Source organism: Methylobacterium gregans (assembly GCF_022179245.1).
Lineage (GTDB): Bacteria > Pseudomonadota > Alphaproteobacteria > Rhizobiales > Beijerinckiaceae > Methylobacterium > Methylobacterium gregans.
Map to the genome: position 1 here is coordinate 1 of NZ_BPQM01000092.1, position 82,499 is coordinate 82,499.

67 protein-coding genes are annotated in these 82,499 nt (G+C 70.9%); 38 read left to right on the forward strand and 29 right to left on the reverse strand.

Annotation, left to right across the window (positions count from 1 at the left end):
• Positions 1-662, forward strand: a 662-nt coding sequence (locus MFF54_RS17855; protein ID WP_238304163.1) for an OmpP1/FadL family transporter, incomplete at its 5' end; no start/stop codon positions are given.
• Between the two features lie 177 nt (positions 663-839).
• Here MFF54_RS17855 and MFF54_RS17860 read toward each other — a convergent pair.
• A complete protein-coding gene (locus MFF54_RS17860; protein ID WP_238304164.1) occupies positions 840-2,627 on the reverse strand; it encodes a PHA/PHB synthase family protein in 1,788 nt (595 codons plus the stop codon).
• Between the two features lie 149 nt (positions 2,628-2,776).
• Here MFF54_RS17860 and MFF54_RS17865 point away from each other — a divergent pair, with 149 nt between their 5' ends.
• From MFF54_RS17865 to moaB, 4 genes are all read left to right on the forward strand, one after another.
• On the forward strand, positions 2,777-3,139 hold the full coding sequence (locus MFF54_RS17865) for a hypothetical protein (protein WP_238304165.1): 363 nt from the start codon (positions 2,777-2,779) through the stop codon (positions 3,137-3,139).
• Positions 3,140-3,281: 142 nt separating this feature from the next.
• Complete coding sequence (locus tag MFF54_RS17870) at positions 3,282-4,499, forward strand: LL-diaminopimelate aminotransferase (RefSeq protein ID WP_238304166.1); 1,218 nt, start codon at positions 3,282-3,284, stop codon at positions 4,497-4,499.
• A 170-nt stretch (positions 4,500-4,669) separates the two neighbouring features.
• Positions 4,670-4,885: a hypothetical protein gene (locus tag MFF54_RS17875; RefSeq protein WP_238304167.1), complete on the forward strand. Its 216-nt coding sequence runs from the start codon at positions 4,670-4,672 to the stop codon at positions 4,883-4,885.
• A gap of 81 nt (positions 4,886-4,966) precedes the next feature.
• Entirely contained in the window at positions 4,967-5,518 is a 552-nt protein-coding gene (moaB, locus tag MFF54_RS17880) for a molybdenum cofactor biosynthesis protein B (protein WP_238304168.1), read from the forward strand.
• A 4-nt stretch (positions 5,519-5,522) separates the two neighbouring features.
• Here the strand turns inward: moaB and MFF54_RS17885 are convergent, their stop codons facing one another.
• Complete coding sequence (locus tag MFF54_RS17885) at positions 5,523-6,044, reverse strand: hypothetical protein (RefSeq protein WP_238304169.1); 522 nt, start codon at positions 6,042-6,044, stop codon at positions 5,523-5,525.
• A 174-nt stretch (positions 6,045-6,218) separates the two neighbouring features.
• Between MFF54_RS17885 and MFF54_RS17890 the strand changes: the two genes are divergently transcribed.
• On the forward strand, positions 6,219-7,322 hold the full coding sequence (locus MFF54_RS17890) for a PA0069 family radical SAM protein (protein WP_238304170.1): 1,104 nt from the start codon (positions 6,219-6,221) through the stop codon (positions 7,320-7,322).
• A 4-nt stretch (positions 7,323-7,326) separates the two neighbouring features.
• On the opposite strand, the gene rnhB is transcribed toward MFF54_RS17890, so the two are convergent.
• Positions 7,327-7,923, reverse strand: a complete 597-nt coding sequence (gene rnhB / locus MFF54_RS17895; protein WP_238304171.1) for a ribonuclease HII — start codon at positions 7,921-7,923, stop codon at positions 7,327-7,329.
• Positions 7,924-8,549: 626 nt separating this feature from the next.
• On the opposite strand from rnhB, the gene MFF54_RS17900 reads away from it, so the two are divergent.
• A complete protein-coding gene (locus MFF54_RS17900; protein WP_238304172.1) occupies positions 8,550-9,404 on the forward strand; it encodes a helix-turn-helix domain-containing protein in 855 nt (284 codons plus the stop codon).
• Between the two features lie 62 nt (positions 9,405-9,466).
• Here MFF54_RS17900 and MFF54_RS17905 read toward each other — a convergent pair whose 3' ends face one another.
• Both MFF54_RS17905 and MFF54_RS17910 read right to left on the reverse strand, forming a co-directional pair.
• The gene (locus MFF54_RS17905) at positions 9,467-10,537 is read right to left on the reverse strand and encodes a glycosyltransferase family 4 protein (RefSeq protein ID WP_238304173.1); all 1,071 of its coding nucleotides are present in this window, start codon (positions 10,535-10,537) and stop codon (positions 9,467-9,469) included.
• Positions 10,534-11,361, reverse strand: coding sequence for a UDP-2,3-diacylglucosamine diphosphatase (locus MFF54_RS17910; RefSeq protein ID WP_238304223.1), 828 nt, complete (start codon positions 11,359-11,361; stop codon positions 10,534-10,536). The genes MFF54_RS17905 and MFF54_RS17910 overlap by 4 nt, the downstream gene beginning before the upstream one ends.
• 683 nt (positions 11,362-12,044) lie before the next feature.
• Here MFF54_RS17910 and MFF54_RS17915 point away from each other — a divergent pair.
• The 10 genes from MFF54_RS17915 (at position 12,045) to MFF54_RS17960 (ending at position 23,399) form a co-directional block, all read left to right on the forward strand.
• Positions 12,045-13,253 (forward strand): aminotransferase class V-fold PLP-dependent enzyme, encoded by a 1,209-nt coding sequence (locus MFF54_RS17915; RefSeq protein WP_238304174.1) that lies wholly within the window; start codon positions 12,045-12,047, stop codon positions 13,251-13,253.
• 193 nt (positions 13,254-13,446) lie between these two features.
• The gene (locus MFF54_RS17920) at positions 13,447-14,391 is read left to right on the forward strand and encodes a D-2-hydroxyacid dehydrogenase (protein WP_238304175.1); all 945 of its coding nucleotides are present in this window, start codon (positions 13,447-13,449) and stop codon (positions 14,389-14,391) included.
• Positions 14,392-14,722: 331 nt separating this feature from the next.
• Complete coding sequence (locus MFF54_RS17925; protein ID WP_238304176.1) at positions 14,723-15,583, forward strand: NADP-dependent methylenetetrahydromethanopterin/methylenetetrahydrofolate dehydrogenase; 861 nt, start codon at positions 14,723-14,725, stop codon at positions 15,581-15,583.
• An 11-nt stretch (positions 15,584-15,594) separates the two neighbouring features.
• A complete protein-coding gene (gene fchA / locus MFF54_RS17930) occupies positions 15,595-16,221 on the forward strand; it encodes a methenyltetrahydrofolate cyclohydrolase (RefSeq protein WP_238304177.1) in 627 nt (208 codons plus the stop codon).
• A gap of 334 nt (positions 16,222-16,555) precedes the next feature.
• On the forward strand, positions 16,556-17,731 hold the full coding sequence (locus MFF54_RS17935) for a malate--CoA ligase subunit beta (protein WP_238304178.1): 1,176 nt from the start codon (positions 16,556-16,558) through the stop codon (positions 17,729-17,731).
• A 14-nt stretch (positions 17,732-17,745) separates the two neighbouring features.
• A complete protein-coding gene (gene sucD, locus MFF54_RS17940; RefSeq protein WP_238304179.1) occupies positions 17,746-18,633 on the forward strand; it encodes a succinate--CoA ligase subunit alpha in 888 nt (295 codons plus the stop codon).
• Between the two features lie 99 nt (positions 18,634-18,732).
• Positions 18,733-21,504 (forward strand): phosphoenolpyruvate carboxylase, encoded by a 2,772-nt coding sequence (locus tag MFF54_RS17945; protein ID WP_238304180.1) that lies wholly within the window; start codon positions 18,733-18,735, stop codon positions 21,502-21,504.
• Positions 21,505-21,623: 119 nt separating this feature from the next.
• Positions 21,624-22,598, forward strand: a complete 975-nt coding sequence (locus MFF54_RS17950) for an HpcH/HpaI aldolase/citrate lyase family protein (RefSeq protein ID WP_238304181.1) — start codon at positions 21,624-21,626, stop codon at positions 22,596-22,598.
• Positions 22,599-22,697: 99 nt separating this feature from the next.
• Entirely contained in the window at positions 22,698-23,132 is a 435-nt protein-coding gene (locus MFF54_RS17955; RefSeq protein WP_066921165.1) for a GlcG/HbpS family heme-binding protein, read from the forward strand.
• A gap of 90 nt (positions 23,133-23,222) precedes the next feature.
• Positions 23,223-23,399 (forward strand): hypothetical protein, encoded by a 177-nt coding sequence (locus MFF54_RS17960; RefSeq protein WP_197430535.1) that lies wholly within the window; start codon positions 23,223-23,225, stop codon positions 23,397-23,399.
• Positions 23,400-23,470: 71 nt separating this feature from the next.
• Here the strand turns inward: MFF54_RS17960 and MFF54_RS17965 are convergent, their stop codons facing one another.
• On the reverse strand, positions 23,471-23,869 hold the full coding sequence (locus tag MFF54_RS17965; RefSeq protein ID WP_238304182.1) for a hypothetical protein: 399 nt from the start codon (positions 23,867-23,869) through the stop codon (positions 23,471-23,473).
• Between the two features lie 131 nt (positions 23,870-24,000).
• Complete coding sequence (locus tag MFF54_RS17970) at positions 24,001-27,423, reverse strand: YhdP family protein (protein WP_370880129.1); 3,423 nt, start codon at positions 27,421-27,423, stop codon at positions 24,001-24,003.
• Positions 27,424-27,581: 158 nt separating this feature from the next.
• Here MFF54_RS17970 and MFF54_RS17975 point away from each other — a divergent pair, with 158 nt between their 5' ends.
• Together MFF54_RS17975 and MFF54_RS17980 are read left to right on the forward strand one after the other, a co-directional pair.
• Positions 27,582-28,049: a peroxiredoxin gene (locus MFF54_RS17975; RefSeq protein ID WP_238304183.1), complete on the forward strand. Its 468-nt coding sequence runs from the start codon at positions 27,582-27,584 to the stop codon at positions 28,047-28,049.
• An 81-nt stretch (positions 28,050-28,130) separates the two neighbouring features.
• Entirely contained in the window at positions 28,131-29,285 is a 1,155-nt protein-coding gene (locus tag MFF54_RS17980; protein ID WP_238304184.1) for a M23 family metallopeptidase, read from the forward strand.
• A gap of 7 nt (positions 29,286-29,292) precedes the next feature.
• Here MFF54_RS17980 and MFF54_RS17985 read toward each other — a convergent pair whose 3' ends face one another.
• The 4 genes from MFF54_RS17985 to MFF54_RS18000 all read right to left on the reverse strand — a co-directional run bounded on the left by MFF54_RS17985 (position 29,293) and on the right by MFF54_RS18000 (position 32,619).
• Positions 29,293-30,138, reverse strand: a complete 846-nt coding sequence (locus MFF54_RS17985; RefSeq protein WP_238304185.1) for a DUF1206 domain-containing protein — start codon at positions 30,136-30,138, stop codon at positions 29,293-29,295.
• Positions 30,135-30,476: a hypothetical protein gene (locus MFF54_RS17990; protein ID WP_238304186.1), complete on the reverse strand. Its 342-nt coding sequence runs from the start codon at positions 30,474-30,476 to the stop codon at positions 30,135-30,137. The genes MFF54_RS17985 and MFF54_RS17990 overlap by 4 nt, the downstream gene beginning before the upstream one ends.
• A gap of 36 nt (positions 30,477-30,512) precedes the next feature.
• A complete protein-coding gene (locus MFF54_RS17995; protein WP_238304187.1) occupies positions 30,513-31,073 on the reverse strand; it encodes a Uma2 family endonuclease in 561 nt (186 codons plus the stop codon).
• Between the two features lie 100 nt (positions 31,074-31,173).
• Complete coding sequence (locus MFF54_RS18000) at positions 31,174-32,619, reverse strand: homospermidine synthase (protein ID WP_238304188.1); 1,446 nt, start codon at positions 32,617-32,619, stop codon at positions 31,174-31,176.
• Positions 32,620-33,396: 777 nt separating this feature from the next.
• Here MFF54_RS18000 and MFF54_RS18005 point away from each other — a divergent pair.
• The 3 genes from MFF54_RS18005 to MFF54_RS18015 all read left to right on the forward strand — a co-directional run bounded on the left by MFF54_RS18005 (position 33,397) and on the right by MFF54_RS18015 (position 38,073).
• The gene (locus MFF54_RS18005) at positions 33,397-34,089 is read left to right on the forward strand and encodes an invasion associated locus B family protein (protein ID WP_238304189.1); all 693 of its coding nucleotides are present in this window, start codon (positions 33,397-33,399) and stop codon (positions 34,087-34,089) included.
• 103 nt (positions 34,090-34,192) lie between these two features.
• A complete protein-coding gene (locus MFF54_RS18010; RefSeq protein ID WP_238304190.1) occupies positions 34,193-34,594 on the forward strand; it encodes a hypothetical protein in 402 nt (133 codons plus the stop codon).
• Positions 34,595-34,692: 98 nt separating this feature from the next.
• A complete protein-coding gene (locus MFF54_RS18015; protein WP_306423971.1) occupies positions 34,693-38,073 on the forward strand; it encodes a hypothetical protein in 3,381 nt (1,126 codons plus the stop codon).
• A gap of 5 nt (positions 38,074-38,078) precedes the next feature.
• On the opposite strand, the gene MFF54_RS18020 is transcribed toward MFF54_RS18015, so the two are convergent.
• From MFF54_RS18020 to MFF54_RS18030, 3 genes are all read right to left on the reverse strand, one after another.
• On the reverse strand, positions 38,079-38,276 hold the full coding sequence (locus tag MFF54_RS18020) for a hypothetical protein (protein WP_238304192.1): 198 nt from the start codon (positions 38,274-38,276) through the stop codon (positions 38,079-38,081).
• A gap of 187 nt (positions 38,277-38,463) precedes the next feature.
• The gene (locus MFF54_RS18025; RefSeq protein ID WP_238304193.1) at positions 38,464-40,155 is read right to left on the reverse strand and encodes a lysine--tRNA ligase; all 1,692 of its coding nucleotides are present in this window, start codon (positions 40,153-40,155) and stop codon (positions 38,464-38,466) included.
• 92 nt (positions 40,156-40,247) lie between these two features.
• On the reverse strand, positions 40,248-41,105 hold the full coding sequence (locus tag MFF54_RS18030) for a transporter substrate-binding domain-containing protein (RefSeq protein WP_238304194.1): 858 nt from the start codon (positions 41,103-41,105) through the stop codon (positions 40,248-40,250).
• A 110-nt stretch (positions 41,106-41,215) separates the two neighbouring features.
• Here MFF54_RS18030 and MFF54_RS18035 point away from each other — a divergent pair, with 110 nt between their 5' ends.
• On the forward strand, positions 41,216-43,129 hold the full coding sequence (locus MFF54_RS18035) for a glycosyltransferase family 2 protein (protein WP_238304195.1): 1,914 nt from the start codon (positions 41,216-41,218) through the stop codon (positions 43,127-43,129).
• Here MFF54_RS18035 and MFF54_RS18040 read toward each other — a convergent pair.
• The 3 genes from MFF54_RS18040 to MFF54_RS18050 all read right to left on the reverse strand — a co-directional run bounded on the left by MFF54_RS18040 (position 43,090) and on the right by MFF54_RS18050 (position 46,553).
• Complete coding sequence (locus tag MFF54_RS18040) at positions 43,090-43,953, reverse strand: SDR family oxidoreductase (protein ID WP_238304196.1); 864 nt, start codon at positions 43,951-43,953, stop codon at positions 43,090-43,092. The genes MFF54_RS18035 and MFF54_RS18040 overlap by 40 nt on opposite strands.
• A gap of 6 nt (positions 43,954-43,959) precedes the next feature.
• Positions 43,960-45,132, reverse strand: coding sequence for a tRNA epoxyqueuosine(34) reductase QueG (queG, locus tag MFF54_RS18045; RefSeq protein WP_238304197.1), 1,173 nt, complete (start codon positions 45,130-45,132; stop codon positions 43,960-43,962).
• 65 nt (positions 45,133-45,197) lie between these two features.
• Complete coding sequence (locus tag MFF54_RS18050; RefSeq protein WP_283206293.1) at positions 45,198-46,553, reverse strand: Nramp family divalent metal transporter; 1,356 nt, start codon at positions 46,551-46,553, stop codon at positions 45,198-45,200.
• A 204-nt stretch (positions 46,554-46,757) separates the two neighbouring features.
• Here MFF54_RS18050 and mntR point away from each other — a divergent pair, with 204 nt between their 5' ends.
• Entirely contained in the window at positions 46,758-47,213 is a 456-nt protein-coding gene (gene mntR / locus MFF54_RS18055; protein WP_238304198.1) for a manganese-binding transcriptional regulator MntR, read from the forward strand.
• A gap of 6 nt (positions 47,214-47,219) precedes the next feature.
• On the opposite strand, the gene MFF54_RS18060 is transcribed toward mntR, so the two are convergent.
• From MFF54_RS18060 to MFF54_RS18070, 3 genes are read right to left on the reverse strand one after another with little or no spacing between them, the layout of a single operon-like run.
• Positions 47,220-48,122, reverse strand: coding sequence for a transglutaminase family protein (locus tag MFF54_RS18060; protein WP_238304199.1), 903 nt, complete (start codon positions 48,120-48,122; stop codon positions 47,220-47,222).
• Complete coding sequence (locus MFF54_RS18065) at positions 48,119-50,653, reverse strand: circularly permuted type 2 ATP-grasp protein (RefSeq protein ID WP_238304200.1); 2,535 nt, start codon at positions 50,651-50,653, stop codon at positions 48,119-48,121. Before MFF54_RS18065 ends, MFF54_RS18060 begins: the two co-directional genes overlap by 4 nt.
• Positions 50,650-53,922, reverse strand: a complete 3,273-nt coding sequence (locus MFF54_RS18070) for a transglutaminase family protein (RefSeq protein WP_238304201.1) — start codon at positions 53,920-53,922, stop codon at positions 50,650-50,652. The genes MFF54_RS18065 and MFF54_RS18070 overlap by 4 nt, the downstream gene beginning before the upstream one ends.
• Positions 53,923-54,188: 266 nt before the next feature.
• Here MFF54_RS18070 and MFF54_RS18075 point away from each other — a divergent pair, with 266 nt between their 5' ends.
• Both MFF54_RS18075 and MFF54_RS18080 read left to right on the forward strand, forming a co-directional pair.
• Complete coding sequence (locus MFF54_RS18075) at positions 54,189-55,376, forward strand: zinc-binding metallopeptidase family protein (protein ID WP_238304202.1); 1,188 nt, start codon at positions 54,189-54,191, stop codon at positions 55,374-55,376.
• A gap of 354 nt (positions 55,377-55,730) precedes the next feature.
• Positions 55,731-57,107 (forward strand): FAD/NAD(P)-binding protein, encoded by a 1,377-nt coding sequence (locus MFF54_RS18080; protein WP_238304203.1) that lies wholly within the window; start codon positions 55,731-55,733, stop codon positions 57,105-57,107.
• A gap of 37 nt (positions 57,108-57,144) precedes the next feature.
• Here MFF54_RS18080 and MFF54_RS18085 read toward each other — a convergent pair whose 3' ends face one another.
• The 3 genes from MFF54_RS18085 to MFF54_RS18095 all read right to left on the reverse strand — a co-directional run bounded on the left by MFF54_RS18085 (position 57,145) and on the right by MFF54_RS18095 (position 61,508).
• Entirely contained in the window at positions 57,145-58,965 is a 1,821-nt protein-coding gene (locus MFF54_RS18085) for an NADPH-dependent assimilatory sulfite reductase hemoprotein subunit (protein ID WP_238304204.1), read from the reverse strand.
• A 153-nt stretch (positions 58,966-59,118) separates the two neighbouring features.
• Entirely contained in the window at positions 59,119-60,882 is a 1,764-nt protein-coding gene (locus MFF54_RS18090; RefSeq protein WP_238304205.1) for a diflavin oxidoreductase, read from the reverse strand.
• 110 nt (positions 60,883-60,992) lie between these two features.
• Complete coding sequence (locus tag MFF54_RS18095; RefSeq protein ID WP_238304206.1) at positions 60,993-61,508, reverse strand: Lrp/AsnC family transcriptional regulator; 516 nt, start codon at positions 61,506-61,508, stop codon at positions 60,993-60,995.
• Positions 61,509-61,736: 228 nt separating this feature from the next.
• Here MFF54_RS18095 and MFF54_RS18100 point away from each other — a divergent pair, with 228 nt between their 5' ends.
• Genes MFF54_RS18100 through cysN form a run of 3 tightly spaced genes read left to right on the forward strand, consistent with a single transcriptional unit; the run spans position 61,737 to position 64,902 of the window.
• The gene (locus tag MFF54_RS18100; RefSeq protein WP_238304207.1) at positions 61,737-62,546 is read left to right on the forward strand and encodes a phosphoadenylyl-sulfate reductase; all 810 of its coding nucleotides are present in this window, start codon (positions 61,737-61,739) and stop codon (positions 62,544-62,546) included.
• A complete protein-coding gene (gene cysD / locus MFF54_RS18105) occupies positions 62,543-63,493 on the forward strand; it encodes a sulfate adenylyltransferase subunit CysD (protein ID WP_238304208.1) in 951 nt (316 codons plus the stop codon). The genes MFF54_RS18100 and cysD overlap by 4 nt, the downstream gene beginning before the upstream one ends.
• On the forward strand, positions 63,493-64,902 hold the full coding sequence (gene cysN, locus MFF54_RS18110; protein WP_238304209.1) for a sulfate adenylyltransferase subunit CysN: 1,410 nt from the start codon (positions 63,493-63,495) through the stop codon (positions 64,900-64,902). The genes cysD and cysN overlap by 1 nt, the downstream gene beginning before the upstream one ends.
• Positions 64,903-64,962: 60 nt before the next feature.
• On the opposite strand, the gene ftsY is transcribed toward cysN, so the two are convergent.
• Positions 64,963-66,354: a signal recognition particle-docking protein FtsY gene (ftsY, locus tag MFF54_RS18115; RefSeq protein WP_238304210.1), complete on the reverse strand. Its 1,392-nt coding sequence runs from the start codon at positions 66,352-66,354 to the stop codon at positions 64,963-64,965.
• 59 nt (positions 66,355-66,413) lie between these two features.
• Between ftsY and MFF54_RS18120 the strand changes: the two genes are divergently transcribed.
• Positions 66,414-67,106, forward strand: coding sequence for an RluA family pseudouridine synthase (locus tag MFF54_RS18120; RefSeq protein WP_238304211.1), 693 nt, complete (start codon positions 66,414-66,416; stop codon positions 67,104-67,106).
• Between the two features lie 94 nt (positions 67,107-67,200).
• Here the strand turns inward: MFF54_RS18120 and mtaB are convergent, their stop codons facing one another.
• Both mtaB and dapF read right to left on the reverse strand, forming a co-directional pair.
• On the reverse strand, positions 67,201-68,433 hold the full coding sequence (mtaB, locus tag MFF54_RS18125) for a tRNA (N(6)-L-threonylcarbamoyladenosine(37)-C(2))-methylthiotransferase MtaB (protein WP_238304212.1): 1,233 nt from the start codon (positions 68,431-68,433) through the stop codon (positions 67,201-67,203).
• Positions 68,433-69,320 (reverse strand): diaminopimelate epimerase, encoded by an 888-nt coding sequence (dapF, locus tag MFF54_RS18130; protein WP_238304213.1) that lies wholly within the window; start codon positions 69,318-69,320, stop codon positions 68,433-68,435. Before dapF ends, mtaB begins: the two co-directional genes overlap by 1 nt.
• A 263-nt stretch (positions 69,321-69,583) precedes the next feature.
• On the opposite strand from dapF, the gene MFF54_RS18135 reads away from it, so the two are divergent.
• From MFF54_RS18135 to MFF54_RS18145, 3 genes are all read left to right on the forward strand, one after another.
• Positions 69,584-70,318, forward strand: a complete 735-nt coding sequence (locus tag MFF54_RS18135; protein WP_238304214.1) for a GyrI-like domain-containing protein — start codon at positions 69,584-69,586, stop codon at positions 70,316-70,318.
• A 584-nt stretch (positions 70,319-70,902) separates the two neighbouring features.
• On the forward strand, positions 70,903-72,591 hold the full coding sequence (locus tag MFF54_RS18140; protein WP_238304215.1) for a phosphoethanolamine transferase family protein: 1,689 nt from the start codon (positions 70,903-70,905) through the stop codon (positions 72,589-72,591).
• A gap of 123 nt (positions 72,592-72,714) precedes the next feature.
• Entirely contained in the window at positions 72,715-73,086 is a 372-nt protein-coding gene (locus tag MFF54_RS18145; RefSeq protein WP_238304216.1) for a diacylglycerol kinase, read from the forward strand.
• A 155-nt stretch (positions 73,087-73,241) separates the two neighbouring features.
• Here the strand turns inward: MFF54_RS18145 and MFF54_RS18150 are convergent, their stop codons facing one another.
• Positions 73,242-75,974 (reverse strand): 5'-nucleotidase C-terminal domain-containing protein, encoded by a 2,733-nt coding sequence (locus MFF54_RS18150; RefSeq protein ID WP_238304217.1) that lies wholly within the window; start codon positions 75,972-75,974, stop codon positions 73,242-73,244.
• Positions 75,975-76,496: 522 nt separating this feature from the next.
• Here MFF54_RS18150 and MFF54_RS18155 point away from each other — a divergent pair.
• The 4 genes from MFF54_RS18155 to MFF54_RS18170 all read left to right on the forward strand — a co-directional run bounded on the left by MFF54_RS18155 (position 76,497) and on the right by MFF54_RS18170 (position 79,203).
• Positions 76,497-76,799, forward strand: coding sequence for a hypothetical protein (locus tag MFF54_RS18155; RefSeq protein ID WP_238304218.1), 303 nt, complete (start codon positions 76,497-76,499; stop codon positions 76,797-76,799).
• A gap of 248 nt (positions 76,800-77,047) precedes the next feature.
• Positions 77,048-77,896, forward strand: a complete 849-nt coding sequence (locus tag MFF54_RS18160) for a DMT family transporter (RefSeq protein ID WP_370880137.1) — start codon at positions 77,048-77,050, stop codon at positions 77,894-77,896.
• A 96-nt stretch (positions 77,897-77,992) separates the two neighbouring features.
• Positions 77,993-78,601 carry a septation protein A gene (locus tag MFF54_RS18165; protein WP_238304219.1) on the forward strand — a complete coding sequence of 203 codons (609 nt, stop codon included), beginning with the start codon at positions 77,993-77,995 and terminating at the stop codon, positions 78,599-78,601.
• 23 nt (positions 78,602-78,624) lie between these two features.
• Complete coding sequence (locus MFF54_RS18170) at positions 78,625-79,203, forward strand: SCO family protein (protein WP_238304227.1); 579 nt, start codon at positions 78,625-78,627, stop codon at positions 79,201-79,203.
• A gap of 15 nt (positions 79,204-79,218) precedes the next feature.
• Here the strand turns inward: MFF54_RS18170 and olsB are convergent, their stop codons facing one another.
• Together olsB and MFF54_RS18180 are read right to left on the reverse strand one after the other, a co-directional pair.
• On the reverse strand, positions 79,219-80,238 hold the full coding sequence (gene olsB, locus MFF54_RS18175; RefSeq protein WP_238304220.1) for a l-ornithine N(alpha)-acyltransferase: 1,020 nt from the start codon (positions 80,236-80,238) through the stop codon (positions 79,219-79,221).
• A 145-nt stretch (positions 80,239-80,383) separates the two neighbouring features.
• A complete protein-coding gene (locus MFF54_RS18180) occupies positions 80,384-80,770 on the reverse strand; it encodes a DUF2267 domain-containing protein (protein ID WP_238304221.1) in 387 nt (128 codons plus the stop codon).
• 145 nt (positions 80,771-80,915) lie between these two features.
• Between MFF54_RS18180 and MFF54_RS18185 the strand changes: the two genes are divergently transcribed.
• Complete coding sequence (locus tag MFF54_RS18185; protein ID WP_238304222.1) at positions 80,916-82,460, forward strand: helicase HerA-like domain-containing protein; 1,545 nt, start codon at positions 80,916-80,918, stop codon at positions 82,458-82,460.
• The last annotated feature ends 39 nt before the right edge of the window (positions 82,461-82,499 follow it).

Genomic DNA, 82,499 nt, shown 5'->3' on the forward strand with positions numbered 1-82,499 from the left:
CCTGGGCCGGCACGGTGCTGGGCATCGGCTACCGCTCCTCGGTGCACCACGACATCGAGGGCTCGATCGGCGTGCCCCTGGTGGCGCTCGCCCGCACGGCGGGCCAGGTCACGGCCAACCTCAACACGCCTGAGAAGGTCAGCGTGGGCCTGACCCAGGCGATCAACCCGGTCACCCGTGTCAATCTCGGCTTCGAGTGGGACAACTGGAGCCGGCTCGGCAATGTCGGCATCGTCTCGCGCACGCTCGGCGTGCCGGTGAGCAACCTGCCGCTCGACTACAAGGACGGCTACACCTACTCGATCGGTGCCGAGTACGACTGGTCGCCGAACTTCACGCTGCGCGGCGGCTTCGCCTACGAACTCTCGCCGATCGTCTTCGCCAACCGCTCGGCCCGCTTGCCGGACGGCGACCGCTACATCGCCTCGATCGGCGCGAGCTACCGCTGGAACGAGAAGCTGACGCTCAACCTCGCGTACTCGCACTTCTTCCTCGACCGCAACCGGATCCTCTCCGGCCCGGGCCGCGACTACAACGTCGGCAACATCGCCTTCGCGGGCTACACCGATGCCAGCGCCGACGTCGTCTCGGTGGGCTTCCGCTACGTCTTCGGCGAGCCGGCGCGGCCTGCCGTGCCCGCGCCGCTGGTGCGCAAGTACTGAGGCGGGAGGTCCAGGGATCCCCAAGGGCCAAGGCCCTTGGGCGGGGTCCCGGGGCGCGCAGCCCCGAATTCGGCTTCCGGACCTGGCCATGCCGGGTCCGGAAGCCGACAGCAGGGCTCTGCCCTGCACCCGCCAAAGGTCTCGACCTTTGGAATCCGGAACTCTCCGAGCCCGACCTCAGGACTTGATGCGCACGTAGGTGCCGGGCGCGGGTCCGAGGGAGGGCAGGGCGCCTTCGCCCGGCACGCGGGCCGGCACCCGCTCCGGCGCCTGGGCCTCCAGCCAGGAGAACCAGTAGGGCCACCACGAGCCCTTGTTCTCAGTTGCCGCCGCGATCCAGTCCTCGAGCCGCCCCCGCGCCGGCCCGCCGGTCCAGAAGCCGTATTTCGGCTTGGCGGGCGGGTTCACCACGCCCGCGATGTGGCCGGAGCCCGCCAGCACGTAGTCGACCGGGCCGCCGAACTTGGACGAGCCCTCGAAGACCGAGAGCGCGGGGGCGATGTGGTCCTCGCGCGTGGCGAGGTTGAAGACCGGCACCTTCACCCGGCTCAAGTCGAGCCGCACGTTGCCGAGCACCATCTTCCCCTTGGCGAGTGCGTTCTCCAGGTAGCAGTTGCGCAGGTAGAAGGCGTGGTTAGCCGCCGGCATCCGGGTGGCGTCGGAGTTCCAGTACAGAAGGTCGAAGGCGGCCGGCGGCTTGCCCTTGACGTAGTTGTTGACGACGTAGGACCAGATCAGGTCGTTGGGCCTCAGCATATTGAAGGCGTTGGCCATGCGGGCGCCGTCGAGATAGCCGCGCTCGGCCATGCGGGCCTCGATCTGCCGGATCTGCGCCTCGTCGGCGAAGACCTTGAGATCGCCCGCGTGGGTGAAGTCGACCTGGGTGGTCAGGAGCGTCGCGCTCTTGATCCGCGTGTTGCCGGTGGCGGCCTGATAGGCCAGCGTCACGCCGAGCAGGGTGCCGCCGACGCAGTAGCCGGCCGCCGCAACCTCGCGCTCGCCGGTCGCCGCGCCGATCGCGTCGATCGCCGCCTCGATCCCCTCGCGCATGTAACTCTCGAAGTCCTTGTCCGCGTGCCGCGCATCCGGGTTGACCCAGGAGATGCAGAACACCGTCAGGCCCTGATCGACCATCCACTTGATGAAGCTCTTCTGCGGATTGAGGTCGAGAATATAGAACTTGTTGATCCAGGGCGGCACGATCAGGAACGGGCGCTTCAGCACTGTCTCGGTCGAGGGCGCGTACTGGATCAGCTCGATCAGGTCGTTGCGGAACACCACCGCGCCCGGGCTGACCGCGACGTTGCGGCCGACCTCGAAGCTCGTGGAATCCGACTGGCGCACCCTGAGCTCGCCCTGGCCCGCCTCGATGTCCTCCTGGAGCATCTGGAGGCCGCGCACGAGGTTGGCGCCGTTCTCGGCGAAGGTCTGCCGGATCAGCTCGGGGTTGGTCAGCACGAAGTTCGAGGGCGAGAGCGCGCTCGTGATCTGGCGCAGGTAGAACTGCGCCTTGTGACGGGTCGCCTCGTCGAGGCCCTCGGCCTGATCCACCAGATCCTCGGACCAGCGCACGAGGATGAGATAGGCCTGCTTGATGAAGTCGAAATAGGGGTTCTGCGTCCAATCGGCGTGGGCGAAGCGCGGGTCCTTCGGCTCCGGGGCGGCGACCGGCGGCGCGGGGCTGCCCTGGAGACGCACGAGCGTGGAGCCCCAGAGGCTGACGAAGGCGTCGCCCAGCTTCGTCTGCGCCTCGATGCTCTTCTGCGGATCGGAGAGCCAGTGCTCGGCGACGGTGCCGAGCGCCCGGCTCATCTCCTTCAGCTCGTCCGAGCCGCCCGCGCCCGCCTCCGCGGGTTTGAGAAACTGCGAGACGTTGCGGCCCATCGTCTCGACGAACTGGCCGGCATTGCGCGCCAGCGCCTCGAAATCGGGCACCTGCGGCGGCGGCGTGTGGGGGCTCGTCACGCGTGCGTCACTCCCTGTTGTCGCCGTCTCCCGCGAGACGGGTCGGCCCATTGTCCCGACGCATCGGGCGGAGCCTCGTTTCCGACAAATTAAGGCGCGACCCGGAGATTCCGCCAGACCGATCGAGCCGCGACCGCTACATCTCCAGCATGTTCTCGCTCAGCACGCCCTCGCCGCCTCGCCTCGCCGTCCTCGTGCTCGTCCTCGCGCCCCTCATGGCGGCAGGCGGCTGCTCGGGCGATGTCGGTGGGCTGCGCAGCCTCGGCATCACTGGCACGGCGCCGAAGGCGCCCGACGCACCCGCCTTCGTGACCGAAACGCGCCGGGAGGGCGCCGATTTCCTGCCGGTCGGCGTCTCGGCAGCACCGCGGCCGGTGCGGGCGAAATCGGCGGAGGGCCAGAAGACGCTGGAAGCCGAGCTGGAGGGCGCCCGCAGCCGCAACGTCGCCCGCGGCCGGGCGGCCGAGAGCGCCGGCAAGGCCGTCAACCCGGCGGCCCCTCCCGCACAGTAACGGGGCCACAGCCCAGTCACAGCCGCGTCACAGCCGCCTTTTCGGGGTCGGCGAACCGGAGCCTTCCGTGTTAAGGAGGCCGTTCGCGTCCCCGGCAACCCTCGAAACGCCAGTCCCGGGACCGTGCGCGATGGACACCGCCATGACCGACTTTCACCGCATCAAGCGCCTGCCCCCCTACGTCTTCGAGCAGGTGAACCGGATCAAGGCCGCCGCCCGCGCCAACGGCGCCGACATCATCGATCTCGGCATGGGCAACCCCGACCTCGACGCGCCGAAGCACGTCATCGCCAAGCTGATCGAGACCGCCGGGCGCCCGCGCACCGACCGCTACTCGGCCTCCAAGGGCATCGCGGGCCTGCGCCGGGCTCAGGCCAATTACTACCAGCGCCGCTTCGGCGTCTCGCTGAACCCGGACACGCAGGTGGTGGCCACGCTCGGCTCCAAGGAGGGCTTCGCCAACATGGCGCAGGCCATCACGGCGCCGGGCGACGTGGTGCTGGTGCCGAACCCGAGCTACCCGATCCACGCCTTCGGCTTCCTGATGGCGGGCGGCGTGATCCGCTCGGTCCCGGCCGAGCCGACGCCCGCGATGTTCCCGGCCCTCGAGAAGGCGGTGCAGCACTCGATCCCGAAGCCCGTCGCGCTCGTGGTCTGCTATCCGTCGAACCCGACCGCCTACGTGGCGGGGCTGGATTTCTACAGGGACCTCGTCGCCTTCGCGAAGAAGCACGAGCTGATCCTGCTCTCGGATCTCGCCTACGCCGAGGTCTATTTCGACGGCGAGCCGCCGCCCTCCGTGCTGCAGGTGCCGGGCGCGATCGACTGCACGGTCGAGTTCACCTCGCTCTCGAAGACCTACTCGATGGCGGGCTGGCGCATGGGCTTCGCGGTGGGCAACGAGCGCCTGCTGGCCGCGCTCACCCGGGTGAAATCCTACCTCGATTACGGCGCCTTCACGCCGATCCAGGTGGCGGCGAGCGCCGCGCTCAACGGGCCGGACGACTGCATCAACGAGATGCGGGCGATCTACCGGAAGCGCCGCGACGCGCTGGTGGACTCCTTCGGCAAGGCCGGCTGGAAGATCCCGGCCCCGGCGGCCTCCATGTTCGCCTGGGTGCCGATCCCCGAGAAGTATCGCGAACTCGGCAGCCTGGAATTCTCCAAGCTCCTGCTCGAGAAGTCCGACGTCGCGGTCGCTCCGGGCATCGGTTTCGGCGAGTACGGCGACGACTACGTCCGCATCGCGCTGGTCGAGAACGAGCAGCGCATCCGGCAGGCGGCGCGCAACATCCGGCGCTTCTTCGACAACGCCGACAAGACCCTGCACAACGTCGTGCCGATGGCCAAGGCCGGCTGAGGCCTCGCCCGCAGTCCGGCCGTTGTCGCGGCCGGGCACCCGGCCGTGTGGCGGCCGGGCGACAGGGACCGCCAAAGCCGCGCGCGGGGCGGCGCCCGAGCTTGTCCGGGGCGCCGCGCTGGGCAAGGGTCTCCCCGAGGGGTCCTCAGTTTTTCGCGTCCGAGGGGTGCATGCGCCGCCTGAACCTGCCCGCCGCCCTGCTCGCCGCCCTCGCGCTCGCGGCGGCCGGCGCCTGCGCGCCGAACCCGATCGTCGCCCGCGACCCGATTCCCGCGCCGGGCCCGCAGGACGCCTTCGCCTGCAAGTCGCGCCCGCTGCCGCTCAACGCCTTCATGACCAACTGCGACCCGGTCGCGCCCGAGCCGGTGCTGCGCTCGAAGGGCTGAGCCGGTTCTCGGCCGGAGGCATCCTGACGCGCGCGCCCGGAGGCCCATATGGAGGCCCGGCGCGCAGACAGGATCCGAGCCATGGCCAGCGAGACGCACGACCGCAGCTTCATTCCCCTCGGCATCGCGGTGCTGACCGTGTCGGACACCCGCAGCCTCGCGGACGACCGCTCCGGCGACACCCTGAGCCAGCGCCTCACCGAGGCCGGCCACCGACTCGCCGACCGCGCCATCGTCACCGATGACGTCCCGGCGATCCGCGCCAAGGTCGAGGCCTGGACCCGCGATCCCGGCATCGACGTGGTGATCACCACGGGCGGCACGGGCTTCACCGGCCGCGACGTCACCCCGGAAGCCGTAGAACCGCTGTTCGAGAAGCGCATGGACGGCTTCTCGGCGGTGTTCCACCGCATCTCCTACGACAAGATCGGCACCTCGACCCTGCAGTCGCGGGCGACCGCGGGGGTGGCACGCTCCACCTTCATCTTCGCCCTGCCGGGCTCTCCCGGCGCCTGCCGCGACGCCTGGGACGGGATCCTGGCCCAGCAGCTCGACTACCGGCACAAGCCCTGCAACTTCGTGGAGATCCTGCCGCGGCTCGACGAGCACCTGCGGCGGGGCGCGTCCGCGTAGAGGGTCAGCCCCGCTCGATCCGGGCGCTCAGCCGCCGCGGCATGAGCCGCGGCGCGAAGACCGGGCCGGCCAGCAGCTTGTCCCGGCGGACGAGATCGCCGGCCCTGGCCCGGGCCACGCCCATCACGCCCTCGCCGCGGGCGACCAGCCGCATCGGCAGGCCCGCATGCGGCCGGCGCAGGCGCGCCAGAGCCGTCCCGGGACGGGCCGTGCCGATGAAGCGGTCGAGGGTCCGGATCCAGCCCTCGGCCGGCACGTCCCCCGCCTCCAGGCACAGCACCCAGTCGCGCCGGGCCACGCGCGCGCCCGCCGTCCAGGGCCCCTCCCTGCCCGGAAGCACCACGAGCGTCGCGCCCGTGGCCTCGGCCACCGTCGCGACCCCCTCGTGCGCCGTGTCGGCGACGATCACCGCGTCGCCGACCAGGCCGGCCGCCACCCCGGCGACGAGTGCGCTCAGGGTGTCGGCAAGCTGGTCGATCGCGTCGGGCCCGTCGGGCCGGGCGATGTAGGTCACCGCGGAAAGCATGCGCGCCGATAACCGATTTTGGCAACAAAGAAACCCTCTAGCCCGGCCGTTGGCGCGACCGATCCCTGTTGCGGAAGCTGACGGCGGGTCATTGCCTAACAAACAGGCGCTGCCCGCGCTCGTGTTCGCTCTATGTTCCTGATGGACACCGCGGAGTGGAGGGACGAGGCAGCGATGACGACAGGTCAGGACGGGGCGGAGGCGCGGCGGCTCGCGACCTCCGCGGTGCCGGCCGAGGGGCGCCGCGGCCGGGGCGCGACCGCCAACCCGAGCGGGCGCTTCGAGGCCGCCGCGCGGGTCCGCTTCGACGACGGCTGGGGGGAGTTGGAGACGTCACGCCCGCGGACGGAGGTGACGCGGGAGCGGACGGCCCGGATCCTGACCCGCAACGACTCGCCCGACATCCCCTTCGACCGCTCGATCAATCCGTATCGCGGCTGCGAGCACGGCTGCATCTACTGCTTCGCCCGGCCGAACCACGCCTATGTCGGGCTCTCGCCGGGCCTTGATTTCGAGACGCGGCTCTTCGCCAAGCCCGACGCCGCGCGCCTCTTGGCCCGCGAGCTCTCCGCCCCCGGCTACCGGCCGGCCACGATCGCGCTCGGCACCGCGACCGACCCGTACCAGCCGATCGAGCGGGAGCACCGCATCACACGGGACGTGCTGGAGGTGCTGGCGCGCTTCCGCCACCCGGTCGGGATCGTCACGAAATCGAACCTCGTCACCCGCGACGGCGACATCCTGGCCGACATGGCGCGGGAGCGCCTCGTCAAGGTCGGGATCTCGATCACCACGCTCGACCCGGTGCTCGCCCGCCGCATGGAGCCGCGCGCCCCCCATCCAGAGAAGCGCCTGGAGGCGATCCGGCGCCTGAGCGCGGCCGGCGTGCCCGTGATGGTGTTGGTGGCGCCCGTGATCCCGACGCTGAACGACCACGAGATCGAGGGGATCCTCGCCGCCGCCCGGGAGGCCGGGGCGGTGGAGGCGAGCCACGTCCTGCTGCGCCTGCCGCACGAGCTGAAGGACCTCGTGGCCGACTGGTTCGCCGAGCACTATCCGGGCCGGCAGGCGCACGCGTTCTCGCTGGTGGCGCAGTCCCGCGGCGGCCGGGCCTACGACGCGACCTTCGGGCGGCGGATGACCGGGCAGGGCGCCTACGCGGCCCTGATCGCGCAGCGCATGCACCTCGCCAAGACCCGGCTCGGCTATCGGACGGAGAGCCTGAAGCTGAACGCGGCGGCCTTCACGGTCCCGGGCACGCAGCTCGCACTGTTCTGAGGAATCAGGCGAAGCCTCGGGTGAAGGTGAGGCGGTGGTGCGGGCTCCGGCCCCGCGCCGCGAGCCCCGCCCGATGCAGGGCGGTCCCGTAGCCGACATTGCGCTCCCAGCCGTAATCCGGGTGGCGGCGGGCAAGGCGGCGCATGAGGGCGTCCCGCACCGTCTTGGCGACGATCGAGGCGGCGGCGATCTGCGGCACGAGCCGGTCGCCGCCGATCACGGCGCGGCAGGGCAGGGGCAGTCCCGGCACCGGGTCGCGCCCGTCGACCAGCACGGGCGCGTCGAGGCCGAGGCGCAGCACCGCGCGGCGCATGGCGTCGAGGGTCGCGACGCGCACGTTCAGACGATCGATCAGCGCCCGCGAGCCCGCCGCCACCGCGACCCGCCCGTGCTCCCGGATCAGGGGCGTGAGATGCTGCCGCAGGGCCTCCGGGACACGCTTGCTGTCGTCGAGCCGCGCCAGCAGGTCGCCGGGCAGGGCGGCGGGGTCGAACCAGACCGCCGCGACCACCACGGGGCCGCAGAGAGCGCCGCGTCCGACCTCGTCGCAGCCGATCGCGGCCGGATATCGGGCGGCCTTGGCCGGGTCGAAGGGGGGCATGGCGGCATCCTGCGTCGCGGGCGTGATACGCGATCGCGGCGCACGACGGAACGCCGGATCCCGTCCCGTGCGATCAGACGGTGCGAGAGCGTTCACGGGCGCGGGGCGGGCTCGACGCCCGCGGATTCACACCCTGCCCAGGCCGCGAGCCTTCCGCGATCGGAGGCCCATGACTTCGTTGAACGCGCCGCGTGGCAAAACGCGGGTGCGCAGGGTACTGGACCTTGGCTAAAAAGATGAAGCTACGAATGCTTGACCAAGACCGGATAATGCAGCCGTTTATTCTGTGCCGTATGCTTTCTGACAATCCCACCCACAACTCATAAGCGAACGAAATTTCACGTATTGACGGCGAAAACACGATCACTTAACGCCGCCATACACAACCATCGCTTCGTAGTAAACCCGAATAATATCGACCTTTAGTTGAAAGACATGGAATTTTCACCTCAAAGTAGAAAAGATCGTCTCAATTCAACAGGCACGACACGCCCTGCCTGGGGGCCCGGCACCGTTGCCATCCACGACGGGCCTGCGGGCACCGTGGGCCCCCGCTTCCCACAGCACCGAGCGACGGCATGATGCCCGAGGCTCCTCCTGGGTCCCTGCATGATCCGGCCGCTCCGTTGACGGCCGAGGCGATCCTGGCCCACCCGGGCTTCCCGGAAGCGCGCCGCGTCTTCATCACGGAACACAAGAAGGTCTATGAGCCCGAGGTCTTCCCGGGCCGTTTCGGCGCCGATGTCGGGCGGGTGACGACCCTGGCCATCATCGTCTGTCTCTACGCGAACTATGTGCGCGGGGACCGGGAAACCTGGCCAACGTTGAAGAAGCTGAAGACGACGGTTGCCCGCTTCGGCTTCGCCAGCCCGAGGCTGATCGATACCTTCGTCGCCCGCCTCGTCCAGACGGGCGACCTCGAGTTGCGGAAGCAGCCCGACGACAGCCGCATGAGGCTCCTGTGCCCCACCGAGAAGCTGCTGTCCTGGGACCGCGAGTGGATGGCCGCCCACTACGCGCCCCTGGATATCCTGTATCCGGAGCCCGGATTTCCCTACGCCCGGGAACGGGACACCGCTTTCCAGATCGCCCACGCCAAATGCGCGATCGAGGCATTCGACGGCATCATCGCGATGATCTGGAGCAACATGGATCTCGTGTTCTTCATGAGCAGCACGAGCGCTCTCATCATCCTCCTGTCGCTCCTCGATAGGAGCGCGGCGGAAGCCGAGCACCAGTTCCGAGAGGCCGATCTGGGCGACCTCGCGACGCGCTTCGGCGTGTCCCGAAGCCATATCCGCAACATCCTCGCGGCCGCGGAGGAGACGGGCTTCCTGACCCGTCCCGTGCCGCGCAAGCCGCACTACCGGTTGACACCCCGTCTGGTCGCGGCGTTCGACCGCTTCATCGCCGACAGCCTCGTCCACAGCGACGTCACCTACCGGCTGGGCCTGCGCGGCCTGGCGGCGGCCGGGCGATAGGCGACGCACACCGGATCCAGGCGTTCTCCCGCGCCGCGCCGGCATCTCGCGGCGCAAGCCCCTCAGCGAAGACCGGCCAGGGCCGGGGCAGCGTGGGCGGGCACCTCCTCTTGCGCGTGGGCGCTCGCGATGTTGCCGAAGAACTGGCGCGCGCTCTCGGCCCAGGTATGGCGCAGGGCTTCCGCGCGGGCGGCCTCCCGCGGGACGGAGAGCGCCGCGAGCGCGGCCGCCCGCAGGTCCGGGTCGAGGATCCCGGCCCGCGTGCCGCCGATCACGTCGAGCGGGCCGGTGACCGGGAAGGCCGCGACCGGTGTGCCGCAGGCGAGCGCCTCCAAGAGCACGATGCCGAAGGTGTCGGTGACACTCGGGAAGACGAAAACGTCGGCGCCCGCGTAGATCCGCGCCAGGCTCGCCCCGGTGCGCGTGCCGAGGAAGCGCGCGCCCGTGCCGAGCCCTTCCAGCCGTGCCCGGTCCGGGCCGTCGCCGACGACGACGCGGCTGCCCGGCAGGTCGAGCCGAAGGAAGGCCTCGACGTTCTTCTCCACCGCGAGCCGGCCGACGAACAGGAAGATCGGCCGGGGCAGGCAGGACAGCTCAGCGTCCGACCCCTCGCCGGGCTCGAACGGGCGGAACAGGTCCGTGTCGACGCCGCGCGTCCAGCGCATCAGGTTGGCGAAACCCCGTCCGCCGAGTTCCCGCTCCAGCGAGGGCGTGCTCACCATCGTGCCGCAGGCCGCGCCGTGGAAGCGGCGCAGCCACGCGTAGCTCCACGCCTGCGGCACCGGCAGGCGCGCCGCGAGGTATTCGGGAAAGCGCGTGTGGTAGCTCGTGGTGAAGGGCCTGCCGCGCGACAGACAGTGGCGCCGCGTGGCGTAGCCCACCGTACCCTCCGTGGCGATGTGGACATGGGTGGGGCTGAGCCCGTCCCAGCGGGCCGCGACCTTGCGCCGGGTGGCGTGCGCCAGCCGGATCTCGGGATAGCCCGGCAGCGGCACGGAGCGGAAATCCTGGTGCGTCAGCAGCACCGTGTCGAAGCCGAAGTCCCGCCCCGCCTCGACCATGTGCTGGAGCGAGCGCACCACACCGTTGACCTGCGGATGCCACGCATCCGTGGCGATGAGGAGCCGCCTCACGCGACGGCCCGCCGCCCGGGAAGCAGACCCTCCTCGGCAGGGAGCTCGGCCTCCGCCGCCGCGCGGGCCCGCAGGATACTCGGGTAGTGCAGCACCTCCATGCGGCCGTCGTAGTGCTCGACGATCGCCGTGCAGGATTCCACCCAGTCCCCGGTGTTGAGGTAGCGCAGACCATCGATCTCGCGGTTGGCCGCGTGGTGGATGTGGCCGCAGATCACCCCGTCGGCGCCCTGGCGCCGGGCTTCGTCGGCGAGAAACTGCTCGAACTGGCCGATGAAGTTGACGGCGTTCTTCACCTTCAGCTTGGCCCAGGCCGAGAGCGACCAGTAGGCGAGGCCGAGCCGGCGGCGGACCCGATTCAAGCCCGTGTTGACCCAGAGCGCGAAGGTGTAGGCCCCGTCGCCCAGATGCGCGAGCCAGCGGGCGTGGCGCACCACCATGTCGAACTGGTCGCCGTGGATGACGAGGTAGCGCCTGCCGTCCGCGGCCTCATGGATGCGGCTCTCGGCGATCTCGATACCGCCGAAGGTGGTGCCGATGTAGTCGCGCAGGAACTCGTCGTGGTTGCCCGGCACGTAGACGATGTGGGCGCCCTTGCGGACCTTGCGCAGCAGCTTCTGCACCACGTCGTTGTGGCCTTGCGGCCAGTACCAGCCCGAGCGCAGCTGCCAGCCGTCGACGATGTCGCCGACGAGGTAGATCACGTCGGCGTCGTAGTCCTTGAGGAAGTCGAGCAGCAGCCCGGCCTGGCAGCCCTTCGTGCCGAGATGCGTGTCGGACAGGAACAGCGTCCGGACGCGCACCGTCTCAGGCTCCTCGCTCACGCGCGCATCCCGCATCTCGCGCCTCCTGCTGTGGCGAGCGGGAGCCAAACCGGAATCCGATCTCAGTTTGATGACGCAAGCCCCTGCCGGCCGGTCGAGGGCGCGTCGGGGCCCGGTCCACGGGCGGGCTCGTCAGGAGACCCGCGGGAGGGAGCAACGGGTTCGGCCGGACAGCAGAAGCAAGGTTGATTGCTGCGCTGCGCATGCTGCGATGCAGCACAAAGCAGTCAATCGCGCATTCCGCAGGCGCCGAGCGGAGCAAATTTTTTTTCCAGCGCGACGAAGTTTTTCCGGTTTTCTTTCCGTGACTTGGCCGTCCATAATCATCGGCGGCCCAGTGGCGGCGCGGACCGGCCTCGAATGGCGGGGCGACCGGGAGGAAGGTGTCGATGACGCGGCGAGGCGCTTGAAAGCGCGACCCGGCCGGCGCAGGATGGACCGGGCACATCGGAGGCGACCGGCATGCGAGCATGCCGCGACGCGAGCGGCGCGAGGCCGCCACGCCGCTCCGCGTGACCGACGATCCGAACAAGCGGCGGACTCGCCTGGGGGACCGGACGGCGCCGCCGTCCGCTCAGCCTTGCGGCAGGCCCACCCCGCGCATCGCCCGGTCCGTGCACGACCCGACAAACGCCGGCGGCGAAGCCGGCAGCTCATGACTTAAGGGAATTGGAGGAAACATCATGGCGGCAACCAGACGCCCCGGTCGCAATCACCTCTTCGTGCCGGGCCCGACCAACATCCCGGACCGGGTCCAGCGCGCGATGCTGGTGCCCTCCGAGGACCATCGCTCGGTCGATTTTCCGGCGCTGACCAAGCCCCTCTTCGAGGACACCAAGAAGGTCTACGGCTCGACCGACGGCACGATCTTCCTGTTCCCGGCCTCGGGCACCGGCATCTGGGAATCGGCGCTCACCAACACGCTCTGCCGCGGCGACAAGGTGCTGACCTCGCGCTACGGCCAGTTCAGCCACCTCTGGATCGACATGGCCCAGCGCATCGGGCTCGACGTCGTCGTGCAGGAGGAGACCTGGGGCACCGGCGCCGATCCGCAGAAGATCGAGGAGGCCCTGCGGGCCGACACGAACCACGAGATCAAGGCCGTGATGGTGGTCCACAACGAGACCGCCACGGGCGTGACCAGCGACATCGGCGCGGTGCGCAAGGCGATGGACGCGGCCGGCCACCCGGCGCTGCTCTTCGTGGACGGCGTGTCCTCGATCGGCTCGCTCCCCTTCCGTATGGACGAGTGGAAGGTCGATTGCGCCATCGCGGGCTCGCAGAAGGGCCTGATGCTGCCCGCCGGCCTCGGCGTGATCTGCGTCAGCCCTAAGGCGCTCCAGGCCTCCGAGGGCAAGGCCGGCCGCAACGACCGGCTCGCGCATGTCTACTTCGCCTGGGAGGACCACCGGAAGCAGAACCCGGCCGGCTACTTCCCCTACACCCCGTCGCTGCCGTTGCTCTACGGTCTGCGCGAGGCGCTGGCCTGCCTGTTCGAGGAGGGGCTGGAGAACGTCTACCACCGCCACCACGTGCTCGGCGAGGCTACCCGCCAGGCGGTCGCGGCCTGGGGCCTGAAGACCTGCGCCAAGGACCCGAAGTGGAACTCCGACACCGTCACGGCGATCGTCGTGCCGGAGGGCGTGGACGCGGCCCAGATCATCAAGCACGCCTTCGTGCGCTACAACCTCGCGCTCGGCGCCGGCCTCTCCCAGGTCGCCGGCAAGGTCTTCCGCATCGGCCACGTCGGTGACCTGAACGAGCTGTCGCTGCTCGGCGCCATCGCGGGCGCCGAGATGGCGATGAACGATTGCGGGCTCAAGGTGACGCCAGGCTCGGGCGTGGCCGCCGCCGCGAACTACCTGCGCGAGAACCCGCTCAGCAAGAACTGATCCGGCAAGGATCCGGATCCGGTCTCGGATCCCGGTGAGGCCGCGGGGAAAACCCCCGCGGCCTCGGCCCGCGGGCTTGATGAGCCGGGCGGGTCCAAGGAAGAAGACCGGCGCGCGTTCCCGCGCATGACCGGCCGAGGCACCCGGATCAACCGGGGCCCGGAGGACGCGTTCGTTGCCGAGAGAGGGTTCCATGACGAAGAAGATCGTGTTCCTCGACCGCGAATCCCTCGACGCCAAGGTTCGGGAATTCAACTTCCCGCACGAGTACGTGGAGTACGAGTCGACCTGGTCGCCCGAGGACACCGTTGCGCGCCTCAACGGCGCCGAGATCGCGCTGATCAACAAGGTGCCGATGCGCGCCGAGACCCTGAAGCAGCTGCCCGACCTCAAGCTGATCGCGGTGGCGGCCACCGGGACGGACGTGGTGGACAAGGCTGCCGCGAAAGCCCAGGGCATCACGGTCGTCAACATCCGCAACTACGCCTTCAACACCGTGCCGGAGCACGTGGTCGGGCTGATGTTCGCCCTGCGGCGCGCCATCGTGCCCTACGCGAACTCCGTGCGGCGCGGCGACTGGGCCAAGTCCACGCAGTTCTGCTACTTCGACTACCCGATCTACGACATCGCCGGCTCGACGCTCGGCATCGTCGGCTACGGGGCGCTCGGCAAGTCGATCGCCAAGCGGGCCGAGGCGCTGGGCATGAAGGTCATCGCCTACGACGTCTTCCCGCAGGAGGGGCTGGTCGATTTCGAGACCATCCTCACGCAGTCCGACGTAATCACGCTGCACGTGCCACTGACCCCCGAGACCCGCAACCTGATCGGGGCCGAGCAACTCGCCAAGATGAAGAAGAGCGCCATCCTCATCAACACGGCCCGTGGTGGGCTGGTCGACGAGGCGGCCCTGCTAGAGGCCCTGAAGAACGGCACCATCGCGGGCGCGGGCTTCGACGTGGTGGCGCAGGAGCCGCCGAAGGACGGCAACATCCTGTGCGAGGCGGACCTGCCGAACCTCATCGTCACGCCGCACGTGGCCTGGGCCAGCAAGGAGGCGATGCAGATCCTCGCCGACCAGCTCGTCGACAACGTCGAGGCGTTCGTGGCCGGGAAGCCGCAGAACGTGGTCGAGGGCTAGGACCACCACGCGCTCCCTCCCCCCTCTGCGGGGGAGGGTGGCGCCCGAAGGGCGACGGGAGAGGGGAACCCAGCTTCCGGAAGAGGCCCAACGTCGATGCCGAGCACAGTACGGCACCGTCGCTCCCCTCTCCCGTCCCCTGCTGGCGCAGGGGCCACCCTCCCCCGCAGAGGGGGGAGGGAGAGCGCGGAGAGTGTCCACACGCGGTATGTGCATCCGATAGTGGATGAGACGAGGGGCCCGGCTCCCGCCCCGAATGCTGCGCACCGCCCAGCGGCCGCCAAATAAAGAAACCCACCCCATACGCCCCGACGGGCGAAAGGACGAACCGATGAAGAAGCTGCTGTTCCTCTTCGATACCGACGCGGTGCCGAGCGTGTTCGACACGGTCGTCGGCTACGACGGCGGGGCCGACCACATCACCGGCTACGGCAACGTCACGCCGGACAGCGTCGGCGCGCTCGTTGACGGCACGATCTACACCCGCGGCGGCTCGGAGAAGAAGTCGACGGCGATCTTCGTCGGCGGCGGTAGCATGGCGGCTGGCGAGGCGGTTCTGGACGCGGTCAAGAAGCGCTTCTTCGGGCCCTTCCGCGTCTCCTGCATGCTCGACTCGAACGGTTCGAACACCACCGCGGCGGCCGGCGTGGCGCTCGTCGCCAAGGCGGCGGGCTCGCTCCAGGGCAAGCGGGCCGTGGTGCTGGCCGGCACCGGCCCGGTCGGCATGCGCTCGGCGGCGCTTCTCGCCCGCGAGGGCGCCGAGGTGACGCTCTGCGGCCGCTCGCTCGACAAGGCGCAGGCCTCCGCCGATGCCGTCAACAAGCGCTTCGGCGTCAGCGTGAAGGCCGCCGAGACCCCGGATGCCGGCTCGCGCGCCCGGATCGTCAAGGGGCAGAACCTCATCTTCTCGGCGGGCGCCATCGGCCTGGAGCTCGTTCCCGAGGAAGCCTGGAAGGACGAGGCCTCGATCGAGTTCGTCGCCGACTACAACGCCCAGCCCCCGCTCGGCATCGGCGGCATCGAGGCGATGGACAAGGGCAAGGACCGGCACGGCAAGAAGGCCTTCGGCGCGCTCGGCATCGGCGGCCTCAAGCTGAAGCTCCACCGCGCCTGCGTCGGCCAGCTCTTCGACAACACCGAGCAGGTGCTCGATGCCGAGGAGATCTACGCGCTCGCCAAGAAGATGGCCTGAGGAGGGAGCCGATGGCCGAGAACGAGACGATCGCCGCGTTCCTCGACGGGCTGGCGAGTTCCAGCCCCACTCCCGGCGGCGGCGGGGCCGCCGCCATCTCGGGCGCCATGGGGGCGGCGCTCGTCTCGATGGTGTGCAACCTCACCATCGGCAAGAAGAAGTACGTCGAGGTCGAGGCCGAGCTGAAGGGCGTTCTGGAGAAGTCCGAGGCGCTGCGGGCCGAGCTCACGGGCATGATCGCGGACGATGTGCGGGCCTTCGACGCGGTGATGGGCGCCTACGGCCTCCCCAAAGCCACGGACGAGGAGAAGGCCGCCCGTGCGGCCAGGATCCAGGAGGCTCTGCGCGAGGCGACCGACGTGCCGCTCGCCTGCTGCCGCGCCTGCCGTAAGGTGATCGACCTCGCGCTGGTCACGGCGGAGAAGGGCAACGTCAACGTGGTGAGCGATGCGGGCGTCGCCGTGCTCTCGGCCTTCGCAGGGCTGCGTAGCGCGGCCCTCAACGTCTGGGTCAACGCCAAGGGCCTGGAGGACCGCGCCTTCGCGGACGCGCGGCTCGCCGAACTCGAGAGCTTGCTCGGCGAGGCGGGCGCGCTCAACGAGCGCGTCTTCGAGATCGTGAAGGGCAAGGTGAGCTGAGGCGGCATCGCTGCAGCACCGACGTCATCCTGGGACTGCCAAGGATCTTCGGCGGATCCCGGGATGACAGTTTCGCATAGGTCGAACGTCCGAGGACGACGCCAAGTCGGACGTGATTTTCGCGAGCGCAAAAACTCTCCCGCGCCGCACCATTGAATACAGACAGCATTCGCCGAAGCTTCAAGACAGCTTCAAAGCGAAAGTCAAAAAATTTGATATCCTCCAGCGCTCCCGCGAAACAAAACTTGCCGCTATAAGATGTGCAAGACCGCCGGAGCCGAAAAGGCCGGCCCCAAGACCAGCGGTCGCCCATAATAAAATCGGAGGCGATGCCATGGACGTCCACGAGTACCAGGCCAAGGAGCTTCTCGCGAGCTTCGGTGTCGCGGTCCCGAAGGGTGCCGTCGCCTTCAGCCCCGATCAGGCGGTCTACGCGGCGACCGAGCTCGGCGGCTCGTTCTGGGCCGTGAAGGCGCAGATCCACGCGGGCGCCCGGGGCAAGGCCGGCGGGATCAAGCTCTGCCGCACCTACAACGAGGTGCGGGACGCCTCCCGCGAACTCCTCGGCAAGCGCCTCGTGACGATCCAGACCGGGCCCGAGGGCAAGCCGGTGCAGCGGGTCTATGTCGAGACCGCCGACCCGTTCGAGCGAGAGCTCTATCTCGGCTACGTGCTGGACCGGAAGGCCGAGCGCGTGCGCGTCATCGCCTCGCAGCGCGGCGGCATGGACATCGAGGAGATCGCCGCGACCGATCCGGACGCGCTGATCCAGATCGTGGTCGAGCCCGCGGTCGGCCTGCAGCAGTTCCAGGCCCGCGAGATCGCCTTCCAGCTCGGCCTCAACATCAAGCAGGTCTCGGCCGCGGTGAAGACGATCATGAACGCCTACCGGGCGTTCCGCGACTGCGACGGCACCATGCTGGAGATCAACCCGCTCGTCGTGACGAAGGATGACCGGGTGCTCGCGCTCGACGCCAAGATGAGCTTCGACGACAACGCGATGTTTCGCCGCCGCCACATCGCGGACATGCACGATCCCTCGCAGAGCGACCCGCGCGAGGCCCAGGCCGCCGAGCACAACCTCAACTACATCGGGCTCGAAGGCGAGATCGGCTGCATCGTCAACGGCGCCGGGCTCGCCATGGCCACCATGGACATGATCAAGCACGCGGGCGGCGAGCCCGCGAACTTCCTGGACGTGGGCGGCGGCGCCTCGCCGGAGCGGGTCGCCACGGCCTTCCGGCTCGTTCTCTCGGACAGGAACGTCAAGGCGATCCTCGTCAACATCTTCGCGGGGATCAACCGCTGCGACTGGATCGCCGAGGGCGTGGTGAAGGCCGCCCGCGAGGTGAAGATCGAGGTGCCGCTGGTGGTGCGCCTCGCCGGCACGAACGTGGAGGCCGGCAAGCAGATCCTCGCCGAGAGCGGGCTCGACCTCATCACCGCCGACACGCTGTCGGAGGCGGCCGTCAAGGCGGTGGACGCCTGCAACAACACCAAGAACCACTGAGGGGAGATCGCGCCATGAGCATTCTCATCGACGAGAAGACCCCGATCCTCGTCCAGGGCATCACCGGCGACAAGGGCACGTTCCACGCGAAGGAGATGCTGGATTACGGCACCAACGTCGTGGCCGGTGTCACCCCCGGCAAGGGCGGGCGCACGCATCTGGGTATCCCGGTGTTCAACACCGTCAAGGAGGCGGTGGCGGCCACGGGCGCCACCACCTCGATCACCTTCGTGGCCCCGCCGTTCGCGGCCGACGCCATCATGGAGGGGGCGGATGCGGGCTTGCGCCTCGTCTGCTCGATCACCGACGGCATCCCGGCCCAGGACATGATGCGGGTGAAGCGCTACCTGATGCGCTACCCCAAGGACCGACGCACCATGGTGGTCGGCCCGAACTGCGCCGGCATCATCTCGCCCGGAAAGGCGATGCTCGGCATCATGCCGGGCCACATCTACCTCAAGGGCAATGTCGGGGTGATCTCGCGCTCCGGCACGCTCGGCTACGAGGCCGCCTCGCAGATGAAGGCGCTCGGGATCGGCATCTCGACCTCGGTCGGCATCGGCGGCGACCCGATCAACGGCTCCTCCTTCCTCGACCATCTGACCCTGTTCGAGCGCGACCCGGACACCCACGCGGTGCTGATGATCGGCGAGATCGGGGGTCCGCAGGAGGCCGAGGCCTCCGCCTGGATCCGGGAGAACATGTCGAAGCCGGTGATCGGCTTCGTGGCGGGCCTCACCGCCCCGAAGGGCCGCCGCATGGGGCACGCGGGCGCCATCATCTCGGCGACCGGCGACAGCGCCGCCGAGAAGGCCGAGATCATGCGCTCCTACGGCCTCACCGTGGCGCCGGACCCGGGCTCCTTCGGCGAGACCGTGGCCAAGGTGCTGAAGGCGGCCTGACACGGGCCTCTCATCCGGCGTGCCGCTTGGCCCTCTCCCGCACCGGGAGGGCGAGCGGCACGCCCGCTTCCGACACGACGTGCGCCACGAGGTGGCCCCATGACCCGAACCCTCCACGCCTCCCCCGGCCACGCCGACGAGAGCGCCTTCGCGCCCCCGGTCATCACCGGCACCTCGGCGAAGGAGCCGCTCGACATCCTGTTCCACGCGCTCCTCGACGTGGCCCGCCGCCACGAGCCGGAACTGGAATCGGTGCTGCACGGCACCGCCGACATCTCCACCTTCACCCCCGAGATGCTGGCCCGCGCGCTCCAGGTGCAGGGCATCTGGTTCCAGCTCATCTCGATCGCCGAGCAGAACGCGGCCATGCGCCGCCGCCGCCAGATCGAGCGCGTGGATGGGCGCGAGGCCCTCGGCGGCTCCTTCGCCAAGGTCCTGGCCGAGGCCGCGGGCCGCGGCATCCGGGCGCCGCAGATCCACGCGCTCCTGAAGGACCTGCGCATCCGCCCCACGATCACCGCGCACCCGACCGAGGGCAAGCGCGTGACCGTGCTGGAGAAGTTCCGGCGCATCTACCTCGTGCTGCGCGAGCTGGAAATGCCGCGCTGGACCGAGCGCGAGCGCAACGGCCTGATGAACGAGCTGCGCGCCCAGATCGAGCTGGTCTGGATGACGGGCGAACTGCACCTGGAGAAGCCCACCGTCGAGCGCGAGGTCGCCTGGGGCCTGCACTTCTTCGACGAGTCGCTCTTCGAAATGCTGCCCGAGATGATGGTCTCGCTGGAGGAGGCGCTCATGCGCCACTACCCGGACGAGACCTTCGAGGTGCCGCCCTTCTTCCAGTTCGGCAGCTGGATCGGCGGCGACCGCGACGGCAACCCCTACGTCACCGCGAGCGTCACCCGCGAGACCCTGAAGCGCAACGCGCTGGCCTCCCTGCGGCGCTACCGCGACGGCATCAACCATCTGGCCCGCATGCTCTCGCTGACGGAGCGCTCGCTGCCGGTGCCCGACGCCTTCCGCGCCGAGCTCGCCCACGCGCTCAGCGAGAGCGGCGACGCCAAGGCCATCACGGGCCGCAACCCGGGCGAGGCCTATCGCCAGTTCCTAACCTGCGTGCAGCGCAAGCTCGAGGCGACGATCGCCCGCAACGAGGGCGCGCACCCCGCCGGTCCCGACTATCCGAGCGCCGACGGCCTGATCAATGACCTGCGCACCCTGGAGAAGGGGCTGGCGGATGCCCGCTGCACGGGGCTCGCCACCGATCTCGTGCGCCCGGTGCGCCGCATGGTCGAGATCTTCCGCTTCTCGACCGTGCGCCTCGACATCCGCGAGAACTCGACCCGCACCACGCAGACGCTGCAGGCGCTCTGGGCCCGGAGACAAGGCGACCGGCCGCCGCCGGAGCCCGACTCGCCCGCCTGGCGCGACTGGCTGCTCGCCGAGCTCGCCCGGCCCCGCGACCCGGAGCGCGGCTTCGACGACCTGCCGGAGGCGGCACAGGAAACCCTCGACACCTTCGCGCTCGTCGCCGAGATGCGCGAGCAGCTGGACCGCGAGGCCTTCGGCAGCTTCATCCTGTCGATGACCCGCTCGGTCGAGGACGTGCTCGGCGCCTACCTGCTCGCCAAGGAGGCGGGCCTGTTCCTCGACGCCGCCGGCACCGAGATCTGCCCGCTGCCGATCGTGCCGCTGTTCGAGACCATCGACGATCTGCGCGCCGCGCCCGCCATCATGAAGGAGCTGCTCGCGACACCGGTCGTGCGCCGCTCCACGCGCTGGCAGGGCGGCGTGCAGGAGGTGATGATCGGCTACTCGGATTCGAACAAGGACGGCGGCTTCGTCGCCTCGAACTGGGAGCTCTACAAGGCGCAGGCCCGGCTGACCGTGCTCGGCAAGCACGCGGGCGTGCCGATCGCCTTCTTCCACGGCCGCGGCGGCTCGGTGAGCCGCGGCGGCGTGCCGACCCACCGGGGCATCGCCGCGCAGCCGCCCGGCTCGATCAACGGGCGCTTCCGCATCACCGAGCAGGGCGAGGTCGTCTCGTTCAAATACGCCAACCGCGGCACGGCGGCCTACCAGATGGAGCTGCTCGCGGCCTCCGTGTTCGAGCACGCGCTGGCGCCCGAGCCCAACGGCAACGGTCAGGGGGGCACAATCTCGCGGCTCGGTGCCGACGACGCCATGGAGGCGCTCTCGGGCGCCTCGCGGGCGGCCTACGTCAACCTGCTGCAGACGGAAGGGCTCGTCGACTACTTCCAGGCGGCGAGCCCGCTCGACGAGATCGCGCTCCTCAACATCGGCTCGCGCCCGGCGCGGCGCTTCGGCGCCCGCTCGCTCTCGGATCTCAGGGCGATCCCCTGGGTGTTCGCGTGGTCGCAGAACCGGCACGTCGTCACGGGCTGGTACGGCGTGGGCTCGGGGATCCAGAGCTTCCTCGACGTCCGCGGGGCCGAGGGCGAGGCGCAGCTCAAGCGCCTGTTCGAGGAATCGCGGGTCTTCCGCCTCGTCCTCGACGAGGTCGAGAAGACGCTGATGATGGTCGATCTCGACATCGCCCGCGACTATGCCGGGCTCGTCGCGGACGAGCTCGTCCGCGCCCGGATCTTCCGCATGGTCGAGGCCGAGTACGCGCTGACCAAGGAGATGGTGCTGCGGGTGAGCGGCGGGCGCCAGCTCGCCCAGCGCTTCCCGCTGTTCCGCGACCGGCTCCAGGGCCGGCTGCCGACGATCAACCAGGTCAGCCGCGAGCAGGTCGAGCTGCTCGCACGCTTCCGCCAGGAGACCGACGAGGATCGCCGCGAGGCGGTGAAGTCGGCGCTGCTCCTGTCGATCAACTGCATCGCCGTCGGCTTCGGCGCGACGGGGTGAGAGGCGTGTAACCCTGTCGCAAGCGTGTCCGCGGCCCATGTTGCACCCGGAGGACCGGGGGGCGTAGCGCGTCCGCGGCCCCAGAGCGGCACCAGAACCGTTACCAGGAGAGAAACAAGATGAGCTTCACCCTGATCCAGCAGGCCAAGCCCCGCCTGCACCGCTCCGAGCTCGCCGTACCGGGCTCGAACCCGACCTTCATGGAGAAGTCGGCGGCCTCCGCGGCGGACGTGATCTTCCTCGACCTCGAGGACGCGGTCGCCCCCGACGACAAGGAGCAGGCCCGCAAGAACATCATCCAGGCCCTGAACGAGATCGATTGGGGCAACAAGACCATGATGATCCGCATCAACGGTCTCGACACCCACTACATGTACCGCGACGTCGTGGACATCGTCGAAGCCTGCCCGCGCCTCGACATGATCCTCATCCCGAAGGTCGGCGTCCCGCAGGACGTCTACGCCATCGACGTGCTCGTCACGCAGATCGAGCAAGCCAAGAAGCGCGAGAAGAAGCTCGGCTTCGAGGTGCTGATCGAGACCGCGCTCGGCATGGCCAACGTCGAGGCGATCGCGACCTCCTCCAAGCGCCTGGAGGCGATGTCCTTCGGCGTGGCCGACTACGCCGCCTCCTGCCGCACCCGCTCGACCGTGATCGGCGGCGTCAACCCCGATTACTCCGTGCTCACCGACAAGGACGAGGCGGGCAATCGCGAGACGCACTGGCAGGATCCGTGGCTGTTCGCCCAGCAGCGCATGCTGGTGGCCTGCCGCGCCTACGGCCTTCGCCCGATCGACGGCCCGTTCGGCGACTTCTCGGACAAGGACGGCTACCTCTCGGCCGCCCGCCGCTGCGCCGCAGCCGGCTACGAGGGCAAGTGGGCGATCCACCCGAGTCAGATCGAGCTCGCCAACGAGGTGTTCACGCCCTCCGAGAAGGAGGTCGAGAAGGCCCGCCGCATCCTTGTGGCCATGGAAGAGGCCGCCAAGGCCGGCCGCGGCGCGGTGGCCCTCGACGGCCGCCTCATCGATATCGCCTCGATCCGCATGGCCGAGGCGCTGATCGAGAAGGCCGACGCGATGTCGGGCAAGTAAACCACCGCAGCCCCGAGCGGCGGCCGCCGGAGCGATCCGGCGGCCGTCTCCGTTTCAACCGAGGCGCCTGTCCGGCGCCCGACCCGGGAGAGTTCAGCCATGCACGTGACCATCGAACAGGCCGAGACCGCGATCCGCGCCGCCCGCGACAAGGCGGTCGAGCTCGGCACCCAGATGTGCATCGCGGTGGTGGATTCGGGCGGTAACCTGAAGGCGTTCTACCGCATGGACGACGCCTGGGTCGGCTCGATCGACATCGCGCAGAAGAAGGCCAAGACCTCGGTGTTCTTCGGCATGAAGACCGGCCAGATCGGCCAGCTCTCGCAACCCGGCGGCTCGCTCTACGGCATCGAGCACTCGAACGACGGGCTGATCACCTTCCCGGGCGGCATCCCGATCGTGGACGCGGATGGGGTGATGTCGGGCGCGATCGGCGTCAGCGGCTCGACGGTGGAGAACGACGACGCGGTCGCGCAGGCCGGCGCCCAGGCCATCGGCAAGACGGAGCTGCCCGCCCATCCCTGGCGGACCTGAGGCGTCCGGCGCGGCCGTCCCGCAACCGCCGGTTAAGGCTACCGCTCTATGACGGGCCCATCAGCCAGAAGCCGGTCGGGGAGCGCGACGATGAACCGTGAACAATTCGCCGAAGCCCTGCGTCGCCTCGTGGCAACCCAGGTCGAGGATATCGAGCGGGCCGTGAAGGACGGCCACAAGACCATCGCGCTGAACGAGCTGGCGGACCTCAACCGGCAGCTCAAGGCCTTCGCGGCCGCGCTGAAGAAGGCGCCGGCCCGGGCCTGACGCCGGCCCGGAGCCCCTTCACGAAGCCCCCGTCCGGCGCTCCGGGCGGGGGCTTCGTCGTTCTGCGGGCTCTACCAGCGGGGCCCGCCCCAGCGGCCCCGGGGCTCATCGGGGAAGTTCCGGGGGAAGTCCGGCGGCGGCGGATCGAAGCTCGGACGGCGCGGGGGACCGAGATCGTCCGGCTCGTCGCAGACCCGAACCCGGCGGATCACCGGCTCGCCGTCGGCGTCGAAGCGGCGCTTCACGAAGACCCGGCAGGGCGAGGGCGCGAGCTCTGGGGCGGCCGAGAAGCGCGGGTAGCGGGGCGGCGGGGGCGGCTGGCGCCCGTGATCCGCCTCGAAGCCCGGCCCGAAATCCGGGCGCGGGCGGTAGGCCCCGTCGAAATCGGCTGCCTGGGCGGCGGTGCCGGCCAGCATTAGGGCGAGCAGCCCGAAGCCGCGCAGGCGGCGGGGCGAGGGGAGGCGCGACATGGACATCCTCTGATGCCGCGTGGCCGGCGAGGCGCCGGGCCATCGGTGAGGATGGTGTCGCACGCCGCGCCTGAACGGCGCGGGAGCGGTCCCGTTCGGCGCCGTTCAGGCGCCGGGATCCGCGACTCGGACTACCGGTCGCTCGGCGCCACCGCGGGATCGCCGTCCGCGAAGGAGCCGCCCGCGCTGAACAGCTTGCGCAGGAAGCCCGGAGCCACGGCCGAGAGCGGGTTCACGCTGACCTCCGGCGAGGCCAGCCGTCCCTGAACCCGGAAGTTGACCGCGAACAGGCCCTCGTTGTGCCCGCCCGCGAGCAGAGGCCCGAACAACGGTACCTGCGCCACCACGTTGTTCAGCCCGTAGAGGGGCACGAAGGTGCCGTTGATGTCCGTGCGCTCACGCCCCGTGTCGAGGTAGCCCGAGAGAGTGAAGCCGAGCGCCGCGTTCGAGATCGCCGCATCCGAGAAATCGACCCGGCTGCCGGTGCGCACGAAGTTCGCCCGCATCCGATCGAAGGTCACCTCGGCCGCCTGCTGCACCGCGGGCCGGCGCCGGCCGCGGGCGTCGACGGTCTCGGGAATGTCCGGCCCTCGCGCCATGATGCTCGAGAGCGCCGGCTCGTTGCGGAGCGTGAAGCTGCGGATCTGGACCACGCCCGCCTGCGGTCCGTCGTTCAGGTTGATCCCGGCGCTGAGCTTGCCGCCGAACATCCGGCGGTAGATGTCCACGAAGCGCAGGGTGGCGCCGGCATCCGCCGTCTCGACCGAGAGAGTGGGCACGCCGCGCTCCCCCTTGGTCACGCTTGCCGCGAAGGGCGCGGAGCGGAACCGGCCCGCGATCGTCGCCGCGCGCAGGTCCTTGCCCCGGAGCGAGAGCTTGAGGCTGGCGTTGGTCAGCGCCTCCTCGTTGTGGCCGGTGAGGATGCCGAGGGTGATGTCGGCGTCGATGTCTTTCGGGGCGGCGTCGCGCCCGCCCTTCTGGTCCGGCCCGGTCAGCGACTTCAGGAAGGGCCGGGCATCGGCCACCGCACCCCGCACGGTGACGCGGTAGCCGGCCCCGTTCCGGTCCACGACGACCCGCATGTCGTCGCCGGGCGAGAGCTTCACCCCCGAGAGCTCCGCCCGCTCCAGGCCCGCCTCGCCGAAGCTCGCGGCTCCGCGGGCGGAGGCCGTGCCGGCATCGAGCACGATGTCGCGCAGATCCGCTCCGCCCTGCGTCTCGGAGAGGCTGAAGCTGAGGCGCCCGGCCTTGCCCGGGGCCTTGGTGAGGCCCGGCAGCAGCCCGTCGATGCCCGCCCGGGTCAGGTCGGCCTCGACCCGGACCGGCGCCTTGCCCGCCCGCCCGAGCGGCACCACCGCCCGCACCGGGATCGTGCCGCTGAGCTGCGGCGCGGTGGGCAGGCCCTTCTTCGCCCGCACCGCCTCGTCGAGGGCAAGGCCCACCTGCACCTCGCCGCCCCCGCCGGTGCGGGGCTGGCGCAGATCGACCGTGATCGGCGCGCCGAGCACTCGGGCATCGCCCTTCAGGCTGAAGCCGTCGCGGCCGTAGGCGACGGCGAAGCGGCCGGCTTCGAGCCTGTCCTTGCCCACCACCTTGTCGACCGAGAGGTCGGCGAGGGTGCCGGAGATCGTCACCGGCAGGTCGGGCAAATCGGGAATGTGCTTGAGGTTCAGCGGGAAGGCGATCTGCAGGTCCGCCGAGCCCTTGACGGCGGCCGGGTCGAGATCGGCGCCGGACAGGCTCTTGAACATCTTGGTCTGAAGGAGGGCGGCGAGCGCGTCAGCCCCGCCGCCGAGCCGCAGGCCGATCTGTGCCACGACCGTGTCGGGGGTGATCTCCGGGATTACGAAGCTGCCGTCCGAGATCGTGAGCGCCCGGCCATCCGCCATGCGAAGATCCGCGGTGACGTCGCGGATCCGCGTCGTGCGGCCGGTGATCGTGCCGGCCACGCGCCCGCGCGTCAGGGGCGGCGCGTCGGGGGAGACCTCAAGGGCAGCCTCCGAGACTCGGAAGTCGATATGCACCGCGTTGTCGGGCATCGGCTCGCCGCGGGTCGCCGCGGCGAGCTCCGCCCCCGACATGTCGACGCGGATGTCCACCATGTCGATGCGCCCGCCGCGGAGCGCATCCACGAGGTAGTTGCGCGCGCCCGGCGCGATGTTCTCGGGCCAGAGCCGCAGGGCCGTGCGCGCCTCGCTGTCGCTGGCCGCGATGTGCAGCGTCAGCCCGTCGTCGTCGGCGCTTGTGCCGAGCGTGCCGCCGAGCTGGCCCTTCACGCCGGGTCCCGCGAGGGTCAGCGCGTCGATGCTCAGGCCGCCGGCCCGGCCGGAGAGGCGGGCGTCCAGCGCCCCGATGGCCACGGGCGCGTCCTTCGGGGCGGCGCCCCGCAGCACGCCGTCGCGGCCGGTCAGCGTCGCGGTCCAGGCGGTGTCGGCGCCGGCCGGGCTCGCCTGCCAGAGACCGGAGAGCCGGACCTTGTTGCCCGCGCCCCGGTAGTCGAGGCTGGCGAGCGTCATGGCGCGTGCCATCTCGTCCCAGCTCGCCTCGGCGGTCAGGCTCTCGACGGTGACGGGGTTGAAGTCCTTCTCCTCGATGAGCAGCGAGCCGTCGCCGGTGCGCAGGCCGAGCTGCATCGTCTCGATCCGCCCGTTGAGGAGGGCGGCGTCGGCCCGGGCCGAGAGCTTGAGGTCGGTCGTCACCGGCAGCTTCGACTGGCCGGAGAGCAGCAGCAGGTCGGTGACCGGCAGGTCGTCGAGGGTGATGACGCCGGTGCGGCGCCCGTCCGCAGCTTCGCGCAGCGTGCCGCCGAAGCGCCACTGCCCGTGCGGCCCGTCGATGCGCAACTCGAACAGGCGCGCGTCCTGCGTGGCGTCGCGGCCGAACAACCCGTTGACGCGCTCGAACACGGCCTTGGCCTGCCCATCCTCGCCGACGAGGGTCAGGCGCGCGTTGGTGACGCGGGCCCGGTCCAGGGCGCCGACGATTCCGGCCGGATCGAGCACCACGCCGAAGATCGAGGCGATGCCCGCCGAGAGCGGCGAGACCGTGCCGCGCGCCGTGTCGACGCTCGGCAGGGTCTGGGGTGTGCTGGCCTGGCCTGCGTCGGGCGACGCGAAAGCGATCGAGCCATCGTGGTGGACGAGCGCCGTCATCTGCACGTCGCGGAACTCGATAGAGCGCGGCTGCACCGCCAGCCGCAGCAGGCCCCAGCTGTCGAGGCTGACGACGGCGAGCGGGGCCCGCACCACCAGCGCCCCCTGCGGGTTGCGGATGTCGAGCCCGGCGATGCGCAGCGCGAGCGAATGCTCGGCGTCCAGTTCGAGAGAGGAATCCCTGAGATCGATGCGCCAGCCCGGCCCGATCCGCTCGGCCACCGCCGCCGCGACACGCCCCGAAAAGGCATCCAGGCTGATCGGGCCGGCGGCGAGCCGCAGCCAGACGAGGCCGCCCGCCAGCCCGACGAGCAGGACCAGGCCGAGCATGGTCAGCCCGCAGGCCAAGCCCCAGCGGCGTCCCGCCCGGGGCGGCGTCAGTCCCTCGGGTGCTTCAGCCATCGAGACCTTGTGTCGAGACCAAACTTCGAAGCGTGACCGCTGGATCGGGACACGGGCTCATTTTAAGAGCGCGGCTGATCCCGACCAGATCGGCTGTCGAACCCGCTGTTTCGGGGTCGTTCCCAGGCACACCATCAATCGGCCGAAAGGAAGGCACGATGTCCCTCACCGTCGGAGATCCGGCACCGGATTTCACCCTGCCGGGCTCGTCCGGGCAGAGCATCGCGCTCTCCGCGATGCGTGGTCACAAGATCGTGCTCTACTTCTACCCGAAGGACGACACGAGCGGCTGCACCCTCGAGGCGCAGGGCTTCAACGCGCTGCTCGCCGAGTTCGAGGCCGCGGACGCGCGGGTGATCGGCCTCTCGCCGGACCCGGTGAAGAGCCACGACAAGTTCTGCGGCAAGTACGGCCTCCAGTTCCCGCTCGCCTCCGACGAGACCAAGGAGACCCTCCAGGCCTACGGGGTCTGGGTCGAGAAGAGCATGTACGGGCGCAAGTACATGGGCGTGGAGCGCACGACCCTGCTCGTCGACCGGGAGGGGCGGATCGCTCGGATCTGGCCGAAGGTGAAGGTGCCGGGCCATGCCGAGGAAGTGCTGGGCGCGGCCCGCGATCTCGCCTGAGCGCGTGCCGTCCGGGATCGCCTCCGGACGGCAAGCCTTCGGGGTAGCTCCTTCGGGCTTCCTTAACCCTAACCGGGCCTGATGGGCGTCGCGATCCGCGAAGCCCCGCTGCCCATGCGCCACACCGAGACATCGCCGCGACGCCCCCGGCCGGCACGCCCCGGCGGCCGCGCCCTGCTCGCCGGCGGTCTCGGGCTCGCGACCCTGTGGGCGGGCGCTGCGACCTACGGCCTCGTCTTCCGCGACGACGCGCTCGCACGCCTCCTGAGCCGCCAGAGCGGGATGCAGGCGGCCTACGAGGCGCGCATCGCCGACCTCGATGCCGAGATCCGGCGGGGCCGACGGATGCTGGACGAGCGCTCCGACCTGGAGCGCCGCCTGTCGGCGGCCCTGGAGCGTCAGGCCGAGTTGGAGCGGCGCCAATCGGTGCTCGGACGCCTGCCCGGCCTCGTGCCCGCCGAGGCGGCCCGGCCCGCACCCGACGCGTTCGAGCTGCGCGGCGAGGACGGCTCCCGGTCGGGACGGCGGGCCGAGCAGGCGACCGTCCGGCTCGCCGGACTCGAGAGCGGGCTCGATGCCGTGCAGGCGGCCCAGGCCCGTGCGCTCGCCCGGGTGGTGGACGGGGCGTCCCGGACGGTGCGGCAGCTGCGCGGGGTGATCCGTGGCGCCGGCCTCGATCCCGCCCGCTTCACGGGAGCGGCCTCCGCGGTCGGCGGCCCGCTTGTGCCGCTGCCCGCCGGCGACTTCCCCGGGATGCTGGAGGCGGCGCAAGCCGCGGTCGGCGAGGCCGAGCGCCTGCGCCGTCACACGGAGGCGCTGCCCCTCCGGCCGCCGGTGCAGGGCGCGCACGGCGTGTCGAGCGGCTTCGGCGCCCGGCTCGATCCCTTCACCCGCGGCCTCGCCCTCCACACTGGCCTCGACCTGAAGGCGGAGACCGGCGAGCCGGCCCGCGCCACGGCGCCCGGCCGGGTGACGGCGGCGGAGTTCGCGGGCGGCTACGGCAACATGGTCGAGATCGACCACGGGCACGGCCTCACCACGCGCTACGCGCATCTGGCGCGCATCGCGGTGGTGCCTGGCCAGTGGATGACGGCGGGGGCCGTCGTCGGCCGGATCGGCTCCACCGGACGCTCCACGGGCGCGCACCTGCACTACGAGACCCGGATCGACGGCGAGCCGGTCGATCCGGAGCGCTTCCTCGAAGCCGGGCGGCGGCTCGAGACGGCGACGCCGTAGACTGCCTCTACCGCAGGGCCCGAAAGGCCTTGGCGGCCGCGTCGTCCGTGTCGTCGATGTCAGGCGCGTCGATGCGCCGGTAGCGGGCCTGGATCAGACCGAAGGCTCCGAAGGCGACGTGGCCTGCCGCCACCACGGCAAGCAGGATCCAGCCGTATTGCTGCTGTCGCAGCAGCCGGAACGCCTCGCCGAGGCCCTTTACCTCGGAGGAGCGCTGGTACCACGCCGCCACGACGAGGAAGCCGCCGATGATCAGGAAGGCGATCCCGCGCGCCGCGTAGCCGAACCGCCCGACCGGCCGTGCCCAGCGGCACTGGCCCTGGCTCAGCGCCAGACGCTCGGTCACATCGCCGCCGACCGCCTTGCCCAGGAAGCCGAAGCCCCCCGCCACGATCCCGAGACCGATCAGCGCCAGCAGCCAGCGGCCGAGCGGTTTGGCCATGAGCCACGCGCTCCAGTCCTGCATCCCGTCGCCGCCCTTCAGGCCGAGTCCCAGGCTGAGGCTCGCCGCGGTCAGCGCGAGGCCGCCGTAGATCCCGGCGCTGATCAGATGCGCGCCCCGCACCGCGAGTCCCTTCGGACCTGTGCCGCGCCGATCCGCGTCGGTGATCCCCTCCACGAGGCGCCAGATCGCGAAGGCGAGGAGCCCCACCGCGATCGCGCCGACGACGACGGGACCGAACGGGCCGCCGAGCACCGCCCGCAGGGCGCCCTTGCTGTCGCCGGTCTGCCCGCCCGCGCCGAGCGCCGCCAGCACGGCCAGCGCGCCGACCACGCAGTAGACGAGGCCGCGCGCGCCGTAGCCGTAGCGGGCGAGGCGTTCCAGGGTGTTGCGTCCTCCGAAGCTTTTCACGCGGGCGAACGCTGCGGCTTGCCGGAGAGCGAGACGTAGAAGCCCAGCCCGTCCTGGGCCGGCAGGGTCTGCAGCCGCTCGATCAGGCCGCGGCGCTTGGCGTCGAGCAGGAGCCGGCCGATCGGCTGGAACAGGGTCTCGCCGCCGCCTTCCGGGGGCGGATCGAGGCGGATCGCCACCACCTTGCTCTTCCCGAAGCGGGAGCGCTCCAGCATGTCCTTCAGCGAGGCCTCCGCCGTGGCGCGGTTGGCGCCGCGCAGGTCCAGCACCGCCTCCGCGTCGGTGACGCCCAGCGAGCCGCGCAGCTTGTCGGCGTAGAACTCTTCGAAGTGAGGCAAGAGCAGGGGACCTTGGGCGGGAGACCTGATGGGGGTCTAGAAGACGACGCGGGCGTAGATATCCGAAACGGCCAAGTCGCCGCCGAGTTCAGGCAGCGCGATCCGGTCGGCGGGACCGAAGACCTGCATCTCCCAGTCGCGGTCGCGCTGCCAGACCTCGATCCGCGTCTCGTTCTGGTCGACGATCAGGAAGGTTCGCAGGCTCGGCACCGTGAGGTAGAAATCCACCTTGCGGCCGCGGTCGTTCGCCATGGTGGAGGGCGAGAGGACTTCGGCGATCAGCACGGGGTCGCGGGCGTAACCGCTCGGGAGCGGAGGCCCGCAGCGCACGACGATGGCCGGGATCGGCGCGAAATCGTCCATGGCCTCGCTCAGGATGGCCAGGCCCGGTAACGCCTCGCACCCGCGCGCGTCGGCGAGGTCGCCGACGCGGCGCAGCAGGTTGTAGACGAGCCGCGGGTGCCGGTGCTGCGGCAGCGACATCAGCACCGGCTCGCCGTCGAGGAGTTCCCAGCGCTCCTCGTCGGGGCGGCTCTCCACCCAGACCTGATACTCGGCGACGCTCATGCGGGCGTCGCGTCTCGCGGCCAAAGCCATCGGGGCCCCATCCTGCCTGCACCCGGATGGTAGCATCGCGGCGGCCGCCCGCAACAGCGCCCGCCGGGGCCGAGGCCCCGGCGGACGGATCAAGACAGGCTCAGCCGTGCACCAGCACGTTGCGGAACTGCCAGGGATCCTTTGTGTCGATGTCCTCCGGGAACAGGCCGGGGCGGTCGGTGAGCGGGGTCCAGTCGGTGTAGACGCCGACCACGGGGCCGAGATACGGCGTCTGGACCTCCAGGCAGCGGCGGAAGTCCATCTCGTCGGCCTCGACGATGCCGGCGTTCGGGTTCTCCAGCGCCCAGACCATGCCGGCCAGCACCGCGCTCGTCACCTGAAGGCCGGTGGCGTTCTGGTAGGGAGCGATGCGGCGCGTCTCCTCGATGGAGAGCTGCGAGCCGTACCAGTAGGCGTTCTTCTTGTGGCCGTAGACGAGCACGCCGAGCTCGTCGATGCCGTCCACGATCTCGTTCTCGTCGAGGATGTGGTGGCGCTCCTGCACCTTGCCGGCGTTGCCGAACATCTCGTGCAGCGAGAGCACGGCGTCGTCGGCCGGGTGGTAGGCGTAGTGGCAGGTCGGACGGAAGACCGGCTTATCGCCATCGCGCACCGTGTAGTAGTCGGCGATCGAGATCGCCTCGTTGTGGGTGACGAGGAAGCCGAACTGCGCGCCGACCGTCGGCACCCAGGTGCGCACGCGGGTGTCGGCGCCGGGCTGGAGCAGGTAGATCGCGCAGCGCGAGCCCTTCTCCTGCTCGCGGGCGTTCGCGGGCTTCCAGGTCTCGTTGGTGCCCCAGCCGAGCTCGGCCGGCTGGTTGCCCTCCGAGACGAAGCCCTCGACCGACCAGGTGTTGACGAAGACGCCGCGCGGCTTCGGGTTCTTCGCGCGCTGGGTGTCGCGCTCGGCGATGTGCACGCCCTTGACGCCCAGATCCTTCATCAGAGCGGCCCACTCGGCCTTCGAGGTCGGCTCCGCCCGCTCCAGGCCCGTGTCCTTCGCGATGTTGAGGAGCGCCTGCTTGACGAACCACGAGACCATGCCCGGGTTGGCGCCGCAGCAGGAGACGGCCGTGGTGCCGCCGGGGTTCTGGGCGCGGGCGTCGAGGATGTTCTCGCGCAGCGCGTAGTTGGTGCGGTCGCCCTGGCTCTTCGTCTTGTCGAAGTAGAAGCCCGGCCAGGGCTCGGCCACGGTGTCGATGTAGAGCGCGCCGAGCTCGCGGCAGAGCTCCATGATCGCCCGCGACGAGGTGTCGACCGAGAGGTTGACGCAGAAGCCCTGGCCGCCGCCCTCGGTCAGCAGGGGGGTCAGCACGTCGCGATAGTTCTCAGGGGTCAGCGCCACCGTCTCGAAGCGCAGGCCGTGCTTCTCGGCGAGCGGCTTGTGCGTGTCGACCGGGTCGATCACCGTGAAACGGGCGCGGTCATATTCGAAGTGACGCTCGATGAGCGGCAGGGTGCCCCGGCCGATCGAGCCGAAGCCGATCATCACGATGGGGCCGCTGATGCGGCCGTAGACCGGGTGATGGGTCGGCTGATCGGTCATTCCGGGGGGATCCTCATCATCTCTCGCGCCCCGGCGGGGGCGGTGGTCAAAGGTCGGTGGTTAAGCATCGTCTATGACGAAGCGGCGACAAACGGGGCGCGGACGGCCCGGCATATTCCGGGTGGGCACCGGGGGCGGGCAGCGGGACCCCGCGCTGGGGCTTCTGACCGCGCGCGCCCGCGTGGTCAACCATTCGCAGCCGGGCGGGTTTGGGCTGCATCAAGTTTTCATCCGATCCGTGGGTGTGGAGAAAGACAGATCTTTCCCACGGCGAGTGGGCGCGATCGCGCCTGTTCGAGCGACCATGCAGAAGAGCGCAAGTGTTCCACGCCGATGGCACTTTGCTACATATGACATTCCCGCATGCGCCCTCTGCGGCGCGGCGCGTTGCGCCGATCGGGTACCCCGCGCACATTGCAGTGCGACAGGAGGCCGAACGGTCCGTGGAAGCGCCCTTCGACGCCCATGGAGTGAGCCATGCTCTCGGTTCTCGTCTCCCAGTGCCCCGCCCCCGAGCAGGAGGCGGTCGACCGGGATCCCGGCCTGCTGACCCTCGCCTTCGCGCTGGCCCGAAGCCTGCGCCGCCGCTGGGCCTGAGACCATTCCACCACGCGTTTGCTGGCACATCTTGGGAGATCGCCCGCTCGCGATTGCCTCGCCCCCGCACCGGCGCTAGAGCGCTCCGGGCCGTCGAGATCCGATCTGGAACGGCTCTAAAGCTCTGGCCGCGCATCGACTTCCGCTGCCGTCCGGTGCGTCGCCGAGGGGACGAGATCGATGCCGACACGCGCGCTTGCCGCTTCCGCGGACCGGACGACCCGGCGGTGGGTCGGCCCGGGGATCGCGCTGCTCGCCGCCTTGCTGCTGTCGGGATCCGCCGCGGCCCAGGAGGCGGCGCCCGAGGCGGCCGAGGCTCCCACGGCGGCCCAGAAGCCGAAGCCCAAGCCCGTCGCCAAGCCGAAGCCCAAAGCTGCCGAGAAGCCGCCGGAGGCAAAGCCCGAGGCCGCCTCCGCGGCCGTCTGGCCGGCTGGCGCCGACTCGGTGAGCGAGACCTACGGCGAGTGGACGACGAACTGCGCCCGCGCCGAGACGCGGACGAGCTGCCTGGTCACCCAGTCCCAGGGCGATCGCCAGAGCGGCCGGCGCCAGTTCGTGTTCGAGCTGCGCACCCCGCAGGAGGGCCGGGCCGAGGGGCTGCTCCTGATGCCGTTCGGGCTCAACATCGAGAGCGGCGTCACCTTCAAGCTCGACGAATCCGTGCTCGGCAAGGGCGCGCCCTACACCACCTGCACGAGCGAGGGCTGCCTCGTGCCGATCAGCTTCCCGACCTTGGCCACCGACGGGATGAAGACCGCCAAGGCCCTCGTGGTGAACGCTCAGAAGGCCAACAGCAGCGAGGCGGTGACCATCACCCTGCCGCTCGGCGGCTTCAACGCCGCCTTCGCCCGCGCCGCCGCGCTCGGGGGCTGAGCCGGCGCTTGGCAGGCGGTTCCGTGACTCCACACGCCCGGCCGGGTTAGGAGAGGGCGCAGGCCGGGCATAACGACCGCGCGGGACCGGACAGGGAGGAACCATGAGACGGATCATGCTGGCGGCGCTGCTCGCCGGGGCGGCGATCCTGCCCGCGCGGGCGCAGGAGCCGGCCGCGCCGACGCCCCCGGCCGCGCCCTCACCCGCCACGGAGGCGAAGCCGCCGGAGCTCTCCAAGAACGAGACCATGGCGGCCCGGCTCGCCGGGCTGGTGGGTTTCGTCAACGTCGCCTGCCCGAACCTGCGCGGCGAGCCGGAACAGCTCCAGGCCGCCGTGCGCCGCCTCGGCATCGAGCCGGGCGCGCTGAATTCCGGGACGCTGCACTTCGCCGCCGCCTCCTACCTGGAGAGCTACCGCAAGGACCCGGACGCCAACTGCCGGCGCGCCTTCGACAGCTTCGGCCCCACGGGCAGCCTGGTGCCGAACCTCGTCGTCCGCCGCTGAGCCGGATCCCGCACGAGCCCCATTAAGCCGCCGTTAGCCCTGCGCCCCGCAGAGTCGCGGGGCGTACGGCGTCGGGGCGTTCCATGGGGGCGGGGCAGGTGAGGGGAGGCCGGGCGGGCGGCCTGAGGGCAGTGCGCGCCGCCCTGCTCCTGGGAGTCCTGGCGGCCCTCCCCGTCGCGACGCCGGTCGCGGCCGCACGGCTCATCGCCCTCAAGGGCAGCGAGGCCCGGGCCGGCGAGGGCGCGGCGCCCGCCGGCTACGGCCGCATCCGCCTCACCTTCGACAAGCCCGTCTCCGTCAAGGCGCGGGCGAGTGCCGGCGTGCTGGTGCTCAGCTTCTCCGAGCGGGCGCCCGGCGGGGCCGAGCGGCTCGCCCAGGAGATGCCCGCCTACATCGCGGTGGCCCGGCGCGATCCGGACGGGACCGGCCTGCGCCTCGCCCTGCAGCGGCCCGTCCGGATCAGCGTGCAGGAGGCGGCCGAACAGGTCTTCGTCGATCTCCTGCCCGAGGGCTGGACCGGCCTCGTGCCGCCGCTGCCCGCGGAGGTGATCGCGGAGCTGGCGCGGCGGGCCGAGGCCGCCGAGGCGGCGCTGCGGCTCCGCAACCCGCCCCCGGCCCGCCGGACGCTCGCCCTCGAGGTTGCCCACCTGCCGACCCTGACGCGCCTCTCCCTGCGCCTGCCGCCCGGCGTGCACAGCGAGAGCCTGCGCGAGGGCGCCGCCACCCGCCTGCGCATCGACGGGGCCTGGACCATCGACACGGGCGAGGCGCGCGGCCGGACGGCCCCCGTCCTCGCTGACCTCGCGGCGGAGACCGGATCGGACTCCGCGAGCCTTCTGCTCACCCCGGCGGACGGCTACACGATGCGCATCGAGCGCGAGGACGACGCGGTCTCGATCGACCTGATGAAGGCCGGCGAGAAGCCGGGCGAGCCGGCCATCGCTCAACCGTCCGGGCCGACCGCGGAGGCACCGCGCCCCGCCCCGGCGCCCCAGCCCGCCCCGACGTCCCGGGATCCAGCCCCCCGCGAGGCGCCCCGCCCCGCCCCGGCGGAAGCCGAGCCCCCGCTGGGCAAGCCCGGCACGGGCCTCGTCTTCGGCTTCCGCACCCTGCCGCCGGTCGCGCTGTTCGAGCGCACCGGCGTGGCGACGCTCGCCTTCGAGACGGACGAGCCGGTGCGCCTGCCCGAGTCCGGGGCCACGACCGGGCTCAGCCCCCTCGGCGAGGCGCGCCGCGTCGGCAATCTCACGGTGCTGCGCTTCGCCGTGCCGCCGGGCCGGCTCGTGGACCTCTTGCCGGTGGCGGTCGGCGAGGGCGCCGGCTGGGAACTCGCCGCGGGCGATGCCCTGACGCCCAGCACAGCGCTCAATCCGAGGCGGCGGCCCGACGCGGCCGGCCGCTTCGGCCTCACGGTGGATCTGCCGAAGCCCGGCGCGGCGACGTGGCTCGATCTCGACGGCGAGCGGATCGCCCTCGTCACGACACGGGGGCGTCGCGCAGCCGGCATGTCGAAGCGCCAGCGCTTCGTCGATTTCGAGCTTCTCCCCAGCCGGTTCGGCCTCGCCGTGCTGGCACTGGCCGACGACCTCGCGGTGCGTCCGGACCTCGACGGGGTGGCGGTCGGGCGCGAGGGCGGGCTCGCGGTTTCGAGCGTGATGCAGCGTGCCGAGACGGCTCTCGCCGAGGCCGGCGCCCCGGCTATCGATCCGGAGGCCTGGGCGCGGGGCAGATCCGGCAATCTGCGGGCGGTTCTGCGGTCGCAGTTCGCCGCCGCCGCCGCCGCGCCCCCGGGCGAGCGCGGCCCCTTGCGCGTCGCACATGCCCGGACGCTCATCGCCGCCGGCCTCGATCTGGAGGGCCTGACCGCGCTGGAGACCGCGGCGGCCGACGACCCGCTGGTGGCGATGCAGCGCGAGACCAGCCTCTGGCGCGGTCTCGCCCTCCTGCGCGCGGGCCGCCTTGCCGAGGCGCGCGCGGCGCTCGGCGGCGACGTGCTGCAGCGCGATTCGGAAGCGGTGCTGTGGCGATCTGTGGCGGAGGCGGGGCTGGGCCTGTGGCGCGAGGCCGAGACCGGGTTCGGCCGCACCCTGAACCTCGCCGGGCGCCTGCCCGAGGATCTGCGCGACTTCGTGCTCGCGGCGGCTGCCGAATCCGCGATCGAGAGCGGCGACATCGACGCCGCGGTGTCCCGGATGGACGCCGCCGCCAAGCGCGACCCGCTGGTGCGCGATCGCCTCGCCCTGGTGAAGGGCCGGGTGGAGGAGTTGACCGGCCAGACGGTGGCCGCCCTCGACCGCTACGAGCGGCTGGAGGTCGCGGCCGCAGCCCCGGTCGCCGCCGCCGCGGGCCTGCGCCGGACCCTGCTGGCGCTCGGCACGGCCAAGATGTCCTCCGGCGAGGCGCTGGCCCGGCTGGAGCGCCTCGCCCTCACCTGGCGCGGAGGCCCGACCGAGGAGGCGATCATCGCCGGGCTCGCCCGGAGCTACGCGACCGCCGGCCGCTTCCGCGAGGCCTTCGCGACGACCCGGCGCGCCGCGATGGCCTTCCCGGCCTCCGAGATGGCGCGGGTGCTGAACGGCGAGGCTCAGAGCCTGTTCGACGCCCTCTATCTCGGCGGGCGCGGCGACGCGTTGCCGGGCGTCGAGGCGGTGGCGCTCTACTTCGATTTCAAGGAGTTCGCTCCGATCGGCCGGCGCGGCGACGAGGTGGTGCGCCGGCTGGCCGACCGGCTGGTCGGGCTCGACCTGCTCGACTCGGCGGCCGACCTGCTCCAGCACCAGATCGACCATCGGCTCACCGGCCAAGCCCGCGCCGCTGTGGCGGCGCGCCTCGCCACGGTGCGGCTGATGGACGGCAAGCCGCTCCAGGCGCTGGAGGCGATCGACGCGACCCACCTACCGGAATTGCCGGCCGACCTGCGCCGCGCCCGCGCGCTGGTGCGGGCGCGCGCGCTCTCGGACCTGAGCCGCACGGACCTCGCCCTGGAGACGATCGAGGACGAGAGCGGTCCGGACGTCGCGCGCCTCAGAGCCGACATCCTCTGGGCGGCCCGCCGCTGGCGGGGGGCCGGCGAGGCGCACGAGGCGCTGTTGGGCGAGGTCTGGCGCGGCACCCAACCCCTCGACGAGGCCGCCCGCGCCGATGTGATCCGCGCGGGCATAGCCTACGATCTGGCGGACGAGCGCCTGGGACTGGAGCGGCTGAAGGCCAAGTTCGCGGGGCTGATGGCCGAGAGCGCGGACGCGCGCAGCTTCGCCTTGATCACCGGCACCGATCCGACACGCCAGCCAGGCTTCCGCGAGATCGCGCAGCGCGCCTCGAAGGCCGAGACGCTGGGGGCGTTCCTCGCCGAGTACCGCAAGCGCTATCCCGACACCGCCGCACCCGAGCGCGGCAAGCCGGAAGGCAGTTCCCCACGCGGATCAGGGGAGGGAGCGCAGAGCCGGGCGGAGACACAGCCTCCGCCACCGCCCGGATAGATTCCTCAAGAGCCGAACTGCGAGCCGAGCTGTTCCAGGTACTCGGCGAGGTCGAGCCCACCGACGCGCTTGCCATAGTCGAAGCGCTGGCCCTCGCGGATGTCGATGCTGGCACTGCGGGTCGTCAGCGTGAACGGACGCACGCAGACCCAGGCGCCGTCGCGGCGATGCTCGAAGTATCCGAGAATGTCATGCTTGGCCATTGCACCCACCGAGAGCGGAAATCGACAGGTTAACGGCTAGCAACGCCCGCGGTTCGACTGCCTATCCGAAATCGTCCGCCACGGCGTTACGGTCAAGCTTGGGGCAGGGCAGGGCCGACGATCCCAGCGACCTCCGCTGATCCTGCCTGCCCCCTCCGGGAAGGGCCCGAAGGAGGCCGCTTCGCCCTCAGGCCGCTGTCCGGCCTGCCGTGAAGGCGGCGTGATCGGCGATCAGGGCACCCGAGAGCGCCGCGGCAATGAGGGCGCGCGTCTCCTCGACGCCGTAGAGGGCGACGAAAGAGCCGAACCGGGGACCACGCGCCTCGCCGAACAGCACATTGTAGATCGTGCCGAACCACGCCTGCGACACGCCGGGTCGGCCGTCCGGGCTCTTGGCCTTGCCGGAGAGATCGGGGAAGTGGCGCCGCCCGACCTCGTAGACCGCGGCCTGCAGGGCCTCCGGATCGGTCGAGCCGGCATGCTCGGCCAGCGCCGCCGCCAGATCCTCCAGCGCCGCCCGCTCTTCCTGGGTCGGCTCGCGGTAGGTCTTCGCGGGGCGCACGAAGTCCCGGAAATAGGCGAGTGCGTGCCCGACCAGCCGGTCGAGATAGGGATGCGTCTGCGGCCCGATCCCGGGGGCGTAGCGCCGGATGAAGCCCCAGAGCACGCCCTTGTCCTCGGTGTTGGCCACCGCCGCGAGGTTCAGCAGCATTGCAAAGTTGACGCCGCCGCCCTCGACCCGCTCCGCCTCGGGCGGCGCGCCCGCGTGCAGGTGCCAGACCGGGTTGCCGAGGCGCAGCTTGGCGTCCTGCTTCGGATAGCGGTCGAGGAAGTTCAGGTACTCGTCGACGTGGCGCGGAATCACATCGAAGAACAGGCGCTTGGCCTCGCGCGGCTTGTTGTACATGAACAGCGCGAGCGAGTCCGGCGTGCCGTAGGCGAGCCATTCGTCGATGGTCAGGCCGTTGCCCTTCGACTTCGAGATCTTCTGGCCCCGCTCGTCGAGGAAGAGCTCGTAGTTGAAGCCCTCCGGTGGCTCGGCGCCGAGCGCGCGGGCGATCTGGCCCGAGAGCTTGACCGAGTCGATCAGATCCTTGCCGGCCATCTCGTAGTCGATGCCGAGCGCCACCCAGCGCATCGCCCAGTCGGGCTTCCACTGCAGCTTGGCGTGGCCGCCGGTGAACGGGGTCTCGTAGGCCTCGCCCGTCGCAGGATCGCGCCAGGCGAGCGTGCCCTTGGCGGCGTCCACACGATCGATCGGCACCTGAAGGACGTGGCCGGTGACCGGGTGGATCGGCAGGAAGGGCGAGTAACTCGCCGAGCGCTCGGCGCGCAGCGAGGGCAGCATGATGTCCATCACCGCCTGGTAGCGCTCGGCCACCAGCATGAGCGTCGCGTCGAAGACGCCCGAGCGGTAGCACTCCGTCGCCGAGCGGAACTCGTAGTCGAAGCCGAACGCGTCGAGGAAGCGGCGCAGCTCCGCGTTGTTGTGCGCGCCGAAGCTGTCGTGCGTCCCGAAGGGATCGGGCACCTTCGTCAGCGGCAGGTTGAGGGCGGCCTGCAGCATCTCGCGGTTCGGCACGTTGTCCGGCACCTTGCGCAGGCCGTCCATATCGTCCGAGAAGGCGATGAGACGCGTCGGCACCGCGTCCTTCGTCAGCACCCGGAAGGCGTGGCGCACCATCGAGGTGCGGGCCACCTCGCCGAAGGTGCCGATATGCGGCAGGCCCGACGGCCCGTAGCCGGTCTCGAACAGAACCTCGGCCTTGGGCTTGCGCTCCAGGCGCGCGACGAGCTTGCGCGCCTCCTCGAAGGGCCAGGCGGCGGCGTGCGCGGCGGCCTCGATCAGGTCGGGGTCGAGGGTGAGCGGGGCGGGCATGAAGCGGTACGTTCCAGCATGTGCCGAGAACCCGCCTCACTACGGTAGGGGCGCCGGACGGGTCAACGCGGGGCACCCATGCCGGCTCGGTCTCAGAACGGGCTCACGGGGAAGAAGCGCAGGTACAGCTCGGCGTACTTGCCGTCGTCCCAGAGCCGCTGGAGCGCGTCGTCGAGCGCGCGGGCGAGGCCTGCGTCCTCCTGGCGGGTCACGAGGCCGATGCCCTCCCCGAAATACCGGTTCTCCAGATAGTCGCCCCCCGTGAAGGCGCAGCACCCGGCCGCCTCCTGGCCGCCGAACCAGAGCGCGAGGTTGACGCCGTCCGCGAACAGGTACTCGGTCTCGCCGCGCTTCAGCGCGCCCTCTGCCGCCGCGAGATCGGTGAACTCCTTCGTCTGTGCCTTCGGGAAGAAGGCCCGGAGATAGGCCGCGTGGGCGCTGCCCGCGATCACCCCGACGCTGCGGCCCGCAAGCCCCTCGGGGGATGGGGGCGGCAGGGGCGGGCTCGTGCGGGCGGCGAAGCGGGCGGGCCAGCGGAAATAGGGCCTCGTCGCCAGGAACTTCTCTCGGAGCGTCGGGGTCAGCGGGATCGCCGCCGCGACCACGTCGCCCTGGCGCTCGTTCAGCGCGTCGAGCAGCGTGTCGAAGCGGCGCGCCTGCACCGTACAGGTGATCGCCAGGCGCTCGCACACGGCGCGGGCTAGCTCCACCGCGAAGCCGGTCGGCGCTCCGTCGGGACCGGCGAAGTGCAGCGGCGGGAACTCGTCGTCGGTGAGAAAGCGGACCGGGCGGCCGGTCTGGGGCGCCTCGATCCGCTCGCCACGCGCACGCGGGTTCCAGAAGTTCGGGATCCTTACGCTCTCGGAGGGAGCAGGATCGGCCCGGACCTGCTGCCCGGCAGGCGACAAGAACAGAACTGCCGCGATGATCACCCGGAATTTTTCAATCATGCCGAACGCGTCTTGACGGTTGAACAGTCCTGGTGTCCGCTGGCCCCGGTCAGGCGGCTCGGCTCGCACGCCTGTCTAGCACGTTCCGCGGGTCGCGGGAGCGGGTGTCCATGTCGTTCCTGCGCCTCCTGCTCAGGCCCACCTCCGACGCGTCGGTCCTGCCGCCCGAGATCGCCTTCCTGCTGTGGGAGGGCGTGGCCGCATCGGATCTGGCCCGCGCCGCCGATCTCGCCCGGGCGAGCGGCACCGATGCGGCGACCGCCATGCTCAACGCCGGCTGGATCCACGAGGACGCCTACTACCGCGCGCTCGCCCGGGCGCTCGGCGCGACCTTCCTCGACGACGAGATCCCGTTCGGTCCGGGCCTGCGCTATCCCGACAGCCTCGTCGCGGGGCTCGCGCCGCTTGCCACGGGCGCGCTCGCGCCCTGCGTTCTGGCGCCCCGCGGGCCGCAGGTGGCCGAACTCCTCGAGACCGGATACCGGCGCGGCATGCCGGCGATCACCACGCCGACGCGGCTGCGCGAGGCGGTGTTCGCGGCGCGGGGTCCCGAGATCGCGGCCTACGCGGCGGACAACCTCCAGCGCCGGGCGCCGCACTGGGCCTTCGGGCGCGAGCCGGCCAACCGCTGGCTGCTGTTCCTCTTCCTGCTCGCCTGCACCGGGTTCTGCCTGTTCGCCGCACTGCCGCCGCCACTCGCGTTGGCGGTCACGGTCGCTGTTCAGCTCGTGTTCCTGGCGATGACGGGCCTGCGGATCGGCGCCGCCTTCCTGGGGGCGGGGGTGATCGCGGCGCGCGCGCGACCGCTCGCGGAGGCGGAGCTGCCCACCTACACGGTGATGGTCGCGATGTATCGCGAGGGAGCCGTGGTCGACCGCCTCGTCCGGGCGATCGCCCGGCTCGACTACCCGCTCTCGAAGCTCGACGTGAAGTTCCTGATCGAGGCCGACGACGCCGAGACAGCGCGGGCGCTTGCCCGCATCCCCTTCCCGGCCCGGTTCGAGACGATCGTGATGCCGCCGGGCCTGCCGCGGACGAAGCCGCGCGCCCTCAACGCCGCCCTGCCCCTCGCGCGCGGCAGCCTGCTCGTCGTCTACGATGCCGAGGACGTGCCCGCGGAGGACCAGCTCCGGCTCGCCGCGTCCCTGTTCGCGCGCGCGCCCGCGACGACCGCCGCGCTGCAGGGCCGGCTGCTCGTCGACAACCCGGGCGATTCCTGGTTCGCCCGTTTCTTCACGCTGGAATATCTCGGGCTGTTCGGGGTGCTGAATCCGGCGCTCGCCCGCTGGCGCCTGCCGATGCCGCTCGGCGGCACCTCGACCCATTTCCGAACCCGCACCCTGCGCGATCTCCACGGCTGGGACGCCTGGAACGTCACCGAGGACGCCGATCTGGGCGTCCGCCTCGCGCTCGCAGGCTACGATGTCGGCGACCTGCCGAGCGGCACGATCGAGGAGGCGCCGATCCGCGGTCAGGCCTGGCTTCACCAGCGGGTGCGCTGGATCAAGGGCTTCCTCCAGACCAGCCTGACGCATGGAAGGGCGCCGCTGGAGACGCTCCGCCGTCTCGGCGCGGTCCGCGGTCTCGCGGCGCTGGCGCTCGTGCCCGGCGCGGTGCTCTCCGCCCTGGTCTATCCGCTCTACCTCGTGCTCTCGGTCTACGACCTGTTCCTGCGCGCGCAGCCGGAGACGACGACCCTGCTGTCCCGCATGCCGCAGGGCCTGTCCATGCTGCTCTTCTGGGCCGGGTTCTTCGCCCTGATGCTGCCGGCGGCGCTCGGCTGCGTCCGGCGGGGCTGGCTCGACCTCATCGTCTGGGTGCCCCTGATGCCGTTCTACTTCTGCTGCGTCAGCCTCGCGGCTTGGCTCGCCGTGTTCGAGCTGGTGCGGGCGCCGAACCGCTGGAACAAGACCGAGCACGGCCTTGCCCGGAGCTCGCGCAGCGGGCTGCTGCGACTGGGACGGCGCGCCCCGGGTGAGGGCGCCTACCCGGCATCTTTCAGGGCGGTGAGGCCTTCGCGGTAGGTCGGGAAAGCGAGATCCACGCCGAGTTCCTCCCGGATCAGCCGGTTCCGCACGCGCTTGTTCTCTCCGTAGAAGCTGCGCGCCATCGGGCTGAGATCGGCGGTCTCGAAATCGACCTCGGGCGGCAGCGGCAGACCGGCGATCCCAGCCGCGTACTCCGTCACCACCTGCGGGGGCGCCGGCTCGTCGTCGGTGACGTTGTAGACGGCACCCGCTCGGGGACGATCGATCGAGGCCGCGAGCGTTGCCGCGATGTCGTCGATGTGGATCCGGTTGAAGACTTGGCCGCGCTTGACGATGCGCTGCGAGCGGCCCTCCCGCAGCTTCACGATCGGATTGCGGCCGGGCCCATAGATGCCCGACAGCCGGAAGACCTGCACGGTCTTGCCCGTGTCGCGGCCGAGGTCGAGCCAGGCGTTCTCCACCGCGAGCCGCATCTTCGAGCGGGCGCTGAGGGGCGAGGGCTCGGTCGTCTCGTCGATCCAGGCACCGCCGTGATCGCCGTAGACCCCGATCGTCGAGAGATAGCCGATCCAGCGGATGCGGCTGCCCACGATGGCGTCCTGGTAGGCGCGCAGCGTCGGATCGCCCTCCGCGTCCGGCGGCACGGAGACGAGGAGCACGTCGGTGTCGGCAAGATCCTCGGCGATGCAGGAATCCGCCCCCTCCGGCCCGAAGGCGCGCACCGCGAATCCGGTCTCGTCCGAGAGCGCGCGGGCCTTCTCCGGGTCGGTCACGCTCGCCCGGATCCGGCCGAAGCGCCCGCGCTGGCTCTCGGCGAAGCGTCGGGCCGAGAAACCGAGGCCGAAGACGAACAGGTTCATGGATCTCTAGGTCTCCGGATCGTGCGCCAGCGCCGCCCGCCACTCCGCCCGCACATGCGGGTCGGCCTCGGCCGCGCCGTGCCGGGCGTGCAACTCACTGAGCGCCGCGCTGTCGAGGTAGCGCGCCGCGGCCCAGACGGCCATGCCCCGCACGAGTGGCGAGGCGTCGGCGAGATGGTCGAGTGCCGCCGCGCCGAGGGCAGGGTCGCCCGCGTTGCCGATCGCGATCAGCACGTTGCGCAGGAAGCGGTCGCGGCCCGTGCGCTTGACGGGCGTGCCGGCGAACCGCGCCCGGAAGGCGGCGTCGTCGAGGGTCGCGAGTTCCGCCAGCGGCGGCGCGGCGAGGTCGTCGCGGGCGCTCATCCGGGCCTCGGCGGCCGCGTGCGCGAACTTGTTCCAGGGGCAGATTGCGAGGCAATCGTCGCAGCCGAAGACGCGGTTGCCCATCGGGCGCCGGAATTCCTCGGGGATCGGCCCAGCGTGCTCGATGGTCAGGTAGGAGAGGCAGCGCCGCGCGTCGAGCCGGTAGGGCTCGGGGAAGGCCCCCGTCGGGCAGACGTCGAGGCAGGCCCGGCAGGAACCGCAGCGGCTCACGCCGGCCGCGTCCGGCTCCATCGCGGCGGCGCTGTAGATCGCGCCGAGCAGGAGCCAGTTGCCATGCTCGCGCGAGAGCAGCACCGTGTGCTTGCCCTGCCAGCCGAGGCCCGCGGCCTCGGCAAGCGGCTTCTCCATCACCGGGGCCGTGTCGACGAAGACCTTCACGGGCCGGCCGGACTTCGCCGAGAGATAACCGCCGAGTTCCTTCAGCTTGCCTTTGAGCACCTCGTGATAATCGCGCCGCTGCGCATAGGCGGCGATCGCGCCGCGATCTCGGCGCGCGAGGAGGTCGAGCGGGTCCGTCTCGGGCTTGTAGCTCATGGCGAGCACCCAGATGCTGCGCACCTCGGGCCAGAGCGTCGCCGGATCCGCGCGCTGGTCGGCGCGCTCTTCCATCCAGCTCATCTCGCCCTGCGCGCCCTCCGCGAGCCACGCGCCCAGGCGTTCGGGCAGCAGCGGCACCGCGTCGGGCCCGGCCAGGCCGAGCGCACAGAAGCCAAGCGCCCGGGCCCGCGCCTCGACCAAGCGGCGCAGGTCGGCGCCCGCATAGGTACGCTTGGTGTTGAAGGCCTGCACGCTCATCCGGGGTCGCCGCACGCGCCGGGGCAACCCGGCGACGGCGTCCGTCTATCCCATCGGGGGCTGCATCACACGCCGGTCAGCATGTCGACCAGAAGCTTCAGGTTCAGCACCACGATGATCCCCGCGATCGCCCAGGCCAGCCATTTGAGCCAGCCCGGCACCACCAGCGCGCCCATCTTGGCCCGGTCCGAGACGAAGCTGACGAGCGGGATCACCGCGAAGGGCAATTGCATCGAGAGCACCACCTGGCTCAGCACGAGGAGCTTGGCCGTGCCCGCATCGCCGTAGAGGACCGCCACCACGACGACCGGCACGATGGCGATGCCGCGGGTGATCAGGCGCCGAGCCCAGTTCGGCAGGCGCAGGCGCAGGAAACCCTCCATCACGATCTGGCCGGCGAGCGTGGCGGTCACCGTCGAGTTGAGGCCCGATGCCAGGAGCGCCACGGCGAACAGCGTCGAGGCGAGGCCGACGCCGAGCAGCGGCGAGAGCAGCTCGTAGGCCTGCTCGATCTCCTCCACGTCGGTGCGCCCGCTCGCGTGGAACACGGAAGCCGCCAGGATCAGGATCGCGGCGTTGACGAAGAGCGCGAGCGTCAGGGCGATGGTGGAATCCGCCACCGCGAAGCGCAGGGCCTCGCGCTTGCCCGCGAGGTCGCGGGGGTAGGCCCGGGTCTGCACGATCGAGGAATGCAGGTAGAGGTTGTGGGGCATTACCGTGGCGCCGATGATGCCGATGGCGATGTAGAGGGCGGCCGGGTTCGTGACGATCTCGCGCGACGGCATGAAGCCGCCGAGCACCGCCGCGACCGGGGGAGCGGCCAGCGCGATCTGCACCGCGAAGCAGACGAAGATGACGGTGAGCAGCCCGATCACGAAGGCTTCGAGCGCCCGGAAGCCCCGGCGGAGCAGCAGCAGCACCACCAGCACGTCGAGGGCGGTGATCACGGCGCCGAGCCAGAGCGGCAGGCCGAAGAGCAGCTTCAGGGCGATCGCCGTGCCGATCACCTCGGCGAGGTCGCAGGCGATGATCGCCGCCTCGCAGGCGAGCCAGAGCGCGAAGCCCACGGGCCGCGGATAGGCGTCGCGGCAGGCCTGGGCGAGGTCGCGCCCCGTGGCGATGCCGAGCCGGGCACTGAGCGCCTGCAGCACGACCGCCATCAGGTTCGAGATCAGGATGACGGCGAGAAGCGTGTAACCGAACTGGGCGCCGCCCGCGATGTCGGTCGCCCAGTTGCCCGGGTCCATGTAGCCGACCGCCACCATGTAACCCGGCCCCAGGAAGCCGAGGAGCCGCCGCGGCCAGGATCCGCCCGCGCGCACCGCCACGCTGGCATTCAGGGCGCCGAGGCTCGGCTCATCCGCGGGACGCGCGGAACGCCAGCTCGGGTCCGGGGCGACGGGGTGCGGGCTGACGTTCACGAAGATCCTCGTACCGAGAGCCGGAACGGCCCATTGGCACAATATAGCTCGTGCTATAACGGTTGTGAACAGCTAAGTCGCTGCGCTGCAAAGCGCGCCGCCTCCACCGGGCGGCGGCCCGGGGGCTCCCGACGGGCGGACTCCTGGGCTATGAGGACCGCCAGTCCTTCCGCGCGTCATCTGCCAGACGAGGTGTCCCGACCGATGCAGGCCCGCCGCACGACCGCCCCCGCGGGAGACCCGCTCGTCGATCCGGAGATCCATGTCGCGAGCTTCCGGCAGGCCCGCGAGGCCCGGCGCTCGGAACTCGCCGAGGACTATGTCGAGTTGATCGCCGACCTGATCGGCGACGGCGGCGAGGCTCGGCAGGTCGACATCGCGGCCCGCCTCGGCGTGGCGCAGCCGACCGTCGCCAAGATGCTCAAGCGGCTCGCCGAGGACGGCCTGGTGCAGCAGCGGCCCTACCGGGGCGTCTTCCTCACGGAGGCCGGGCGGATCCTGGCCGACCAGGCGCGGGAGCGTCACAGGATCGTGGAGCGCTTCCTCTGCGCGCTCGGCGTCAGCCCCGAGACGGCGCGGCGCGACGCGGAGGGCATCGAGCACCACGTCAGTGGCGAGACGCTGGCAGCGTTCCGGCGTTTCGCGGATGGCGGAGGATAGGAGCCCCTATATCGCCAGCGCCAGTTCCGGCACCGCCTCATCCTCCGGGATCACGTCCACCTCGACCCGAAGCCGCTGACGGCCCGAGGCGGTGACGATGCCGTCGATCGGGGCGACATCGCCGTAGTCGCGCCCGCGCGCCACCACGATGTGGTCGTTGCCCACGGCGCAGTCGTTCGTCGGGTCGAGGCCAAGCCAGCCCGAACCACACCAGACCGCGACCCAGGCGTGGCTGGCATCCGCCCCCTGCAGGCGGGGGCGGCCGGGCGGCGGCGTGGTGCGCAGGTACCCGCTGACATAGGCCGCCGGCAGGCCCATGCCGCGAAGCCCCGCGATCATCACGTGGGCGAAGTCCTGGCAGACCCCGGCGCGCAGCCGGAACGCCTCGGCGAGCGGCGTGTCGACGGCGGTGGCGCTCGAATCGAACCGGAAATCGGCCCGGATCCGGCGCATCAGGTCGTGGGCCGCGCCGTAGGCGCTGCGGCCCGCACGGAAACTCGCCCGGGCGTAGTCCGTCACCTCCGGCACCAGGGGCACGCGGGCACTCGGGAACAGGAAGTGCACGGGGGCCGCGCCCGAGAGGTCGCGGCTCGCCAGCACGGCGTCGCGCACCGCGTTCCAGGTGGGGCCGGCCTCCGGCTCGGGCGGTGCGGGGCGATCGACCGCGACGCGGGAATTGGCTTCGACCACGAACTCGGCGTGGGGCGTGTCGAGACGGATGCCGAGCGCCTCGATGCCGAAATAGTCGCGCCGGGTCACGGCGTTGGCCGGGCTCGGCTCGATCGTCACCGCGCTCGCCAGCACGGTCTGGCCTTCGCCGTCCTGCGGCTTCAGCCGCAGGGAGCAGCGGGCGAAGCGCACGGGTCGGGCGTAGCGGTAGGTGGTGCGGTGGCGGAGCGTGTAGATCACCCGAGCCCCCCAAGCTTTTCCGGACGCGCGGCCTGGGGGCCGGCCGGGAAGTAGCGGCCGGCGATGGCGTCGGCGAGCCGCTCCAGCTCGCTCTCGACCCGGGCCATGCCGACCGCGTCGAAATCGGCGGCCTCGCCGCTGCGGAACTCCGCCACGATGCGCGCGGCCAGCCGGCAATGGGGCTCGGGCACCCCGTCGGCAGCGAGCGGCGGCAGGTCGGCGAGGTGGCGGGCGATCGCCTCCGCCTGGAAGGCGACGGAGCGCGGGTTGTAGGGGTCGAGCAGCACCATGTCGCGCACGGGATCGAGTGCCACACCCTGCATGTAGCGGGAGCCGTAGCTGAGCTGCGAGTCGCAGAGCGCCAGCATCACCCCGAGGCTCTCGGGGGTGGCCTCGTCGTCGGCCAGCGCGAGCGCGAAGTCGCAGGTGTTGATCGCCCGCTCGATGCGTCGGCCCAGATCGATGAAGTGCCAGCCCGCCGCCCGGCTCATGTTCTCGTGAGCGAGACCCGAGAGGGCCGCGAGGTGGCTCAAAGCCCGCTCGGCCCGGCCTGAGAGCTGCGACTCGGTGAATGCTCGGCCCGGATCGAGGGACAGCAGGTCGACGAGGTCGGCGAGCACGCGCCAGGCCTCGCCCGAGAGGCGGTTGCGGAGCTTCGCCGCGTTGCGCCGGGCCGACTCGATATGGGCGCGGGCCGAGCCCGGCGCCGTGCGCCCGGAGAGCGCCTGCTGGGCAAGTGCGGCGGTCGGCAGGTTGGGGGCGCTGCCTGCGCCCCACTCGGCGATCAGGCGGCGGATGCGGGCGGCGGTTGGGGCGTGCGCGCCGCCCGCGATGTCGGTGACGACGGCATCGCCCACGCTTCGGAGATGAGCGAGCACGAGGCGGATCACGGCCTCGGCCCGCTCGGTGTAGCGGCCGAACCAGAACAGGCCGTCGGCGGCCCGCGAGGGCAGGTGGCCGGCCAGGCGCCGCACCCGGGGCGTGCGGCCCTGGATCGGGGTCTGCGTCTCGACGGGCGTCTCGGAGAGGACCCAGACATCGGCCGCGCGGATGCCGAGGCGCATCTCGGTCGGGTCGACGTCGTCGCGCTCGGCGACGCGGCAGAAACCGCCCGGCATCACCTGCCAGCCGCTGGGCGTGCGGGCGGCGAAGACCCGGAGCACGAAGGGGCGCGGCACGAGGCGCAGGCCCGCATCGGTGCGCTCCCAGCCCGGCATGGTCGAGAGCGGCCCGAGCGCCTGACCGACATAGTCGAAGGGCCGCTCGCGCAGCGCCGCGACGGCGCGGTCCCGGTCGGCGGCCAGCGTCTGCGGCCCGAGGAGCGCGTCGCGGCCCGCCCCGCGCTGGGGCGTCGCCGCCGGGCGCAGCGTCAGGGCGTCGAGGTTGTCGCGGACATGCGCCAGCCCGTCCGGGTCACCGCACCACCAGGTCGGCGGCCCGGCGAGCGTCAGCGGCTCGCCGAGCATGCGCCGGGCGATGCCGTCGAGATAGGGTTCGAGCGCGCCCGACTCGCAGAGGCCCGAGCCAGGCATGTTGGCCATCACCAGGCTGCCGTTGCGCAGGGCCTCGAGGATGCCCGGGACGCCGAGGCGCGAGGCGGGGTTCAGTTCCAGCGGATCGAGATAGTCGGCGTCGATCCGGCGCCAGAGGGCGTCGCAGCGCTTGAGGCCCGAGACGGTGCGCACGTGCAACCGCCCGTCCTGCATCACGAGGTCGTCGCCCTCGACCAGCATCAGCCCGAGATAGCGGGCGAGCGCGGCCTGCTCGACATAGGTGCTGCTGTAGGGGCCCGAGGTCAGCAGGCAGATGCGCGGGTCCGCCCGCTCGGCGCCGGCCGCGAGCCCGTCGCGAAACGCCTGGAAGAAGGCCGGAAAGCGCTCGACGTGGCAGGCCTCGAAGATGTCCGGGAAGGCGCGGGCCAGCACCATCCGGTTCTCCAGCGCCCAGCCGAGGCCGGAGGGAGCCTGCGTCCGGTCGGCCAGAACCCGCCAGCGCCCGTCCGGCCCCCGGCCGATATCGGCGGCGTAGAGCTTGAGGTAGCGCCCGCCCGGCGGCGCGACCCCGTGGAGCGGGCGCAGGAACTCGGGCGAGCCCGCCACCACGGCAGCCGGCAGGTAGCCACCCGCCACGAGGTCGCCGGGACCGTAGATGTCGGCAAGGATCGCCTCCATCAGTTCGGCCCGCTGGACCAGCCCGGCGCTGAGGTCGCGCCACTCGGCGGCCCCGATCACCAGAGGCAGCGAACTCAGCGGCCAAGCGTGCTCGCGCTGGTCGCCGTAGACCCGGAAGGAGATGCCGGCATCGCGGATGTGCCGCTCCGCCGAGACGAAGCGGGCCATCATCTCGGGCTCGCCGAGGCGCCCGAGGTGGTCGAGCAGGCGTGACCAGGCTCCCCCTGCCGAGTCGCGCGGTGTGCCGTCGGGGGCGAGATAGGCGTCGGGCCGGCCCGGAAGCGGCGCGTAGCCCTCCGTCCAGCGGGCGAGCGGCACGGTGCCGCCCGCCTTCTCCTTCACCTCCGCGAGCGCGGTCATTGCGGCCCGGGCGTCCGCAGGTCGAGGGTGAGCGGGAACTCGGGATTCACCTCCTCGCGCGGCATCGCGATCCGGCCCGGGGTGTGCCCGTGCGGCTGGAAGCGGGAGAGGCGGCGCCCCTCCGCCTCGTAGGCGTTGACCGGATGGGTCTCGTAGTTGCGCCCGCCCGGATGGGCGACGTGGTAGCGGCAGCCGCCAAGCGCCCGCCCGCTCCAGCTGTCCAGGATGTCGAAGGTCAGCGGCGAGTGCGCGGGGATCGTCGGGTGCAGCGACGAGGCCGGCTGCCAGGCCTTGAAGCGCAGGCCCGCCACCGCCTCCCCGGCCGTGCCGGTGGAGGTCATCGGCAAGCGCCGGCCGTTGCAGGCAATGACGTGGCGCCCCGGCACGAAGCCGGCCACCTTCACCTGCAGGCGCTCGACGGAGCTGTCGACGAAGCGCACGGTCCCTCCGCTCGATCCTTCCTCGCCGAGCACGTGCCACGGCTCCAGCGCCTGACGCAGTTCGAGATGCACGCCCGCGTGCTCCACCTGCCCGAAGACGGGGAAGCGGAACAGGCTCTGCGCCTCGAAGGCGACCGGATCGAAAGCGTAGCCGGCCCGGGCGAGGTCATCCAGCACGGAGCGGAAGTCGGCGGCCAGAAAGTGGGGCAGCATGAAGCGATCGTGCAGCCCCGTGCCCCAGCGGACACAACCGCCGGCCTGGGGCTCGCGCCAGAACCACGCGATGAGGGCCCGCAGCAGGAGTTGCTGAGCGAGGCTCATCCGGGCGTCCGGCGGCATCTCGAAGGCGCGGAACTCCACGAGGCCGAGGCGCCCCGTGGGTCCGTCCGGCGAGTAGAGCTTGTCGATGCAGATCTCGGCCCGGTGGGTGTTGCCGGTGACGTCCACGAGGATGTTGCGGAAGATCCGGTCGACCAGCCAGCGCGGGATGTTGGGCGCGTCGGGCTCCGGCACCTGGTTCAGCGCCACCTCCAGCTCGTAGAGCCCGTCGTGGCGCGCCTCGTCCATGCGCGGGGCCTGGCTCGTCGGGCCGATATAGAGGCCCGAGAACAGGTAGGAGAGCGACGGATGCCGCTGCCAGTAGAGCACGAGGCTCTTCAGCAGGTCCGGCCGGCGCAGGAAGGGCGAGTCGTCGGGCGTGGCGCCCCCTACCACCACGTGGTTGCCGCCGCCCGTGCCGGTGTGGCGCCCGTCCGTCATGAACTTCTCGGCGCCGAGCCGGGTCTGGCGCGCCTCCTCGTAGAGGCCGGTGGTGATGTCCACCGCCTCGCGCCAGGATGCGGCCGGGTGCACGTTCACCTCGATCACGCCGGGATCGGGCGTGACCTTGATGAGGCTGACGCGTGGGTCGTAGGGCGGCTCGTAGCCCTCGATATGGACGGGCTGGCGGCACGCCGCCGCCGCCGCCTCGACGTGGCCCACGAGCTCGAAATACTCGTCGATGCGCTGAAGCGGGGGCATGAACACCCGCAGCACCCCGTCGCGGGGCTCGACCGCCAGCGCCGTGCGGACCGCCACGCCCTCGATCCCGCCGCCGTTACGCACGGCGGAGCGCCCCGGCGCATCGGCCAGCGCGCCGCGCGCCTCAAGCGGGTCCTGCGGCTGGTAGTAGGGGTAACTTTCGGGCGGCACGTGCGGCAGCGAGCCGAGCGGCAGGCGGAAGCCCGCGGGTGAATCGCCCGGCACCAGGAAGGCGTGGCCGCGGCGGAAGTCCCAGGCCTCCGAGATCCAGGCCCGCTCGGCGAAGCCCCCCATGGCGAGGCTCGCCAGCGGCAGAACGTAGGCGGTCGGCTCGCCGAAGCCGCGGGTGAACACCCGCTTGATCCGGGCGTCGTACTCGGCCGAGCCGCTCTGGGCGCGGATCGGCGTGACGTTGACGGGCAGGCGCTCGCGCTCCTTCTCCCAGTGCTCCGAATCCTCGAAGGCCGGGATGACGTAGGCGCGCAGGCCCAGCCGCTCGGCGAGTGCGTCGGTGAAAGTGCGGGCCTGCGTGATGGTGGCGCCGGTGCCGGCTTCCGGCGCGATCAGGTCCGCGTCCGACCAGACCGGCTTGCCGTCCCGGCGCCAGTACAGGCCGAAGGCCCAGCGCGGCAGGCTCTCGCCCGGGTACCACTTGCCCTGGCCGTAATGCAGCAGCCCTCCGGCCCCGAAGCGGTCGCGCAGGCGCCGGATCAGCTTGTCGGCGAGATCGCGCTTCGTCGGCCCGACCGCCCCGGTGTTCCACTCCTCCGCCTCGAAATCGTCGATCGACACGAAGGTCGGCTCGCCGCCCATGGTCAGGCGCACGTCCTGCGCGGCCAGATCCCGGTCGACCCGCTCGCCGAGCGCGTCCATGTCGGCCCAGACACCGTCCGAGAACGGCTTCGTCACGCGCGGGGACTCGGCGACGCGGGTCACGCCCATCTCGAAGCCGAATTCGGTCTCGGCCGGCTCGGCGAGCCCCGAGATCGGCGCGGCCGTGCGGTAATGCGGCGTCGAGGCCAGCGGGATGTGGCCCTCGCCGCAGAGCAGGCCCGACGTCGCGTCGAGCCCGACCCAGCCGGCGCCCGGCAGGTAGACCTCGGCCCATGCGTGCAGGTCGGTGAAGTCGGTCTTGGTGCCCTCCGGCCCCTCGACCGCGGTGGTGTCGGGCACGAGCTGGATCAGGTAGCCGGAGGTGAAGCGCGCCGCGAGACCGAGGCGGCGCAGGATCTGCACCATCAGCCAGGCCGAGTCGCGGCAGGAGCCTGACTTCAGTGTCAGGGTCTCGGCGGCGCTCTGGACGCCCGGCTCCATGCGCACGCCGTAGGTGACCGCGTCCGCCACCGCCCGGTTCAGCGCCACGAGGAAGAGCACCGTGTTGGTCTCGCCCCCGGTCCTCTCCGGCAGGGAGGCCAGGAAGGCGTCGAGCTCGGGCCCCTGCGCCTCGTCGAGGGCGAGATAAGGCGCGAGTTCGCCCTTCAGATCCGCCTCGTAGGCGAAGGGCACCACCTGCGCGTAGTCCTCGACGAAGAAGTCGAACGGGTTGATCACCGCCATCTCGGCGGTGAGGTCGACCTCGATCTTCAGCTCGTCGGTCTTCTCCGGGAAGACGAGGCGGGCGAGCCAGTTGCCGTTCGGGTCCTGCTGCCAGTTCAGGAAATGATTCTGGGGCGTCACCTTCAGGGCGTAGGCAGGGATCTTCACCCGCGCGTGCGGCGCCGGGCGCAGGCGGATCACTTGGGGGCCGAGGCTGATCGGCCGGTCGTAGCGGTAATGGGTGACGTGGTGCAGGGCGGCTTTGATCGACACGGGCAGTCTCGTCTGAGCGATTCCGGGCACGAACGCCGCCCGATCCCGCCGCGCGGCGGGGCGACGCCCGATGATACACGGGGGACGCCGCAAGCAAGTTCCATGCGGCCCCGCCGCGCTTCGTGAGCGGCGGTCGCACAGTCCGGTTAGGAGAGAAGGGAACTTTGTCCGTCAAGACACTTTGACGCGTCAGGGGCGTGGCGCAGGATAAGCGTGTCCCTCGGCACGGCCGCCGCGGCGGACATGGCCGGCCTCGGAACCCGTTCATGAAGATCTTCCAGTGCCAAGCCTGCGACCAGCCGGTGACCTTCGAGGCCACCGCCTGCGAGAGCTGCGAGCGGCGCCTCGGCTATGTCTGCGACCGGCACGAGGTCTCGGCTCTGGAGCCGGTCGGCACCTCGGCGCATCCGGGTTCGGTCGGGATCCCCGTCTTCCACGCCTACGCGCATTCGGGCCGCCGCTACCGCTTCTGTGCCAATGCCCGCCATGCCGCCTGCAACTGGCTGGTGCCGGACGAGAGCCCCGACATCTTCTGCGTCACCTGCCGCCACAATCACGTGGTGCCGGACCTGACGATCCCCTGGAACCTCACCCGCTGGCGACAGGTGGAGGCTGCCAAGCACCGGCTGTTCTACTCGCTGCTGCGCCTGGATCTGCCGCTCGCGACCCGGGCGCAGTACACGGACGGCCTCGCCTTCGACTTCCTGGTCGATCCCTCCGAGACCTATCTGGGCGGTCCCCCAGTGATGACCGGCCATCTCAACGGCCTGATCACGATGAACATCGCCGAGGCCGACGACGTCGAGCGCGAGCGGCGCAGGACGCTGTTCGGCGAGCACTACCGGACGCTGCTGGGCCACTTCCGGCACGAGATCGGACACTACTTCTGGTACCTGCTGGTGCAGAACAGCCCGCACCTCGGGGCCTTCCGCGCCCTGTTCGGCGACGAGAGCCTGAACTACGCAGCCGCGCTCCAGACCCACTACGCAAACGGCGCGCCGGCGAACTGGGAGGAATCCTACGTCTCGACCTACGCGACCAGCCATCCGTGGGAGGACTTCGCCGAGACCTTCGCCCACTACCTGCACATCGTCGATACAGTGGAGACCGCCTCGACCTTCGAGCTGCACCTGCGCCCGCGCCTGCGCAAGGAGGTGGGCGCGCCAGTGGTGATCGACTTCGACCCCTATCGGACGCAGGACCTCGACCGCCTGATCGAGGCATGGCTGCCGCTGACCTACGCGATCAACTCGCTCTCCCACAGCATGGGGCAGAGCGCGCTCTACCCGTTCAGGCTGACACCGGCGGTGATCGCCAAGCTCGCCTTCGTGCATGAGCGCATCTACGCGGCGCGCGGCGACCTGCCGGCGCCGGACCCGGAGGCCGCCGGCACCGAGATCCTGAAGGCGGTGATCAGCGGCTTGCGCCAGAAGGTGGCGGCGCCGACGGTCTGAGCAGCGAGCACCCTCCGGGGACGAAGGCCCTTTCGAAGCACAGAGGCGCTGCAAACGGGGCCGGCGGAGCGCAGCCCCGGATTGAAACCACCGCCCCGGCGGAGCCAGGACGGCAGTTCCAGAGGCAGGGCTCTGCCCTGCGCCCGCCGAAGGTCCCGACCTTTGGAATTCGAGACCGGACCGGCCGCGTGAAAACCTTCTCCGGATGCTGCGGGAGAGAGCGAGGGCTCGTCCCGACCACCCTGGAGAAGGGAGGCACCTTCCATGGCGGCCCGTAGCGCGGCAGGCTATTCTTCCGCTGGCGCGCCAGGGCCCCGCGCCCACCGAGTCCCCGAAAGACTTTCAGAAAGACCGATGTCAGACCGTCCGCTCCCCGCCGAGGCGCAGCCGCTGCCGATTGCCGTGATCGGGGCGGGGTTCAGCGGAACCGCGGCGGCGATCCAACTCCTGGCGCAGTTGCCGCCGGGCCGGTCGGTGCTGCTCTGCGAGCGCGCCGAGCGCTTCGGGCGCGGTCGTGCCTACGCGACGGGCAACCCGGACCACCTCCTCAACGTGCGCGCTGCCAATATGAGCGCCTTTCCCGACAGGCCGGCACAGTTCGAGGACTGGCTGGCGAGCGCCGACGCCGCAGAGGGAATCCGCCGAACCCCGGCCGGCACCTTCGCGGCCCGCGGCCTCTACGGGCGCTACCTCTCCGAACTGCTGACCGCGGCGCTGACCGGGGCGGACGCTCCGCGGCTGCAACTCGTCAACGAGGCGATCACCGACATCGCGCCGGAGGAGGGGCGTCTCGTCCTGCGCAGCGAGGGCGGCCGACGCTTCGCCGCCGCCGGGGCCGTGCTCGCCATGGGCAATCTCGCGGCGCCCGAGGAGCCTGCGAGCCGGCACCGGGCCGATCCCTGGAACCCGGACGGGTTCGGGCGCCTGCATCCGGACCGGGCGGTCCTCGTGGTCGGCACCGGGCTCAGCATGGTCGACGCGGTGATGAACCTGCGCCGCCACGGCTTCACGGGCCGCATCGTCGCGCTCTCGCGGCGAGGACAGGCTTCGACCGTGCACGCGCAGGCCGGCGCCTGGCCGCAGCCGGATTTCTCCCCGGCCGAGCGGACCTCGCTCACGCGGCTCCTCCGGCGGATCCGCCAGGAGGTCGCCGCGGCCTCCGCCGCCGGAATCGGCTGGCACGGGGTTCTGGATGCCCTGCGGCCGGTCACGGACACGCTCTGGCTCGGCCTGCCGGAAGCCGAGAAGGCGCGCTTCCTGCGCCACCTGCGCCCGTTCTGGGACGTGCATCGTCACCGCGCCGCCCCGCCCGCGGGCGCGGCGATCGCCGCCGAGATCGCGGCCGGCACGCTGGAGGTCCGCGCGGCCAAGCTCCTGGCCATCGAGGACCGGCCCGACGAGGCGCTGGTCACCTGCCGGCCGCGCGGGGCGCGGGAGCCGGAGACCTTCGCGGTTCAGTGCATCCTCGACGCCCGCGGCATCGGCCGTGTTGCCGAGACGGTCGACCCGCTCCTGCGCCGGCTGATCGATCGCGGTCTGGTGCGTCCCGGCCCCTTCGGCATCGGGCTCGACGTGCGCCCCGATCTCTCGGTGATCGGGGACATGCCCGCCCCGCTCTGGACGCTCGGGCCGCTGATCCGCGGCGTGTTCTGGGAGTGCACGGCCGTGCCCGATATCCGCAATCAGGCCGCGCAGCTCGCGCGGGCCGTGGCGGCAGGCGTGCGAGGATAAGAGTGCGGAGGGCGGCGGATGCCGCCCTCCGCAAGCCTCAGGCGGCGGGCTTCAGCGCGCCCGTCCGGGCGTGGAAGTCCGGGCCGTTCGTCGTCTTGGCCACGTGGCCGGCGCGGATAACGAAGTCGCCGAAATGCTCGCCCGGCTGCCGGTTCTTCGCGAAGTCGGCAAACAGCGGGTCGAGGATGCCGCGGATCTCCGAGGCTTGCACGTCCTCGCGGTAGAGCTTGCTCAGCCGCGAGCCGTCGAAGGCGGCACCGAGGTAGAGGTGGTAGCGCTCCGGCCCACGGCCGACGAGGCCGATCTCGGAGATGAAGGGCCGGGCGCAGCCGTTCGGGCAGCCGGTCGAGCGGATCGTGATGTCCTCGTCCTGGAGGCCGTGGCTGGCCAAGCTCTCCTCGAGCTCCGAGACGAGGTCGGGCAGGTAGCGCTCGCTCTCGGCGAGCGCGAGGCCGCAGGTCGGCAGCGCCACGCAGGCGAGCGCGTTGCGGCGCAGCGCGCCCGCGCCGTTGGTGAGGCCGTACTCGGCCACCAGCGCGTCGATCTCGGCCTTCTTGGCCGCCGGCACGTTGGCGATGATCACGTTCTGGTTTCCGGTGAGGCGGAAATCGCCCTCGTGCACCTCGGCGATGCGGCGGAAGCCCGAGAGGAACTGCGGCCCGCCCTCGACGTCCTTGATCCGGCCCGAGGGCACGTAGAGCGTGAGGTGGTGGCGCCCGTCCTCGCCCTCGACCCAGCCGTAGCGGTCGCCGTTGCCCGTGAAGGTGAAGGGCTTCGGGTCGGCGAGCTTCTTGCCGACGCGCTTCTCCACCTCGGCCCGGAAGGCGGCGAGCCCGTAGCGCTCGATCGTGTACTTGAGCCGCGCGTTCTTGCGGTTCTTACGGTTGCCCCAGTCGCGCTGGACGGTCATCACGGCTTCCGCCGCCTTGAGGGCGTCCTCGGGCTTGACGAAGCACATCACGTCGGCGGTGCGCGGGAAGGTGTCGGTCTCGCCGTGGGTCATGCCCATGCCGCCGCCGACCGTCACGTTCCAGCCGGTGAGCTTGTTCTTCTTGTCGAGGATCGCGATGAAGCCGAGATCGTGCGCGAAGATGTCGACCTCGTTCGAGGGCGGCACCGCCACGACCGTCTTGAACTTCCGGGGCAGGTAGGTCCGGCCGTAGATCGGCTCGATCTCGGCCGCGTCCTCGCCGCCGACCACGCGCTCGCCGTCGAGCCAGATCTCGCGCCACGCGCTGGTCTTGGGCAGGAGCGAGTCGGAGATGTCCTTGGCGAGCTTCAGGGCCTCCCGGTGCGCGCCGACCTGGGCCGGATTCGTCGCCGCCATCACGTTGCGGTTGACGTCGCCGCAGGCCGCGATCGTGTCGAGGAGCGCCGCGTCGATCGCCGCCATCGTGCGCTTGAGGTTCGACTTGATCACGCCGTGGTACTGGAAGGTCTGGCGCGTCGTGGCGCGGAGCGCGTTGCCCGCGTAGGTGCGGGCGATGTCGTCGAGGATCAGCCACTGCTTCGGCGTCACGACGCCGCCCGCGATGCGCAGGCGGATCATGAAGCTGTAGGCCTTGTCGAGCTTCTTCTTGGTGCGCTCGGCCCGGATGTCGCGGTCGTCCTGCAGGTACATCCCGTGGAACTTCACGAGCTGCCCGTCATCCTCCGAGATCGCCCCGGTGGCGTGCTTGAGCAGGCCGTCGGCGAGCGTGCCGCGCAAGTAGCCGCTCGCGATCTTGATGTGCTCGTTGGCCGCGAGATTGGCGGCCCGGGCCGCTTCCGCATCGGTGATCGGCCGCTCGGTCGGCGGGGTCTCGTAGACGCGCCCGGTCGGGGCGGGGGCGTCGGCGCGGGGGCTGTGGTCGTCCATGGAACGAATCCAATATCGTCGAAAACGTAAGTCTCTCCCGCGCCGGGGCCTCGGGCCCGCGGGGCAGGGGAGAGCGTGAAGCTTCGTGTTCGGGAGGGCTGCTCCCTGCCCCCATCCGGGGGTACCCGCCCTGGGGGCGGGCGTTCCCGTGCCTTAGTACACGTCCTGCTGGTAGCGGTGGCCGCGCTCCAGGGTCGCGACCTGCGCCTCGGCATCGGCGGGGCTGAGGCCCTTCACCGTCTCGTAGGCCTTCACCACCGCGGCCCGCACGTCGCGCGCCATGTTCTTGGCGTCGCCGCAGACGTAGAGGTGGGCGCCCCCGTCGAGCCAGGAGACCACCTCCGCGGCGTGCTGGGTGATCCGATCCTGCACGTAGATCTTCTCGGGCTGGTCGCGCGAGAAGGCCACGTCGATCTTCGTCAGCGAACCGTCCTCCAGGGCCTCCTGCCACTCGAGCTGGTAGAGGAAGTCGTGGGTGAACTGGCGGTCGCCGAAGAACAGCCAGGAGCGGCCGGAGGCTTCCGTCGCGCGGCGCTCCTGCACGAAGGCGCGGAAGGGCGCGACGCCCGTGCCGGGCCCGACCATGATGATGTCGGTGGCCGGATCCTGCGGCAGGCGGAAATGGCGGTTCGGCTTCAGCCGCACCCGCAGCTTGGCGCCGTCGCGGATCCGGTCGGCCACGTGCACCGAGGTCACGCCGGAGCGGGCGCGCCCATGGGTCTCGTAGCGCACGGCGGCGATCGTCAGGTGGACCTCGTCGCCGACCTCCTTGCGCGAGGAGGCGATCGAGTAGGCCCGCGGCGGCAGCGGCCGGGTGATCGCGCTCAGGTGCTCGCCGGTGAGCTTGGCCGGGTAGGTCTCGATCAGGTCGATGAGCTGGCGGCCCTCGATCCAGGCACGGGCCTCGCCGCTCTCGACGAGCTTGCGCGCCTCCTCGTGCCCCGTCGCCTTGACGAAGCGCTCGATCGTGGCGGCCGAGAGGGTGGTGATGTCGCGCTCGGCGATGAGCGCCTTGCGCAGCGCCTCGTCCCCTTCGAGGCCGGCGCTCCGCAGGATCTCGTCCACGAGTTGCGGGTCGTTCTCGGGGTAGATCTCGAGCGAGTCGCCCGGCTCGTAGGCCGGCGCGCCGTCCTCGAAGGCCAGCGCGAGATGGATCGTCTCCTTGTCGGAGCGCGAGGAGTTGAGGTTCACGTGCTCGACCACCTCGACCACGTGGGGCTCGCGGCTGGGCTCGGCATCCTCGTCCTCGGTGCCCGCGCGGGCGAAATCGACCGCCACCACGTTGTCGGCGGGCGCGGGCGCCAGCGCCTTGAGCGTAGCCTTGATCCAGTCGGCGGCGGGCTTCTCGAAGTCGAGGTCGAGGTCGGCGCGGCTTGCCGCGCGCTTGCCCCCCAGCGCCTCGAACCGGGCATCGAGCGCCTTGCCGATGGCGCAGAACTCCGCGTAGCTCGTGTCGCCGAGCGCCAGCACCGCGAATTCCACGCCGTCGATGCGGGGCGCCGCGTCGCCCATCAGCTCGCCGTAGGCCCGCACGGCCCGGGCCGGCGGCTCGCCCTCGCCCCAGGTCGCGGCGATCGCCACGATCTTGCCGGCCTTGGGCAGGGTCGCGAGGTCGAGGTCGGCGAAATCCACCACCTTCGGCTTGAAGCCCTGCTTGCGCGCGAGCTTGCCTACGTCGCCCGCGAGCTTCTCCGAATTGCCCGATTCGCTGGCGAACAGGATCGTCAGCGGCTCGGCGGCCTTCGGGGGGGCAGCCGGCACCGCGGCAGGCTGGCCGCCCGCGGCGTCGAGGCCGGCCAGGAACCCGGCGAGCCAGGCGCGCTGGATCGGCGTCGCGGCGCCGAGCACCGCGTCGAGACTGGCGCGCTCGCTGTCGGCGAAGGGGGCGGTGCGGGGAAGAAGGGCAAGGCGTGACATCAGGGGACCATGTCGTCGTACGCGAGGCTTCTGTCAACGGGGGACGTTCTTTTTACAGAACCCTGCCGCCGGAGAAAAAGCCGTCTGTTGTTGCGGCGCAAAAGAAAATATTATTCCCCGACCACCGCAAGAGTCGGCGCGGTGCCCGGCAGGTGACGGCCGTGCGTCGGGGGCGCAGGCAGAGGGAGGGCGGTGGTGGACTTCACCTTCTCCATGGCGAAGCGGGAGGTGACGTTCTTGAGTGGCAGGGTGGCGATCAACTTCTTGTAGAAGGTGTCGTAGGCGGCCATGTCGGCGACGACGACCCGCAGCATGTAATCGACGTCGCCGGCCATGCGGTAGAATTCCAGCACTTCGGGCATCGCCGAGACGGTGTTGGCGAAGCGCTCCAGCCAGTCCTTGGAATGGTCGGCAGTCTCGATGGAGACGAACACCGTCAGGCCGAGGCCGAGCTTGACCGGGTCGAGCACGGCCACGCGCCGGTCGATGACGCCGTCCGCCTCGAGCCGCTGGATCCGCTTCCAGCACGGCGTCTGCGACAGGCCTACCCGCTCGCCGATCGCGGCGATCGAGAGCGTCGCGTCCGTCTGGAGCAGGGCGAGGATCTTCAGATCGATCGAATCCACGGGACCTCCGGCGTAACGTTCGGGGGCAGCGGGCGAAGCGGAAAGGATCTTCCCCGACGAGAAGGATCTTTCCCAAAGCGGCAACCGAACCGGCTTCCGGGCCGTTGCGCCGCTATCCCCCGCGCGAGGAGCGGATGCGCGATGCGCAAGGCCGCCCCGCCTTGACTTCGTTCGTTATAGCGAACATCTCAGCCCTCACACAACCGCAGTTTTTTCGCGGACGCATCGATGACCCTGCTCAACCCACAGGCCGCGGAGATCCTCGCGGCCGCCCTGAAGGAGCGCGACCTGCCCGGCCGGATCCGGCTGATCGAGGCGGAGGTGCCGGGCCGGCTGGTCTTCACCACGAGCCTCGGCATCGAGGATCAGGTGCTGACGCACGCGGTCGCGCTGGCCAAGGGGCGCACCGAGATCGTCACCCTCGACACCGGCCGCCTCTTCCCCGAGACCTACGACGTCTGGGCCGAGACCGAATCGGCCTACGGCATCCGCATCCGCGCATACGCGCCCGAGCGCGAGGCCGAGGAGCGCTTCGTGGCCGAGGAGGGGATCAACGGCTTCCGCCATTCCGTCGCCGCCCGGCAGGCCTGCTGCGGCTTCCGCAAGGTCGAGCCGCTCGCCCGCGCCCTCAAGGGCGCCGCCGGCTGGCTCACGGGCCTTCGCGCCGGGCAGTCGGCCAACCGCGCCGCGACCCCGCTCGCGGCCTACGATGCCGAGCGCGACCTCTTGAAGCTCAACCCGCTGGCCGACTGGTCGCGCGAGGATGTCGACCGCTTCGTGCGCGACAACTACGTGCCCTACAACGTCCTGCACGACCGTGGTTTCCCGTCGATCGGCTGCGCCCCCTGCACCCGTGCGGTCCGCGTCGGCGAGCCTGAGCGCGCCGGCCGCTGGTGGTGGGAGCAGGAAGAGAAAAAGGAGTGCGGCCTCCATGTCGGCCGCCCCGACGCGAACATCGAGCCCGGCCGCGAAGCCGCCGTGTTCGAACCGCAATCCGCGACCACAGAGACCCCACGCAACCTGGAGATGGCCCGATGAGCGCCGCCCAAGCGGTTCAGGCCGCGCCGAGCCGCACCCTTGGTCAGGACCGGCTGACCCACCTCCAGCGCCTGGAGGCCGAGAGCATCCACATCTTTCGGGAGACGGTTGCCGAGACCGAGAACCCGGTAATGCTCTACTCGATCGGCAAGGACTCGTCCGTCCTGCTGCATCTGGCGCTGAAAGCCTTCGCGCCGGGCAAGCTGCCCTTCCCCTTGCTCCACGTCGACACGACTTGGAAGTTCCGCGAGATGATCGCCTTCCGCGACCAGCGCGCGAAGGAACTCGGCCTCGATCTTCTCGTCCACACCAACCCGGACGGGCTCGCTCGCGGCGTCGGGCCGATCAGCCACGGCTCCGAGGTCCATACCGACGTGATGAAGACGCAGGCCCTGCGGCAGGCGCTGGACCACCACAAGTTCGACGCGGCCTTCGGCGGCGCTCGCCGCGACGAGGAGGCGAGCCGCGCCAAGGAGCGCATCGTCAGCTTGCGCACCGCGCAGCACCGCTGGGACCCGAAGCGCCAGCGCGCCGAGCCCTGGCACCTCTACAACATGCGCAAGAAGCGCGGCGAGAGCTTGCGCGTCTTCCCGCTGTCGAACTGGACCGAGCTCGATATCTGGCTCTACATCGAGCAGGAGAACATCCCGATCGTGCCGCTCTACTTCGCCAAAGAGCGGCCGGTGGTGGAGCGCGACGGCCAGCTCCTCATGGTCGACGACGAGCGCCTGCCGCTCAATCCCGGCGAGACCCCGCAGATGCGCCAGGTCCGCTTCCGCACGCTCGGCTGCTACCCGCTGACCGGCGCGGTGGAGAGCCCGGCAGCGACCTTGCCCGAGATCATCGGCGAGACGCTGGCCGCCCGCACCTCGGAGCGGCAGGGCCGGGTCATCGACAAGGACGGCGCGGGCGCGATGGAGCGCAAGAAGCAGGAGGGCTATTTCTGATGACGATTCACCAGTCACCGGAGGCCTTCGGCTACGAGGCCTTCCTGGCCGCCCACCAGCGCAAGGAAGTGCTGCGCTTCATCGCCTGCGGCTCGGTGGACGACGGCAAGTCGACGCTGATCGGGCGCCTGCTGCACGACACCAAGCAGATCTTCGACGACCAGATCTCGGCCCTGCAGCGGGATTCCCGCAAGCACGGCACGCAGGGGCAGGAGGTCGATCTGGCGCTCCTCGTCGACGGCCTCCAGGCCGAGCGCGAGCAGGGCATCACCATCGACGTGGCCTACCGCTTCTTCTCGACGGAGAAGCGCTCCTTCATCGTGGCCGACACGCCCGGCCACGAGCAGTACACCCGCAACATGGCGACCGGCGCCTCGACGGCCGACGTCGCGGTGATCCTGGTCGATGCCCGCCAGGGCCTGACCCGGCAGACGCGGCGCCACGCGCTCCTCGTCTCGATGCTCGGCATCAAGCGGATCGCGCTCGCCGTGAACAAGATGGATCTGGTGGGCTGGTCGCAGACCAAGTTCGAGGAGATCCTCGGCGGCTTCACGGACTTCACGAAGAACCTGGGCTTTGCCGAGATTCGGGCGATCCCGCTCTCGGCCAAGAACGGCGACAACGTCGTGCTGCCGGGCACCGCCGCCACGTGGTACGCGGGCGGCACGCTGCTCTCCTATCTGGAGGACGTGCCGGTGCACGAGGAGGCGCTCGCCGCCCCCTTCCGCATGGCGGTGCAGTGGGTGAACCGGCCGGATTCCGAGTTCCGCGGCTATTCGGGCCGCATCGCGTCGGGCCGGGTGCGCCCGGGCGACAGCGTCACGATCGCGCCGAACGGCCGGACCTCGACGGTCGCCCGCATCTACACGGCGGACGGCGACCTCGCGGTCGCGGGCGAGGACCAGTCGGTGACACTGGTGCTCTCCGATCAGGTCGATGCGTCGCGCGGCAACGTGATCGCGGCGACCGACCGGCCGATGCAGGTCTCGGATACGCTGGATGTCCGACTGTTCTGGGCCTCCGAGAGTCCGCTGGCGCCCGGCGCGGCTTTGCTCGCCAAGATCGGCACGGTGACGACGAACGCGACCGTGACGGCGATCCGCACCCGCATCGACCCGGAGACCGGCCGGCCGGGCCCCGCCGAGCAGCTCGCGGCCAACGACATCGCCGACGTGACGCTGACCCTCGACCGGCCTGTGGCCTTCGACGCCTACGCAGAGAACCGCGAGACCGGCGGTCTCATCCTGATCGACCGCGAGACCACGGACACGGCCGCCCTCGGCCTCGTCCAGGCCCCGCGCAAGGCGGATGGCGGCGCGCGCATCCCGACGACCACCGAGGTCGCGGACGCAGCGAAGCCGCAGCAGGGCGGCTTCCTAGCGAAACTGCGCAGCCTGTTCGGCGGCTGATTAACCCACGGCCACGCAAATCTCCCTCCCCCTCGAAGGGGGAGGGAGAGCGGGGTGCGCTCATGCCTTCTCCAAACCCGCGATCGCCCTGGCAAAATCCCGGGCCGCGAAGGGCTCCAGATCCTCCACGCCCTCGCCGACGCCGATGAAGTGCACCGGCAGGCCGAACTTCGCCGCGAGCGCCACCAGGATGCCGCCGCGGGCCGTGCCGTCGAGCTTCGTCATCACCAGCCCCGAGACGGGTGCCGCCTGTGAGAACAGCTCGACCTGGCTCAGCGCGTTCTGACCGACGGTGGCGTCGAGCACGAGGAGCGTCGCGTGCGGCGCCTCCGGGTCGAACTTCCGGATCACCCGGATGATCTTCTCGAGTTCGGCCATCAGCCCCGCCTTGTTCTGAAGCCGGCCGGCGGTGTCGATGAGGAGCACGTCGGTGCCGGCTTCCCGAGCCTGCTTCAGCGCGTCGAAGGCAAGCCCGGCCGCGTCCGCCCCCTGCGCACCGCTGATCACCGGCGTGTTCGTGCGCGCCCCCCAGACCTTGAGCTGGTCGATCGCCGCCGCCCGGAAGGTGTCGCCGGCCGCCAGCATCACCGAGCGCCCCTCGGCCCGGAACTTCAGCGAGAGCTTGCCGAGCGTCGTGGTCTTGCCGGCCCCGTTCACGCCGACGCAGAGGATGACGTAGGGCTTCTTCGAGGCGTCGATGGTGAGCGGCTGCGCCACCGGGTCGAGCGCCCGCTCCACCTCCGTCGCCAGTATGGCCCTGACCTCGTCGGGCGAGATGCCCTTCTCGTAGCGGCCCTTGCCGACGGCGTCCGAGATCCGGGTCGCGGTCTCGACACCGAAATCGGCCTGGATCAGCGCGTCCTCCAGATCCTCCAGGGTGGTGGCGTCGAGCTTGCGCTTGGTGAAGAGCCCCGTGACCCTGTCCGACAGGTTCGTCGATGTGCGCTTCATCCCCGAGGTGAGGCGGCTCCACCAGCCGCGAGCCTCGGGCTCGCGCTGCGGCCCTGCCCCGGCATCGAAGGCGAGCGCGGCGGCCGTATCGACGGGCTGGATATCCGGAACGGACCCGGGGGTAGCCTCGGAGCCTTCGGGCGCGCCGGTCTCGGGGTCCCGCGCCTGGGAGGTGGTATCGGCGGGCTCGGCGCCGCGCGCGGGATCGTCCCCGGCCGTGCCGGCGGGCGGACGCTCCTCCTGCCCCTCGATCGGCATCAGGTCGGCGCCCTCGACGACGTCCGGCACTGTGTTGCGTGCAGGGGCCTCGGGCGCGGGCTCCTCCGGCGGCAGGGGCACGTGCGCGACGTCGTCGGCGGCGGTCGCGAAGTCGGGGTGTCCCTCCGCGGGCGAGGCCGCCTCGTCCGGCGACGGCGTCTCCTCCGCGGGCGGCTCCGGCGCCTTCTCGGCGGCTTTCCGCCCGAACAGGCGTCCGAACCAGCCCGGCTTGTCCTCGCTCATCGTCACGTCCTTGCTGGCGCCCGGTGTCCCGGCGCGCCGGAATGGTCTAGCGGGGAGATATGTCCGCCCCGATCCTGCCTGACATAGGCGCGCGCCTCCTCTACCGCGATGCCCTTCTGCTCGTCATCGACAAGCCGGCGGGTCTGCCGGTGCATCCGGGGCCGAAGGGCGGCGAGACCCTGACCGACCATCTCGACGCGCTCCGCTTCGGCCTGCCGCGCCGGCCTGAGGCCGTGCACCGGCTCGACCGCGATACCTCCGGCTGCCTCGCGCTCGGGCGCCACGCCAAGGCGCTGGCCCGGCTCGGCAAGCTGTTCGCGGGCTCCACCGTCGAGAAGACCTACTGGGCGGTGGTCGCGGGCGGGCCGGAGGCGGAGGCGGGCCAGATTGACCTGCCCCTCGCCCGGCGCTCGCCCGATCCGCGCTCGTGGTGGATGAAGGCCGACCCGGCGGGCGACCCATCCCTGACGCACTGGCGCGTGCTCGGACGCGACCCGGAAGCTGGGCAGACCTGGCTTGAGCTGAAACCCGTCACGGGCCGGACGCACCAGTTGCGCGTGCACTGCGCCGAATCCGGCTGGCCGATCCTGGGCGACCCGATCTACGGCGGTGGCCCGCGCGAGGGCGTGCTGCACCTGCATGCGCGGTCGCTCGCAATTCCGCTCTACCCGAAGCGCGAGCCCATCCGCGCCGAGGCCCCGGCTCCCGCGCACATGCGGGCGGCCCTCGCGGGCTGCGGCTGGGGCGGGTAGGACCTGGGATCCCAAAGGGACGAGTCCGTTTGGCGGGGTACGGGGCGCGCAGCCCTGCACCCGCGAAAGGTCTCGACCTTTCGATACCAGGACCTCAAGCCGCGATCAGCGCCCGCCCGTCGTGGCCGGCGATCGTCACGGTGTGGAGCGTACCGGGCTCCGCTGCGAGGCGGACCGGCGTGAAGCCCTCCGTGCGGCCGGTGCCGCCGCGCTCGGCGAGCACCCGGTGCGTGCGGCCGACCTCGCCGTCGAGATGGCGCAGGAGCGCCGCCGCGCCGGCCTCCCGCAGCCGCGCCGCGCGCGCGCGGATCGCCTCGGGCGCCACCGGCGGCATCCGGGCCGCGGGCGTGCCGGGCCGGGCCGAGTAGGGGAAGACGTGCAGGTGCGTCAGTCCGCATTCCGCCACGAGGTCGAGTGAGCGGGCGAACTGCGCCTCGGTCTCGGTCGGGAAGCCGGCGATCAGGTCGGCGCCGAACACCGTGTCGGGCCGCAAGCGCCGGATCTCGGCGCAGAAGTGGATCGCGTCGGCGCGCCTGTGGCGCCGCTTCATCCGCTTCAGCACGAGATCGTCGCCCGCCTGGAGCGAGAGGTGGAGATGCGGCATCAGCCGCGCCTCCTCGGCGAAGGCGCGCACCAGTTCCGGATCGGCCTCGACGGAATCGATCGAGGAGAGGCGCAGCCGCGCCAGATCCGGCACCCCGGCGAGGATCGCCCGCACGAGAGTGCCGAGGGCGAGGCCGTCCGCGAGGTCATCCCCGAAGTCGCGCCCGTAGGCGGTGAGGTCGACGCCGGTCAGCACCACCTCGCGGCCACCGGCCTCGACGATGCGGGCGACCTGGGCCACGACCTCCGCCACCGGCACCGAGCGGGAGTTCCCCCGACCGAAGGGGATGACGCAGAAGGTGCAGCGGTGATCGCAGCCGTTCTGAACGGGCACGAAGGCGCGGGTGTGCCCCGCCATGCCGGTGATCCGGGTCGGCGACACAGCGCGCGCCGCCATCACGTCGGGCACGCTCCGCGCGGGCGGGGCGGCCCAGGCGGCGGGCTCGAGCTTCTCGGCATTGCCGACGAGGCGCGCCACCTCGGGCATCGCGGCGTAGGCCGCCGTCTCGACCTGCGCGCCGCAGCCAGTCACCGCGATCGTCGCGCCCGGCCGCTCGCGATGCAGCCGCCGGATCGCCTTGCGGGCCTCTCGGCCCGCGGCCTCCGTCACCGCGCAGGTATTGACGATGACGAGATCGTCCGGATGCCCGGCGGCGGCCGCGCGCATCACCTCTGCCTCGACGGTGTTGAGCCGGCAGCCGAAACTGAGCGTCTCGACCGCCATCAGGCGGCCCCGGCGAACAGCTCCGGCGCGAAGGTGCCCTCCGCCTCCAGGAAGACCGGGCCGGTCATCAGCACGTGGTCGTCGGCCCGCCACTCGATCACGAGATCGCCGCCCGGCAGGCTGACGGTGGCATGACGACCGATCATGCGAAGGCGCGAGGCCGCCACCACCGTGGCACAGGCGGCCGTGCCGCAGGCGAGCGTCAGGCCCGCGCCCCGCTCCCAGACCCGGAGCTTGATCGTGTCCCGGCCCGTTACCTGGGCGACCGAGATGTTGGCGCGCTCCGGGAAGATCGGGTGGTTCTCGAGGAGCGGCCCGAACCGGGCGAGGTCGTAGCTGTCCGGATCGCGATCGGTGAAGAACACCGCGTGCGGGTTGCCCATGTTCACGACGCCGGGCGAGTGCAGGACAGGATCGTCGATCGGGCCGATCTGCAACTCGATCCGGCGGGTATCGGGAAAAGGCTCGGTCAGCGGGATCTCGTCCCAGGCGAGCCGCGGGCGCCCCATGTCGACCGTGAAGGCGCGCTCGGCCACGCGCCGCACGCCGACCTGACCCGCCACCGTCTCCAGGGTCAGGCGGCCGCCCTCGGCGGGCCGCGCCATCGCGGGGTCGTCGAACATCGCGTAGGCGACGCAGCGCGTGCCGTTGCCGCAGGCGCCCGATTCAGAACCGTCGGTGTTGTAGATCCGCATGTAGGCGTCGGTGCCGGAGCTCACGGGATCGTGCACGACCATGAGCTGATCGAAGCGCGAGCCGGCATCCGCCGCGATGGCGCGCGCCTCCTCGGGCGCGACGCGGTGCGCGCTGCCGCGCAGATCCAGCACCACGATGGCGTTGCCGGCGCCGTGCATCTTCAGGAAACGTCGATTGGCGAGTGCGCTCATACGGTTTGCGGGGCAGGTGTCTTGGATGTCGGGCGGAAGCTGTCGTCTATATGGCAAACCCCGCCCTCCGGTGCGAGGGGGCCGGGCGGGAGGCGGCCGCGCGCCCGCGCGATCGCCGCTCCGCGCGGCTGGTGGGCCGGGTGACTTGCGCCGCGTGGCTCGCGCGCCCTCGCGGGACGGCCCGTTCGTCACTACCTTGCGCAGCCAGGCCCGGACGATTCGCAACCGGGACGGGTAGAGACCATCCCTGCCGGAGCGTATCCTTGATTCGCCTTCGTCCCACGCTGTTCGCCGCCCTCGTCCTCGCCCAGCCGGCGCTCGCCCAGCAACAGCCCCCGCCGCCACCCTCGACCGCGCCGTCACCGGCGCAGACGAACCCGCTGTCGACCACGACGGCGCCGAACCCGCCGCAGGACCCGGAGCGCTCCGCAGCACCGCAGCCCGAGAAGGCGCTGACGCCCCCGACCGCGCCGCCCGCCGACGCCAAGCCGAACGTGGCCTCCTCGCGCCCGACCCTCGTCGGGACGCCCGGCGACGCCAGCGACGTCGACGAGGTCTCGCTTCCGGCCAAACCCGCCGCGATCCTCGCCGGCAAGGCCAAGTGGGAGGAGGCGGCCCAGAGCCTGCGCCAGAGCTTCGCCCGGATCGAGTCTGACCTCGCCAAGGCCGGCATCGCGCCGGCTGGCAGGCCGATCGCGGTCTTCACCCGGACCGACGACGACGGCTTCCAGTACGAGGCGATGATCCCGGTCGCCCAGGCCCCCGAGCGGGCGCCCGAGGGCGAGCTGCGCTTCGGCACGACACCGTCCGGCAAGGCCCTGCGCTTCTCGCACAAGGGGTCCTACGAGGGGATCGACGGCACCTACGAGACGCTGACCGCCTATCTCGACGCCAAGGACATCATGGTCCAGGACCGCTTCGTCGAGGAGTACGTCACCGATCTGACGGACGGCGCCGACGACAAGCTCGAAGTGAACATCTACGCGCTGACGCGATAGAGCCGGGCTTCGATCCGCTCGCCCTCGCGACGGACCGGTCCGTCGTGGAAGGGGGCGGCTCGGCAAGGACGATACCGAGCCGCCCCTGCCCGGGCCTCCGCGAAGGGCCAATCATCGGCCTCCATCAGGTCTCTGAGTAGCGCCGCGGTCGCGCCCGCGGAGCCTCCGCCCACCTGTGCGTGGGGCTTACCGGACGCGCAGATTCGGACCTGCCAGCCGATGCATCGCTCGGATGCCAGATCTCCGGAACGATTATTTATAAAGCATTCATCAAACAACATTCAGCGTGTCATTTCACGCAAAAAAACCGTATCTTCACCGAGCATAATCTGAGCAGGCGAGACCTCCGACGCGCATGCAAAGGACCCGGTATCGCAACGCTCGTTTCCTGCCTTGATTGATTCCCCGCCAATCGTCTCAGAAAACAACTTAGCTGGCACAGCTCTCGCTTGAACGCGTCCGTACATGTTCTTGAGTTTCCTATTTAGCACCGACCTGGTCACAAGCGGGACAGGACCGAGATCGTGCAGACGCTCTCCGTCCCAGAACGAGAAAACCCGTGCCGGGCAACGGAGGGGGAAAGGATGAGAAGTCGATTTCAATCCATTGCGCATGGCCTACGCGGTCTGCCGATCATCTCGTCTGTCATGTTCGGCGGGATGTTGCCGGCCTTTGCCGTGGCGCTCACGCTTGCCGACGGCACGGCGATCGCCACAAGCAGCGACAGGCTACTGGCGTCCTTCGCCTTCAACGCTTTCCTGTTTGGGCTGCTCGCCTATTCCGGAACCCATCTGCTGAAGAGGTCAAGCTTCCTTTTAATCTACACCATCGTCGTAATTTACTCATTCCTTTACGCGACGTTTTACGTTTACCATTTCAATATTTTCGGGCAGATTTTCGGCGAGTCGTCCATCAATGCGGTGCTCGACAGCAATCCGCAGGAAGCCGGCGAATTCTTGAGTTGGGCCCTCAGGCTGGAGCACCTGCTCCTTCCGCTCATGGCCGCGCTCATCGTCGCCGCCGTCCTCGTCGTCCGGGCACCCACCGCACCAGCCGTCCGCTCGCGCCGCGTGGGCCTCGCCACCCTTGCTGCGGCGCTGCTGATGCTGCCGCTCGCGGCCGTGAAGACCAATGTCATTCTGTACAACCCGATCTTCTTCCCGGCGCATGCGACGTACAAAGCTTTCGCAAATCGAGCCGCGGTGGCTGAAATACAAAGCAAAATCGATACGATCCAAATCGGATCCGTCGACGGCCCTGAAGAGAAGGCTGTCACACACATCCTGATCATCGGCGAATCGACCACGCGGCGGCATATGTCGCTCTACGACTATGTTCGGGACACCACCCCGCGCCTGCGCAGGCTCGCGCCCGAACTCGAGGTCGCCACGGATGTCTGTTCGTCACGCGGCGCGACCGTGCCGGCGCTTCAGGAGATGCTGACGTTCGCCACGCGCGAGGACCCTGCACCGCTCTTTGAGAAGCCCAGTCTGCTCCAGATCATCAAGGCGGCGGGCTTCCGCTCCTGGTGGCTCTCCAACCATGCCTTCTACGGGGACTTCGACAACTGGTCGATGGTTCTATCGCGGCCAGCCGATCTGCGTCATTTCGTCAATCGCGTCGGCGAGGGCACGAGCTTCGACGAACAGCTTCTGCCCTATCTGAAGGATGCGCTCTCGGATCCGTCGCCACGCAAGTTCATCGTGCTCCATCTGCTGGGTGCGCACTCGGATTATACGCTGCGCTACCCAGCGGGATTCGATAAATTCACCGGCGCAGCGTTGCCGCCAACGCCCCGGACGCTCACCAGCCGGGATGCTCGGTTCTTCAACGCCTACGACAACGCGATCCTCTATAACGATCACATCGTCGGCGAGATCATCGCTGCGGCCCAAGCGGCCGACAAGCACGCCACCGTCACCTTCGTGTCCGACCATGGCGAGGCGCTGGGCGAGATCTCGGACTTCTTCACCCATATCGACGGTCGCGCGCCGCGACAGGTCTACGAGATCCCGCTCGCCTTCTGGATGTCCCCGGCCTTTCGGGCGAGCGCCACACCGCGCATCAGCCGACTGCGAGGCAACCTCGGGAAGCCCTTCCAGACGGACGCGATGATCCACACCCTCCTCGACCTCTACGACATCCGGCACGACGCGCATGCGCCACATCGGAGTCTGTTCGCCGCCGACTACAGCGTACCGTCGCGCTTCTGCGACAAGATGCCGGGGCTGCCGGCACCGGTGACCAACCCACGGATGGTCGTCGCGCAGTGAGCGGCGATCGGCCCTCCCGTCCCGACCGTTTCGCGCGCCCGCGATCCAGATCGCGCGGTTGGCGCGGGAGCAGCTTCAACACCCATCCCCAAACCCGTTCTCGTCCAGGTCCTAGAGGCACCGATGTTCCTGACCCAATCCCGATCGGCCTTGCGCAATTCGCTGCAAGGCCTGACCGTCGCCGCACGCTCCGAGCGCGCCGTGCGGCAGGAACTGGTCGTTCTCGCCGTTGCCCTGCCCGCAGCCTTCGTGATCGCCGATCAGATCTACGATTGGATCGCTCTGATCGGCAGCCTCACGCTCGTGCTCATCGTGGAGCTTCTGAACACGGCGATCGAGAAGCTGTGCGACCACCTGCATCCGGGGCGCCACCCGGCCATCGGCACCGTGAAGGATTTCGGATCGGCGGCCGTCTTCTGCGCGCTGATCTTCGCGCTCGTCGTCTGGGTCAGTCTGGCAACGCTGAACGTTCTTCTTCCGCACGGCGACCTGTGATGTGAGCCTTCGTCATCGGGCGACCTGCCGTGGCACGGGCTCCGCGCAGGTCGCCGGAAGCATGGCGGACGCGCCGCCCCGCCGCGCGGCTGGGCGGCGCCCCCGGGCCGCCCGACCGGAGATCACCCTCGCCTCGATCGTAGGGGGCCCGGGAATCAGGCGAGATAGCCGGCGCCGTTGCCGAAGGACGCCGCCGCGACGCCCGCCAGCGCGACCGTGCCGCCGCCGGAGAGGGTGAGCACCGCGTCCCCGTTCCGGTCCGAGCCGAGCGTGAAGGTCTGGCCCGCCAGACCGAGCTGGTCGCCCGCGGACAGGTCGAAGCCGAGGATGAGGTCGCGGCCCGACCCCACCTCGAAGACGTAGAGGTCGCCACCGAGACCGCCGACCAGCACATCGTCGTCGGCGCCGCCGATGAGCACGTCCGTGCCCTGCCCGCCGTAGAGCGTGTCGGCTCCCGCGCCACCGAACAGGATGTCGAGGCCCGTGTTGCCGTAGACGATGTCGGCCCCGTCGCCGCCCTCGAGGGTGTCCGCGCCGCGATTGCCCCAGAGGCGGTCGTCGCCGCGATTGCCGAAGAGCCGGTCATCGTCCTGGCCGCCGTAGAGGCTGTCCGCCCCCTGGCCGCCGTAGAGCGTGTCGGCGCCCTGGTTTCCGTAGACGAGGTCCGGCCCCTGGTTGCCGTAGACGAGGTCGTTGCCGGTGAGCCCCCGCAGGGCGTCGTCGAGGGCGGTGCCCTGCAGGCGCTCGTCGCCGGCGGTGCCCTGGATCACGTTGCCGCGGGCGAGCACCGCGTCGGCGCGCGCCGCAAGATTCTGGATCCGGGTGTCGCCGGCCGGCGCGGTGTCGGCGCTGCCGTAGGGCGTGACACCGTAGAAGGCCCGGAGGTACTCGGCGAGCGCGTCCTGCTCGGATCCCTGGGCCGCGAAGGTCGCGGCGTTCGGCAGGCTCGCGGCGGCGGCATCGCGCAGGTTCACCCGGTTCTCGCCGAAGGCCGGGAAGGGATAGCTGTCGCCCCCGAGCGCGGGCGCGGTCGAGGACGGGTTGGCCAGGAAGTCGAGGGTGACCATCCGGATCTGGCGATCCGGGTCGCCGACGACCTGGCCATCGCGCACCAGCACATCGACGATGCGCCCGTCGCGGTCCGTGATCGCGGCGGAGCGGATGCGCTGGCCCTCGGTGGCGACCGTGCCGGTCGTGCCGTTGAGAACCTGCGCCTGCCGGGTCGCGTCGAAGGCGTAGGCGATGCCGGAGACCTGCGCGAACTGGCCCGGGGTGGCCCCAGGTGCGGTTCCGGCGACGGCGTGCTCCAGGATCCGCTCCAGCTCGCCCGCCGACACGGTGACGAGGGAGAGGTTGTTGTTGAAGCGGAGCGCATTCTGAACGTCGAGCTGGGAGACGTCGCCCGCCCGCTTGCCCGCCTCGGGATTGGCGGCCGGCGGCAGTTCCGCCGCGCCGCCACCCGTCGCCGAGAACGATCCGATCGAGTCGCGGATGCCGCCGCCGTTGCGCAGGGCCACCACGGTGCCGCCGTCGAATTGCTGGGCGTACCAGAGGGCGGCGTCGCTCGACAGGTCTCCGAGATTGGTCTGCTCGGTGCGCACCTCACCGCGACGGCCCTCCAGGTAGACCGAGGAGCGGCCCAGGATGGTGCCGTCCTGCTGACGGATGATGTCGGCGATGCCAGCCGTCTCCTGCACGCCGTCATTGTTGGCGTCGAGACCCTCGATCACCTCGCGCACGAGATAGCCCTTGGAGCCCGGCGTGAAGGCCGCAGCGGTCGAGCCGTAGAGTTGCGCCACGGTCGTGTCGTCCACCGCCACCGCCCCGGAGGTCGCCGGATCGATCGCGTCGCGGATCAGATTGCCCTGATCGTCGAAGGTTGCGGTCAGCCGTCCGACATAGGCGTACTCGGAGGCCGTGTTGACCAGCGCGAGGGTCTGGCCGCTCGCGTTGGTGAAGAACTGCGGATAGACGCCCCCCGGCACGTCGCCCGGCAGCAGACGGTCGTCGCCGTCGGACAGAAGGGTGTGCGAGCCGCCGCCGATCAGGATGTCGACGTTGCGCAGGAGCGGGGCCAGCGCCTGCTCGTTGGACAGCTGCTGCAGATGGGTGCCGACGATGACCTTGTTGAGCCCGGGATTGGCCGCGAGCTGACGGTCGACCTCGGCGTTGATCTGATCGGCCAGCGCCCGCATGTCGTCGCGGCCCGAGACGCCGTCGAGGGTGACGTTGCCGAGCGAGGTCAGCTGCGCCTCAAGCTGCGTGGTGGCACCCACGAACAGGATGCGCTCGCCGTTCTCGGTGATGATGGTGGAGCGGGCGAGCTTGTCGGAGCCGGTGCCGGTCTGCGTCGTGGTCGGACCGGTCTGGGCGAAGGTCGCGTTCAGCCCGTCCGGCGCGACGCGGCCGGAGAGGGCCGATTCGCGGGCATAGTTCAGATTGACCGAGAGGTACGGGAACTGCGCGCCGACCCAGGTGTCGTCGGCCGGACCCGCGGCGCTGCCGAGGCTCGACCCGATGATGTTGTTGACCTCCGTCGGGCCGGCATCGAACTCGTGGTTGCCGACGACCGCGGCCTGCACGCCGATGATGTTCTGGATCGTGATGTCGGCCCGGCCCGGCGAGGCGGTGAGCGCCCGGTAGCCGGTGGCGGCGTTCAGCCCGTAGAGCTGGTTGTAGACGCCGTTGTAGGTCGCGGCCATCTGCGGATCACCGCCCGCGATGAAGAATGGGCTCGGGATCCAGCCGTCGCCGGTCGAGAGCGTGATCGAGTTCGGGGTGGCATCTTCCAGCTTGTCGACGATCGCCGCGAAGTTCGCCGCGCGGCGCGTCGCGAGCAGCCCGCCCTCCCAGTCGGAGGCGTGCAGGATCTGCAGGGTATAGGCCATCGCGCGTCGGTCCCGGTCGGGCGGCGGTCGCGGTGCGGCCGCCAAGCTTGTTTCCGCCCTGTTATCCGCCGCGTGAGACAGGCCCGTGACGGGGCGCGGCCGGGCGCGCCCAGGCGTGCGACAGCCTCTTGCGAAGGATGTCTGCGGGGAGACGGATAGCCGCGGTTGCTTGGCGCCCGTGCGCCCTCTACATCGGCGGTCCCCGTGGCCGATGCGCCTGAAGGTTTCGCGAGCCCGCTCGGGCCGGCATGGTAGCGGGGTCGGCAGTGACGGGACGGTCCGGACCAGTTCTCTGGCCCGCTCCCGTGAGACCCAGTGGGCCGGGCGGCTGCAGGCGTGTCGGAGGCGCGGGGAACAGGAACCGCGGATCCGGCGCATGGCCCACAAGCTTGACCGCGGCCTGACCCGTTCCGGGACACGCGCCGGACCGGCCCTTGTCGCTTCGTTCACGCCACCCGGTAAGGATAAGGGCGGGCCGGGGAACCGGCCGCGTGCCACCGCGTTCCTTCGGGCCTGACGACCATGCGACGCCTCCTCACCGGTGGCATCAAGGCGATCCTGGCGATCGCCGCGCTCTCCACCGCCGCTCACTGGGCCCTGCGCGTTCAGCGCGAGCAGCCCACGACCATCGCCCGCGCCATCCCCGAGCCGACGACGACCGGTTCGATCGCGCCGAGCCAGACCGAGCGCCCGGCAGCCGTTGCCGCCCCGGCCCGCGGGCTCGACCAGCAGCATCTCGGCGCGCTCATCGCCAGCCACAGCGGCGAGAAGGCCCGCGTGCAGAAGGCAAGCACCCGCGAGACGACCCGGGAAGCCCGCCGCTGAGAGCGGTCCGGTAGCGCCCGGCAGGGCAGCCCTGCGCCGGCCGGGCTCGCGCGGGGCGCGGCCTCGGGTTAGGAACGGGGCTCCGCCGCCCGCCCTGATCCGACGCCCCTGCGGGCCCGCGCGGCGCATCGCCCGAGAGACCCGACGTGCCCCAGGCCCATGCCCAGGCCGATGACCACGCCCATGCCGTGACCGGCCCCGCGACGCGCACCGCTCCGGACCGACGCCGCCTCGTCGGCATCGCGCTGATGTGCGGCGCGGTCGCCTCCTTCGCGAGCCTCGACGCCTGCGGCAAGACGCTGGCGGGACTCGGGGTCGACCCGCTGGTCTCGACCTTCATGCGCTACGCGGTCAATGTGGCGCTGATCACCCTTGTGCTGAACCCGGTCCGCCACCCCGAGGTGGTGAGGAGCCGCCGGCTCACCTTGCAGATCCTGCGCTCGCTGCTGCTGTTCGGCACCACGGCGCTGAACTTCCTGGCGCTGCGCTACCTCCAACTCGCCGAGACGGTCTCGATCCAGTTCGCCGCCCCGCTCGCCGTGGCGCTGCTCGCCGGGCCGCTTCTGGGCGAGCGGTCCTCCCGCGACCGCCTCGCCGCCATCGCGGTCGGGTTCCTGGGGGTGCTGGTGATCGTGCGGCCGGGCCTCGGCACCGTGCACCCGGCCGTGCTGTTCAGCCTCGGCAACATGGTCTGCTACGCCTTCTACGTGATCCTGACGCGCAAGCTCGCGGCCCACGATTCGACCCGCACCACGCTGTTCTTCTCCGGCCTGTCGGGGCTCGCCGTGATGCTGCCGGTGCTGCCCTGGATCTGGTCGAGTCCCGCGACCTGGCAGGTCTGGGGACTGCTCGTCGGCATCGGGCTCATCGGCACCTTCGGGCACTGGCTGCTGATCCTGGCCCATGCCCGCGCCCCGGCGAGCGTGCTGGCGCCCTTCATCTACACGCAGCTCGTCTGGTCGGTGACGCTGGGCTTCCTGGTCTTCGGCGACGTGCCGAGCGGCTGGACGCTGGCGGGCGCCATGATCGTGATCGGCTCGGGCCTCTACCTGCTGGCACAGGAGGCGGGCCGGCGGGCGCGGCCGGAGGCGGGCTGAGCCAGCGCCGACGTAGGGCCGACGTCACGGTTGACGTCGTGGCCGCCGCGGGCGATCCCCGATACAGATCGGCGCGAAGCGCTTATATCGGGGCGCATGCAGATCGAATCCGTCCCCCCGCACCGCCACCTGCCGCCGCTCCTGAAGCTCGCCCTGGAGATGGGGCCGCTGGTGCTGTTCTTCCTCGGCAACGCCTATGCCGAGCGCTTCGGGATCGCGGCCGACCAGAAGCTCTTCGTCGCGACCGGCGTGTTCGTGGCCGCGACCGTGACGGCGCTCGCCATCCACTACGCCCTGGTGCGGCGCCTGCCGGTGATGCCGCTGGTCTCGGGGGTCGTCGTCGTGGTGTTCGGCGGCCTGACCCTCTACCTGCAGGACAAGACCTTCATCATGGTGAAGCCCACCATCGTGAACACCCTGTTCGGCGTGGTGCTGCTCGGCGGCCTCGCCTTCGGCAAGCCGCTGCTCGCCGTCGTCCTCGACTCCATGTTCGCGCTCACCGACGAGGGGTGGCGCAAGCTCACCTTCCGCTGGGGCCTGTTCTTCCTGGCGCTCGCCGCGCTGAACGAGGTGGTCTGGCGCACGCAGACGGAGGATTTCTGGGTGAACTTCAAGGTCTTCGGCATCATGCCGATCACGGTGGTGTTCGCGCTCGCCCAGACGCCGCTGCTCACCCGCTACGAGCGCAAGGACGTCCGGGCGTGAGCGCGGCCTCCGGCACCCGGACCCTGCACCGGGCCCTCGTCCCGCTCGCCGCCTTCGTGATCGGCCTTGTCGGCATCGCGGGTGCGGCGTGGTTCACGCTGGTGCCCCCGCAGCAGGAGGCCGTCGCGAGCGTCGGCGGCCCGTTCACCCTCGTCGATCAGGACGGGCGGCCCACGACCGAGCGCGCCTTCGCGGGGGCTACGCACCTCGTTTTCTTCGGCTTCACCCACTGCCCCGAGATCTGCCCGACCACCCTGCAGCAGGTTTCCGACGTGCTGGCGGCGCTCGGCGACAAGGGGAAGGGCGTGAAGGTCGCCTTCATCACGGTCGATCCCGAGCGCGACCGGCCGGCGGACCTCAAGGCCTATCTGGCGAGCTTCGATCCGCGCATCGTCGGCCTCACGGGCACGCCGGAGCAGGTCGCGGCGGCGGTGAAGGGCTACCGCGCCTACAGCCGCAAGGTGCCCACCAAGGACGGCGACTACACGATGGAGCACACCGCGCTCGTCTACGTGATGGACGGAAAGAATCGCTTCCTCGGGGCGCTCAACCTGATGCGCCCGGCCGACCAGAGCGCCGCGGAACTCGCCAAGCGGCTGTGACGGCCCGCGCGGTCGTCAGGCCGCGTGCCGGTTCGCCGCCGGTCCGAAATGGCCAAGATAGCGCGCCGCGATCGCCTCGACCGGCAGCACCACGAACACGTCGGTGGTACCGAACTGGTGGTCCACCACCGCCCCGTCGCCGAAGGTGGCGCCGACCCGCAGGTAGCCCTTGATCAACGGGGGCAGGGCCTGGAGCGCCGCCTTGGGATCGAGCGCGCCGCGGGCGAGCCGGTCCATCGGCACGTGACGGCCGGGGAGCGCGCGCGCGCGCCAGCCCTCAGGCGCCCGGGCGTGGTGGTGGAGGAAGCTCAGGGGGAGGGCGAGCCGGTCCGGATCCGTCCCCTCCAGGCTGGCGCAGCCGATCAGCGCGTCGATCCGGTGGTGCTGCAGATAGGCGTAGATGCCCGCCCAGAGCAGCTCGACCGTGCGCTTGGTGCGGTAGGGCTTCAGCACGCAGGAGCGGCCGAGTTCCAGGATGCGCTTGCCGGCCTGCGCGGCCAGCACCGGCGCGAGGTCGTACTCGCCCGCCGAGTAGAAGCCGAAATTCCGCTCGGCCACCTCGCCGCGCAGCAGGCGGTAGGTGCCCACCACCTGGGGCCGGGCTTTTCGGAAGGGCTTGGCCTCGGCCGCGGCGTGGTCGATGACCAAGAGGTGGTCGCAGAGCGCGTCGTACTCGTCGGCATCGCGCCGCGAGAAGGCCGCCATGCCGGTCGGCACCGCCGACATCTCCTCGTAGAACACCCCGTAGCGCAGGCGCTGGGCCCGGCGCACCTCGCCCTTCTTCACCGCGAGGCGGACTTCCAGCGTGCCGAGCCGGCCGAGGCTCGGCCCCAGGCCGGGCGTGGCGAGCGGCGCCTTGAAGCGCTCGGCGAAGCGGATCGGCGTCGCGCCCGGCGGCACGAGGCTGCGCCCCCCGAGCCCCGGGATGCCGGCCTCGGCGCCTCTCCGCTTGAGCTTGGCGATGGGCTCGGCCACGCCCCGGTCCCAGCCGCTCGCAAAGGCCGCCCCGGCCCCACGGGTGAAGTTCGCGACCATCGTCGAAGCCCGCTCCGGAGGCCCCCCGGCCGCCATCCACCCGGACGGAGCGGCCCGCACCTCGCGGATCCACTCAAGACCACGAAGCGCGAACGCTTTTATGACAGCCGCTCGCCTCTGTCGCGCGGGCTGTCACACCGGGAGATCAGACGAACTGGTTCAGCCCCGGGATCGAGCCAACGATCGGGCCCATCACGTCCTCGCCCGCCTTCTCGCGGCCGTAGGCGAAGAGTTCCTGCCCGAGCGGCTGCATCTGGCCCATCGGCACGCCGGCCGCCATCAGCTTCTGGCCGAGCGCCATCACGCCGCCGCCCATCATGCCGCCGAGCATGCCCATCAGGCCGCCGCCGCCCTCCGAGGCGTTCGAATCGGCGACCAGAGCCTCCGAGCCCGGGATCGCCGCCATGAGCTGGGCGACCTCGGTCGCCGGGCCCTCCTTCTGCAGGAAGGCGATGATGTGCCCGATCGCGGTCTGCGCCGTGGCGGCGTCGAGCCCGGTGCGGTTGGTCACGCGGGCGATCAGTTCTTCCATGGATCGAAGCCTTCCCCGAAAAATTGCCCCCGTCTGTCGGGCCTGCCGCGCGGGAAATCAAGCTGTGCGGGCGGCTCTGGCATTCGGGCGGAACCGCGGCATAACCTTCCGCCGTGGCGCGCGGGGGCGCACGGGGATTCGAACGATGGCGGACGACGGCACGCTCCTGGTCGGCAAGAGCACGGGGCCAAGCGCCAAGCCCGAGGTGCTGGCGCTGCGGCTGGCCAACCGGCACGGGCTGGTGGCGGGCGCCACCGGCACCGGCAAGACCGTGACCCTGCAGGTGCTGGCCGAGGGCTTCTCGAACGCGGGCGTGCCGGTCTTCGCGGCCGACATCAAGGGCGACCTCTCGGGACTCGCCGCGGCGGGCGAGGCCAAGCCGGTCTTCGTGAAGCGCGCCGAGGAGCTCGGCATCCCGTACGAGCCCGACCGTTTCCCGACCGTGTTCTGGGACCTGTTCGGCGAGCAGGGCCATCCGATCCGCTGCACCGTGACCGAGATGGGTCCGCTGCTGCTGGCGCGCCTCCTCGAACTCAACGACACTCAGGAGGGCGTGCTCAACATCGCGTTCCGGGTCGCTGACGAGAACCAGTGGCCGGTCATCGACCTGAAGGACCTGCGCGCGCTCCTCACCTTCTGCTCGGAGAACCTGCGGGAGATCTCCGGCACCTACGGCAACGTCTCCTCCGCGAGCGTCGGCGCGATCCAGCGCCAGTTGCTGGTCCTGGAGAACCAGGGCGCCGACACATTCTTCGGCGAGCCGGCGCTCGACCTGAACGACTTCATGCGCAAGGACCGGGAGGGCAGGGGCACCGTCAACATCCTGGCCGCCGACAAGCTGATGCAGCGGCCGAAGCTCTACGCCTCGTTCCTGCTCTGGATGCTCTCGGAGCTGTTCGAGCAGCTGCCGGAGGTGGGCGACCTCGACCGGCCGAAGCTCGTCTTCTTCTTCGACGAGGCGCACCTGCTGTTCGACGACGCCCCGAAGGCACTCCTCGACGCGGTGGAGCAGGTGGTGCGCCTGATCCGCTCGAAGGGCGTCGGCGTCTACTTCGTCACCCAGAACCCGCTCGACGTGCCCGAGACCGTGCTGGGCCAGCTCGGCAATCGGGTGCAGCACGGCTTGCGCGCCTTCACGCCCCGCGACCAGCGCGCGGTGCGGGCCGCCGCCGAGACCTTCCGGCAGAACCCGGGCTTCGACGTCGCCAAGGCCATCACAGAGCTCGGCGTCGGCGAGGCGCTGGTGAGCTTCCTGGAGGCGCGGGGCACGCCCTCGATCGTCGAGCGGGCGCTGATCGCCCCGCCGCAGGGCCGCGTCGGGCCCCTCACGCCGGCCGAGCGCGCCGAGGTGGTCGCGAAGAGCCCCTTGCGCGGCAAGTACGACCAGGCCGTCGACAACGAGAGCGCCTACGAGATGCTGGCCGCCCGCAAGGGCCTCGACGCCGACACGGCGGAGGCCGCCAAGGAGAGCGAGGGCGGCCTCGGCGGCCTGCTCGGCGGCGTGCTGGGCAGCCTGCTCGGCGAGGAGGCACCGAAGGGCAAGGGCGCCGGAAGGGGCGGCCGCCGCCCGCGGCCGGGGATCGTGGAGCAGGTGGTGTCGAACGCCGCCCGCTCGATGGCCCGCAGCGTCGGCAAGCAGGTCGGCGACGCCATCCTGCGCAACGTGCTGGGCGGGCTGATGAAGAAGTAGCGGCCGCAGGATCTTTCCCTTCCCCTCTGCGGGGGAGGG

Bases quoted from the DNA above. Each gene is read 5' to 3' on its own strand.
- cysN (WP_238304209.1), top strand. From the start codon at position 63,493: ATGACGATTCACCAGTCACCGGAGGCCTTCGGCTACGAGGCCTTCCTG.
- MFF54_RS18180 (WP_238304221.1), bottom strand. From the start codon at position 80,770: ATGGAAGAACTGATCGCCCGCGTGACCAACCGCACCGGGCTCGACGCC.
- mtaB (WP_238304212.1), bottom strand. From the start codon at position 68,433: ATGGCGGTCGAGACGCTCAGTTTCGGCTGCCGGCTCAACACCGTCGAG.
- MFF54_RS17975 (WP_238304183.1), top strand. From the start codon at position 27,582: ATGTCCCTCACCGTCGGAGATCCGGCACCGGATTTCACCCTGCCGGGC.
- MFF54_RS18160 (WP_370880137.1), top strand. From the start codon at position 77,048: ATGTGCGGCGCGGTCGCCTCCTTCGCGAGCCTCGACGCCTGCGGCAAG.
- MFF54_RS18005 (WP_238304189.1), top strand. From the start codon at position 33,397: ATGCCGACACGCGCGCTTGCCGCTTCCGCGGACCGGACGACCCGGCGG.
- dapF (WP_238304213.1), bottom strand. From the start codon at position 69,320: ATGAGCGCACTCGCCAATCGACGTTTCCTGAAGATGCACGGCGCCGGC.
- MFF54_RS18140 (WP_238304215.1), top strand. From the start codon at position 70,903: ATGAGAAGTCGATTTCAATCCATTGCGCATGGCCTACGCGGTCTGCCG.
- MFF54_RS17935 (WP_238304178.1), top strand. From the start codon at position 16,556: ATGGACGTCCACGAGTACCAGGCCAAGGAGCTTCTCGCGAGCTTCGGT.
- mntR (WP_238304198.1), top strand. From the start codon at position 46,758: ATGCAGGCCCGCCGCACGACCGCCCCCGCGGGAGACCCGCTCGTCGAT.
- MFF54_RS18040 (WP_238304196.1), bottom strand. From the start codon at position 43,953: ATGAACCTGTTCGTCTTCGGCCTCGGTTTCTCGGCCCGACGCTTCGCC.
- MFF54_RS18025 (WP_238304193.1), bottom strand. From the start codon at position 40,155: ATGCCCGCCCCGCTCACCCTCGACCCCGACCTGATCGAGGCCGCCGCG.
- MFF54_RS18165 (WP_238304219.1), top strand. From the start codon at position 77,993: ATGCAGATCGAATCCGTCCCCCCGCACCGCCACCTGCCGCCGCTCCTG.
- MFF54_RS17970 (WP_370880129.1), bottom strand. From the start codon at position 27,423: ATGGCTGAAGCACCCGAGGGACTGACGCCGCCCCGGGCGGGACGCCGC.
- MFF54_RS18030 (WP_238304194.1), bottom strand. From the start codon at position 41,105: ATGATTGAAAAATTCCGGGTGATCATCGCGGCAGTTCTGTTCTTGTCG.
- MFF54_RS18065 (WP_238304200.1), bottom strand. From the start codon at position 50,653: ATGACCGCGCTCGCGGAGGTGAAGGAGAAGGCGGGCGGCACCGTGCCG.
- MFF54_RS17965 (WP_238304182.1), bottom strand. From the start codon at position 23,869: ATGTCGCGCCTCCCCTCGCCCCGCCGCCTGCGCGGCTTCGGGCTGCTC.
- rnhB (WP_238304171.1), bottom strand. From the start codon at position 7,923: ATGCCCCCCTTCGACCCGGCCAAGGCCGCCCGATATCCGGCCGCGATC.
- MFF54_RS18150 (WP_238304217.1), bottom strand. From the start codon at position 75,974: ATGGCCTATACCCTGCAGATCCTGCACGCCTCCGACTGGGAGGGCGGG.
- MFF54_RS17885 (WP_238304169.1), bottom strand. From the start codon at position 6,044: ATGCTTTCCGCGGTGACCTACATCGCCCGGCCCGACGGGCCCGACGCG.
- MFF54_RS18000 (WP_238304188.1), bottom strand. From the start codon at position 32,619: ATGACCGATCAGCCGACCCATCACCCGGTCTACGGCCGCATCAGCGGC.
- MFF54_RS17875 (WP_238304167.1), top strand. From the start codon at position 4,670: ATGCGCCGCCTGAACCTGCCCGCCGCCCTGCTCGCCGCCCTCGCGCTC.
- MFF54_RS18035 (WP_238304195.1), top strand. From the start codon at position 41,216: ATGTCGTTCCTGCGCCTCCTGCTCAGGCCCACCTCCGACGCGTCGGTC.
- MFF54_RS17890 (WP_238304170.1), top strand. From the start codon at position 6,219: ATGACGACAGGTCAGGACGGGGCGGAGGCGCGGCGGCTCGCGACCTCC.
- MFF54_RS18100 (WP_238304207.1), top strand. From the start codon at position 61,737: ATGACCCTGCTCAACCCACAGGCCGCGGAGATCCTCGCGGCCGCCCTG.
- MFF54_RS17955 (WP_066921165.1), top strand. From the start codon at position 22,698: ATGCACGTGACCATCGAACAGGCCGAGACCGCGATCCGCGCCGCCCGC.
- MFF54_RS17865 (WP_238304165.1), top strand. From the start codon at position 2,777: ATGTTCTCGCTCAGCACGCCCTCGCCGCCTCGCCTCGCCGTCCTCGTG.
- cysD (WP_238304208.1), top strand. From the start codon at position 62,543: ATGAGCGCCGCCCAAGCGGTTCAGGCCGCGCCGAGCCGCACCCTTGGT.
- MFF54_RS17945 (WP_238304180.1), top strand. From the start codon at position 18,733: ATGACCCGAACCCTCCACGCCTCCCCCGGCCACGCCGACGAGAGCGCC.
- MFF54_RS17870 (WP_238304166.1), top strand. From the start codon at position 3,282: ATGACCGACTTTCACCGCATCAAGCGCCTGCCCCCCTACGTCTTCGAG.
- MFF54_RS18085 (WP_238304204.1), bottom strand. From the start codon at position 58,965: ATGGACGACCACAGCCCCCGCGCCGACGCCCCCGCCCCGACCGGGCGC.
- fchA (WP_238304177.1), top strand. From the start codon at position 15,595: ATGGCCGAGAACGAGACGATCGCCGCGTTCCTCGACGGGCTGGCGAGT.
- MFF54_RS18155 (WP_238304218.1), top strand. From the start codon at position 76,497: ATGCGACGCCTCCTCACCGGTGGCATCAAGGCGATCCTGGCGATCGCC.
- MFF54_RS18185 (WP_238304222.1), top strand. From the start codon at position 80,916: ATGGCGGACGACGGCACGCTCCTGGTCGGCAAGAGCACGGGGCCAAGC.
- MFF54_RS18080 (WP_238304203.1), top strand. From the start codon at position 55,731: ATGTCAGACCGTCCGCTCCCCGCCGAGGCGCAGCCGCTGCCGATTGCC.
- queG (WP_238304197.1), bottom strand. From the start codon at position 45,132: ATGAGCGTGCAGGCCTTCAACACCAAGCGTACCTATGCGGGCGCCGAC.
- olsB (WP_238304220.1), bottom strand. From the start codon at position 80,238: ATGGTCGCGAACTTCACCCGTGGGGCCGGGGCGGCCTTTGCGAGCGGC.
- MFF54_RS18075 (WP_238304202.1), top strand. From the start codon at position 54,189: ATGAAGATCTTCCAGTGCCAAGCCTGCGACCAGCCGGTGACCTTCGAG.
- MFF54_RS18020 (WP_238304192.1), bottom strand. From the start codon at position 38,276: ATGGCCAAGCATGACATTCTCGGATACTTCGAGCATCGCCGCGACGGC.
- MFF54_RS17920 (WP_238304175.1), top strand. From the start codon at position 13,447: ATGACGAAGAAGATCGTGTTCCTCGACCGCGAATCCCTCGACGCCAAG.
- moaB (WP_238304168.1), top strand. From the start codon at position 4,967: ATGGCCAGCGAGACGCACGACCGCAGCTTCATTCCCCTCGGCATCGCG.
- MFF54_RS17915 (WP_238304174.1), top strand. From the start codon at position 12,045: ATGGCGGCAACCAGACGCCCCGGTCGCAATCACCTCTTCGTGCCGGGC.
- MFF54_RS17995 (WP_238304187.1), bottom strand. From the start codon at position 31,073: ATGGCTTTGGCCGCGAGACGCGACGCCCGCATGAGCGTCGCCGAGTAT.
- sucD (WP_238304179.1), top strand. From the start codon at position 17,746: ATGAGCATTCTCATCGACGAGAAGACCCCGATCCTCGTCCAGGGCATC.
- ftsY (WP_238304210.1), bottom strand. From the start codon at position 66,354: ATGAGCGAGGACAAGCCGGGCTGGTTCGGACGCCTGTTCGGGCGGAAA.
- MFF54_RS18090 (WP_238304205.1), bottom strand. From the start codon at position 60,882: ATGTCACGCCTTGCCCTTCTTCCCCGCACCGCCCCCTTCGCCGACAGC.
- MFF54_RS17960 (WP_197430535.1), top strand. From the start codon at position 23,223: ATGAACCGTGAACAATTCGCCGAAGCCCTGCGTCGCCTCGTGGCAACC.
- MFF54_RS17925 (WP_238304176.1), top strand. From the start codon at position 14,723: ATGAAGAAGCTGCTGTTCCTCTTCGATACCGACGCGGTGCCGAGCGTG.
- MFF54_RS18010 (WP_238304190.1), top strand. From the start codon at position 34,193: ATGAGACGGATCATGCTGGCGGCGCTGCTCGCCGGGGCGGCGATCCTG.
- MFF54_RS18120 (WP_238304211.1), top strand. From the start codon at position 66,414: ATGTCCGCCCCGATCCTGCCTGACATAGGCGCGCGCCTCCTCTACCGC.
- MFF54_RS17980 (WP_238304184.1), top strand. From the start codon at position 28,131: ATGGGCGTCGCGATCCGCGAAGCCCCGCTGCCCATGCGCCACACCGAG.
- MFF54_RS18145 (WP_238304216.1), top strand. From the start codon at position 72,715: ATGTTCCTGACCCAATCCCGATCGGCCTTGCGCAATTCGCTGCAAGGC.
- MFF54_RS17950 (WP_238304181.1), top strand. From the start codon at position 21,624: ATGAGCTTCACCCTGATCCAGCAGGCCAAGCCCCGCCTGCACCGCTCC.